This is a genomic window from Pseudomonas lundensis (genome assembly GCF_015377145.2).
Taxonomy (GTDB): Bacteria; Pseudomonadota; Gammaproteobacteria; order Pseudomonadales; family Pseudomonadaceae; genus Aquipseudomonas; species Aquipseudomonas lundensis.
In genome coordinates this window covers 1834162-1949504 of record NZ_CP062158.2, presented here as the reverse complement: position 1 = coordinate 1949504, position 115343 = coordinate 1834162, and the positions used below count along the sequence as shown (strand labels likewise).

At 58.3% G+C, this 115343-nt stretch carries 96 protein-coding genes, 1 other RNA gene and 1 pseudogene (2 of these 98 only partly in view); 40 read left to right on the top strand and 58 right to left on the bottom strand.

The features are described from left to right. Positions 1-1383, bottom strand: the 5' portion of a protein-coding gene (gene thrS / locus IF654_RS09215; protein ID WP_047275146.1) for a threonine--tRNA ligase. 540 nt of this gene lie to the left of the window's left edge; the window shows 1383 of its 1923 coding nt (coding positions 1-1383); its start codon is at positions 1381-1383; the stop codon falls past the left edge of the window. Positions 1384-1738: 355 nt separating this feature from the next. On the opposite strand from thrS, the gene IF654_RS09210 reads away from it, so the two are divergent. Together IF654_RS09210 and IF654_RS09205 are read left to right on the top strand one after the other, a co-directional pair. After that, positions 1739-2065 carry a hypothetical protein gene (locus tag IF654_RS09210; RefSeq protein WP_047275148.1) on the top strand — a complete coding sequence of 109 codons (327 nt, stop codon included), beginning with the start codon at positions 1739-1741 and terminating at the stop codon, positions 2063-2065. A gap of 295 nt (positions 2066-2360) precedes the next feature. Then, on the top strand, positions 2361-2573 hold the full coding sequence (locus IF654_RS09205; RefSeq protein WP_003179963.1) for a cold-shock protein: 213 nt from the start codon (positions 2361-2363) through the stop codon (positions 2571-2573). 69 nt (positions 2574-2642) lie between these two features. Here IF654_RS09205 and IF654_RS09200 read toward each other — a convergent pair whose 3' ends face one another. Continuing rightward, positions 2643-2954 carry an I78 family peptidase inhibitor gene (locus IF654_RS09200; protein ID WP_047275153.1) on the bottom strand — a complete coding sequence of 104 codons (312 nt, stop codon included), beginning with the start codon at positions 2952-2954 and terminating at the stop codon, positions 2643-2645. A gap of 159 nt (positions 2955-3113) precedes the next feature. After that, positions 3114-3419, bottom strand: coding sequence for a hypothetical protein (locus tag IF654_RS09195; RefSeq protein WP_047275155.1), 306 nt, complete (start codon positions 3417-3419; stop codon positions 3114-3116). A gap of 133 nt (positions 3420-3552) precedes the next feature. Between IF654_RS09195 and IF654_RS09190 the strand changes: the two genes are divergently transcribed. Then, complete coding sequence (locus IF654_RS09190) at positions 3553-3747, top strand: hypothetical protein (protein ID WP_047275157.1); 195 nt, start codon at positions 3553-3555, stop codon at positions 3745-3747. A 129-nt stretch (positions 3748-3876) separates the two neighbouring features. Here IF654_RS09190 and rbsD read toward each other — a convergent pair whose 3' ends face one another. The 6 genes from rbsD to IF654_RS09160 are packed head-to-tail and all read right to left on the bottom strand — an operon-like array spanning position 3877 to position 9777. Next, positions 3877-4281, bottom strand: coding sequence for a D-ribose pyranase (gene rbsD, locus IF654_RS09185; RefSeq protein ID WP_047275158.1), 405 nt, complete (start codon positions 4279-4281; stop codon positions 3877-3879). Further along, positions 4278-5198, bottom strand: a complete 921-nt coding sequence (rbsK, locus tag IF654_RS09180) for a ribokinase (protein WP_047275160.1) — start codon at positions 5196-5198, stop codon at positions 4278-4280. The genes rbsD and rbsK overlap by 4 nt, the downstream gene beginning before the upstream one ends. A gap of 9 nt (positions 5199-5207) precedes the next feature. Beyond that, positions 5208-6242 carry a LacI family DNA-binding transcriptional regulator gene (locus IF654_RS09175; protein ID WP_047275162.1) on the bottom strand — a complete coding sequence of 345 codons (1035 nt, stop codon included), beginning with the start codon at positions 6240-6242 and terminating at the stop codon, positions 5208-5210. Positions 6243-6245: 3 nt separating this feature from the next. Further along, positions 6246-7223, bottom strand: a complete 978-nt coding sequence (locus tag IF654_RS09170; RefSeq protein WP_047275164.1) for an ABC transporter permease — start codon at positions 7221-7223, stop codon at positions 6246-6248. Further along, complete coding sequence (locus IF654_RS09165; protein ID WP_194862564.1) at positions 7220-8773, bottom strand: sugar ABC transporter ATP-binding protein; 1554 nt, start codon at positions 8771-8773, stop codon at positions 7220-7222. Before IF654_RS09165 ends, IF654_RS09170 begins: the two co-directional genes overlap by 4 nt. A gap of 53 nt (positions 8774-8826) precedes the next feature. Beyond that, complete coding sequence (locus IF654_RS09160; RefSeq protein ID WP_047275168.1) at positions 8827-9777, bottom strand: sugar ABC transporter substrate-binding protein; 951 nt, start codon at positions 9775-9777, stop codon at positions 8827-8829. A gap of 440 nt (positions 9778-10217) precedes the next feature. Between IF654_RS09160 and IF654_RS09155 the strand changes: the two genes are divergently transcribed. After that, on the top strand, positions 10218-11297 hold the full coding sequence (locus IF654_RS09155) for an asparaginase (protein ID WP_047275170.1): 1080 nt from the start codon (positions 10218-10220) through the stop codon (positions 11295-11297). Between the two features lie 83 nt (positions 11298-11380). Here IF654_RS09155 and IF654_RS09150 read toward each other — a convergent pair whose 3' ends face one another. The 5 genes from IF654_RS09150 to IF654_RS09130 all read right to left on the bottom strand — a co-directional run bounded on the left by IF654_RS09150 (position 11381) and on the right by IF654_RS09130 (position 16901). Next, complete coding sequence (locus IF654_RS09150) at positions 11381-11602, bottom strand: MbtH family protein (protein ID WP_047275172.1); 222 nt, start codon at positions 11600-11602, stop codon at positions 11381-11383. A gap of 82 nt (positions 11603-11684) precedes the next feature. Next, complete coding sequence (locus IF654_RS09145) at positions 11685-13091, bottom strand: aspartate aminotransferase family protein (RefSeq protein WP_047275174.1); 1407 nt, start codon at positions 13089-13091, stop codon at positions 11685-11687. A 224-nt stretch (positions 13092-13315) separates the two neighbouring features. Beyond that, positions 13316-14728, bottom strand: coding sequence for a D-serine/D-alanine/glycine transporter (gene cycA / locus IF654_RS09140; protein WP_047277630.1), 1413 nt, complete (start codon positions 14726-14728; stop codon positions 13316-13318). A 161-nt stretch (positions 14729-14889) separates the two neighbouring features. Further along, a complete protein-coding gene (locus tag IF654_RS09135; protein ID WP_047282548.1) occupies positions 14890-16224 on the bottom strand; it encodes an ATP-binding protein in 1335 nt (444 codons plus the stop codon). Continuing rightward, a complete protein-coding gene (locus IF654_RS09130; RefSeq protein ID WP_047275179.1) occupies positions 16221-16901 on the bottom strand; it encodes a response regulator in 681 nt (226 codons plus the stop codon). Before IF654_RS09130 ends, IF654_RS09135 begins: the two co-directional genes overlap by 4 nt. 126 nt (positions 16902-17027) lie before the next feature. On the opposite strand from IF654_RS09130, the gene dsbD reads away from it, so the two are divergent. Genes dsbD through dsbG form a run of 3 tightly spaced genes read left to right on the top strand, consistent with a single transcriptional unit; the run spans position 17028 to position 20392 of the window. Then, on the top strand, positions 17028-18770 hold the full coding sequence (gene dsbD, locus IF654_RS09125) for a protein-disulfide reductase DsbD (protein WP_194862565.1): 1743 nt from the start codon (positions 17028-17030) through the stop codon (positions 18768-18770). After that, positions 18771-19640 (top strand): TlpA disulfide reductase family protein, encoded by an 870-nt coding sequence (locus IF654_RS09120; protein WP_047275375.1) that lies wholly within the window; start codon positions 18771-18773, stop codon positions 19638-19640. Beyond that, the gene (gene dsbG, locus IF654_RS09115) at positions 19619-20392 is read left to right on the top strand and encodes a thiol:disulfide interchange protein DsbG (RefSeq protein WP_070413288.1); all 774 of its coding nucleotides are present in this window, start codon (positions 19619-19621) and stop codon (positions 20390-20392) included. The genes IF654_RS09120 and dsbG overlap by 22 nt, the downstream gene beginning before the upstream one ends. Positions 20393-20441: 49 nt before the next feature. On the opposite strand, the gene IF654_RS09110 is transcribed toward dsbG, so the two are convergent. Together IF654_RS09110 and IF654_RS09105 are read right to left on the bottom strand one after the other, a co-directional pair. Next, positions 20442-33440 carry a non-ribosomal peptide synthetase gene (locus IF654_RS09110; RefSeq protein WP_194862566.1) on the bottom strand — a complete coding sequence of 4333 codons (12999 nt, stop codon included), beginning with the start codon at positions 33438-33440 and terminating at the stop codon, positions 20442-20444. A gap of 114 nt (positions 33441-33554) precedes the next feature. Next, positions 33555-34313 carry a thioesterase II family protein gene (locus IF654_RS09105; RefSeq protein ID WP_194862567.1) on the bottom strand — a complete coding sequence of 253 codons (759 nt, stop codon included), beginning with the start codon at positions 34311-34313 and terminating at the stop codon, positions 33555-33557. A gap of 367 nt (positions 34314-34680) precedes the next feature. On the opposite strand from IF654_RS09105, the gene IF654_RS09100 reads away from it, so the two are divergent. Continuing rightward, entirely contained in the window at positions 34681-35229 is a 549-nt protein-coding gene (locus IF654_RS09100; protein WP_047275189.1) for an RNA polymerase factor sigma-70, read from the top strand. 53 nt (positions 35230-35282) lie between these two features. Here the strand turns inward: IF654_RS09100 and IF654_RS09095 are convergent, their stop codons facing one another. After that, positions 35283-36284: a GNAT family N-acetyltransferase gene (locus IF654_RS09095; RefSeq protein WP_194862568.1), complete on the bottom strand. Its 1002-nt coding sequence runs from the start codon at positions 36282-36284 to the stop codon at positions 35283-35285. Between the two features lie 61 nt (positions 36285-36345). Continuing rightward, positions 36346-37125 carry a substrate-binding periplasmic protein gene (locus IF654_RS09090; RefSeq protein ID WP_230683771.1) on the bottom strand — a complete coding sequence of 260 codons (780 nt, stop codon included), beginning with the start codon at positions 37123-37125 and terminating at the stop codon, positions 36346-36348. Between the two features lie 232 nt (positions 37126-37357). Between IF654_RS09090 and IF654_RS09085 the strand changes: the two genes are divergently transcribed. Both IF654_RS09085 and ppnP read left to right on the top strand, forming a co-directional pair. Continuing rightward, positions 37358-37900 (top strand): 3'-5' exonuclease, encoded by a 543-nt coding sequence (locus IF654_RS09085; protein ID WP_047275195.1) that lies wholly within the window; start codon positions 37358-37360, stop codon positions 37898-37900. A 79-nt stretch (positions 37901-37979) separates the two neighbouring features. Further along, positions 37980-38261: a pyrimidine/purine nucleoside phosphorylase gene (ppnP, locus tag IF654_RS09080; RefSeq protein ID WP_047275197.1), complete on the top strand. Its 282-nt coding sequence runs from the start codon at positions 37980-37982 to the stop codon at positions 38259-38261. Between the two features lie 118 nt (positions 38262-38379). On the opposite strand, the gene IF654_RS09075 is transcribed toward ppnP, so the two are convergent. After that, positions 38380-40137: an ABC transporter transmembrane domain-containing protein gene (locus IF654_RS09075; protein ID WP_418889551.1), complete on the bottom strand. Its 1758-nt coding sequence runs from the start codon at positions 40135-40137 to the stop codon at positions 38380-38382. A gap of 255 nt (positions 40138-40392) precedes the next feature. Here IF654_RS09075 and IF654_RS09070 point away from each other — a divergent pair, with 255 nt between their 5' ends. After that, positions 40393-40569 carry a PA1571 family protein gene (locus IF654_RS09070; RefSeq protein ID WP_047275201.1) on the top strand — a complete coding sequence of 59 codons (177 nt, stop codon included), beginning with the start codon at positions 40393-40395 and terminating at the stop codon, positions 40567-40569. A gap of 53 nt (positions 40570-40622) precedes the next feature. Here IF654_RS09070 and pdxB read toward each other — a convergent pair whose 3' ends face one another. Then, positions 40623-41765: a 4-phosphoerythronate dehydrogenase PdxB gene (gene pdxB / locus IF654_RS09065; protein ID WP_047275203.1), complete on the bottom strand. Its 1143-nt coding sequence runs from the start codon at positions 41763-41765 to the stop codon at positions 40623-40625. A gap of 176 nt (positions 41766-41941) precedes the next feature. Here pdxB and IF654_RS09060 point away from each other — a divergent pair, with 176 nt between their 5' ends. Continuing rightward, a complete protein-coding gene (locus IF654_RS09060) occupies positions 41942-43345 on the top strand; it encodes an MATE family efflux transporter (protein ID WP_047275204.1) in 1404 nt (467 codons plus the stop codon). A gap of 90 nt (positions 43346-43435) precedes the next feature. On the opposite strand, the gene tusA is transcribed toward IF654_RS09060, so the two are convergent. Both tusA and rlmM read right to left on the bottom strand, forming a co-directional pair. Beyond that, positions 43436-43684 (bottom strand): sulfurtransferase TusA, encoded by a 249-nt coding sequence (gene tusA / locus IF654_RS09055; RefSeq protein WP_047280404.1) that lies wholly within the window; start codon positions 43682-43684, stop codon positions 43436-43438. Between the two features lie 14 nt (positions 43685-43698). Then, positions 43699-44775 carry a 23S rRNA (cytidine(2498)-2'-O)-methyltransferase RlmM gene (rlmM, locus tag IF654_RS09050; protein ID WP_047275210.1) on the bottom strand — a complete coding sequence of 359 codons (1077 nt, stop codon included), beginning with the start codon at positions 44773-44775 and terminating at the stop codon, positions 43699-43701. Between the two features lie 307 nt (positions 44776-45082). Here rlmM and acnA point away from each other — a divergent pair, with 307 nt between their 5' ends. From acnA to IF654_RS09035, 3 genes are all read left to right on the top strand, one after another. After that, positions 45083-47824 (top strand): aconitate hydratase AcnA, encoded by a 2742-nt coding sequence (acnA, locus tag IF654_RS09045; RefSeq protein WP_047275212.1) that lies wholly within the window; start codon positions 45083-45085, stop codon positions 47822-47824. A 115-nt stretch (positions 47825-47939) separates the two neighbouring features. Then, positions 47940-48731, top strand: a complete 792-nt coding sequence (locus IF654_RS09040; RefSeq protein ID WP_047277655.1) for a CPBP family intramembrane glutamic endopeptidase — start codon at positions 47940-47942, stop codon at positions 48729-48731. A 114-nt stretch (positions 48732-48845) separates the two neighbouring features. After that, the gene (locus IF654_RS09035) at positions 48846-50411 is read left to right on the top strand and encodes a methyl-accepting chemotaxis protein (RefSeq protein ID WP_047275216.1); all 1566 of its coding nucleotides are present in this window, start codon (positions 48846-48848) and stop codon (positions 50409-50411) included. A 50-nt stretch (positions 50412-50461) separates the two neighbouring features. On the opposite strand, the gene IF654_RS09030 is transcribed toward IF654_RS09035, so the two are convergent. Beyond that, the gene (locus tag IF654_RS09030; RefSeq protein ID WP_194862570.1) at positions 50462-51145 is read right to left on the bottom strand and encodes an alpha/beta family hydrolase; all 684 of its coding nucleotides are present in this window, start codon (positions 51143-51145) and stop codon (positions 50462-50464) included. Positions 51146-51218: 73 nt separating this feature from the next. Between IF654_RS09030 and ccoN (IF654_RS09025) the strand changes: the two genes are divergently transcribed. From ccoN (IF654_RS09025) to hemN, 14 genes are all read left to right on the top strand, one after another. Beyond that, positions 51219-52643: a cytochrome-c oxidase, cbb3-type subunit I gene (gene ccoN, locus IF654_RS09025; protein ID WP_047275220.1), complete on the top strand. Its 1425-nt coding sequence runs from the start codon at positions 51219-51221 to the stop codon at positions 52641-52643. 10 nt (positions 52644-52653) lie between these two features. Next, entirely contained in the window at positions 52654-53262 is a 609-nt protein-coding gene (gene ccoO / locus IF654_RS09020; RefSeq protein WP_047275222.1) for a cytochrome-c oxidase, cbb3-type subunit II, read from the top strand. A 15-nt stretch (positions 53263-53277) separates the two neighbouring features. Next, positions 53278-53469: a cbb3-type cytochrome oxidase subunit 3 gene (locus IF654_RS09015; protein ID WP_080960194.1), complete on the top strand. Its 192-nt coding sequence runs from the start codon at positions 53278-53280 to the stop codon at positions 53467-53469. After that, positions 53466-54404: a cytochrome-c oxidase, cbb3-type subunit III gene (ccoP, locus tag IF654_RS09010; protein WP_047275226.1), complete on the top strand. Its 939-nt coding sequence runs from the start codon at positions 53466-53468 to the stop codon at positions 54402-54404. Before IF654_RS09015 ends, ccoP (IF654_RS09010) begins: the two co-directional genes overlap by 4 nt. A gap of 480 nt (positions 54405-54884) precedes the next feature. Next, positions 54885-56327: a cytochrome-c oxidase, cbb3-type subunit I gene (ccoN, locus tag IF654_RS09005; RefSeq protein ID WP_047275228.1), complete on the top strand. Its 1443-nt coding sequence runs from the start codon at positions 54885-54887 to the stop codon at positions 56325-56327. Further along, positions 56327-56935 carry a cytochrome-c oxidase, cbb3-type subunit II gene (ccoO, locus tag IF654_RS09000; protein ID WP_047275230.1) on the top strand — a complete coding sequence of 203 codons (609 nt, stop codon included), beginning with the start codon at positions 56327-56329 and terminating at the stop codon, positions 56933-56935. Before ccoN (IF654_RS09005) ends, ccoO (IF654_RS09000) begins: the two co-directional genes overlap by 1 nt. Positions 56936-56940: 5 nt before the next feature. Next, positions 56941-57132, top strand: coding sequence for a cbb3-type cytochrome oxidase subunit 3 (locus tag IF654_RS08995; RefSeq protein ID WP_080960189.1), 192 nt, complete (start codon positions 56941-56943; stop codon positions 57130-57132). Then, the gene (ccoP, locus tag IF654_RS08990) at positions 57129-58106 is read left to right on the top strand and encodes a cytochrome-c oxidase, cbb3-type subunit III (RefSeq protein WP_047275233.1); all 978 of its coding nucleotides are present in this window, start codon (positions 57129-57131) and stop codon (positions 58104-58106) included. Before IF654_RS08995 ends, ccoP (IF654_RS08990) begins: the two co-directional genes overlap by 4 nt. 329 nt (positions 58107-58435) lie before the next feature. After that, positions 58436-59851 (top strand): cytochrome c oxidase accessory protein CcoG, encoded by a 1416-nt coding sequence (ccoG, locus tag IF654_RS08985; RefSeq protein WP_047275235.1) that lies wholly within the window; start codon positions 58436-58438, stop codon positions 59849-59851. Positions 59852-59863: 12 nt separating this feature from the next. Then, complete coding sequence (locus IF654_RS08980; protein ID WP_047280410.1) at positions 59864-60409, top strand: FixH family protein; 546 nt, start codon at positions 59864-59866, stop codon at positions 60407-60409. A 104-nt stretch (positions 60410-60513) separates the two neighbouring features. Beyond that, positions 60514-62964 carry a heavy metal translocating P-type ATPase gene (locus IF654_RS08975; RefSeq protein WP_094988103.1) on the top strand — a complete coding sequence of 817 codons (2451 nt, stop codon included), beginning with the start codon at positions 60514-60516 and terminating at the stop codon, positions 62962-62964. A 20-nt stretch (positions 62965-62984) separates the two neighbouring features. Continuing rightward, positions 62985-63215, top strand: coding sequence for a cbb3-type cytochrome oxidase assembly protein CcoS (gene ccoS, locus IF654_RS08970; protein WP_047275241.1), 231 nt, complete (start codon positions 62985-62987; stop codon positions 63213-63215). After that, the gene (locus IF654_RS08965) at positions 63208-63891 is read left to right on the top strand and encodes a sulfite exporter TauE/SafE family protein (protein WP_047275243.1); all 684 of its coding nucleotides are present in this window, start codon (positions 63208-63210) and stop codon (positions 63889-63891) included. The genes ccoS and IF654_RS08965 overlap by 8 nt, the downstream gene beginning before the upstream one ends. A gap of 137 nt (positions 63892-64028) precedes the next feature. Further along, on the top strand, positions 64029-65411 hold the full coding sequence (gene hemN, locus IF654_RS08960) for an oxygen-independent coproporphyrinogen III oxidase (RefSeq protein WP_047280412.1): 1383 nt from the start codon (positions 64029-64031) through the stop codon (positions 65409-65411). Here hemN and IF654_RS08955 read toward each other — a convergent pair. Then, a complete protein-coding gene (locus tag IF654_RS08955; protein WP_047275380.1) occupies positions 65404-65844 on the bottom strand; it encodes a hypothetical protein in 441 nt (146 codons plus the stop codon). The two genes, hemN and IF654_RS08955, sit on opposite strands and share 8 nt — an antisense overlap. A 187-nt stretch (positions 65845-66031) precedes the next feature. Here IF654_RS08955 and fnr point away from each other — a divergent pair, with 187 nt between their 5' ends. Together fnr and IF654_RS08945 are read left to right on the top strand one after the other, a co-directional pair. Further along, positions 66032-66766 carry a fumarate/nitrate reduction transcriptional regulator Fnr gene (fnr, locus tag IF654_RS08950; protein WP_047282561.1) on the top strand — a complete coding sequence of 245 codons (735 nt, stop codon included), beginning with the start codon at positions 66032-66034 and terminating at the stop codon, positions 66764-66766. Between the two features lie 47 nt (positions 66767-66813). Beyond that, positions 66814-67359, top strand: a complete 546-nt coding sequence (locus IF654_RS08945; protein WP_094988104.1) for an adenine phosphoribosyltransferase — start codon at positions 66814-66816, stop codon at positions 67357-67359. A gap of 44 nt (positions 67360-67403) precedes the next feature. Here IF654_RS08945 and recR read toward each other — a convergent pair whose 3' ends face one another. From recR to dnaX, 3 genes are all read right to left on the bottom strand, one after another. Beyond that, positions 67404-68006 (bottom strand): recombination mediator RecR, encoded by a 603-nt coding sequence (gene recR, locus IF654_RS08940; RefSeq protein ID WP_047275252.1) that lies wholly within the window; start codon positions 68004-68006, stop codon positions 67404-67406. A gap of 151 nt (positions 68007-68157) precedes the next feature. Beyond that, on the bottom strand, positions 68158-68496 hold the full coding sequence (locus IF654_RS08935; protein ID WP_017527493.1) for a YbaB/EbfC family nucleoid-associated protein: 339 nt from the start codon (positions 68494-68496) through the stop codon (positions 68158-68160). A gap of 74 nt (positions 68497-68570) precedes the next feature. Next, positions 68571-70637: a DNA polymerase III subunit gamma/tau gene (dnaX, locus tag IF654_RS08930; RefSeq protein ID WP_169835798.1), complete on the bottom strand. Its 2067-nt coding sequence runs from the start codon at positions 70635-70637 to the stop codon at positions 68571-68573. 143 nt (positions 70638-70780) lie between these two features. On the opposite strand from dnaX, the gene IF654_RS08925 reads away from it, so the two are divergent. After that, positions 70781-71524 (top strand): substrate-binding periplasmic protein, encoded by a 744-nt coding sequence (locus IF654_RS08925; protein WP_094987887.1) that lies wholly within the window; start codon positions 70781-70783, stop codon positions 71522-71524. 4 nt (positions 71525-71528) lie between these two features. On the opposite strand, the gene IF654_RS08920 is transcribed toward IF654_RS08925, so the two are convergent. From IF654_RS08920 to IF654_RS08890, 8 genes and pseudogenes are all read right to left on the bottom strand, one after another. Next, positions 71529-73226 carry a putative bifunctional diguanylate cyclase/phosphodiesterase gene (locus tag IF654_RS08920; protein WP_094987888.1) on the bottom strand — a complete coding sequence of 566 codons (1698 nt, stop codon included), beginning with the start codon at positions 73224-73226 and terminating at the stop codon, positions 71529-71531. Positions 73227-73248: 22 nt separating this feature from the next. Next, a complete protein-coding gene (locus IF654_RS08915; RefSeq protein ID WP_405627802.1) occupies positions 73249-74310 on the bottom strand; it encodes a methyl-accepting chemotaxis protein in 1062 nt (353 codons plus the stop codon). 222 nt (positions 74311-74532) lie between these two features. Next, positions 74533-74943, bottom strand: a pseudogene (locus IF654_RS23255) (PAS domain-containing protein); the annotation flags it as partial. Between the two features lie 710 nt (positions 74944-75653). Continuing rightward, positions 75654-75750: signal recognition particle sRNA small type (gene ffs, locus IF654_RS08910), an RNA gene on the bottom strand. 259 nt (positions 75751-76009) lie between these two features. Next, entirely contained in the window at positions 76010-78367 is a 2358-nt protein-coding gene (gene ligA, locus IF654_RS08905) for an NAD-dependent DNA ligase LigA (RefSeq protein ID WP_094987890.1), read from the bottom strand. A 97-nt stretch (positions 78368-78464) separates the two neighbouring features. Continuing rightward, a complete protein-coding gene (zipA, locus tag IF654_RS08900) occupies positions 78465-79355 on the bottom strand; it encodes a cell division protein ZipA (protein WP_095022771.1) in 891 nt (296 codons plus the stop codon). Between the two features lie 257 nt (positions 79356-79612). Next, positions 79613-83101 carry a chromosome segregation protein SMC gene (gene smc, locus IF654_RS08895; protein WP_094987892.1) on the bottom strand — a complete coding sequence of 1163 codons (3489 nt, stop codon included), beginning with the start codon at positions 83099-83101 and terminating at the stop codon, positions 79613-79615. Between the two features lie 2 nt (positions 83102-83103). After that, entirely contained in the window at positions 83104-83763 is a 660-nt protein-coding gene (locus IF654_RS08890) for a GntR family transcriptional regulator (protein ID WP_047275271.1), read from the bottom strand. Between the two features lie 233 nt (positions 83764-83996). Between IF654_RS08890 and xdhA the strand changes: the two genes are divergently transcribed. From xdhA to guaD, 4 genes are read left to right on the top strand one after another with little or no spacing between them, the layout of a single operon-like run. Continuing rightward, on the top strand, positions 83997-85451 hold the full coding sequence (gene xdhA, locus IF654_RS08885; RefSeq protein ID WP_194862572.1) for a xanthine dehydrogenase small subunit: 1455 nt from the start codon (positions 83997-83999) through the stop codon (positions 85449-85451). After that, complete coding sequence (gene xdhB, locus IF654_RS08880) at positions 85444-87813, top strand: xanthine dehydrogenase molybdopterin binding subunit (RefSeq protein WP_194862573.1); 2370 nt, start codon at positions 85444-85446, stop codon at positions 87811-87813. Before xdhA ends, xdhB begins: the two co-directional genes overlap by 8 nt. After that, positions 87806-88648, top strand: a complete 843-nt coding sequence (gene xdhC, locus IF654_RS08875; RefSeq protein WP_194862574.1) for a xanthine dehydrogenase accessory protein XdhC — start codon at positions 87806-87808, stop codon at positions 88646-88648. Before xdhB ends, xdhC begins: the two co-directional genes overlap by 8 nt. 8 nt (positions 88649-88656) lie before the next feature. Next, positions 88657-89955 (top strand): guanine deaminase, encoded by a 1299-nt coding sequence (guaD, locus tag IF654_RS08870; RefSeq protein ID WP_047280421.1) that lies wholly within the window; start codon positions 88657-88659, stop codon positions 89953-89955. Between the two features lie 116 nt (positions 89956-90071). Here the strand turns inward: guaD and IF654_RS08865 are convergent, their stop codons facing one another. Then, positions 90072-90839 (bottom strand): GntR family transcriptional regulator, encoded by a 768-nt coding sequence (locus tag IF654_RS08865; protein WP_047275278.1) that lies wholly within the window; start codon positions 90837-90839, stop codon positions 90072-90074. 228 nt (positions 90840-91067) lie between these two features. On the opposite strand from IF654_RS08865, the gene IF654_RS08860 reads away from it, so the two are divergent. Beyond that, positions 91068-92258 (top strand): benzoate/H(+) symporter BenE family transporter, encoded by a 1191-nt coding sequence (locus IF654_RS08860; RefSeq protein WP_194862575.1) that lies wholly within the window; start codon positions 91068-91070, stop codon positions 92256-92258. A gap of 53 nt (positions 92259-92311) precedes the next feature. Here IF654_RS08860 and IF654_RS08855 read toward each other — a convergent pair whose 3' ends face one another. Further along, positions 92312-93073 carry an SDR family oxidoreductase gene (locus IF654_RS08855; RefSeq protein ID WP_194862576.1) on the bottom strand — a complete coding sequence of 254 codons (762 nt, stop codon included), beginning with the start codon at positions 93071-93073 and terminating at the stop codon, positions 92312-92314. A 171-nt stretch (positions 93074-93244) separates the two neighbouring features. Here IF654_RS08855 and IF654_RS08850 point away from each other — a divergent pair, with 171 nt between their 5' ends. After that, positions 93245-94249 carry an NADP-dependent oxidoreductase gene (locus IF654_RS08850; protein WP_070413257.1) on the top strand — a complete coding sequence of 335 codons (1005 nt, stop codon included), beginning with the start codon at positions 93245-93247 and terminating at the stop codon, positions 94247-94249. An 84-nt stretch (positions 94250-94333) separates the two neighbouring features. Here IF654_RS08850 and pyrF read toward each other — a convergent pair whose 3' ends face one another. Continuing rightward, entirely contained in the window at positions 94334-95032 is a 699-nt protein-coding gene (gene pyrF, locus IF654_RS08845) for an orotidine-5'-phosphate decarboxylase (RefSeq protein WP_194862577.1), read from the bottom strand. A 230-nt stretch (positions 95033-95262) separates the two neighbouring features. Between pyrF and IF654_RS08840 the strand changes: the two genes are divergently transcribed. Beyond that, the gene (locus tag IF654_RS08840) at positions 95263-95430 is read left to right on the top strand and encodes a DUF2897 family protein (protein ID WP_070413256.1); all 168 of its coding nucleotides are present in this window, start codon (positions 95263-95265) and stop codon (positions 95428-95430) included. Between the two features lie 133 nt (positions 95431-95563). Further along, entirely contained in the window at positions 95564-96127 is a 564-nt protein-coding gene (locus IF654_RS08835) for a TetR/AcrR family transcriptional regulator (RefSeq protein WP_047275287.1), read from the top strand. A gap of 57 nt (positions 96128-96184) precedes the next feature. On the opposite strand, the gene IF654_RS08830 is transcribed toward IF654_RS08835, so the two are convergent. The 20 genes from IF654_RS08830 to IF654_RS08735 form a co-directional block, all read right to left on the bottom strand. Continuing rightward, on the bottom strand, positions 96185-96517 hold the full coding sequence (locus IF654_RS08830) for a ComEA family DNA-binding protein (protein ID WP_047275289.1): 333 nt from the start codon (positions 96515-96517) through the stop codon (positions 96185-96187). A 109-nt stretch (positions 96518-96626) separates the two neighbouring features. Then, a complete protein-coding gene (locus IF654_RS08825; RefSeq protein WP_047280424.1) occupies positions 96627-98624 on the bottom strand; it encodes a polysaccharide biosynthesis protein in 1998 nt (665 codons plus the stop codon). A gap of 73 nt (positions 98625-98697) precedes the next feature. After that, entirely contained in the window at positions 98698-99717 is a 1020-nt protein-coding gene (locus IF654_RS08820; protein ID WP_047280425.1) for an MraY family glycosyltransferase, read from the bottom strand. A 39-nt stretch (positions 99718-99756) separates the two neighbouring features. Next, positions 99757-100725 (bottom strand): NAD-dependent epimerase/dehydratase family protein, encoded by a 969-nt coding sequence (locus IF654_RS08815; RefSeq protein WP_094987918.1) that lies wholly within the window; start codon positions 100723-100725, stop codon positions 99757-99759. A 5-nt stretch (positions 100726-100730) separates the two neighbouring features. Next, on the bottom strand, positions 100731-101480 hold the full coding sequence (locus IF654_RS08810; RefSeq protein WP_047282571.1) for a glycosyltransferase family 2 protein: 750 nt from the start codon (positions 101478-101480) through the stop codon (positions 100731-100733). Positions 101481-101484: 4 nt separating this feature from the next. After that, complete coding sequence (locus IF654_RS08805) at positions 101485-102900, bottom strand: mannose-1-phosphate guanylyltransferase/mannose-6-phosphate isomerase (protein ID WP_047275296.1); 1416 nt, start codon at positions 102898-102900, stop codon at positions 101485-101487. Between the two features lie 19 nt (positions 102901-102919). Beyond that, entirely contained in the window at positions 102920-103435 is a 516-nt protein-coding gene (locus IF654_RS08800) for a GDP-mannose mannosyl hydrolase (RefSeq protein ID WP_269468887.1), read from the bottom strand. Continuing rightward, a complete protein-coding gene (fcl, locus tag IF654_RS08795; RefSeq protein WP_047280428.1) occupies positions 103395-104369 on the bottom strand; it encodes a GDP-L-fucose synthase in 975 nt (324 codons plus the stop codon). Before fcl ends, IF654_RS08800 begins: the two co-directional genes overlap by 41 nt. A gap of 3 nt (positions 104370-104372) precedes the next feature. Then, a complete protein-coding gene (gmd, locus tag IF654_RS08790) occupies positions 104373-105497 on the bottom strand; it encodes a GDP-mannose 4,6-dehydratase (protein ID WP_047280429.1) in 1125 nt (374 codons plus the stop codon). Beyond that, positions 105490-106551: a glycosyltransferase family 4 protein gene (locus IF654_RS08785; RefSeq protein WP_194862578.1), complete on the bottom strand. Its 1062-nt coding sequence runs from the start codon at positions 106549-106551 to the stop codon at positions 105490-105492. Before IF654_RS08785 ends, gmd begins: the two co-directional genes overlap by 8 nt. Continuing rightward, entirely contained in the window at positions 106548-107888 is a 1341-nt protein-coding gene (locus IF654_RS08780; protein WP_047282573.1) for an oligosaccharide repeat unit polymerase, read from the bottom strand. Before IF654_RS08780 ends, IF654_RS08785 begins: the two co-directional genes overlap by 4 nt. Continuing rightward, the gene (locus IF654_RS08775) at positions 107885-108739 is read right to left on the bottom strand and encodes a glycosyltransferase family 2 protein (RefSeq protein WP_083331106.1); all 855 of its coding nucleotides are present in this window, start codon (positions 108737-108739) and stop codon (positions 107885-107887) included. Before IF654_RS08775 ends, IF654_RS08780 begins: the two co-directional genes overlap by 4 nt. Before the next feature lie 13 nt (positions 108740-108752). Beyond that, positions 108753-109658: a glycosyltransferase family 2 protein gene (locus tag IF654_RS08770; RefSeq protein ID WP_047282574.1), complete on the bottom strand. Its 906-nt coding sequence runs from the start codon at positions 109656-109658 to the stop codon at positions 108753-108755. Between the two features lie 34 nt (positions 109659-109692). Then, entirely contained in the window at positions 109693-110949 is a 1257-nt protein-coding gene (locus IF654_RS08765) for an O-antigen translocase (RefSeq protein WP_047282575.1), read from the bottom strand. A gap of 2 nt (positions 110950-110951) precedes the next feature. Next, complete coding sequence (locus IF654_RS08760) at positions 110952-112058, bottom strand: DegT/DnrJ/EryC1/StrS family aminotransferase (protein WP_194862579.1); 1107 nt, start codon at positions 112056-112058, stop codon at positions 110952-110954. Between the two features lie 12 nt (positions 112059-112070). Then, on the bottom strand, positions 112071-113252 hold the full coding sequence (locus IF654_RS08755; RefSeq protein ID WP_194862580.1) for a formyltransferase family protein: 1182 nt from the start codon (positions 113250-113252) through the stop codon (positions 112071-112073). Beyond that, a complete protein-coding gene (locus IF654_RS08750; RefSeq protein WP_047282578.1) occupies positions 113249-113656 on the bottom strand; it encodes a sugar 3,4-ketoisomerase in 408 nt (135 codons plus the stop codon). Before IF654_RS08750 ends, IF654_RS08755 begins: the two co-directional genes overlap by 4 nt. 4 nt (positions 113657-113660) lie before the next feature. After that, on the bottom strand, positions 113661-114527 hold the full coding sequence (gene rfbA, locus IF654_RS08745) for a glucose-1-phosphate thymidylyltransferase RfbA (protein ID WP_047282579.1): 867 nt from the start codon (positions 114525-114527) through the stop codon (positions 113661-113663). A gap of 158 nt (positions 114528-114685) precedes the next feature. Beyond that, complete coding sequence (gene rfaH / locus IF654_RS08740) at positions 114686-115213, bottom strand: transcription/translation regulatory transformer protein RfaH (protein ID WP_047280435.1); 528 nt, start codon at positions 115211-115213, stop codon at positions 114686-114688. 112 nt (positions 115214-115325) lie between these two features. After that, positions 115326-115343, bottom strand: partial view of an MBL fold metallo-hydrolase RNA specificity domain-containing protein gene (locus tag IF654_RS08735; protein ID WP_047275321.1) — the final stretch only. Its footprint extends 1440 nt past the window's final position; only the last 18 of its 1458 coding nucleotides appear in the window; its start codon lies off the right edge, out of view — the gene reads right to left on this strand; its stop codon occupies positions 115326-115328.

The window sequence follows — 115343 nt, the reverse complement described above, 5'->3', positions numbered from 1 at the left end:
GTAAAAGGCGCCTTCACCCGGCTGCAGATCGTACGCCAGGCCAGCACTGTCAAGCGCCGAGGCCAATGCGCTTTCGGCGCGATCCCACAACTCATCCGAACCCACGCGCTTTTCAGGGCGAGTAGACAGTTTCAGTTCGATATCCTTGAAACCGAAGTCAGCATAGACATCAAGGGTGAGCTTGATGAATGCCGCCGATTCGGCCTGCATCTGCTCTTCAGTGCAAAAGATATGCGCATCGTCTTGAGTGAATGCACGAACCCGCATGATGCCGTGCAGAGCACCCGACGGCTCGTTACGGTGGCAAGCACCGAATTCGGCCAGACGCATTGGCAACTCACGGTAGCTTTTCAAACCCTGATTAAAGACCTGCACGTGGCATGGGCAGTTCATTGGTTTGATCGCGTAATCGCGGTTTTCCGACTCAGTCGTGAACATGTTTTCAGCGTAGTTGGCCCAGTGACCGGACTTTTCCCACAAGCTGCGGTCCACGACCTGAGGTGTCTTGATCTCAAGATACCCGTTCTCACGCTGCACCTTGCGCATGTACTGCTCAAGAACCTGGTAAAGGGTCCAGCCGTTTGGATGCCAGAACACCATCCCGGGCGCTTCTTCCTGAGTATGGAAAAGCCCCAGACGCTTACCGATTTTGCGGTGATCGCGCTTCTCGGCTTCTTCGATGCGCTGAATGTAGGCAGCCAATTGCTTCTTGTCAGCCCACGCAGTGCCGTAAATACGCTGCAACTGCTCATTCTTAGCATCGCCACGCCAGTAGGCGCCCGACAATTTTGTCAGCTTGAACGATTTCAAGAAACGCGTGTTAGGCACGTGAGGACCACGGCACATGTCGACGTATTCTTCATGGAAGTACAGACCCATGGCCTGCTCGTCAGGCATATCTTCAATCAGGCGCAACTTGTAATCTTCGCCGCGCTCGGAAAACAGCTGGATCACTTCGGCACGCGGCGTGACTTTCTTGATGACGTCGTAATCTTTCTCGATCAACTGCTGCATGCGCTGCTCAATAGCAGCCATGTCCTCAGGAGTAAAAGGACGATCGTAGAAAATGTCGTAGTAGAAGCCTTCCTGAATGACAGGACCAATGACCATTTTGGCCGTTGGATACAACTGCTTCACTGCATGGCCAACGAGGTGGGCGCAAGAGTGACGAATGATCTCCAGCCCCTCTTCATCCTTGGGCGTGATGATTTGCAGCGTGGCGTCATTTTCAATCAGGTCACAGGCATCAACCAGCTTGCCGTTGACTTTACCGGCCACAGTGGCTTTCGCCAGACCTGCGCCAATCGAAGCGGCAACTTCGGCGACTGAAACTGCATGATCGAAAGAACGTTGACTGCCGTCGGGAAGAGTAATAGTTGGCATGGCGCCTCCTCTCCTAGTGGTGACCCCTACCAAAGGTCACGTGGGTTGGGATGAGCCAGTACGCGATTCGGTGGTGAGCCTGCCTCACAGTGGCAGGAGCCTTGCGGCCAACCGTTAACCGAACCAGAGTGACTGGAGTTCAAATCAAAAGTGTATGGCTCTGTTTCGCGGGATGCAGAACATCACCACGACAAACCAAGGGCGGCATGCTAACACACATGACGGCATGATGGAGGGCTCAGCTTGAGGCAGCCAAAATACTGCCCGCGTTGCAAAATGGTGAACTTGAGCTGCACTTGGCCCCTCAAATACTGCGTGAATCACATTTAGCCTCACATTCTGTAAGGAACATCATATGTCCATGAAACGTTTTTTGGCTCTCGCAACCCCATTGGCACTGCTTCTGCCACTGAGCGCTCACGCGGGCAATTGGCCTGCAGCCCTTAAAAAAGACTACATGAAGGACTGCGTCGCTGCTGCCAGCCAAAACATCGACAAAAAAAAGGCTGAAGAATATTGCGCATGCGGCGCTGATAAATTGTCTGCCAATTTTTCAACAGCACAGATCAAGCAGTTGATGAGCAAAAAAGTACAACCTAGTGCTGAACTGCGCACACAGGCTCTGGATGCGATCCAGTCATGCCGCGCCACAGCGGCCGCCCCCGCTAAACCCATGAAATAAACATGCTGGAGTTGCGGTTGCCTATGCCTTGACCGAGCACAAAAGGCATGAAAATTGGCCATCCGTATAAAAAAAGCGTAAGAAATAATGCTTTTTTTAAGCGCCACTTTAATGGTCAAAGCCCCATAAGACGGGGCTTTCAGGCTTTCATCGCAGCTCGAACACGCTGACAAAGCATCAAACTGTGACGCAGGGGGGCTCCCAAATCCCACATTTCGACTATGATAGCCAAGTGTGCCCAGTTGGCCTGAGCAGCACAGTACTACTGAAAATATAAGTTTCTTGGAGATACACCATGTCTAATCGCCAAACCGGCACCGTAAAATGGTTCAACGATGAAAAAGGCTTCGGCTTCATCACTCCTCAAGGTGGCGGTGACGACCTGTTCGTACACTTCAAAGCTATCGAAAGCGACGGTTTCAAAAGCCTGAAAGAAGGCCAAACCGTTTCCTTCGTGGCTGAGAAAGGCCAAAAGGGTATGCAAGCTGCACAGGTTCGTCCGGAGTAAATCTCCTTCGAACAAAAAAACCCCGTCCAGGTGACGGGGTTTTTTGTGCCTGCTACAAACGCGAACGGCTTACCCGCAGTTCACGCGTGTAATGACGGCATTGCCATCGGCATTGAGGTTCAGGCGATCGGAGCGGTACTCAAGCGTCATGACATCGTTAGGCCCGAGGATACGGGCGGTCTGCGCACCCGCTTTGACGCGGGCTTGCTCCAGGAGCTGCGCCGACGCTTTTTGGCCGACCGCAAAGGCTGCGGCTTGAGCGTCACAACGCGTGTGTGCGGTGGCGGTGGTCGCAGGTTCCTGGTCAGAACTTGGCGTACTGCACCCAGACAGCGCCAGCACGGCCAGCAATGAACCCAATGACACTAGCTTCCAGGACATGGAGCCTCCTTAACATTAAATAGTCGAGACCTTTGCGACAGCTTTTGCGCAAAGAGGTTGCACAGCGCCAGGCAAGAATTACGCGTGACCGCAGGCGCGTGATTTTGGACGAGAAGCAGTGTATCGCCTTTACTTAATCGTCACGGAATGTGTGCTGCATCAATACACATCGATGTAATCGAACGGGGGATTGGGCCAATTCTCCTTCAAGGCATTGAAGATTTGCATGACCCAAACCTCATCGCTGGCTGCAACGTTACCCACATACCCGGAACCCGCTGCCCAGGTTTCCAGCCTGAACAGCAGCCCGTCAATGTCTGTACCGCCCACCACGCCAGAAGACAGGTACGCGCGCCCGTCTTTGGATACGCGCAACTGCGTGTGCACATCATCACTGGCCGAAGCTAATAGCTGCCTGACAGCCTCCGGCGTCAACCCCTCTGGGTTATTCAAATCGATATGCATCGTAATGCTCACTCCCTCAAATGGTCAGTGTGACACGCCAACGGGCTGTCTGGCGCGCATGGGGGCTGCCACACTGATGGCATCTCAGTGGCATTTTGCTAAGATCCAGCGTTTTAACGCAACGAGTCCAACCATGAGCAACGTCAGTATTGACGCCGACATCAAGGCGAAATGGCAACAGGGACAGTGTTCTTACAGCCCAGGCAGCCCCGAAGAGTTGGCCATTATCGGCATAGACCTGCTGGTAAAAGAACTCGGCACGGAAGCGGCCAAGGCATTTACCGATCAGGTCTTCGAGAAATATGGCCTGCCTGTAAAGGCGACCTGAGGGCACAGCGACTCCCCACTCTCCTTTTGCATCAGTCTCCATGCCGCGCGCTCACTCACTTAACCGCTGAACCCGAGCGACCAAGCTCGTCACGCTGCCGAAGACACTCGATGCGCGAACCGCAACGCGTTAAAACGTAACGCCAGCGATGAGCGCAATATTGCAGTACGGATGGCACTCCCCCGTGCGCACAATCGCCTTTGCGCTCAGGCACAACGTTTTGAATGCATCGTGGGCTAGCAGCCGCCTGCTCCCCAGTAGCCCAAACTCGGTGTGAGCCTCAATGGCAGTGAGCGCAGCGCACGGGTGCAGGAATAACTCATTGGCCAGAATATGGCTTTCGACCTGCATTTCACTCAAGACAATGCGCAAGGTGGTGGCCAGGTCCGGCACCCCCTGGGTCAAGGCCAAATCAATCAGCTCCACCCCTTTGGGCACCGGCAAACCTGCGTCGGCAATCACGACAACGTCGCCATGCCCCAACGAAGCAATCAACCGTGAGAGCTGGATATTGAGCAGTGGCGTCTTTTTCATGACTGTGCAAAGGCTGAAACATCAGCCAGGCCCGGAATTGACGGTTGAGCACCCGGACGCGTAACAGACAAGGCTGCCGCAATTTGTGCAAAACGGATTGCTTGATCTTCGTTTTTACCCTGCGCAAGCGCTGCAGAAAACGCACCGACAAAGGTGTCACCCGCGGCTGTAGCATCGACCGCTTCAACGCTCGGTGCAGCAAAGTGCACGGCCTTCTGCCCGCTGACGAACAGCGCGCCTTTGGCCCCTAGCGTCACAATCACGTTGCGCGCGCCCGCCTCAATCAGCTTGAAAGCAGCGCGCTGTGCAGACGCCAACGAATCAACCACCACGCCACTGAGGGCCTGCGCCTCACTTTCATTGGGGATCAAGTAATCAATCGCCTCAAGCCACTGCGAGGGCAACGGCCCGTTGACCGGCGCCGGGTTGAGGATAACGGTCTTATTGAGCGCCCGACCCCGCTTCAGCGTATGGGCGACAGTGTCATAGGGCACTTCGAGTTGGCAGACGATCACCTCAGCCCCCTGCAACATCGCGTCACAGGACTCGATATCGCCAGGGGTCAGGGCGGCATTGGCGCCCGGGACTACCACGATGGTGTTTTGACTGTGGGCATCCACAACAATCAAGGCAACGCCACTGACACCGCCCGGCACACTGCACACCCCCGAGCACTCAATCTGCTCGTCCAGCAGGCCCGCTCGCAGTTGCGCGCCATAGGCGTCACTGCCAACGCGCCCCAGCATCGCAACGCGCGCGCCCAGCCGTGCAGCGGCCACCGCCTGATTAGCGCCTTTACCGCCATGCACCGTTTGCAGCGCATCCCCAAACAGCGTCTCACCTGGCTGCGGTAACCGCTGCGTGCGCGTCACCAAATCCATATTCAAACTGCCCACCACGACCACATTTGCTTGCATGCTCGACACTCAACCGACGGATTGCTGGAGACGTTGCAGGGCGATAGCCCCGTGCGGCCCGGTGGATTCTCGCAGCACGAGACTGGGAGCGACGATCAACTGCTCGACAGATCGCCCGGGTGTTGCGATGCGCCGTAACAAAACCTGAGCGGCAGTTTCACCCAATTGCAGGATTGACTGCCCGACTGTCGTCAACGCTGGGTACACATACCGACTCATCTGCACATCATCAAAGCCGATCACCGACAGTTGCTCGGGCACTCGAATCTGGCGTTCGGCGGCCGCGCGCAAGACACCGATGCCCATCATGTCGTTGCACGCGAACACGGCCGAAGGCGGATCGGCAGCCAACAACCGGTTAGCGGCCTCATAGCCCCCTGTACAACTGAAATCACTTTCAACCATCCAGTGCGCTTGCGGCGCTATCCCGGCCTCACTCAGGGCACGCAGATAACCCGCCAGCCGCAGCTGCGCCACGCTGGTAATGGCCGGCCCCCCGATGCAAGCAACCGCACGATGGCCCAGATCAAGCAAATGCCGGGTCGCCAGATAGGCCCCCTGCTCATGATCGATTCGTACCAGATCGGCGTCGATGCCCTCCAGGCTTCGGTCAACAATCACCATCGGGGTGCGCACCCCCGTCAAACCGCTGGCCAGCCCCAAATCACCGCCCGCCGAAGCCACCACCAGGCCGTCCACCCGTTTTTCCAGCAGCACCCGCACGTAGTTGCGCTGCTTGTCCGGATCGTCGTCGCAATTGCAGAGGATCACGCAGTAGTTGTTACGCTCACAGTAATCCTCGATGCCCCGTGCCAACTCAGCGAAATAAGGGTTGAGGCTATTAGCCACCAGCAAACCGATGGTCGCCGTGCTCTTGGCTTTGAGAGAGCGCGCCACCGCGCTCGGTACGTAATCCAGGCGCGCAATGGCCTCTTCCACTTTCAACCGCACCGGCTCGCTCACCGGGCGGGTTTTGTTCACGACATGGGACACCGTTGTGTAGGAAATCCCCGCCATTGCCGCAACATCTTTGATCGTTGCCATTGCTTAGTTCCGTCGCCGTGCCCGTTGACTGCGATAAGTATCCAAAATCACTGCCATCACAATGACAGCACCGGTGATGATACGCTTGGTCGGATCTGTCGCGCCGATCTGCGCTAACCCGGCGGCCAATACCGAAATAATCAGCACCCCGAAAAACGTGCTGATCACTGAACCGCGGCCCCCCATCAGACTCGTCCCGCCAATCACCACGGCGGCGATCACTTGCAGCTCCAGACCCGCCCCGGCATTAGGGTCTGCGGCCTCCAGACGCGATATCTGGAACAAGGCCGCCACCCCGGCGAGCAGGCCCATCAGGCTGAATACCAGCACCTTGTAAGGTTTGGGGTTGATGCCCGCCAGACGGACTGCCTCTTCATTGGTGCCGATCCCGATCAGATAGCGTCCGAAAACCGTACGGGTCAATATCACCTGCGCAACCAGAATCACCAGCAACGCAATAATGAAAGACGGTGCGATACCAAAGGCAATCGGATCGGACAACCACGCGAACTCATCGCCAATGTAAGCGGTACGCGACCCGGTCATTTGGTACGCTGCGCCGCGGGCCATTTCAAGCACCCCTAGCGACACGATGAATGAAGGAATGCGCCAGGCAACGGTGATCGAACCCGTAAAGGTACCCACCGCCGCCGCACAGCCCATGCCCAGCAATGCGGCGGGCAATACGCTCCAGCCCCATCCCAGGATCGCGACGCTCACCACCGAAGCCGCCAGCGCCAGCACGGAGCCAACTGACAAATCAATGCCGCCGATGATCAAGACAAACGTCATGCCCACCGCGAGCACCATCAGGTCTGGAATCTGATTGGCCAAGGTGCTCAACGTGTCATAGGAAAAAAAGTGATCACTCAAACTTGAAAAGAGCACGATCATGGCAAGCAACGCGCCAGCCAATCCCACATAGGTGCCCATGCCGTAGAAATTGTGCGCAGCGTTGCGCGGCGAGGAACTGGCGTTCATGCAATGTCCTTGGGCGCCACTGACGCCAGTGGTGCATCGTGTGTGTGATAACCGGCAAACGCAGCCGCCAGCAGTTGTTCCTGACGCCAGCTGTCGCGCTTGAAGGTATCGGTCAGGCGCCCTGCCGACATCACCCCAATGCGGTCACAAATCAGCATCAATTCGCGCAAGTCGCTGGACACCACGACCAATGCCTTGCCCTCTCGGGTCAAGTCGGCAAGCAGGCGATAGATATCGAATTTGGCCCCGATATCAATGCCGCGAGTAGGCTCATCAAACAGCAATACGCCGCAGTCGCGCTCAAGCCAGCGGCCGATCACGACTTTCTGCTGATTGCCACCCGACAGTTGCGAGACGACCTGCTCGGGCCCGCAACAGCGAATGCCCATTGCGTCAATCTGGCGCCGGGCCAGCGCCCGCTCTTGCTCACCCTTGATGAAACCTGCCCGCGACAACTGTTCCATATTGCCCAGGCCGATATTGCTGCTGATGGATTGGCTCATCAGCAAACCTTCGCCCTTGCGGTCCTCGGTAATCAAGGCGATACCGTGCCTGACAGCGTCCATCGGGCTGCGAATCGACACGGTCTTCAGAGGGTTGCCCACGGCGACCGTGCCACTGTCAGCGTGGTCTGCACCATAAATCAGACGCAACAATTCTGTGCGCCCTGCCCCGATCAGGCCGGATATACCGAAAATTTCACCCCGGCGGACCTCAAACGAAACATCCATCACTTTAGTGCCACGGCCTAGCCCTGAAACCCTCAGCACAGGCTCGCCCAGAGGACGCTCGCCCATCGGCAAGTGATCGCCCAGCTCGCGCCCGACCATCAGGTTGACCCATTGCTGGCTGTCATGATTGGCAATGGGTTCGACACACACCAGATGCCCGTCCCGCAGGACCGCAATGCGCCGGGCTACCCGCGCCAGCTCTTCGAGTCGGTGAGAGATGTAAACAATCGCGACGCCCCGCGCCTGTAACCGGGTGATCTGGATAAACAGCAACTCGACCTCGCGGGCCGTGAGCATGGCCGTCGGCTCGTCGAGAATCAGCACCTGGCAGTCGCCAATCAGGTTGCGGGCGATTTCCACCATCTGCTGGTGGCCTACCCCCAACTCGCCTACCAGCGTGTCGGGGTCAATGGCGTCAAGGCCGACTTGCGCCATGGCGTCGATCGCTGCCTGACGCAAGCGCTTGCGATTGATCCACCCGACGCGGGCGGGCAGATGGTCGAGAAACAGATTTTCCGCCACGGTCAGCGTCGGTAACAGATTGAGTTCTTGCATCACCATGCGCACCCCCAACCGCTCGGCCACTGCGCGGCTACCGGGCGCATAAGGCAGACCGTTGTAGTGCATCTGACCGGTGGAAGCGGCTTCCAGCCCGCCGATGATTTTCGACAAAGTGCTTTTGCCGGCCCCGTTTTCACCCGTCAGCGCCAACACCTCGCCGCGATAAAGGGTCAGGTCAATCGCGCTCAAGACGGGTTGCGCATAGGTTTTACCTACGCCGCACACTGAAAGCACCACGTCAGCCTCTGAAGTTGGCATCAAATGTCTCCAGGCACCCGGTCAAACACGCAGGTGCCAAGGGTATGGACGGATCAGGGGGTGGTGATCAGCTCAACCGGCGTCGCGATAACCCCGTCTTTCAGTGCGTCGACCGGCTCGTTCTTGATCAGCTTGAGCGCGGTCTGAATACCGAAAACAGCCTGCTGGGCGGCGGCCTGGTCTGCGGTAGCCAGCACACGGCCGTTCTTCAGCATCGGCTTGATGGCATCGATGTTGTCGTAGCCGACCACCTGCACCTTACCGGCCTTACCGGCGGCACGAATGGCCGATACAGCGCCAATCGCCATGCTGTCGTTGCCCGCCAACAGAGCCTTCACATTGGGGTACTCGCTCAGAATCGCAGCGGCCTGCTTGTTGCCACCTTCAATTTCCCAATTACCGGACTGCACGGACACCACCTTGATGTGCGCCGCTTTCATGGCGTCTTTGAAGCCCGCCGTGCGTTGCTGTGCGTTGGTGGTGGTCGACACGCCTTCAATGATGGCCACCTCGTCGCCGGCGTTCAGCTTGCGCGCCAGGTACTCACCCACTTTGCGCGCGCCAGCCCGGTTATCAGGCCCTACAAACGGGACATCCAGCTGCTTTTTTTTCAGCACTTTCGGGTCGAGCTGGTTATCGATGTTCACCACGACAATCCCGGCATCCCGAGCCTTTTCAATGGCGCGGATCAATGCCTTGGAGTCAGCCGGGGCGATCACCAGACCATCGACTTTGGCAATGATCATCTGGTTGATGATGTCTATCTGCCCCTGAGTATCGGTTTCGTTCTTGATGCCGTTGGAAATCAACTCGAAATCAGCCGGGTGCTGTTTTTGATAGTCCTCGGCCCCCTGGGTCATGGTGACAAAAAACTCATTGGCCAATGACTTCATCACCAGACCGACTTTGGGTGTGGAGGCGTCGGCATGGGCAAGAGGAAGGGAAAACGAGGCCGCTGTGAACAAGGCGACGGCGAGCAAGCGTCCAGCAAAGGGCAGCTTCATGGGAGTACTCCGATCTTATGATTATTGTGAGCGACATCCTGTTTGCGCGGGCTGGCAGCCATTGCAAAAGCGCCCGGTCTGAAGCGCCGAAAGGCACTCATAAAGAACGGGACACCACCGCGCAAACGTTTGCTTGAACCTCACTATGGAAACCCGACTTGTATTTGTCAACGACAAAAAATGGCGCCATTAAACCGACGAACGGACGCCTTTCCGTACGAAAAGTTACAGCCAAATTCGGATAACCGTCTCTTTTTGATTTGATTAAACACTCTAAATTTATTTTTTATCCTTAAAAATCATATAGTTAGGTAAATAATAAACATCCTGAAAAGAATGGCACAAAACATGCCTTTATATGGCCAGCACGCGGCCAGTGGATGGCACGTGCCGTGCTAGGTGTATGTGCATCAGCACTCTCATCATTAAGAGAGAACATAATGAAAAAAGCTGTCTTGAAATCGATTGTTCCGGGCGCATTGGCCCTTCTGCTGGTCATGCCAAGCGTTCAGGCACAAGAAGCCCCTGCCAAACCGAACGTCATTATTCTGGCAACCGGCGGCACCATCGCCGGTGCCGGTGCGAGCGCTGCCAACAGCGCTACCTACACCGCCGCCAAAGTGGGTATCGATCAACTGATCGCCGGTGTACCCGAGTTGAGCCAATTGGCCAACGTGCGTGGCGAACAAGTGATGCAGATCGCCTCTGAAAGCATCACCAACGACAACCTGCTGCAATTGGGCCGCCGCGTTGCCGAGTTGGCCGACAGCAAAGACGTCGACGGTATCGTGATCACCCACGGCACCGACACGCTGGAAGAGACCGCGTACTTCCTGGATCTGGTTGAAAAAACCGACAAGCCAATCGTGGTGGTCGGCTCGATGCGTCCGGGCACAGCCATGTCGGCTGACGGCATGCTGAACCTGTACAACGCCGTCGCCGTTGCAGGCAGCAAGGAGGCACGCGGTAAAGGCGTTCTGGTCACCATGAACGACGAAATCCAGTCGGGCCGCGATGTCAGCAAAATGATGAACATCAAGACCGAAGCGTTCAAAAGCCCTTGGGGCCCACTGGGCATGGTCGTTGAAGGCAAGTCCTACTGGTTCCGTTTGCCTGCCAAGCGTCACACCATGGACTCTGAGTTCGACATCAAAAACATCAAGAGCCTGCCAAACGTAGGCATCGCCTACTCGTACGGCAACGTTGATGACACCGCCTACAAGGCACTGGCTCAATCTGGCGCCAAAGCCATCATCCACGTCGGCACCGGCAACGGCTCGGTTTCATCCCGCGTGGTGCCGACCCTGCAAGCCCTGCGTAAAGACGGCGTACAGATCATCCGTTCTTCCCACGTGAATGCCGGTGGTTTCGTACTGCGTAACGCAGAACAACCTGACGACAAAAACGACTGGGTCGTTGCACACGACCTGAACCCACAAAAAGCCCGCATTCTGGCCATGGTCGCCCTGACCAAAACCCAGGACAGCAAAGAGCTGCAGCGGATTTTCTGGGAATACTGAGTCAAGCGGACGCCCTGGCGTCTGAGCATTAAAAAAGCCAACTGACACGTTCATGTCAGTTGGCTTTTTTGTGAGTGCGCGATTCAGTGCGTTGCCACGGCATCCATCTTCTGGCGCAGGCTCAGCGGGCGCATGTCCGTCCACACCTCCTCGATGTAGGCCAGGCATTCGGGCTTCAAGCCGCTTTTGCCCACCGCACGCCAGCCGTTCGGAATGGCTTTGTAATCAGGCCAGATCGAGTACTGGTCTTCGTGGTTCACCACCACCTGAAAAAGAATATCGTCGCGGTCAAATACTGAACTCATGTGCGGGTCTCCATCGCATTAAGCCGCTGCGCCAACACGCGCAGCCGGGGTCATAGAACAAACGAGCGATCAACGCCGGGAATTAGAGCCGGGCGATGGCCGCCGCCAGGGCATTGCCGAACATGGCCGCCACGTGATCGATCTCGGCGCCGGTGATGATCAGCGGTGGCAGGAACCGCACCACACTGCCGTGCCGCCCCCCCAGTTCCAGAATCAATCCGCGCTTGAGGCATTCGCGCTGTACCAACGGCGCCAGTCGGCCAAAGGCTGGTGGGTGGCCCAGCGCGTCAGGCAGGCCAGACGGGTCAACCAATTCCACGCCCAGCATCAGCCCGCGCCCCCGGATATCACCCAATTGCGGGAAGTCGCGCTGCAGGATGTGCAAGTGCTCACTCAAGCGCTCACCCATGGCTGCCGCGTGCGCCGCAACATTGTGCTCCTTGAGGTAGCGCATCACGGCACTGCCCGCGGCCATAGCCATCTGATTACCGCGGAAAGTACCGGCATGGGCACCGGGCAGCCACGTGTCGAGCCACTCGCGATAGACCACCACCGCCAACGGCAAACTGCCACCAATGGCTTTGGACAGCACCACCACATCAGGCACGATGCCCGCGTGTTCAAAGGCGAACATCTTGCCGGTGCGGGCGAAACCGCTCTGGATTTCATCAACGATCAACGCCACCCCGGCCTGCTCCGTGAGGCGCCGCAGCCCTCGCAGCCAGTCCAGGTCCGCCGGGATCACACCGCCTTCGCCCTGCACCACCTCAACGATCACGGCGGCAGGTAATTGCACGCCGGCTTCCGGATCACTGAACAGCGTGTGCAGGTAATGCAAGTTGGCCTTCACCCCTTGCTCCCCGCCGAGGCCAAACGGGCAACGGTAATCGTACGGGTACGGCATAAATTGCACCCCATTGCCCAGCAAGGCGGCCATGGGTTTTTTCGGGCCAAGACTTCCCATCAGGCTCAACGCCCCTTGGCTCATGCCGTGATAACCGCCCTGGAACGAAATCACTGTGTTGCGCCCAGTGGCCGTGCGCACCAGCTTCAACGCCGCTTCTACCGCGTCGGTGCCGGTGGGGCCACAAAACTGGATTTTCGCTTCTTGGGCCAAGGCGTCTGGCAACAGGCCAAACAGGTCCTGCACAAACTGATCCTTGACCGGCGTGGTCAGGTCCAGCGTATGCAAAGGCAAACCGTCGTCCAGCACCTTGCGGATCGCCTCAATCACCACCGGATGGTTATGCCCGAGCGCCAAGGTGCCCGCGCCTGCCAGGCAGTCGATAAAGCGCCGGCCTTCCACGTCTTCGACGTACAGCCCCTTGGCGCGTTTCAACGCCAGCGGAATGCGCCGCGGGTAACTGCGCGCGTTGGATTCTTGGCGGCTCTGACGGGCCAACAAGGGAGATTCTTCAAATTCATACAGCGTTTCGGTCGTACAGACCCGACCCGGCTGATCGTCGACAAGACTGGTAGCGACTGACATTTCTGGGACCCTCAATGCGCTGATGAGATTGACCAAAACCGCAGACCTGCGAGGACTTTCGATGCACGAAAGAGCGCTGCAGGTTTTCCTGCTTTGGAAACGCATTGGCGGGGCCCGGATTTAGAGGCGAATCACACAATCCACGCGCCACGGATCGCCAGAACGACAAAGGGGATGGCACCTTGCAGGCCATCCCCTTGTAATACATCACGTCAATACACGCTTTATTGCAGTCCTTTGGCCGCCTGCAGCTTGTTGCGCACAATGGACCGGTAGGCCAGTCCCAACAGCAGGAACCAGCCCGGCACCACGTACAACGCCTGCCGCGTGTCGTCCTCCAGCGCCAGCAACACCAGAATGAAGGCAAAGAACGCCAGACACACCCAGACCATCACTTTGCCGCCCGGCATCTTGTAACGCGATGCCTGATGCAAGTGCGCGCGCTGCTTGCGGTAGGCCAGGTAGGACAACAGAATCATCGACCAGACAAACATGAACAGGGTCGCAGACACCGTGGTAATCAGGGTGAAGGCGTGCATCAGGTTGGGGATCAGGTAAATCACCAGCGCCCCGGCCAGCAGGCAAATGCACGAGAAGATCAGCCCGTTGGAAGGCACGGCGCGCTGCGACAGGTGCTTGAATGTCTGCGGCGCATCCCCTTCCAGCGCCAGGCCGTAGAGCATGCGACTGGTAGAGAAAACGCCGCTGTTGGCCGATGAAGCGGCCGAGGTCAGCACCACGAAGTTGATGATGCCTGCCGCCGCCGGAAGCCCCGCCAGCATGAACAACTCAACAAAAGGGCTTTTGTCCGCGACCACGTCGCGCCATGGCGTGACGGCCAGAATCGCCATCAGCGCGAACACGTAGAACATGATGATGCGCAGCGGAATCGAGTTGATCGCGCGGGGCAAATTACGCTCCGGGTCTTTGGTCTCGGCGGCGGTGGTGCCAGCCAGCTCGATCCCGACAAAGGCAAATACAGCGATCTGGAACCCGGCAAAAAAGCCCATCAGCCCATGGGGGAACATCCCGCCGTCATTCCACAGGTTGCTCAGCGTTGCAGCGTGCCCCGCGGGGGACTGATAGGCCGTGACCACCATGTACAACCCGGTGCAAACCAACGCACAAATGGCGACGATCTTGATCATGGCAAACCAGAACTCCAGCTCACCGAACATCTTCACGGTGATCAGGTTCAGCGACAGCAACAGCGCCACGCACCCGACCGCCGGCATCCATAAGGGGACGTCCGGAAACCAGAACTGCGTGTACCCGGAAATCGCGATCACATCCGCAATCCCGGTGACGATCCAGCAAAACCAGTAGGTCCAGCCCATGAAGTAACCGGCCATCGGCCCCAGCAAGTCGGCCGAGAAATCAATGAACGACTTGTACTTGAGGTTGGATAACAGCAACTCACCCATGGCGCGCATGACAAAAAACAGCATGAAGCCAATGATCATGTACACAAAAATGATCGAGGGGCCCGCCAGGCTGATGGTCTTGCCCGAGCCCATGAACAGGCCGGTGCCGATGGCGCCGCCAATGGCAATCAGTTGAATGTGACGGTTGGACAAACTGCGCTGGAGTTCGTGAGGTTCACCGACAGGCGGCTGATCAAACGCTGAATCCTTCAATGTTCTTTTACCTTGCAAGTGGATTTTTCTTATCGGTGGAGTTGACTTAACCCCCTTATAAATCGAGGGGTACTTTAAAGGCGACGCGCACGCAAAACACTGAGCTGCATCAGTGCTTGCCGGACTGTCCTACAGACAGGAAGGATCATGAAAAAGCGGCCTTATTGGCCGCTCTCAGCTTGCAAGGGCATGCGCAGCTCAACCCGCAACCCGTCGGGCTGACTGTCAAAGCTCAACCCACCGGCGCAGCGCTCGACAATGGCCTGCACAATGGCCAGCCCCAACCCGCAGCCGTTGCTGTTGTCGTTGCGCCAAAAACGCTGGGTCATGTGCTGCAAGGTGTCAGGCGCGATGCCGGGGCCGTGATCGCGGACGACAAAATACACATCTGCGGCCACGACGCGAAGTGTCAATTCGACGCGGGTATCGGCCGATGTATGGCGCAAGGCGTTTTCCAGCAAGTTGCGCAAGGCCGCAATGGCCAGTACGGACGGGACTTTCAGCGGGGTGTCGGGCAGATTCGCCGGCACATTCAGCACAATGCGATCCGCCGCCCCGCTGGCGGCATCATGAATGGCCAGGCGCGCCACCTGCTCGGGCGAGCACTGCACACCATCGTCAAACGACAAACTGCCTTCGACTCGGGCCAGCAGCAACAATTGCTCAAGCGTGCGGTGCAAGCGGTCGGCACCGGCTTCAGCGTGAGCCAGCGATTGCTCGCGGGCCGCGCCCTCCGTCATGCGCGCCACTTGCAGGTGAGTCTTGATGGCCGTCAGCGGGCTGCGCAGCTCGTGGGCAGCATCGCCGGTCAAGCGCCGCTCGCGCTCAATGGCCTTGGCGATACGGGCCAGTAACTGGTTCTGTGAATCGAGCAACGGTTGCAATTCGCTGGGCAGCGGGCTGATCTGCAAAGGCTGCAACGAATCGGCATCGCGGCGCATCAGGGCGTCGCGCATGCGTTTGAGCGGCGCCAAACCCTGCCCGATGCCCAGCCAGAGCAACAATAAACAACCCACCAGCGCCATGCCCACCGGCACCGAAGCCGCCAGCAGCACCGACAGGTTCAACGCTTCCCGCTCCACCTGACGGTCGGCCGTGGTGATGCGCAGGTCGCCACGGTCCAGGGTGAAGGTGCGCCAGGCGGCACCGTCAATGATCTGATCGCGAAAGCCGGTGGATTCAGACTGCATGGGCTGATCCGGGTTGTTATGGCTGCGTGCCAGAATTTCGCCCCGCAGCGAACTGACCTGGCAGGCCATCCCACCGGGGATGGTCAGTTGTTCCGCGCTGAAATGGGTGCCCTCGCCTTTTACCGGCAATTGCGGCAATTGCTCCAACAGCCCGGCGACCATCCGCGCAGAGGCCACCAGCCGCTGGTCGAGGGAAAACATCATCTGCTGGCGCAGGTCACTGAGCATCCAGGCCGCCGCCAGCATCCAGATCACAATGAACGCCGAACCGATGGTCAGGCTCAACCGCAGACGCAGGCTCATCATGCCTCGGGCTCGTTGCCATCCGCCGGGCCCAGGCGATAGCCCAGGCCGCGCACGGTTTCAACGATGCCATTGCCCAGTTTGCGGCGCAGGTGGTGGATATGAACGTTCAAGGCGTTGCTCTCCAGTTCGTCACTGAAACCGTAAATGCTGTCCTTGAGCTGCTCGGTCGACAGCACCCGGCCCCGGTTATGCAGCAGGGCCTGCAACAAGGCCTGCTCGCGGCGGGACAGGTCCACGGGCTTGCCCCCCAACAATGTGGCGCGGCTGCTGGGGTCGTAAGTCAGGCGCCCGTGCTCGATAAGGTTGACGCTGCGGCCCGCCACTCGGCGCAACAGCGTGTGCAGGCGCGCTGCCAGCTCGCGCAGGTCAAACGGCTTGAGCAGGTAGTCATCGGCGCCCGCTTGCAGGCCGTCCACGCGGTCGGTCACTGCATCCCGCGCAGTCAAAACCAGTACCGGCAGATCAAAGCCCTGCTGGCGCAGTTGCTGCAACAGCTTGAGCCCGTCTTCATCCGGTAACCCGAGGTCCAGCACCATGGCATCGAACGTGGCGGCCTTGAGCATCGCGCGCGCTTTACCAGCGGTGTTGACGTGCTCCACCGTCATGCCCTGGGCCGTCAGCCCGGCCACAATTCCGCTGGCAATCAGTTCATCGTCTTCGCAAACCAATACGTGCATGCAGATACCCGCGTAAAGAGGCCGATTTAAGGGCGCTGGGATTAAGGGCCGATTATGCCGTTTTTAACACTCGGTTAATCAAGTGCCGCCAAGGTAGCGTCAATTCGAATATCCAGGGTCTGGCGCATGTCTCGTTTGATGGTGTTTTTTTTCCTGCTGCTGACGGGCTTGAGTCAGGCGTACGCCAGTGACAACCCGTTTGAACAAAAAGCCGATTTCCTGCCGGCCAACAAAGCCTTCGTGTTCACTTCCGAGCTGTTGCCTTCAGGCGAAACCCGGCTGCACTGGCAAATCACCGATCAGTACTACTTGTACAAAAAACGCTTCAAATTCGACGGGCTGGATGCCGCGCAGACGCCCGTGCTTCCTCAAGGGCAAGAACACAGCGACGAGTTTTTCGGCGCCACCCAGGTGTACCGCAACAGCCTAGAACTGCTAATCCCGGCAGGGGCCAGCGGTCAGGTCAAAGTCAGTTGGCAAGGCTGCGCCGATGCCGGGCTGTGCTACCCGCCACAAAGCCAGACCGTGGACCTGGGCGGCACACAGCCCGCTGCCGAGCAGGGGCAAGCTCAAGACCAATCACTGGCGTCCAGCTTGCAGCAGGGTTCTTTGGGCTGGAGCTTATTGCTGTTTTTCGGGCTCGGCCTGCTGCTGGCGTTCACCCCGTGTTCCTTGCCCATGCTGCCGATTCTCGCCGGTCTGGTGGTCGGCAGCGGCGCCAGCCCCGGCCGCGGCTTTGCGGTTGCCGGCAGTTATGTGCTCAGCATGGCGCTGGTGTATGCCAGCCTCGGCGTGCTGGCCGCGCTCTTGGGGGCCAATTTGCAGGCGCTGTTGCAACAACCCTGGCTGCTGGGCAGTTTTGCCGCGCTGTTTGTCCTGCTCGCTTTACCGATGTTCGGCTTTTTCGAACTGCAATTGCCTGGCGCCTTGCGTGACCGGCTGGAAAGCGCCGGACGCGGACGCAAAGGCGGCAGCCTGATCGGGGCCGGGGTCCTGGGTGCCCTTTCCGGCTTGCTGGTCGGGCCGTGCATGACCGCTCCGCTGGCGGGCGCGCTGCTCTACATCGCGCAAAGCGGCAATGCCGTGCAAGGTGGCCTGGTGCTGTTCACCCTGGGCGTCGGTATTGGCATGCCGCTGTTGCTGCTGGTCACGGTCGGCAGTCGTTTCCTGCCCAAGCCGGGGGCCTGGATGAACCTGATGAAGGGGCTGTTTGGCTTCCTGTTCCTGGGGACCGCGCTGCTGCTGGTGCGGCCGGTGCTGGACGAATCGCTGTGGCTGGCCTTGTGGGGCGTGCTGTTGCTGATTGTGGCTGGCAGCCTGTGGCAACAGGCGCAACAGTTTCTGCGCGTCAAAGCGCTGTTTGCCCCCCTGGGCCTGCTGGCCGGTCTGTGGGGCAGCCTGATGCTGATCGGCGCCGCGGGCGGCAGCACCGACCCATGGCAACCCTTGCAGGTGTACACCGCGAAAACCGTGGCCGGCAGCCCTTCGCAAACGGCCCACGACGCGTTCATAACGGTTAACACCCCGGCCGATCTTGAGCGCGAACTGGCAGCCGCCAAGGCGCAAGGCCAATGGGTGATGCTCGACTACTACGCTGACTGGTGCGTGTCCTGCAAAGTGATGGAGAAAAAAGTCTTCGGCCAGCCGCACGTCATGCAAGCCCTCAACGGTGTACGTTTGTTGCGCCTGGACGTGACCGACGATACTGTCGCCAGCCGCGACCTGCTCAGCCGCTATCAAGTACCCGGTCCACCCACGTTTATCTGGATCGGGCCGAACGGGATTGAGCGTCGCGCACAGCGCATCACTGGCGAAGTGAATGCCGAAACCTTTTTGAATAACTGGCAAGCCACCCGGGAACTCCTCTAAATGCTGACCCTGACCATCGGTTCGTTTGCGCTGGCAATCAACCACCTGCTGCTGATCCTGGCCCTCGCTCTGGCGACGCTGGTGGGGTGGCGGGTGGCCAAACGCGGTGGCGAAAACCCGGAGTCAGTCCTGTTCAGCCTGTTCCTGTTGGGTTTACTGGCGGCGCGTATCGGTTTTGTCATCGCTTACTGGCGTTACTTCCATCAAGACCCGTTGCAAATGCTCGACCTGCGCGACGGCGGCTTTGTAGTGTGGGCGGGGCTTTTGGCTGTGGTGGTGGGCGCCGTGATCTGGGGCTGGCGCCGCGCCGGACTGCGACGCCCGCTTGGCTGGGGGCTGTGCAGCGGCCTGGCGTTCTGGCTGCTGGCGAGCTTGTCTTCCAACCTGTACGAAAAAGGCACGCAGTTGCCCGACATGGTGCTGCGCAATGCCAACGGCGAATCGGTGCAACTGGGCAGCTACAAAGGCGGCCCGCTGGTGATCAATCTGTGGGCCACCTGGTGCCCGCCTTGCCGACGCGAAATGCCCGTTTTGCAGAACGCCCAGCATCAGCACGAGAACGTGACCTTTCTGTTCGTCAATCAGGGCGAGAGCATGCAGAGTGTCAGCACCTTCCTTGAAACCCAAGGCTTGAACCTCAGCAACGTGCTGTTCGACAGCGGCGGCCAGTTGGGGCAGAAAGTCGGCTCCATGGCCCTGCCCACCACCCTGTTCTACAACGCGGACGGCCGTCTGCTGGCCAGCCATCTGGGTGAGTTGTCCGAAGCCAGCCTGGCACGAGCCCTCGAACGTTTTGACCCGAACATTTCACCGTCAGCCCGCCAGGGCGACCCTGCAAGGAATACCCAATGCGTAACCGCACACTGTTAAACCTGAGCATGAGCACCCTGCTGGGCGCAGCCCTGCTGCAATCCCCGTTGTTGCACGCCGAAGAACTGCCACCGGCGATCAAGAAAATCGAAGCCAAGGGCGCGAAAATCATCGGCAGCTTTGATGCCCCGAGCGGCCTGCGCGGGTATGCCGCGCAGTATGAAAACCGTGGCATGGCGCTGTACCTGACGAAGGACGGCAACGTGTTGGTGGGCAATTTGTATGACGCCAACGGCAATGACCTGAGCCTGGCGCCGCTGCAAAAGATGGTCTACGAGCCGATGGCCAAGCAAGTCTGGGCCAACATGGAAAAGACCCACTGGATTGCCGACGGCAAAAAAGATGCCCCGCGCATTGTGTACTTGTTCAGTGACCCCAACTGCCCGTACTGCAACATGTTCTGGGAACAGGCCCGCCCCTGGGTGGACGCAGGCAAGGTGCAGTTACGCCACATCATGGTTGGCATCATCCGTGAAGACAGCCCCGGCAAGTCCGCCGCACTGCTGGCGGCGAAAAACCCGCAGCAAGCCCTGCACGACCACGAAAAGGCCGGCAAGGCCAGCACCCTCAAGGCACTGGGCAGCATCCCGGCTGACGTGCAGGCCAAGCTCGACGCCAACATGCAGTTGATGTCCGAACTGGACGTCGCCGCCACCCCGGCGATTTTCTACCTCGACGAACACGGCAACCTGCAACAACAGCAAGGTGCGCCGTCGCCGGAAAAACTGGTGAAAATCCTCGGCCCGAAATAACGCCTGCGTCAGGCCCGTGCCGGTATCACGCACGGGCCTGAACGGGGGATTACAGCCCCTCCAGTTCCGCCATCAAGTCACTGAGACGGTCGACCTTCTCTTCGTTGATCTCGCTGTTGTCCAGCCCCTGAATGTATTGCGCCAGCGCTTGTACGCAACTGCACTCAAACATTGCCCGCAGCGGTACGTTACGTTGCAACACCTTCTGCACCCGCGAGGCGATTTGCGTGGCCAGTAACGAATGCCCGCCCAACGCGAAGAAATTGTCAGTGACCCCCACCCGGTCCACCTGCAACACCTCGGCCCAAATATCGGCCAGGGTCTGCTCCAGCTCCGTACGCGGCGCCAGGTAATCTTCGCGCGGCTGCTGGCCGATCTCGAGTGCCGGCAACGCCTTGCGGTCCAGCTTGCCGTTGGCATTGAGCGGCAGCCGCTCCAGCCACGTCCAGTGCAGCGGCACCATGTACTCCGGCAGTTCGGCCCGCAGACGCTGCTGGATGCGCTGCAGCGCCTCGCCCTGGTTCAGCGCCGACGGTGCGGCCACCAAATACCCCACCAGGTACTTGCCATTGGCGCCCTCCTGCACGCCAACCGCCGCATCGCGCAACTGCGGCTGTTCATGCAGACGCGCTTCGATTTCCCCCAGCTCGATGCGGTAACCGCGAATTTTCACCTGATGGTCGATGCGCCCCACGTATTCCAGCACCCCGTCCAGACGACGTCGGGCCAGGTCGCCGGTGCGGTATAAACGCTCACCCGGCGCGCCGTACGGGTTCGGCACAAAGGCGATGGCGGTGCGCAGCGGATCACTCACGTAGCCGCGCCCCACCCCGGTGCCCGCCACACACAACTCGCCAACGGCACCCAGCGGCACCAGTTGCAGGGCGCTGTCCAGCACGAACAACCGGTTGTTGTCGGTCGGGGTGCCGATCGGCAGATAGCTGCCTTGGGTCGACGCCTGATCGACACGGAAAAACGCCACGTCGTCCGAACATTCCGCCGGCCCATAGGCGTTGACCAGCCCGATCCCCGGGTACCGCGCCAGCCATTGCTGGGCCAGTTCCGGCGGCATCGCCTCACCTGTCGGCAACATCCAGCGCAAGCCGTCGAGGGGCACAGGCGCCTGCGCCAGCATCCCTTGAATCAGCGACGGCACGCTTTCCAGCACGCTGATGCGCTGCGCAGTGACCTGCGCCAACAACGCCTGCGGGTCATGGGCAAGGGTGTTCGGCACGATCGCCACCCGCGCCCCGAACAACGGGGCCGCCAGGAACTGCCAGACCGAGATGTCAAAGCTTTGCGAGGCCGTCTGGGCAATCACGTCCCGCTCGGTCAGTTGCAGGTACGGCACTTTGCTCAACTGGTTGTTGAGCATGCCGCGCTGTTCCACCATCACGCCTTTGGGCAAACCGGTTGAGCCCGAGGTGTAGATCACGTACGCGAGCTGGTCGGGCTGGCTGTAGACCTGCGGGTTATGCCCGGCGAGCGCTGCGGCCTGTACCTCTTCCCAGACCAGCAGGCGCGGACGGATCGGGCACCCGGCGTCGTCGAGCAACCCTTGGGCCTGTTCCCGGCACGCTTCGGTGCACACCAGTAACAGCGCGCGGCTGAGGTCGAGAAGTCGGCTCAGGCGCGCGCCCGGCAGCCCCGGGTCCAGCGGCAAATAACCGGCCCCGGCCTTGAAGCTGCCAATCATCATGCCCAGCAACGGCAAACCGCGCTCCGCCAGCAACGCCACAGGTTGGTCCGGGCGCACACCGGCGTTGATCAGGGCATGCCCCAGGCGGTTGCTGACCGTATTGAGCTCGCGGTAGCACCATTGCTGATCGAGGCAGTTGGCCACAATCCGTTCCGGGTGCGCCGCCACCTGCGCTTCGAACAACTGGACATAACTGTGCTCCAGCGGGTAGTCGCGCTGGCTCTGGTTGCAGCCGTCGATCAAGAAGTCACGCTCACGGTCGCCCAGCAAAGGCAACTGCGCCATGTCACCCTCCAGCCCGTCCATCAACGCCAGCAGCAGGCGCTTGAATTCCGACAACAGCCGTTCGACGCTGCTGCGCTCGAAGTAACGCTGGTCATAAGACAGGTGCAGGCCCAGGTCATCACCGGGGTAGCACACAGCCGTCAGCGGGAAGTTGGTATGGGTACGGCCCGAGTCCGAGGTGGCTTTCAGGTGCTGGGCCCGGTCCATGACTGACATGTCCACGGGCGCGTTCTCGAACACGAACAAGCTGTCGAACAGCGGTTGGCCTTTTGGCAACTCACTGCGCTCCTGAATCGTCACCAGCGGCAGGTATTCGTACTCGCGCAGCTCCATGTTGTGCGCCAGCAGTTGACTCAACCATTGACGCACGCCCAGCGCCTGACCGTCCTCCGGCATCTGTACCCGCAGGGCCACGCTGTTGATGAACAACCCGACCGTGTGTTGCATCTGCGGCAGCTCCACCGGACGACCGGCCACGGTCACGCCGAACAACACGTCACGCTCGCCGCTGAATCGGCGCAGCACCAACGCCCACGCTGCCTGAGCAAAGGTGTTGATGGTCAACTGATGCTGTTGCGCCAGTTCCCGCAGCCGCACACCATCCTGCACCTCAAGGCGGGTGTAGCAATCGCCCACCAGCATGCCGCCGCTGTCGCCCGCATGCTCGCGCAGGAACGGACGGTCGCTCGGGATGTAGGTGGTGTGTTCAAAGCCTTGCAGGTTGCGTTGCCACCACTGGTTGGCCTGGTGCAGGTTTTGCTGTTGCAACCAGCCGATGTAGTCACGGTAGCGCGGCGCCAGCGCCAACTGCGGCGCACGGCCCTCACCCAGCGCGCTGTAGATTTCAAAGAAATCACTCATCAGCAGTGAGCGGCACCACGCATCGATCAGGATGTGGTGGTTGCTCATCATGAACCAGTAGCGCGCCTCCCCGACCCGGATCAGCCGCAGGTGGAACGGCGCCTGGTTGAGCAAGTCGAAACCGGCTTCACGTTCCTGCTTGAGCAACGCTTGCAGCCGCGCTTCGTGGCCTTCCTGCGGCGCATCGCTCCAGTCCTGATAGTCCACGGCGGTGGCGCCGGGGCGATGAATGATTTGCAGCATGTGCTCACCGGCGTTCCAGCAGAACGAGGCACGCAACGCTTCATGCCGTGCGACCACGGCTTGCCAGGCCTGAGCAAATCGTTGCGGGTCCAGCGCGCTGTTGATGCGGTAGCGGTCCTGCATGTAATACAACCCGGTGCCCGGCTCCAGCAAGGTGTGCAGCAGCATGCCTTCCTGCATGGGGGTCAGCGGGTACACGTCTTCGATGCACTCGGCGGGCACCGGTAGCGCGTCCAGCTGCGCCTGAGTGAGCGCGGCCAGCGGGAAGTCCGACGGCGTCAGGCCCCCGGCACCGTCGCTCACGCAATGCGCAATCAGCGCCTCAAGCTCGCTCAGGTAGTCCTGCGCCAGCGACTGCACGGTGGTCGTTTCATAGCGGTCAGCGCTGAAGGTCCAGCGCAGCAGCAACTCGCCGCCGTAGACCTGACTGTCGATGCTCAACTCGTTGGGCAACGGCGCCTGCGGGTCATGGGCCGCCCCGACCGGTTCATCCAGCGGCCGGAATAACGCATCGCTGGCAAAACTCTGGTCGAACTGACCCAGGTAATTGAACGTGACCGCCGCTTCGGGCAATGCGGCCAGTGCCTGGCGGGTTGCGTTGTCGGTGAGGTAACGCAGCACGCCATAGCCCAGGCCCTTGTGCGGGATGCTGCGCAGGTGTTCCTTGATGGCCTTGATCGAAGCGCCCTGATCGTCGCTCAGCGGCGGGGTCAGGCGCACCGGATAGGCACTGGTGAACCACCCCACGCTGCGGCTCAGGTCGATGCCGTCGAACAGCGTTTCCCGGCCGTGGCCTTCCAGTTGCACCAACGCCGAGGGTTGCCCCGTCCAGCGGCACATGACCCGTGCCAACGCAGTCAGCAACAGGTCATTGACCTGTGTGCGGTACGCACTCGGCGCCTGTTGCAGTAATTGACGGGTACGCTCGGCATCCAGACGCACGCTGACCGTCTGCGCGTGCAGGTTTTGCCGGCTGCCCTGCGGCCGGTCGCAAGGCAACACGACCGGTGGCCCGTTGAGTTGCGCTTGCCACTGGCTCAGCTCTTCGCGCAAGGCGTCGCTGCCGGCATAGGCCTGCAAACGTTCGGCCCAGTCACGCAGGGCGCTGGTTTTGGCGGGCAGGTTCAGCGGCGCCTGCGCCGCCCGTTGGCGATAAGCGGTTTGCAGATCGTCCAGCAGCACCCGCCAGGACACACCGTCAACGACCAGATGGTGAATCACCAACAGCAGGCGTTGCTCATCCTGCGGCCCGTCGACCAACAGCGCCCGCAGCAACGGCCCGCGGTCCAGGTTGAGGCTGCGCGGGGCCTCGTCAAACAGAGCCTCGCAGGCGTGCCAGTCATTCACCTGGGCCTGCCACAGCAGCGCCTGATCGGCATCGCTCCGGTATTGGGCACGCCATTGCCCGGCGTGGCACTCAAAACCAAGGCGCAAGGCATCGTGATGCGCCCGCAATGCCACCAGCGTCTGTTCCAGCAGCTCGGGTTCAAGGCGCCGGGTCGGCTGCAACAGCACCGACTGGTTCCAATGCTCGCGGTGCGGCATGTCGGTGTCGAAGAACCAGTGCTGGATCGGGGTCAACGCCGATTCGCCCGTAAGTGGCCCTTGTTCGGCCGTGGTCTGCTCGGTGCGCGTGGCCACGCTCGCCAACGCTTGCACGGTTTGATGCCGGAACAAATCCCGCGGGCTGAAATGGATGCCCAGTTGCCGGGCGCGGCTGACCACCTGAATCGACAGGATCGAGTCGCCGCCCAACTCAAAGAAGTTGTCGTTGAGCCCAACCTGCGTCAGGTTCAGCACGTCACACCAGACCTGCGCCAGGTGCTGTTCCAGCAGGTTGCTGGGGGCCACGTATTGCTGACGGTTCAGCTCGGGGTCCGGGCTGGGCAAAGCACGCCGATCCAGCTTGCCGTTGGCCGTCAGCGGCATGCTGGCCAACAGCATCAGGTGGGTCGGCACCATGTAATCGGGCAACTGCACCTTGAGCCGGGCCTTCAGCGCTTCACGCAAGGCCGCTTGCCGGGTCTCGTCCTGCTGCGCCGGGTCGCACACCAGGTACGCCGCCAGTTGTTTACCGCCGGGCAGGTCCAGCGCCAGCACTACGGCTTCGCGCACAGCCGGGTGTTCCAGCAGGCGACTTTCGATTTCCCCCAGCTCGATGCGAAAGCCTCGGATTTTGACCTGATGGTCGACCCGGCCCACGTATTCGACCTGCCCGTCAGCGCGTTGGCGCACCCGATCGCCGGTTCGGTAGAGCCGTCCGCCCACGTCAGAAAACGGGTCAGCCACAAAGCGTTCGGCGGTCATGCCCGGGCGTTGGTGATAGCCCTGCGCCAGACCGGCGCCGCCCACGTACAGTTCGCCCGTGGTGCCCTGCGGCACCTGTGCCAGCCCGGCATCGAGAATGTACGCCACGCGGGCACCGATCACGCGGCCGATGGCCACGCTGCCCGCGCCCTCCTCCAGTTGCTCGGGCGCCAAGCTAGCCAGCGGCATGACCACGGTCTCTGTCGGGCCATAGGCGTTGAAAAACTGTTGCGGCCGGAACGCGGCCCGAATCCGTTGCACATGCTCACCGGTCAGGGCTTCGCCGCCCGTGATGCACAGGCGCACCGGCAGGGTCTGCTGTTGCGTGGCCAGCCACTGCGCCAGTTGGCTGCCGTAGCTTGGGGTGAACCCCAGAATGTTGACCTGCTGTTCGCTAATCAGCTGGCAGATCTCTTGCGCGTCCCATTGCCCCTGAGCGCGCAACACCACCCGTGCGCCGCACAGCAACGGCACCAGCAACCGCTCGGTCGCCGCATCGAAGTTGATGGAGTAAAAATGCAGTTCACAGTCGTCCGGGCGCATGCCGAAGCTATCGATCACCGCACGGCAATGCATGGCGATTTCGCCGTGGGCCACCACCACCCCTTTGGGCTGTCCGGTGGAACCCGAGGTGTAAATGAGGTAGGCCTGATGCTGCGCCAGGCTGATAAACGGCAACTCCGCAGTCGGGTAGGCGGCCAGTTGCGCGCCGTCTTGCTCGGCACACCAGCGCGCCACGCCTTGCGGCAATGGCCCCAGGGCCTCAAACAAAGCGCGGTGGCTGAGCAGCAAGCCGATGCCGCTGTCTTCAATCATGTAATGCAAGCGTTCGAGCGGGTATTCCGGGTCCAGCGGCACGTAAGCGCCCCCGGCCTTGAGAATGGCCAGCAGGCCGACCACCATCTCCAGCGAGCGCTCCAGCGCCAGCCCCACCCGCACCTGCGGGCCCACGCCGCGTTCACGCAGCATCCACGCCAGACGGTTGGCGCGGCTGTCCAGCTCGCCGTAACTCAGGTGTTGCCCGGCAAAGGTCAAGGCAATGGCCTCGGGCCGCGCCAGCGCCTGTTCGGCAAACAGCGTGTGAATACACAGGTCCGGGGCGTAATCGCCTGCCGGGGCGGCCATGGCCTCAACCTGTTGCTGTCGTTCGTCGGCGTGCATCAGCGGCAAGTCGCTCAGGCGTTGTTGCGGATCACCCAGCAACCCCTCCAACAGCGTGCGCCAATGCGCGGCCATGCGAGCGATGCGCGGTTCATCAAACAGGTCCGTGCTGTACGTCAGGCAGCACCCCAGCCGATGGTCGAGGTCGGTGACTTCCAGATTCAGGTCAAACTTGGTGGCCCGCGCGTCGTTGGCCAGGTACTCGACGGTCATGCCCGCCAGCTCCCAGCGCTGCTGGAATTCCCAGCGCTGGACGTTGCACATCACTTGAAACAGCGGGTTGTAGGCCGCACTGCGAGGCGGTTGCAGCGCTTCGACCACGTGATCGAACGGCAAGTCCTGATGGGACTGCCCTTCAATCACCGTATGGCGCACCTGTTCGAGCAACGCGCCGACACTCATGTGCGCGTCGAGCTGGCAGCGCAGCACCTGGGTGTTGAGGAAGGCGCCGATCAGCCCTTCACTTTCGGGCCGAATGCGGTTGGCCACCGGGGCGCCGATGCGCACGTCGGTCTGGCCGCTGTAGCGATAGAGCAACACGGCCAGGGTGGCGGTCATGGTCATGAACAGCGTCAGGCCGTGCTCGGCATTGAAACGGCGCACGCGGGCCGCCAGCTCATCACTCAGGTCAAAGCGAAACAACTCACCCTGATGGCTCTGCACCGGGGGCCGCGGGCGATCACTCGGCAACTCCAGCAGCGGGTGCTCATGCCCTAATTGGGCGGTCCAGTAATCGAGCTGGCGCTGACGCTCGCCCGATTCCAGCCACTGGCGCTGCCACACGCTGTAATCCAGGTACTGCACGGCCAACGGCGCCAGCGGCGATAACCGGTCATCGAGAAAGGCTTCATAGAGCTGACCCAGCTCGCGGGCGAAAATATCCATCGCCCAGCCTTCGGTGACGATGTGGTGCAAGGTCAGCACGAAGTAGTGCTCGCGCTCCCCGGCCTTGACCATGCACGCCCGCAATAACGGGCCGGTTTCAAGATCGAACGGGCGATGCGCTTCGGTGTCGGCCAGCGCCTGCAAACGCTGCTCGCGGGTGGCTGGGTCCAGGGCGCTGAGGTCGAGCCAGGCCATGTGCAGGCCGGTTTCACGGTGAACCTTCTGACAAGCCACCCCGTCCACGCTCGGGAACGTGGTGCGCAGGGTTTCATGACGCATGATCAGCGCCTGCAAGGCCGCCTCGAAACGGTCCACATCCAGCACACCGTTGAGCCGCGCCATCCCGCCGACGTTGTAAGCCGGGCTGTCGGGCTCCATCTGCCAGAGGAACCACATGCGCTGCTGGGAGTACGACAAGGGTACGGGCTGGCTGCGATCGACCGTTTCAATCGGCAAGTGCGTGTTGTGCGTGCCGGTGGCCTGAATCAGCGCCACGGCGTCCACGAACGCCCCCAGTTCACTGGCTTCAAACAGTGTGCGCAACGCCAATTCGACGTCACAGGCCTGCCGGACCCGCGACACGATCTGCGTGGCCAGCAGCGAGTGCCCGCCCAGGGCAAAGAAATCATCGCGCAGCCCGATGCGCGCCTGCCCCAGCACTTCGCGCCAGATGGCGGCAATTTGCTGTTGCAGCGCGGTGACGGGCTCGACGTGTTCACGCACGCACCAGTGCGGTGACGGCAAGGCGCGCGGGTCCAGCTTGCCGCTGGGGCTCAAGGGCATGGCCGCCAGTTGCATGAGCTGCGCGGGCACCATGTACTCCGGCAGTTCCCGTGCCAATGCGGCACTCAGTGACTGGCTGTCGAGCGCGTGGTTTTCAACGATGGTGTAGTAACCGATCAACTGCGGCCCGGCGGCCGTGTCGCGAATCACCACGGCGGCGTGTGCCACGCCCGGCTGCGCCAGCAAGCGTGCTTCGATCTCCTGCGGTTCTACCCGGAACCCGCGCAACTTGACCTGCTGATCGAGCCGACCGAGGTATTCCAGCGCCCCCTCAGCGCCCCAGCGCACCCGATCGCCGGTGCGGTACAGGCGTGAGCCGGGCTCGCCCAGCGGGTCGGCGATGAACCGTTCGGCGGTCAGCCCCGGACGCTGCTGGTAACCCCGCGCCAGACCGATGCCGCCGATGCACAGCTCACCCGGCACCCCGGCGGGCAGCGGGTTGAGTTCGCTGTCGAGCACGCGGCACAGCACGTTGCCCAGCGGCCGACCGATGGGCGAGCGTTCGCCGTCGGCCGGGCTGCACGCCCAATGGGTGACGTTGATCGCGGTTTCAGTCGGCCCGTAACGGTTGTGCAATTGCACGTTCGGCAACTGCGCCTGCACCCGGTCACGCAATGCAGCGGGCAACGCTTCGCCGCCGGAAAACAGGCGACGCAGGCTGTGGCAGTGCACGGCTTGCGGCTCGTCGACAAACACACGCAGCAGTGGCGGCACAAAGTGCAGCGTGGTCACGCCAAATTGCTGCACCAATTGCGCAATGCGCTGCGGGTCGCGGTGTTCGCCAGGCCCGGCCAGTACCAGCGGGCAACCGGTCATCAGCGGCCAAAAACATTCCCACACCGACACGTCAAAACTGATCGGCGCTTTTTGCAGCAGCACGTCATCGGCCTGCAGTCCGTAGGTGGCCTGCATCCAGTGCAGACGCTCACTCAGCGCGGCATGGGTATTGCCCACGCCTTTGGGCAAGCCGGTGGAGCCGGAGGTGTAAATCACATACGCCAGGTTATCGCCGTGCAGGTGCAGGCCCGGCGCATGGCTGGGCCAGGTGTCGAGCTTGAGCAGGTCCATCGCAATCACGCTCACGCCTTGCACCGCCGGCAAGGCTTGCAGTAGCGGGCTCTGGGTCAGCAGCAACGCCGCGCCGCAGTCCTCCAGCATGTAGGCCAGACGCTCTGCAGGGTAATCCGGGTCCAGCGGCACATAGGCGCCGCCCGCCTTGATGATTGCCAACAGGCCGATTAACAGTTGCGGGGATCGCTCGGCCGCAATCGCCACCGGCACGTCCGGCCCCACCCCTTTGTCACGCAGGTAATGGGCCAAGCGGTTGGCCTGGGCATGCAGCCCGGCAAAGTCGAGGCTGCCGCCGTCCCACTGTAATGCCACGGCGTCGGGCGTGTGCTGGGCTTGTTGCTCCAGCAGTTGCGGCAACCACTCAGACGCCGGAGGGCAAGGCGCGGCGCCCCAGGCCTGTTGTTCGGCGGATTGCCCGGGCGTCACGAGGTGCAGGTCGCCCACTGCCTGTTCCGGGGCGTTGCTGACTTGGCGCAGCAGGCTGACGTAATGCTCGGCCAGGCGCGCAATGGTGCTGGCTTCGAACAGTTCGTCGGCGTAATCAAACGACAGTGTCAGCCGGCCCTGGCGATCTTCTTCACTGTGCAATTGCAGATCGAACTTGGCTTCGCGGCTGTGCCAGTCCAGCTCTTCGGCCAGCAACCCCGGCAGCCGGCGCAAGGCCGCCGGATCGCGTTGCTGGTGGTTAAACATGACCTGAAACAACCCCTGTTCGCGGGCCTGCGGCAGTGCCTCGATCAGTTGTTCAAACGGCACGTCCTGATGCGCCTGTGCCTCCAGGGTGACCTGCCGGGTTTGCGCCAACAGTTCAGTGAACGGCAAACGCCCGTCCAGTCCGGCCCGCAGCACCAGGGTGTTGATGAAGAAACCGATCAGGCCGTGGGTTTCCTGGCGCGCACGGTTGGCGCTGGGCACACCAATGCGAATGTCGCGCTGGCCGCTGTAGCGGTAGAGCTGCGTTTGAAACGTCGCCAGCAGCCACATGAAAGACGTGGCGTTGTGCGCATGTGCCGCGGTGCGCACCGCGTCGCTCAAGGCGGCATCCAGCTTGAGGGTGTGACGGGCCGCGCTGGACCGTTTAAGGGCCGAACGCGGGTGATCGGTGGCCAGACGCAACACCGGGTGTTCATCGCCCAATTGCCGGGTCCAGTAATCGAGCTGGCGCCCCGCCTCGCCTTGCGCCAGCCATTGACGCTGCCAACTGCCGTAGTCGGCATAGTGCAGGGCCAAAGGGGCAAGTTGCAGCGACTGCCCCAGGCAAGCCGCCGCGTACAGCCGGGAGAACTCGTCGACCAACAGGTTCAGCGACCAACCGTCGGCAATGATGTGGTGCAGGGTCAGCAGCAGGTGGTGCTCGTGTTCATCGAGCTTGACCAGCATCACCCGATACAACGGCCCCTGCTCCAGGTCGAATAGGGTGCAGGCTTCCTGCTCGCGGATCTGCCGCGCACGGGCCTCCCGCTGATCGGCTGGCAGATCGCTGATGTCGATGAGGTTCAGGTCGAAGCCGGCCGCTTCGTCGACGCGCTGCATCGCCTGCCCGTCCCGTTCGTAAAAGCGCGTGCGCAATGCCTCGTGGCGCTCGATCAACTGCGCAAAACTGCTGCACAGCGCGGCCTGATCCAGCTCACCGCGCAACCGCAACGCGCCGGGGATGGTGTACGCGCGGCTGGTCGGGTCCAGTTGCCACAAGAACCACAGGCGGTGTTGCGCCAAGGATTGCGGCAAGCCCTCTGCACGCGCCAACACACGTATGGCGCCCTGCGCCGGGCCGCCTGCCTGTTGCAACGCGGCAACCTGCGCCGCGAACGCGCCCAGCGTCGGTGCTTCGAACAGCAAGCGCAGGCTCAGCGCCAGATTGAGTTCTGCTTGCAGGTGAGCGATCACCTGCGTGGCCAGAATCGAGTTGCCGCCCAACAGGAAAAAGTGGTCGTCGGCGGCCACTTGCTCGACCTGCAAATGTTCGCACCACACCCACGCGATTAACGCTTCCAGCTCGCTGCCGCGCCCGGCGTCCGCTTCGCCCGCCTGCGCAGGGCCGTGGGAGGGGAACTGCGCATAACCGTCGAGGCTGCCATCGGCCAGACGCTTGCGGCAGGCAGAACGTTGCAATTTGCCGCTGGAGGTTTTGGGCAAGGCGCCGGGGTTGAGCAACACCACCACACTCGGCGCCTGCTGGCAGGCCTCGGCCACGGCCTGGCGAATGGCGTTGATCAGCGCATCGGGCGGCAGGATTTTTTGCACGCTGCGGCTGATCTCGGCCGCAATGCCAATCCCCTCTTCGCCTTTGACATTCACCGCGAATGCCGCCACGCGACCTTTGCGCACCACCTCCACTTCGCGCTCGATGGTTTTTTCGAGGTCTTGCGGGTAGAGGTTTTGCCCGCGCACGATCAGCAAGTCTTTCAGGCGTCCGGTGATAAACAGTTCACCGTCATGCAGAAAGCCCAGATCGCCGGTGCGCAGCCAGGTCTGACCTTCGAATTGAACAAAGGTGGTGGCGCTGGCTTCAGGGTTGCGCCAATAGCCGTGCGCAATGCTCGGGCCGCTGGCCCAGACTTCGCCCACGCAATCGTCTGCCAGTACGCACAGACGGTTGGGCTCCACGATCATGACTGCGTGTTCCGGCTGATGGGTGCCGCAGCTCATGACCGCGCTGCCGTCACCGGCCACGATGCGGTTGTCAGCCAGCGCCAGTTCGTCCAGACGCAACGCAGGAATGCCTTGCCCGCGCTGCCCGCCTGCCACAAACAGCGTGGCCTCGGCCAGGCCATACGAGGCGAAATAGCTGCTGGCACTGAACCCACAGGGCGCGAATTTTTCAGCGAAGCGCTCCAGGGTGTCCTGACGGATCGGCTCGGAACCCGAGTACGCGACGCGCCAACGGCTCAAGTCGAGACCGGCCAGCGCACTGTCGCTGACTCGCTCGCTGCACAGTCGATAGGCGAAATCAGGGCCGCCGCTGATGGTGCCGCCGTACTCGCTGATGGCTTCCAGCCAGCGCAGCGGACGGGTCAAAAAATACGCCGGCGACATGAGCACGCACGGCACGCCGCTGAAGATTGGCTGCAACAGGCCGCCGATCAGGCCCATGTCGTGGTACAGCGGCAACCAGCTGACGATCACATCGTCGGGGTTGAGGTCGATGCCGAAGCCGCGACGGATCAGCACTTCGTTGGCCACCAGGTTGCCGTGGGTCACTTGCACACCTTTGGGCAAGGCCGTGGAGCCTGAGGTGTATTGCAAAAAGGCAATGTCATTGGCCTGCACCGCCACGGGCTGCCACTGTCGGGCCAGGCCGGGCTCAAGCGCATCCACACACAGCAACGGCGGCGCGTCGGCAGCGGTCAGTGCGTCCAGCTGCATCAGCGGCGGGCGCAGGTGGCTGTGGGTCAGCAGGACGCGGGGTTGGGCGTCGGCCAGAATCGACAGCAAACGCTCCTGATGATGACGGCGCGCCGATTCAGGCGGATACGCCGGAACCGCAATCACGCCCGCATACAGGCAACCAAAAAACGCCGCCACGTAGTCCGGCCCGCTGGGGAACAACAATACGGCGCGGTCGCCCGGCCCGGCCGTGGCCTGCAAGGCTGCGGCGATGGTCCGCGCGCGCTGGTCCAGGTCGCCATAGCTCAACACCTGCCCACCCTGCGGATCGTCTGCAAGAAAGCGTAAAGCCAGGCGGTCCGGGGTGCGGGCTGCGCGGTGTTGCAGGGCTTGAGCCAATGTACCGGGGAGTTCGAACGCGTCCATCTTGGGGTTTCCTGTAGAGGGCCGACGGGGTTTCGCGGTGACGGCGAAACGCCAACAGGCTCCAGGCTTGAAAAAAATCGGTCTGCTTGAAGTACGAGAAGCCGGGGCTGCGCTTTACACGTGGGGGCTGGCTATTGGCCAGGCCTGATGGTTGCGCCAGCGCGCCAGATGTTCTTCGGCGTAGCGGCGCAGGCAACGCAGCAAGGGTTGCTCCTGCTCTACCAGAAAGAAGTGATGCCCCTCAAACATGTCGAGGGAAAACCTGCAGCAAGTGTCGGCCTGCCAGTCGAGCAGTTGATCGGCGCGAACGCTGTCCTGCTTGCCGCCAAAGACGTGAATCGGCAGCGCCAGCGGCGTGCGCTGGCCATAGGTGAAACTGCCGCACAGCAAAAAGTCGGCGCGCAGGATGGGCAGCATCAATTGCATGAGTTCGGTATTGGCCAGCACGGCGTCGTCGGTGCCTTTCAACTCGCGCAGTCGGGCAAGCAGTTGCGCATCGGACTTGGCCACGGCGTATTCGCTGACATCGCGCCGGGCCGGGCCCGCCGTGGCCGACGCAAACAATGCCAGTGGCGCTGGCAGGCCGCGCTCACGCAAGGCATGCACCAGCTCGAAGGCCAGCAAGCCGCCGAGGCTGTGGCCGAAAATGGTGAAAGGTCGATCCAGCTCGGGGCTGATTTCGTCCGCCAGTTGATGGGCCAGGCGTTTGATGTCGCATTGCAGCGGTTCGTCCATGCGCATCCCGCGCCCCGGCAGCTCCAGCGCACGCACGTGCAGCCACTCAGGCAATGAACGCCGCCAGCGGTTGTAGGCCATGGCACTGGCGCCCGAGTGGGGCAGGCAAAACAGGCGCATGTTGATCACCTCACTCATCGCCCGACGCCACTGCCTGAGGCCTGATGGAGGTGCGCAAGGTGCACGTGTGGCCCCTCTAAACTCGCTGCGTGTTTACGGTCCTTTCCCATCTCGCCCTCCTGTCCGAGCCACTATTTGGCCAGCCCTGATCCCGGCCCATGTCCATTGAGAACGGTTGGCCGACGCAAATAATTAGTCCCGCGAGAGGGGGTGATTTTGAACGGACGGTGCGTGATGTGAGGCGTTTCTCAAAGTGAGGTAATCGGCTTCATTAATTCTCTTTCTCAATTGACAATCATTATCATTCAACCTAATTTGTTGCGAGCTGTGTAGGACGCGGCTTGTCCAGACGCCCACACTTTTTCAATTGCAACAGGTGATTTCCATGACGGAACAAGTGTCCACAAGCAGGTGCGATTCACCCTTACTTCAGGCCTTTGTTGAAAACCGGCTCATCCTGGTCAAGATTGCAGCACGCATCACCGGGTGTCGGTCCAGGGCTGAAGATGTGGTGCAAGACGCCTTCTTCCGTTTGCACGCTGCGCCGCAGATCACCTCATCGTTCAAGGCGCAATTGAGCTACCTGTTTCAGATCGTGCGTAACCTGGCGATCGATCATTACCGCAAGCAGGCGCTGGAGCAGAAATACTCCGGCCCGGAAGAGGAAGGCTTGAATGTGGTCATCCACGGCGCATCGCCCGAAACCTCGCACATCAACTTTTCAACCCTGGAAAACATTGCCGACGCACTGACCGAACTGCCCAGCCGTACGCGCTATGCCTTCGAGATGTATCGCCTGCACGGGGTTCAGCAAAAGGACATTGCCAAGGAATTGGGGGTGTCACCGACGCTGGTGAATTTCATGATCCGCGACGCCCTGATCCACTGCCGCAAGGTCTCGGGCACCCCACGCGATACCTTCGCGCGCCGCTGAGCGTCAACGCCACTTGCAGGAGCGTGCCCGCCCCTGCAAGCCCCGGCCAGCCGCTAGACCAACTCGCACCCTTCGAAGAAACGCTCGCGGCTTTGCATCATCAGCGCTGCACGCTTGTGCGGGAAGTTGAACTCTTTCTCGCAGTGAAACCCGTGAGACTGCATATAGCCGATCATCTTCGCGTTATCGGCACGCGGCTCAGCCACCACGCGCTGAGTTCGCGGGTCGTCCAGAAACACGTAGTGCGTCAGCGCCGACAGCCAACTGGCGACTTTATGCGGCCCGCGATGCGCCTGCTCCCCCACCAGCATGTGAATGCCCCGGTCGTAATCGTCCACGTCATAAAACGGCGCGATACGGTCTTCTTTCGCCCAGTACACTTCGAAATACGCAAACGGCTGGTCATCGATGCAGCCAATCAAGGTCACGGTGTGCGGGTCAGCGGCCAAGGTCTCGAGGAATTGGCGGTGGCGCTCAAGGGTGCCGCCCTCCTCCCAGAAATCCATGACCCGGGGCGTGTTCTGCCAGCGGTTGAAGCGTTCAAGGTCGGCTTCGATATCCAGGGTGCGCAGGGATATCCAGCTGCCCAGCCGGGCATCAAAACGCCGATACACCTCGCCCACCGGTTTGGGCGCGCGCAGCGGATGACGCTTACCCCCACTGATGACCATGTGCTGCGGGTACGCCGCCACGGGCGCATCGCCGGTCCATGGACGGGGCTGTTGCCAAAACAGGCTGCGCAGGCACTGGTAGTGCCCGGCAACCTCGGTGGCACGCAACAGCCCGCTGCGCAATGCCGCGGGCGGGGGCGGATCGAGATGCCAGGTCAATTGCTGACACGCAGGATCACTGGCAAACAACCAGTAACAAGACGCCCACACGCCTTGCAGCGAAGCGCCGGGTTGGCCGTCTTGCAGGTGCAGTTCAAGGGTGTCGCCACGCTCAAGGCGCAGGTCGATCAGCGGGTGTTGCCCCTCAGTCAGGCTCAGGCGGGTGTCGGTCAGGTCGGCACTCAGATCGCGCCAGCGGGGTTGAAACGGGAAAACAGCAGTCATGGCTTGGGCTCACGATTATCGTCAACAGTCAGGCTGTTTGACGTTAGCCGACCCGCAGAATTTAGGGCAGCACCTCAGCCAGTGGCCGACGCATGGGCACCACGGCCACTTGAAACGGCTCGAAGATCGCCTTGATCTGGCCGTTGTCACGCAGCTGTTGCAGCAGGGCCGCCAACTGCGGGGCGGCAATTGGCGCCTGTGGCCGCAGCAAGGCGTAGTGGTGGTAGATCTGGTCAATGCGCTGGGACACCAGCACCTGGGACTTGATCTTCGGGTTGCGGGCGAGCAGCTCGGTGAGGTTGGAACGGGTAATCAACGCCACATCGACCCGGCCACGCAGCACCATCAGCAGGTTACTTTCGTGGGAGTACGTGAGCGTGGCATTGAAGTGCTGCGCCAGGTAACGGGGTGAAGGGTTAAACCCGGCAAACGCGTAGTGATAGCCGCTAAACAGCGCCAGCCGTTTATTGCTCAAATCGTCGAAGTAATCCTGTTGGCGGTCCGGCTGTTGCCTGGCAACGAACACCTCGGCATCTTCAAGGCCCATGTCCACCGCGCTGTAGGCAATGTCCTGCCAGCCCCAGGCCGGGTTCTCGAACATCACCATATCGACTCGTCCCTGATCGAAATCACGGAAGCGACGGGGAATGGAACTGGGCACCGGAACAAAACGGAAGTCGTTTTGCAGTTGGTTGAGGGCATCGAGCAATTGCGGCAACAAGCCAGTGTCGACGCCGCTTTCGGGGCGCACTGTGTAGGGGGGAAAGTGAGCAGCGCCGACCCTGACTTCCTGCACGGCCCACACGGGCGTCAGCAACGTCATGCCAAAGACCAGCAACATGCTGTGAGCCATCCGTACTGGCAAACACTTCAAACCGTATACCTCTGGTTACGCCTTTGGCTGGAACTTATTGTTCTGTGCACGACCTTACATCGGGCGCGATGGCCATTCAAACCCGCGTAGCCTACCAAGGAAGCCCTTGACTGGCCCACACAAAAAAGAGCCTAGGCGGATCTCACTGCTTTGGCTACGCTCCACTGCTCAACACCGATGCTGTTTAAGGAAGCCGCACATGCCGCACTGGCTGGTAATTGATCTGGAAGCCACCACCGACGACGGCGGCTGGCCTCTGGAGGAAATGGAGGTGATTGAAATCGGTGCCAGCATCGTCACCCGTTCGGGCCGTGAGGTTGACCATTTTCAACGGTTTATACGGCCCGTGCGCCGCCCTTTACTGACGCCCTTCTGCCGCCAGCTGACGCGCATTACCCAGGCCAATATCGACTCCGCCATGCCGATGACGCAGGTCTGGGAGCAGTTTGAACGCTGGCTGGGCCAGCACTTGCCCCACCTTGAAGCCTGGGCCAGCTGGGGCGACTACGACCGCAAGCAACTGCAGCAGGAATGGCAGCAAAAACAGCTCAACAGTGCATTGGCGCACCTGGCGCATCACAACCTTAAACAACAATTCGCACAGGCACGTCACTTGAAGCAGGCCTTGGGGCTCAACAGCGCGCTGCAACTGGCGGGCTTGCAGTTTCACGGCCAGCAGCACCGGGCACTGGAAGACGCGCGAAATACCGCACGTTTACTGCCGCTGATTCTGGCCGATTAGCACCCTTAAAAGGGCGTGACGGGATAAAACGGCTTCTGCATACTGGCCAGCCTTTTTAAGCCCCTACCGAGGAATCGCCATGTTTAAAGTCAACGAATACTTCGACGGCACCGTCAAGTCGATTGCCTTCACGCAAGCCGAAGGCAAGGCCACTATCGGCGTCATGGCCCCGGGCGAATACGAATTCGGCACTGCCGAGCGTGAAATCATGCACGTGGTGTCGGGCGAGCTGAACGTCAAATTGCCGGGCAGCGAGGCCTTCGAAACGTTCAAGACCGGTAGCCAGTTCAACGTACCGGCCAATAGCAAGTTCCAGCTCAAGGTCGTGGTTGAAACCGCCTACCTGTGCGAATACCGCTAACCGGCGGTTGAAGCGCCCCCCTCGCCAGCGATGACCCGGCATCCCGCCGCGGTGATCGCTGGCGAGGGCGGCGAAGGATGTCAACCCACTCCGCTCTCCCGACCTGATCGCTATCCGTTTACCCCTGCACATTGAACTGCAACGCTGCCAACCGCGCATACAGCGGGTTCGTGGCAATGAGCTGCGCGTGGGTGCCGATTGCTATCAACTTGCCCTGATCCATCACCGCAATGCGGTCCGCATTCTGCACGGTGGCCAGGCGATGGGCGATGACCAGCGTGGTCCGGCCTGACATCAGGCTGGGCAAGGCTTGCTGAATCAAGTGTTCGCTCTGGGCATCCAGCGCACTGGTGGCCTCATCGAGCAACAGGATCGGCGCGTCCACCAACAGCGCGCGGGCAATCGCCAGGCGCTGACGCTGGCCGCCGGACAATCCCAGCCCGCCCTCCCCCAAATGGGTGCTGTAACCCTCGGGCATTTGCAAAATGAAGTCATGGGCATGGGCAATGCGCGCCGCCGCTTGCACCTGTTCCAGCGTGGCGTCGGGATTGCCGTAGCGGATGTTGTCCTCCACCGAACCAAAGAACAGCGCCGGGCTTTGCGACACCAACGCGAAGCAGCGGCGCACGTCCTGCGGGTCCAGTTGCGTGATGGGCAGCCCGTCCAGCAGGATCTGACCGTGCTGCGGGTCGTAAAAGCGCAACAGCAAATCGAACAACGTCGACTTGCCCGCCCCCGACGGCCCGACCAGCGCCAGCGTCTCGCCTGCATGGACGGTCAGGGTGAGGTCTTCCAGGGCAAAGCGTTCCGGGCGCGAGGGGTAGGCAAACGACACACCTTGCAGCTGCAGAGTGCCCGCCACCTGTTCGGGCAGTGCCAGCAACCCGCTGGCCGGCGCCGAGATCAGGCTTTTGGATTGCAACAACTCGGCGATCCGCTCGGCGGCCCCGGCCGCTCGCTGCAATTCACCAATGACCTCACTCAAGGTGCCAAAGGCGCTGCCGACAATCAGGCTGTAAAACACAAAGGCTGCCAGTTCGCCGCCGGTAATGCGCCCGGCAATCACGTCCATGCCGCCCACCCACAGCATCACACCGACCGCGCCCAGCACCAGCAGGATCACCAAGGTAATCAGCCAGGCACGCTGTACGATACGCTTGCGCGCGGTGGCGAAAGCCTGTTCAACGGTGTGGGCAAACCGCTGCCGGTCCTGCTGTTGGTAGTTGTAGGCCTGGACGGTTTTGATTTGCCCCAGGGCTTCGGACACATAGCTCCCGACATCGGCAATCCGGTCCTGACTTTGACGCGACAGGCTGCGCACCCGGCGGCCAAAAATCAGGATCGGCGCCAGCACCAGCGGCAAAGCCACCACCACGATGCTGGTGAGCTTGGGGTTGGTGATGAACAACAGCACGATGCCCCCGATCACCATCAGGCTGTTGCGCAAGAACAATGACAGCGAAGAACCGATCACCGATTGCAGCAACGTGGTATCCGCCGTCAGCCGCGACTGGATTTCCGAGCTGCGGTTGTTTTCATAAAAACCGGGGTGCAAGTCAATCAGGTGGTTAAACACCTGACGCCGGATGTCGGCCACCACCCGCTCACCGATCCACGACACCAGATAAAAGCGCACGAACGTCCCTACGGACAGCGCCAGCACCAGGAGCAGGAACACGCCGATGGACTGATTGAGCAGGTGCGGGGACTGAGTCATAAAGCCCTTATCCACCAGCAGACGAATGCCCTGGCCCATCGACAGCGTGATGCCGGCCGTCACAATCAGTGCCAGCAAGGCGCCTGCGGTGTGCCAGCGATAAGGCGCTACAAAATGAGTCGCCAGACGAAGCGCCCGGCGATGACGAGAAGAAAGCATCCAGAACACCCGAATAAACAAGAAATGCCCCACATGGGCAGTGGACAGCCTACAACGAAAAAACGGCCTTCGATGTAAACCTTTCTCACTCGGTTTGAATATGACCGGCTCATGCCAACCCTAGGTCGGATTGGTCTAACGTGAGACTGGAAGTTTCAGGATATTTCTGTTTGAGTAAATGGCCGCCAAGGGTTGTCACAGCTTGGTCACTAAATGGAACTACATTAGCGCTACACCCTGATGAGGAGACAGGCCATGGATTTGCAACACAATGTTCAATCAGTACCGGTGATTCGTACCCAGCCCAACCAGTCTGTGGGGTGCGCAATCATTGATGCGCAGGGCAAAGAAGTCGAGATCACCGAAGCGATGATTCAACAGGCGTGCGAAGAGCTGGATAAACGCCTGGTCACACCCAAGCACAAGAACTGACAGACCCCCGTCTTTTGAAAACCGGCCCAAGTGGCCGGTTTTTTTATACGCGGTTAAACCACCACGCAGCCGAGGGCGGCGGCCATTTTCGTCAACGCGGGGTTGTGCCCTTCGATGTGCACGGTCAGCCCTTCAATTTCACGCCGCACCGGGTAGTGCTTGCGCAAACCATCGAACGCCTGCTTTTGCTGATCGACCGGGCCAGTCAGGGTACGTCGAAAATCAGCGTCATCCCGACGCGGGTCATAGACGCCACGGCACACCATGGCCAAGGCCCACGCTTGATCGCTGTTGGCGCTCAATTCAACCTTGGCCAGCCAGGGCGCCGGCAGTAAATCCGCCAGTTGCACCTGCGGCGTCTGACCGAGGAACGCGCACAGCGCCTGATAGATCTGCGCGGTGCCGCGCTGCTTGCCGTCCAGGCTGTAACCGGCGATGTGCGGTGTGGCCAAGACGCACAAGTCGGCCAGTTCCACGTCAACCTGCGGCTCGCCTTCCCACACATCCAAGACGGCTTGCAGGTCTTCACGGGCGTTCAGCACGTTGCGCAGCGCAGCGTTGTCCACCACCGGGCCACGGCTGGCGTTGATCAGCCAGGTGCCGGGTTTGAGCCGGTTCAACCGGGTCTCATCCAATAAATGCCATGTCGCGAAATCGCCGCTTTTACTCAACGGGGTGTGCAAGCTGATGACGTCACACTGCTCAATGATCTGCTCCAGGCTGACGTAATCTGCGCCTTCAGCCGCCTGACGCAGGGGGTCACACACCTGGACCTTCCAGCCCAGATCACGCAACACCCGGACCAGCCGACCGCCCACCTCACCCGCGCCAATCACGCCATAGGTGCGCTGTGCAAGGTCGGCACCTTCGATGTCAGCCAGTGTCAGCAGGCTGCCAAGCACGTAATCCACCACGCCGCGGGCGTTGCAACCGGGGGCGCTGGCCCACTGAATGCCGGCGTGTTCGAAGTCGTCCAACGCCAGGTGATCGGTACCGATGGTGCACGTGCCGACAAACTTCACGGCGCTGCCTTCCAGCAGTTCGCGGTCGACCCGGGTGACCGAGCGAACCAGCAGCACATCGGCGTCATGCACGTCGGCGCGGGTGATCTGACGCCCTGGCAAACGGCGTATTTCACCGAATGAAGCAAAGAATTCTTCGATCAGCGGAATATTTTCATCAGCAACAATCAACATGGCAGGCTCCTTTGGCGGAGCAGCAGTGTAGGCGTTGTTGTACACAATGAGCCAGCAAGGTGTCGCACCGCTTCAGCCCCGGTGCTTACAAACACACTACAACTGCACAGTTGCCCGGCGGTGCCGGGCGCGTACAATCCCCGCTTTTGCGCCTACTACACGCTGGATGCACACTTGTGAACGCTGTTTCTCCTGATTTTGCTACCCCCCCTGTCAGCCGCCCTGCGCGGGTGCGCACAGAAGTGCGCGCCCTGCTTGCCCTGGCGCTTCCCATCATCATTTCCCAAGTGGCCACGACGGCCATGGGGTTTGTCGACGCCGTGATGGCCGGGCGCGTCGGGCCGCGCGATCTGGCAGCGGTGGCGCTGGGCAACTCGGTGTGGGTGCCGGTGTTTCTGTTGATGTCTGGGATTCTGCTGGCCACCACCCCGAAAGTCGCCCAGCGTTATGGCGCCAACACCCATGGCGAAATCGGCCCGATTGTGCGCCAGGCCCTGTGGCTGGCGTTCATCACCGGGCTGTGCGCGGCCGGGATCCTGATGGTTGCCGAACCGTTGCTGCACTGGATGAAGGTCGCCCCCGACTTGATCGAGCCGTGCATGGGCTATTTGTACGGGATTGCCAGCGGCATGCCCGCGGTGGCGATTTACTGCGTCTTGCGCGGGTTCAGTGACGGGCTGGGCAAAACCCGGCCGAGCATGGTGCTGGGCCTGATCGCGCTGGCACTGAACATTCCGCTCAACTACATCTTCATCTACGGCCATTTTGGCGTGCCGGCCATGGGCGGCGTGGGTTGCGGCTGGGCCACGGCGATCGTGATGTGGTTCATGGCCCTGGGCATGGTGGTCTGGACGATGCGCGGTGCGATCTATCAGTCGAGTCAGGTGTACAGCCATTTTGAATGGCCGAAGTGGCCGATTCTCAAGCGACTGCTCAGTGTCGGCCTGCCCATCGGTATCGCCGTGTTCGCTGAATCCAGCATCTTCGCGGTGATCGCCCTGTTGATCGGCAGCCTCGGCGCTACCGTGGTGTCGGGCCATCAGATTGCGCTTAACTTCAGTTCGCTGGTGTTCATGATCCCGTATTCGCTGGGCATGGCCATTACCGTGCGCGTCGGTCAGGCACTGGGCCGCCAGCAACCGCGCGAAGCCCGGTTTGTGGCTGGCGTGGGCATGGGCACGGCGCTGATTTGGGCGTTCATCTCGGCCAGTTTGATTCTGTTGCTGCGCGGGCCAATTGCCAGTATTTACACCGCCGACCCCCAGGTGTTGGAAGTCGCCACGTTGTTGCTGGTGTTCGCGGCGCTGTATCAGTTTTCGGACGTGATTCAGGTCACGGCGGCAGGCGCCTTGCGCGGCTATCAAGACACGCGGGTGACGATGATCATGACCTTGTTTGCGTACTGGGGCGTGGGGTTGCCCGTGGGGTACGCGCTGGGCCTGACCGACTGGCTGGGCGAGCCGAGCGGCCCGAGCGGGTTGTGGCAAGGCTTGATTGCGGGCCTGACCTGCGCGGCGCTGATGCTCAGCGTGCGCCTGGTGAGCAGCGCGAAAAAACGCATTCGCGCCGCCGGCAAATAACCGGCTGGCGCTTCGACCAAACGCGTGCTTGGACGGGGTGCAGTGCAACCCTTCGCAACCCTTGATAGCGGCTGCGGGTCACCTTGGGGTTCAGCCCTGCTTCTTACGGATCCAGTACAGGTAAGTCCCCGCTTCCTCTGTCTGACCGATCAGTTCATGGTCGAGAAACGCACAGAATTTTGGGATGTCCCGGCGCGTGGACGGATCGGTGGCGATCACCTTCAACAGGCCGCCCGGCACCAAGTCCCGGATGTGTTGGTGCAACATCATGACAGGCTCCGGACAGTTGAGCCCGGTGGCGTCCAGCGTGCCGTCAACCGGCAGGTCAGCAACATTCATCAGTGACTCCTGAATCAGCGAGATTTGGTTTTTTTGACGTCTATTCGACGCAAATGGCAGGTGACTTCTTCACGGTCGTGGTACAGCTGCTTGCAGCCGATCTCCACCGTGATGCCACGCGCCTTGAAGCCCTCAGCGATACGGTCGAGCAAACGCCGGACTTCGGCATAGCGCTGTTTCATCGGCAATTTGAGGTTGACCACCGCCTCACGGCAATGACCTTCGCCGATCCACTCTTCCAGCATCGCCGCATTGCGCGCGGGCTTTTCAACGATATCGCAGACCATCCAGTCCACCGGTTGACGCGGCTTGAAGGTAAAACCGTCGGCCATCAAGTGCTGGACCAGGCCGGTGTCCATCAGGCTCTCGGCCATCGGGCCGTTGTCGATAGCCGTGACCAGCATGCCGCGATTGACCAACTGCCACGTCCAGCCGCCGGGCGCGGCGCCGAGGTCAACCCCGGTCATGTCGCTGTGCAGGCGCTCGTCCCACTGGTCGCGAGGGATGAAATGGTGCCAGGCCTCTTCCAGCTTCAAGGTCGAGCGGCTCGGCGCTTCACGGGGGAACTTCAGGCGCGGTATGCCCATGGGCCACATGGCGCTGTTGTCGGACTCAGCCAGACCGAGAAACAACTCACGGCCACTTTTGACCGTCAGCAACAGGCGCGGCTTGCTGTCATCGTCTTCCACCAATTTGCCGGCTTTAATCAGCGCCTTGCGTAAATGGGCGTCAAACTTTTTACAGAAATTGGACAGCTCTTTGCCGTCATTGGTGTCGACCATTTCCAGCCACAGACTGCCGCATACCGGAAAACCGTCCATGCGGTCGAGGATCACGCTGATACGGTCGGTTTCGGGCAGGTCGACGAACGTGCCCCGCGCCCACTGGCGGGGGAAAATCAACTCGGCAAAACGCAAACCGCGCATCAGCCGCTCAGCGCCGCCTTCTTCGGTGCACACAAATTCGGCGCAGGCACTGGCCGGTTTGGCTTTGGCGTAGCCGGACACATTGAGGCGCGCGGCGTGCTCGGCGATTTCCGAGCAGACTTCACCCTCAAAACCGGGGCGGCAGTGCATAAAAACGGTGTTCATTGAATCACTCCTGGGCAGCTGACAAGGATTGGTCCGCTGCACAACCCTGCTTTGGAGCAAGGACTGTCACAAAAAGGCCGGCATGATAACTGAGATTGGAACCTTGAACTTGCCTAGGCAGTCCAGTTATTAGCCAGTTTGATGAATCAGGGCTAGGGTCTGTTCACGTTGCATAGCCGCCGCCCTATACCCCGTGGGCTTTCGTCCCGTCGGAGCGCGGCGTGCAATGACACGCGACCAGCCCCTAGGTTAGAAGCTCAGTTTGTTCCACACGATCCGTTACCGTGCGGATCTAAGGAGTCATTTCATGTCCTCCCTCGATAGCCTGAAGACCCTCTCTACCTTAAAAGTCGACGATAAGACTTATCACTATTTCAGCCTGCCATTGGCCGCCAATACGCTTGGCGATTTGAGCACGCTCCCCATGTCGCTCAAGGTGCTGCTGGAAAACCTGCTGCGCTGGCAAGACGATAAAACCGTCACCGAGTCTGACCTCAAGGCGCTCGCCGCCTGGCTCAAAGAGCGCCGTTCGGACCGCGAAATCCAGTACCGCCCGGCGCGGGTGTTGATGCAGGACTTCACCGGCGTGCCCGCCGTGGTCGATCTGGCAGCCATGCGCGCCGCGATGGCCAAGGCCGGTGGCGACCCGCAGCGGATCAACCCGCTGTCGCCGGTGGACCTGGTGATCGACCACTCAGTGATGGTCGATAAATTCGCCAGCCCCAGTGCCTTTGAACAGAACGTTGATATCGAGATGCAGCGCAACGGCGAACGTTATGCGTTTCTGCGCTGGGGCCAAAGTGCCTTTGACAACTTCAGCGTCGTACCGCCGGGCACCGGCATCTGCCATCAGGTCAATCTGGAGTATCTGGGCCGCACGGTCTGGACCAAGGAAGAAGACGGCCGCACGTACGCCTTCCCCGACACGCTGGTGGGGACCGACTCTCACACCACCATGATTAACGGCCTTGGCGTACTGGGCTGGGGCGTGGGCGGTATCGAAGCGGAAGCGGCGATGCTCGGCCAGCCGGTGTCGATGCTGATCCCGGAAGTGGTGGGTTTCAAACTCAGCGGTAAGCTCAAAGAAGGCATTACCGCCACCGACCTGGTGCTGACCGTCACGCAAATGCTGCGCAGCAAAGGCGTGGTCGGCAAATTTGTCGAGTTTTATGGCGACGGCCTGGCCGATTTGCCACTGGCCGACCGCGCCACACTGGCCAACATGGCGCCCGAATATGGCGCAACCTGCGGCTTTTTCCCGGTGGATGACATCACGCTGGACTACCTGCGCCTGTCAGGTCGCCCCGAGGCCACGGTAAAACTGGTCGAAGCCTATTGCAAAGCGCAGGGCCTGTGGCGCGAGCCGGGTCAGGAGCCGGTGTTCACCGACACCTTGTCCCTCGACATGGGCACCGTGCAAGCCAGCCTGGCCGGGCCAAAGCGCCCGCAAGACCGCGTGTCGCTGCCGAACGTGGGTCAGGCCTTCGATGACTTCCTGAGCCTGCAATTCAAACCCACCAATAAAGAAGAAGGCCGCCTTGAGAGTGAGGGCGGTGGTGGCGTGGCGGTGGGCAATGCCGATTTGGTGGGCGAGGCCGAATACAGTTGGGAAGGCAAAACCTATCGCCTGAAAAATGGCGCCGTGGTGATTGCCGCAATCACCTCTTGCACCAACACCTCCAACCCGAGCGTGATGATGGCGGCCGGTCTGGTGGCCAAGAAAGCCGTGGAAAAAGGCCTGATGACCCAGCCCTGGGTCAAAACCTCCCTTGCGCCCGGCTCCAAAGTGGTCACCGATTACTACAAAGCTGCCGGGCTGACGCCTTATCTGGATCAACTGGGCTTCTCACTGGTGGGCTACGGCTGCACAACTTGTATCGGCAACTCCGGGCCGCTGCCTGAACCCATTGAAAAAGCCATCACCCAGAACGACCTGACCGTGGCTTCCGTGCTGTCGGGCAACCGCAACTTCGAAGGCCGTGTTCACCCGTTGGTGAAAACCAACTGGCTCGCCTCGCCCCCTCTGGTGGTGGCTTATGCGCTGGCTGGCAGTGTGCGCACGGACATCAGCAGCGAGCCGCTGGGCATGGGCAAGGATGGCCAACCGGTCTACCTGCGCGACATCTGGCCCAGCCAAAAAGAGATCGCCGACGCCGTGGCGCAGGTCAGCACCGCGATGTTCCACAAGGAATACGCCGAGGTGTTTGCCGGGGACGAGCAGTGGCAAGCCATTGAAGTGCCGCAAGCGGCCACTTACGTGTGGCAAGAGGACTCGACCTACATTCAACACCCGCCGTTCTTCGACGACATCAGCGGCCCCTTGCCGGTCATTACCGACGTCAAGGCCGCCCGGGTGCTGGCCTTGCTCGGGGATTCGGTCACCACTGACCACATCTCCCCTGCCGGTAATATCAAGGCGGACAGCCCGGCAGGGCGCTACCTGCGCGAAAAAGGCGTCGAACCTCGGGATTTCAACTCCTATGGCTCACGCCGCGGCAACCATGAAGTCATGATGCGTGGCACGTTCGCCAACATCCGCATTCGCAACGAAATGCTCGGCGGTGAAGAAGGCGGCAACACGCTTTACATCCCCACTGGCGAGAAGCTGTCGATCTACGACGCAGCGATGCGCTATCAGGCGTCCGGCACGCCGCTGGTGGTGATTGCCGGTCAGGAATACGGCACTGGCTCCAGCCGTGACTGGGCCGCTAAAGGCACCAACCTGCTGGGGGTCAAGGCGGTGATTGCCGAAAGCTTCGAGCGTATCCACCGCTCCAACCTGGTGGGCATGGGTGTGTTGCCGTTGCAGTTCAAGCTGGACCAGAACCGCAAAAGCCTGAACCTGACCGGCAAGGAAACCCTCGACATTCTCGGCCTGACCGGCGCCCAGTTGCAGCCGCGCATGAACCTGACCTTGGTCATCACCCGTGAAGACGGGAGCCAGGAACAGGTCGAGGTGCTGTGCCGCATCGACACCCTGAACGAGGTCGAGTACTTCAAAGCCGGAGGCATTCTGCACTACGTGCTGCGTCAACTGATTGCCTCCTGACATCCGGGCGGCACTTACGACGTTTATTGATAAATCCGTAAAAGCCTGATCGTTATACTGACGCGCCCCGAACGCCCTTCGGGGCGTTTTTTTAACGATCACTCAAGGGATTTTCATGCGTGCACTGCCTTGGCCTTATCTGGCCCTCTTAACCTTAGGCTACGGCCTGGCCCTGAGCTACGGCCAATTAAGCCTGCAAGTCATCACCGCCTTGTCATTGCTCATCATCAGCGGGCTCGCGGTGTTACAAACCCGTACTCCATACCTGCGCTATGCCGGGCACGGCCTGTTTGTGCTGCTGGCCCTGGCGCTGGCCCTGCATTGGCTGCCGGGTTTTCACAACGGCCGCGCCATCGCCCCCGAACGGCTGACCGCCGATGCGGTGCCCTTCTCGATGTACCTGAACCTGGACAAACCGCTGATCGGGTTCTGGTTGCTGCTGGTGTGCCCGTGGATTGCCACGCGCTTCAACTGGCGTGCCTCGCTGGGCGCGACCTTGATGGGGCTGGCGCTGGCCGCAATGGGTGCGCTGGGCGGCGCCTTACTGCTGGGCATGATCGCCTGGGCACCGAAATGGCCAGCGCAGGGTTGGCTGTGGCTATTGAACAACCTGCTGCTGGTGACCCTGGTCGAAGAAGCGCTGTTTCGCGGCTATGTGCAAGGCGGACTGAGCCGCTGGTTCAAACAGCTGCCCTATGGCCAGACCCTCGCACTGGTGATCGCCTCGCTGTTGTTTGGCCTGGCGCATTTTGCCGCAGGCTGGCAATGGATGCTGTTGGCGGGAATCGCAGGGCTCGGCTATGGTCTGGCCTACCGTTTTGGCGGCCTGGGGGCAGCGATTGCCACCCATTTGGGACTCAACGTGCTGCACTTTGTTTTTTTTACCTACCCGATGCTGATGCCCTGAGCATCGAATCGCGGCCTGCGCGGCGCCTTCAATGGCGCCCGTTGACTGAAATATAAATTAAACAAATCCCACCCGGCGCCGACACCCTTTCAAAGCCTTGCGGATTGAAACGACATGCGTAATAACCAGCCCATCACACAACGCGAACGCACATTCCCCGCTCAGCAACGGTTGATTTCCACGACCGATGCCAAAGGTGTGATCACGTATTGCAACGACGCCTTTGTCGAGATCAGCGGCTTCTCGCGTGATGAGCTGATGCGCGCGCCGCACAACCTCGTGCGCCATCCCGATGTGCCGCCAGCGGTCTTTGACCACATGTGGACCACCCTGAAAAAGGGCCTGCCGTGGATGGGCATCGTTAAAAACCGCTGCAAGACCGGCGACCATTATTGGGTCAATGCCTATGTCACGCCGGTGTTTGAAAACGAGCGTGTGGTGGGGTACGAGTCGGTGCGGGTCAAACCGACCGCCGAACAAATTCGTCGCGCCGAAGCCCTGTATTCGCGGATCAACCGCGGCAAGCCTGCAATTCCGCAGCGCGACAAGTGGCTGCCGGTGGTGCAGGACTGGCTGCCGTTCATTCTGGTCAGCCAGTTGAGCTTCATGATAGGCGCCCTGCTCACCTCCAGCTGGGGGTTTGCACTGGCGGCATTGTTGTCCATTCCGCTAGGCCTGCTGGGCCTGACCTGGCAGCAACGCGGGATCAAACGCTTACTGCGCCTGGCGGAACAGACCACGTCTGACCCGCTGATTGCACAGATGTACACCGACAGCCGTGGCCCGCAGGCGCGACTGGAGATGTCCATTCTCAGCCAGGAAGCCCGCCTGAAAACCTGCCTGACGCGCTTGCAGGACACCGCCGAGCACTTGAGCGACCAGGCCCGTCAGTCCGACGCCCTGGCGCATCAAAGCTCCAGCGGGCTTGAGCGCCAGCGCCTGGAAACCGAGCAAGTGGCCACCGCCGTAAACCAGATGGCGGCCACCACGCAAGAAGTGGCCAGCCACGTGCAACGCACCGCGGACGCCACCCAGGAAGCCAATCGCCTGACCAGTCGCGGCCGCGACATCGCCGGGGAAACCCGCGAAGCCATCGAGCGCCTGTCGGTGGTGGTCGGTGAAACCGGCGCGACCGTTACCCAGCTAGCCAAGGACAGCGATGAAATCGGCGGCGTGGTCGACGTGATCAAAGGCATTGCCGACCAGACCAACCTGCTGGCCCTCAATGCCGCTATTGAAGCGGCCCGCGCCGGGGAAATGGGCCGTGGCTTTGCCGTGGTGGCGGATGAAGTGCGCCAACTGGCGCAACGCACCAGCACCTCGACCGGCCAGATCCACAGCCTGATTGCCAAGCTGCAACAGACGGCAGCCAGCGCCGTGCAAACCATGGACGCCGGGCATCGTCAGGCCGAAGAAGGCGTGGCACGGGTCCTGGAAGCCGATCAGGCGCTGGTGGGGATCAGTGAAGCGGTGGCCAACATCACCGACATGACCACGCAAATTGCCGCCGCCACCGAAGAGCAAAGCTCGGTCGCAGAAGAAATCAGCCGCAACATCAGCACCATCGCTGACCTGGCTGACCAGACCTCCGATCAGGCCCAGCGCTCGGCGCAATTGAGCGAAGAACTGACCCAGACCGTGAACGTGCAGTACTCGCTGGTGGAGCGGTTTAACCGCTAAAGCCGATACCGTGTCGCCGCCGAACGCAGCCTCGTGCTGCCCGGCCGCGACTAGGCGGGCTTCAACCCGCTCACAATCCTGTCTGCCGCAGCCTCCAGATGCTGTGCATGGCTATAGCCCGATGCTTTAAGCGGCTTCAAGTCATGGTCACCGGCCACTAACCAGTGCACCTCAATCGCCGGTGACAACGTATACGCCTCTACCGCTTCACGGTTGCCCAACGCATCGCGTTCGCCCTGCACGATCAGGGTCGGCGTCTTGACGTGCGCCAGGTGCGCCACCCGTGGTTTTTCCGGTTTGCCAGCCGCATAAAACGGGTAGCCCAGGCACACGAGCGCATCCGCGCCCAACTCATCTGCCAGCAGGCTGGCCATGCGCCCGCCCATGGACTTGCCACCGATGGCAATTGGCCCAGCGACATGCCGTCGCACCTCACTAAATACCTCACGCCAACATTCGAGTAACACCGGCTGCGGATTGGGAGGCCTTTTGCCACCATCGCGCCTGCGTTGCGCCATGTACGGGAACTCGAAGCGAAGTACGTTAACCCCGCGAACGGCAAGGCGTTCAGCCATTTCAGCCATCCACTGACTGTCCATCGGCGCGCCTGCGCCGTGGGCCAGGATCAGGGTCCAACCGGCGCCTTGTGCAGCGCCATTCCAGAGCCAGCCGCGTTGCTGCACGCACTGCGCCCATTGATCCCCGTCAATACCGACATCACCCGCTACCCCCATGCTTGCCTCGCTTTTAGTCTGCCTATAACTCCAGGCGCGCGTTTGCACGCACCTGATCCGTGGATGGGGAACCATGAACACTTCTACAAGTACCGCCTACAACTACAAGGTGGTCCGCCAATTTGCCATTATGACGGTGGTTTGGGGCATCGTCGGTATGGGGCTCGGCGTTTTTCTCGCCGCGCAGTTGGTCTGGCCAGAACTTAACTTCAATTTGCCTTGGACAAGTTTCGGGCGCCTGCGCCCACTGCACACCAATGCTGTGATCTTCGCCTTCGGCGGATGCGCACTGTTCGCATCGTCGTTCTATTCGGTGCAACGCACCTGCCAGGCGACCTTGTTCGCGCCTAAAATCGCCGCGTTTACCTTCTGGGGTTGGCAGTTGGTGATTTTGCTGGCGGCAATCAGCCTGCCGCTGGGCTTTACCAGCTCCAAGGAATACGCCGAGCTGGAATGGCCGATCGACATCCTGATCACCATTGTCTGGGTCGCGTACGCCATCGTGTTCTTCGGCACGATCATGAAGCGCAAGACCAAGCACATCTACGTGGGCAACTGGTTCTTCGGCGCGTTTATCGTGACCGTGGCGATTTTGCACATCGTGAACAACCTGGAAATCCCGGTCAGCTTCACCAAGTCCTACTCCCTCTACGGTGGTGCCACTGACGCCATGGTGCAGTGGTGGTACGGGCATAACGCTGTAGGCTTTTTCCTGACAGCGGGCTTCCTGGGGATGATGTACTACTTCGTGCCGAAACAGGCCGAACGTCCGATCTATTCCTATCGTTTGTCCATCGTGCACTTCTGGGCGCTGATCACCCTGTACATCTGGGCCGGTCCGCACCACTTGCACTACACCGCGCTGCCGGACTGGGCACAGTCGCTGGGCATGGTGATGTCGCTGATTCTGCTGGCGCCAAGCTGGGGCGGCATGATCAACGGCATGATGACCCTGTCGGGGGCGTGGCATAAGTTGCGCAGCGACCCAATCCTGCGCTTTTTGGTCGTGTCGCTGGCGTTCTACGGCATGTCGACCTTCGAAGGCCCGATGATGGCAATCAAGACCGTCAACGCCCTCTCCCACTACACCGACTGGACCATCGGCCACGTACACGCCGGCGCTCTGGGCTGGGTGGCCATGATCTCGATTGGCGCGCTCTACCACATGATCCCGAAAATCTTCGGTCGCCCACAGATGTACAGCCTGGGCCTGATCAACGCCCACTTCTGGCTGGCAACCATCGGCACCGTGTTGTACATCGCCTCGATGTGGGTCAACGGCATCGCGCAAGGCCTGATGTGGCGCGCCGTCAACGAAGACGGCACGCTGACCTACTCCTTCGTCGAAACACTGGTGGCCAGCCACCCTGGGTTTGTCGTCCGCCTGATCGGTGGTGCGATCTTCCTCAGTGGCATGTTGCTGATGGCTTACAACACTTGGCGCACCGTGCGTAACGCCGAGCCCGCTGAAGTCGTAGCCGCCGCGCAGATGGCCTGAGGAGTTCGTGATGAAACATGAAGTCGTAGAGAAGAACATTGGCCTGATGCTGTTGCTGATGATTCTGTGTGTGAGTGTCGGCGGCCTGACGCAGATCGTGCCGCTGTTTTTTGAAGACGTGACCAACACCCCGGTGGAAGGCATGAAGCCTTACACCGCGTTGCAACTGGAAGGCCGGGACATCTACATCCGCGAAGGCTGCGTTCAGTGCCACTCGCAGATGATTCGTCCGTTCCGTGCCGAGACAGAACGTTACGGTCACTACTCGGTCGCCGGTGAAAGCGTCTGGGATCACCCGTTCCTGTGGGGTTCCAAGCGTACCGGCCCGGACCTGGCCCGCGTCGGCGCCCGGTACTCTGATGACTGGCACCGTGCGCACTTGTACAACCCGCGCAACGTCGTGCCCGAGTCGAAGATGCCTGCCTACCCATGGCTGGTGGCCACGCCGGTCGATGACAGCCATACCCAAAAGAAACTGGAAGTGATGCGCATGATGGGCGTGCCGTACACCGACGAAGACATCGCCGGTGCCAAGGATGCGGTCAAGGGCAAGACGGAAATGGACGCCTTGGTGGCTTACCTGCAGGGCCTCGGCACTGCGATCAAGAGCAAGAGGTGAGCCATGGTCTTCGAGATGAGTAGTGGAATGATTCGCGGCCTGGGCACTGTCGTGGTGGCAGTGGCCTTTATCGGCCTGGCGTTGTGGGTGTTCAGCCCGCGTCGCAAGTCGGAATTCGAAGACGCGACCTTGCTGCCATTCAAGGACGATCCGCAAGCCATCAAACACGTCGAGCAAGAACAAGCGTCTAGGAGTAACAAAGCATGACCACCTTCTGGAGTATCTATATCAGCGTGCTGACGATCGGCACGTTGATTGGCCTGACCTGGCTGTTGGTCGGTACGCGCAAGGGTGAAACCAAGGGCGAAACCGTCGAGACCATGGGCCATGCCTTTGACGGCATCGAGGAATACGACAACCCGCTACCGCAATGGTGGTTCATGTTGTTTGTCGGCACGCTGGTATTTGGCGTCGGCTACCTGATCCTCTACCCCGGCCTGGGCAACTGGAAAGGCCTGCTGCCGGGTTATGAAAACGGCTGGACCGGCGTCAACGAATGGCAAAAGGAAATGGACAAGGCCGATGCCAAGTTCGGCCCGATTTTCGCCAAGTACGCCGCCATGCCTGTGGAGCAAGTCGCTCAAGACCCGCAAGCCCTGAAAATGGGCGGTCGCCTGTTCGCCTCCAACTGCTCGGTATGCCACGGTTCGGATGCCAAGGGCGCGTTCGGCTTCCCTAACCTGGCCGACAACTCATGGCGTTGGGGCGGCGATGCCGACACCATCAAGACCACCATCATGGGTGGCCGTATGGCTGCCATGCCGGCCTGGGGCGAAGTGTTGGGCGAAGACGGGGTCAAAAACGTAGCGGCTTATGTGCGTCATGACCTGGCAGGCCTGCCGTTGCCGCAAGGCACTACGGTGGATCTGGCTGCAGGCAAGCAAGCGTTCGACACCACGTGTGTGGCGTGCCACGGGGCAACCGGCAAAGGGACACCGATCATGGGTGCGCCTGACCTGACCCAACCGGCTGCCTTCATCTATGGCACCAGCCTGGCGCAGTTGCAGCAAACCATCCGTCACGGCCGTCAAGGTCACATGCCGGCGCAGAACGAATTGTTGGGCAACGACAAGGTGCAACTGCTGGCGGCCTACGTGTTCAGCTTGTCCCACGGTAAGCAAGAGGAAAAATCAGCGGAATAATTTCCGGACATTTCCTGCCGCATCATTTTGGTGCGGCAGTTCCCGCCTCAAAGCGCGACCAAGTGTCGCACCTCTCAGCCGTCCTTCATTGCTCTCTCGCCATTCAGGACTAAGCTCTTAATTCTGTGATTCGGCGTGCGCCGGGTTCAGGTCAAGCGAAAAAAATCGGTCAGTTGAAGGGCAGTGTTTCCGGCCACACGGTTGGGTTTATACCGGCTATCGTCGATTGCGGTCTTCGCCATGATGTCGCCGTGCCTTATTCCCGCCCGGTTTTGTCCGTCCCACCCCCCTTCGCCTGCGTGCTCCATGCGGTTGATTTTCGTGGCGGATTTTATCCCTACGATACGTGTGGAAAGGGCGCAGAATCAGCGTTGGAAAGCATTGACCGAGGTCATGCTGCGTTGCAATAACCCTACGCTTTATACATACTTGCGCCCGATTTTTACTCCTAATAAAACACCTAAACCGTGGAACCTTAGAATGAGCACAGCAATCAGTCCGACTGCTTATAACTATAAGGTAGTCCGCCAGTTCGCCATCATGACGGTGGTCTGGGGGATCCTTGGCATGGGGCTCGGGGTTTTCATCGCTTCACAACTTGTGTGGCCTGAATTAAACCTTGGCCTTGAGTGGACGACCTTCGGCCGTCTGCGTCCCTTGCACACCAACCTGGTGATTTTCGCCTTCGGTGGTTGTGCATTGTTCGCCACCTCTTATTACGTCGTGCAGCGCACCTGCCAGACGCGCCTGATCTCCGATACCCTCGCCTCCTTCACCTTCTGGGGTTGGCAAGCGGTGATCGTCGGCGCCCTGATCACGTTGCCGCTGGGTTACACCACGACCAAAGAATACGCAGAGCTGGAATGGCCTTTGGCTATCCTGCTGGCCATCGTTTGGGTGGTCTACGGCATTGTGTTCTTCGGGACCATTACCAAGCGCAAAACCAAGCATATCTACGTGGGTAACTGGTTCTACGGTGCATTCATCATCGTGACGGCCATGCTGCACATCGTGAACCACGCTTCTCTGCCCGTGACGTTCTTCAAGTCCTACTCGGCCTATGCCGGTGCGACCGACGCCATGATCCAGTGGTGGTATGGCCACAACGCCGTGGGTTTCTTCCTGACCACAGGCTTCCTGGGGATGATGTATTACTTCGTTCCCAAGCAGGCCGAGCGTCCGATCTACTCGTACCGCCTGTCGATCGTGCACTTCTGGGCACTGATCACCCTGTACATCTGGGCCGGTCCGCACCACTTGCACTACACCGCACTGCCGGACTGGGCTCAGTCGCTGGGCATGGCCATGTCGATCATCCTGCTGGCACCCAGCTGGGGCGGCATGATCAACGGCATGATGACCCTGTCGGGCGCCTGGCATAAGCTGCGCACCGACCCGATCCTGCGCTTTTTGGTGGTTTCGCTGGCGTTCTACGGCATGTCGACCTTCGAAGGTCCGATGATGGCCATCAAGACCGTCAACTCGCTGTCGCACTACACTGACTGGACCATCGGCCACGTTCATGCCGGCGCTCTGGGCTGGGTGGCCATGATCTCGATCGGCGCCCTGTACCACATGATCCCGCGCCTCTACGGGCAAAAGGCCATGTTCAGCACCAGCCTGATCAACACCCACTTCTGGCTGGCCACTATCGGTACGGTGTTGTACATCGCCTCGATGTGGGTCAACGGCATCACCCAGGGCCTGATGTGGCGCGCCATCAACGACGACGGCACCCTCACGTACTCGTTCGTCGAAGCGCTGCAAGCCAGCCACCCGGGCTTTATCGTTCGCGCCATCGGCGGTGCTTTCTTCGCCAGCGGCATGCTGTTCATGGCGTACAACGTGTTCCGCACGGTACGCGCCTCGAACCCGGTAGAAGCTGAAGCAGCCACCAAGATCGCTGTCGTTGGAGCCCACTGATGAAGCACGAAACAGTCGAGAAGAACATCGGCCTGATGGCCTTCTTCATGGTCATCGCCGTGAGCATTGGTGGTTTGACCCAAATCGTTCCGCTGTTCTTCCAGGACGTGACCAACACGCCCGTCGAAGGCATGAAGCCGCGCTCGGCACTTGAACTCGAAGGCCGCGACATCTACATCGCCAACGGTTGTGTTCAGTGCCACTCGCAAATGATCCGCCCGTTCCGTGCTGAAACCGAACGTTACGGCCACTACTCGGTCGCCGGTGAAAGCGTCTGGGATCACCCGTTCCTGTGGGGTTCCAAGCGTACCGGTCCGGACCTGGCCCGCGTCGGCGGCCGTTACTCCGATGACTGGCAGCGTGCGCACTTGTACAACCCGCGCAACGTGGTGCCTGAATCGGTCATGCCCGCGTATCCGTTCCTCGTGGAACGCAAGCTGGACGGCAAGGACACCGCGAAAAAAATGGAAGTCTTGCGCACGCTCGGCGTCCCTTACACCGACGAAGACATCGCCGGTGCCAAGGATGCAGTGAAGGGCAAAACCGAAATGGACGCACTGGTGGCTTACCTCCAGGGCTTGGGCACTATCATCAAAAGCAAACGGTGATCTAGATGGATATCGGGATGATTCGTGGCCTGGGCACTGTCGTCGTGATGGTGGCTTTTATCGGTTTGGCGCTGTGGGTATTCAGCCCGCGGCGCAAGTCGGAGTTTGAAGACGCAACCCTGTTGCCGTTCAAGGATGATCCCGAAGCCATCAAGCACGTCGAGCAAGAGCAAGCTTCTAGGAGTAACAAAGAATGACTACGTTCTGGAGTCTGTACGTTACAGTCCTCACTCTGGGTACCATCTTCGCCTTGACCTGGTTGTTGCTGGCCACCCGCAAGGGGCAACGCAGCGAACAGACTGACGAGACAGTTGGGCACTCTTACGACGGGATTGAAGAGTACGACAACCCGATGCCGAAATGGTGGTTCATGCTGTTTGTGGGCACCGTGATTTTTGCCTTGGGCTACCTGGTGTTATACCCGGGCCTGGGTAACTGGAAAGGCCTGCTGCCGGGCTACCAGTACCTCGACCTGCAAAAGGAAACGCCGTTTGCCAATGGCCAGACGGGCTGGACCGGGGTTCACGAATGGGAAAAGGAAATGGCCAAGTCGGACGCCAAGTTTGGTCCGATCTTCGCCAAATTCGCTGCCATGCCCATTGAAGAAGTCGCTAAGGATCCGCAAGCACTGAAAATGGGCGGCCGTTTGTTTGCGTCCAACTGCTCGGTGTGCCACGGCTCCGACGCCAAGGGCGCGTACGGCTTCCCTAACCTGACCGACGCCGACTGGCGCTGGGGTGGTAGCCCGCAAGAGATCAAGGCCACCATCATGGACGGCCGCCACGCGATGATGCCGGCTTGGGCAGACGTCATCGGCGAGCAGGGCGTAAGCGACGTAGCCGCTTACGTGCTGACCCAACTGGACGGCCGCAAGCTGCCAGAAGGCGCCAAGGCTGATCCGGCCAAAGGCAAAGAGCTGTACGCCACCAACTGCGCCGTGTGTCACGGCCCGGAAGGCAAAGGCAACCCGCTGATGGGCGCCCCCAACCTGACTCACCCGGGCGCGTTCATTTACGGTTCGAGCTTCGCTCAACTGCAGCAGACCATCCGTTACGGCCGTCAGGGTCAGATGCCTGCTCAAGCGGATCTGCAAGGGAACGACAAGGTTCACTTGCTGGCCGCTTACGTGTACAGCCTGTCCCACGGTGAAGACGCCAAGGCCGCTGAATAACTCAGTGGTTTGACCGCGTTGACAAAGAGCCCCGCCACCCTGTGTTGGCGGGGCTTTTTTACGCCCTCAGAAACGGCACGTCACCCAACGAAACCGCTCTGGCCAAGCACGCTGCGGGGTTTTCCGGCCTGGAGGCAGGCACTGAAGTCAATTGATCTGTGTCATGACTTGTTACAACTGCTATACCAAGTTCTGTTTTTTCGGAACGCGACCAAAGGTCGCACCCTTGAGCTAGAGTCACAGGCGTATCATTGCGCCACTGCAACACCTTCTGACTGCGGCCGGCACGCACTGGTCGCGGCATTTTTCCACTGCCGTGGGACGCACTAATGAGCAATCAGATTCCAGTACACGATGTAACGCCACCTGCCAAGAAGGCACCTGAAAGCGTCAACCTCTATGCTGCCCGGGAAAAAATCTACACCCGCGCATTCACCGGTTTGTTCCGCAATTTACGAATGGTCGGGGGGGCTGTGCTGTTTTTGCTGTACTTCGGCACTGTCTGGCTTAACTGGGGCGGCCACCAGGCTGTCTGGTGGAACCTTCCGGAACGTAAATTCTTCATTTTTGGCGCCACCTTCTGGCCACAGGATTTCATCCTGCTGTCGGGCTTGCTGATCGTCGCCGCCTTCGGCCTGTTCTTCATTACTGTGTACGCCGGGCGTGTGTGGTGTGGCTATACCTGCCCGCAGAGCGTGTGGACCTGGGTCTTCATGTGGTGCGAAAAAGTCACTGAAGGTGACCGCAACCAGCGCATCAAACTCGACAAAGCGCCGATGAGCGCCAACAAGTTCGTGCGCAAGCTCAGCAAGCACAGCCTGTGGCTGCTGATCGGCTTTGTCACTGGCATGACCTTTGTCGGCTACTTCTCCCCCATTCGCGAACTGGTGATCGATTTCTTCACCGGTCAGGCCGATGGCTGGGCGTATTTCTGGGTCGGTTTCTTCACCCTCGCCACCTACGGCAACGCCGGGTGGCTGCGCGAACAAGTGTGCATTTACATGTGCCCGTATGCGCGCTTCCAGAGCGTGATGTTCGACAAAGACACGCTGATTGTTTCCTACGACCCGCGTCGCGGTGAAGTCCGTGGCCCGCGTAAAAAGGACGCAGACTACAAGGCTCAAGGCCTGGGCGACTGCATTGACTGCACCATGTGCGTGCAGGTGTGCCCGACCGGGATCGACATCCGTGACGGCCTGCAGATCGAATGCATCGGCTGTGCGGCCTGCATCGACGCCTGCGACAGCATCATGGACAAGATGAACTACCCGCGCGGCCTCATCAGCTACACCACCGAGCACAACTTGTCCGGGCAAAAAACCCATAAGTTGCGCCCTCGCCTGATCGGTTATGCGCTGGTGCTACTGACGATGATGGGCCTGCTGGCTGCTGCCTTCTTTACCCGCAGCCTGGTCGGGTTCGATGTCAGCAAAGACCGCGTGCTGTACCGCGAAAACGCTGAAGGCCGGATCGAAAACGTCTACAGCCTGAAGATCATGAACAAGGACCAGCACGACCACACGTACGTGCTCGATGCCACGGGTCTGCCGGACCTGAAACTGCAAGGCAGGCGCGAGATCAAGGTCGCGGCGGGCGATATCGTCAGCATGCCGGTCGAGTTGTCGATTGCCCCAGAAGCACTGCCGTCCAGTACCAACGAGGTGTATTTCATTCTCAAGGACGCGGACAACAGCGACATCAACGTAAAAGCCAAGAGCCGCTTCATCGGCCCCCAAATCAGATAAGAGAGCCTTGCCATGCCAGCACCAAAACCCTACAGCCCCTGGTACAAACACCTGTGGCCGTGGATCATCATTGCCATCCTGGCCTGCTCGGTGACGCTCACGCTGTCGATGGTCACCATCGCCGTGAACAACCCCGATCATCTGGTCAATGACAACTACTACGAGGCTGGCAAAGGCATCAACCGCTCGCTCGACCGCGAACTGCTGGGTCAGCAGCTCAACCTCAAGGCGACGTTGCACCTGGATGGCATGACCGGTGAAGTGGTGCTGCTGCTCGACGGCAACAGCCACCCGAAAACGATTGAACTGAACCTGATTTCCCCGACCCAGCCTGAAAAGGACCGCAAGGTGCCGCTGACACAGAGTGAATCGGAGCCGCGCCGTTACATCGGCCAGCTGGATGACAAGGTTGAAGGGCGCCGTTTCGTCGAGCTGCTGGGCGTTGAAGATGGCAAGACCTGGCGCCTGTTTGAGGAAGAAGAAGAAGTCGGTCACGACAAAGACCTGTTGCTGGGTGACGAGCCCCTGCAAGGCGCTGAAGTCCACTCCAAACAGTAACAACGTTGCCCGCAAGGCCGCCGTGACAGGGAAACGCGAACCCTGCCACGCTGGCCTCGCGGGCAATGATGTATGTTCAGCGCACAGCCTCGCGACAGACTGCCATGACCACTCCCGTACCCTGCTATCACTGCGCCCTGCCCGTTCCGCCCGGCAGTCGCTTCACTGCGGTCGTTCTCGGGGAAACCCGCGAGTTCTGCTGCCCCGGCTGTCAGGCCGTGGCCGAAGCCATCGTCGCCGGCGGGCTGGAAAGCTATTACCAGCACCGCAGCGAAGCCTCCGCCAACCCTGAAGCGCTGCCGGTGCAGTTGGTCGAAGAACTGGCCCTGTATGACCGCCCCGACGTGCAACAACCGTTTGTGCGGCATGAAGGCGAGCAGGCTGAAACCACCCTGCTGATTGAGGGCATCAGTTGCGCGGCCTGTGGCTGGCTGATTGAAAAACACCTGCGCCGCTTACCGGCCGTGAGTGAGGCACGGCTGAACCTGTCCAATCACCGCCTGCATGTGCGCTGGGCCGACAGCCAGTTGCCGCTGAGCGAAGTGCTCAGCGAACTGCGCCACATCGGCTATGCCGCCCACCCCTATCAGGCCGACCGCGCCACCGAACAACTGGCCAGCGAAAACCGCCTGGCCTTGCGCCAATTAGGCGTCGCCGGGCTGCTGTGGTTTCAGGCAATGATGGCAACCATGGCCACCTGGCCCGAATTCAACATCGACCTCAGCCCCGAGATGCACACCATCCTGCGCTGGGTCGCGCTGTTTCTGACCACCCCGATCGTGTTTTACAGCTGCGCGCCCTTTTTCAAAGGCGCCATGCGCGACGTGCGCACCCGACACCTGACCATGGACGTGTCGGTGTCGCTGGCCATCGGCGGTGCTTACATCGCCGGTATCTGGACTGCCATTACCGGCATTGGCGAACTGTATTTCGACGCCGTGGGCATGTTTGCGCTGTTCCTGCTGGCGGGGCGCTACCTCGAACGACGTGCCCGGGAGCGCACCGCCGCCGCCACCGCGCAGCTGGTCAATCTGCTGCCCGCCTCTTGCCTGCGCCTGAGCCCTGACGGGCAAAGCGAGCGCATCCTGCTGACCGAACTCAAGGTCGGTGACCAAGTACTGGTGCATCCCGGCTCGATCCTGCCCGCCGATGGCAAGATTCTCGACGGGCAGTCCAGCATCGACGAATCACTGCTGACCGGCGAATACCTGCCACAGCCCCGCAGCCCCGGCGACGCGGTCACGGCGGGCACGCTGAACGTCGAAGGCGCCCTGACCATTGAAGTGCTGGCCCTGGGCCAGGACACACGCCTGTCGGCCATCGTGCGCCTGCTCGACCGCGCCCAAAGCGAAAAACCGCGCCTGGCGGAAATAGCCGACAAGGCCGCGCAATGGTTTTTGCTGTTCTCGTTGCTTGCGGCGGCCGCCATCGGCGTGGTGTGGTGGCAACTGGACCCGTCCCGCGCGTTCTGGATTGTGCTGGCGATGCTGGTAGCAACCTGCCCGTGCGCCCTCTCGCTGGCGACCCCCACCGCGCTCACGGCGGCCACCGGCACGTTGCATAAGCTGGGCCTGCTGCTGACACGCGGGCACGTGATCGAAGGCTTGAACCAGATCGACACCGTGATTTTCGACAAAACCGGCACCTTGACCGAAGGCCGTCTGGCGCTGCGGGCCATTCGCCCCCTGCGCGATCTGGACAGCGACCACTGCCTGGGGCTGGCCGCTGCGCTGGAAAATCGCTCCGAGCACCCGATTGCCCGCGCTTTTGGTCGCGCGCCCCACGCCGCAGAAGAAGTGCACAGCACGCCCGGCCTGGGTCTCGAAGGGCGCGTGGGTGCGCAGCGCTTGCGCATCGGCCAGCCGGGGTTTGTCTGTGAACTGAGCGGGACGGCCGTGCCGGACATGCCGCAGGAGCCTGGCCAATGGCTGCTGCTGGGCGACGCTCAGGGGCCGCTGGCCTGGTTTGTCCTCGATGACCGCTTGCGCGCCGACGCCCCGGCGCTGCTGGCGGCCTGCAAGGCCCGGGGCTGGCGCACGCTGCTGCTGTCGGGCGACACCTCCCCGATGGTCGACAGTGTGGCGGCCGAGCTGGGGATTGATGAAGCGCGCGGCGGCCTGCGCCCCGACGACAAACTGCACGTGTTGCAGCAGTTGCATGCCCAGGGCCGCACGGTGTTGATGCTCGGTGACGGGGTCAACGACGTGCCGGTGCTGGCCGCTGCCGACATCAGCGTGGCCATGGGATCGGCCACTGACCTGGCGAAAACCAGCGCCGATGCCGTGCTGCTGTCCAATCGGCTTGAGGCATTGGTGCAAGCCTTTGGCCTTGCCCGGCGCACACGTCGGGTTATCATCGAAAACCTGTTGTGGGCAGGCCTGTACAACGGCCTGATGCTGCCCTTTGCGGCGCTGGGCTGGATTACCCCCGTATGGGCCGCCGTGGGCATGTCCATCAGTTCACTGATCGTGGTGTTGAACGCCATGCGCCTGACGCGCATGCCGAAGCCCGCCAGCCTTCAACCTACCCTCGATCCTCAGCCGATGCCGGCCTGAAACGGCCGTCCGGAGTTCTTATGCCAGCGCTTTACGTCATGATTCCCGCGGCCTTGCTGATTGTCGGGGTCGCCATTTACATCTTCTTTTGGGCGGTGGACAGCGGCCAGTACGACGACCTGGACAGCCCGGCCCACAGCATTCTGTTTGACGACCAAGACCCGCAGCACACCGCCGCCGTCGACGAGGCCAAAGGCCTGCACCCGGACGCGCCTAAAGACGACGATCAAACAGCGCCGCCCCATGCTTGAATTGGCGCCGCTGCTGGTTTCAGCCGTCATCCTCGGCCTGTTGGGCGGTGGCCATTGCCTGGGCATGTGCGGGGGGTTGATGGGCGCCCTGACCCTGGCGATTCCGAAAGAACAACGCAGCCGACGCTTCAGGTTGCTGCTGGCCTACAACCTCGGTCGAATCCTCAGCTATGCCGCAGCCGGTTTATTGCTTGGGCTCGCAGGCTGGGCCGTGGCCAATAGCCCGGCGGCGCTGTTCATGCGCATCCTCGCGGGCGTGCTACTGATTTGCATGGGCTTGTACCTGGCGGGCTGGTGGAGCGGTCTGACGCGCATTGAAAGCCTGGGGCGCGGCCTGTGGCGTCATATCCAGCCGATTGCGACGCGACTGCTGCCGGTATCGAGCCTGCCGCGCGCTTTGCTGCTGGGCGCACTCTGGGGCTGGCTGCCGTGCGGGCTGGTGTACAGCACCCTGATCTGGTCAGCCAGCCAGGGCAGCGCGACCGACAGCGCACTGTTGATGCTGGCGTTTGGCCTTGGCACGTGGCCCGTGTTGCTGGCCACGGGGCTGGCGGCCGAGCGTGTCACGGCCCTGCTGCGCAAGCGCAGCGTGCGCATGACAGGCGGCGTGCTGGTGATCCTGTTCGGCATCTGGACCCTGCCCGGCCCGCACCAGCATTGGTTAATGGGGCATTGAGCCGGGCAGCGTGACGCCCCGTGCGGTGTCAGGCTGCTACAAAGCTGCAACCACAGCTCTTGATGCAAATCAAGATGCAACAGTGACCCACCCCCTAGACTGCCGAGCATTGCCAGCCATCCCGGGGGAATGCCCGCATGCTCGACGCCATTCGTTGGGACTCAGATTTAATTCGCCGTTACGACATGGCCGGACCGCGCTATACCTCGTATCCCACAGCCATGCAGTTCAACAGCCAGGTCAGCCCGTTTGACCTGTTGCATGCGTTGCGAGAAAGCCGCAAGGCGTTGCGTCCTCTGTCGTTGTATGTGCACGTGCCGTTCTGCGCCAACATTTGCTATTACTGCGCCTGCAACAAAGTCGTGACCAAGGACCGGGGCCGCGCACAGCCCTATTTGCAACGCCTGGAGCAGGAAATCCAGCAGATCGCCTGCCACCTCGACCCCCATCAAAAGGTCGAGCAGTTGCACTTTGGCGGTGGCACGCCGACGTTCCTCAGCCATGACGAACTTCGCCAGTTAATGGCCAAGCTGCGCCAGCATTTCAACCTGCTGGACGATGACTCCGGCGACTACGGCATCGAGATCGACCCGCGCGAAGCCGACTGGTCGACCATGGGGCTGTTGCGCGAGCTGGGGTTCAATCGGGTCAGCATCGGCCTGCAAGACCTCGACCCGCAGGTACAACGGGCCGTGAACCGCTTGCAAAGCCTGGAAGAAACCCGCGCGGTGATTGACGCGGCGCGCACCCTGCAATTTCGCTCGATCAATATCGACCTGATCTACGGGCTACCGAAACAGACGCCCGAGGCATTTGCGCGCACGGTCGACGAAGTGATTAATCTGCAGCCGGATCGTTTGTCGGTGTTCAATTACGCGCACTTGCCTGAGCGCTTCATGCCACAGCGCCGGATCAATGCCAGTGATTTGCCGTCCCCTGCCGACAAGCTGCAGATGCTGCAAAACACCATCGAGCAACTGACCAAAGCCGGTTACCGCTACATCGGCATGGACCACTTCGCCCTGCCGGATGACGAACTGGCCATTGCCCAGGAAGAAGCCACGCTGCAACGCAATTTCCAGGGCTACACCACCCACGGTCATTGCGACCTGATCGGGCTCGGGGTATCGGCCATCAGCCAGATCGGCGATTTGTACTGCCAGAACAACAGCGATCTGGCGCAGTACCAGACCACGCTGGCCAGTGCCCAACTGGCCACCAGCCGCGGGCTGATCTGCAACCAGGATGACCGGATCCGCCGCGAAGTGATTCAGCAAATCATCTGCAACCTGCACTTGCCGTTTGCGCGCATCGAGCAAGCGTTCAACATCGACTTCAGGGGGTATTTCGCGGCCCAGTGGCCCGAACTGGAAGCAATGGCGCAAGACGGCCTGATCGCACTGGACAGTGACCAGTTGACCGTTCTGCCGGCGGGGCGGTTATTGGTGCGCTCGGTGTGCATGGTATTTGATGCCTACCTGGAGCAACAAAACCGCCAACGCTATTCGCGGGTTATTTAGCGGCTAACGAAGCGGCCTTGAGCGCGTCGTCGCTGCTCATGTCTTTCATGGCCTTGGCCAGGCTCGCGTTCAGCGTGATCAGACTGGCCGTCAGGCTGGAAATCTCACCCTGCAATGCCGACGCTTGAGCCTTGGCCTGTTCCGGGCTCAGGCTGCTGTTGGTCAACACTTGTTGCAGTTGCTGCTGCTTCTCGGCGATCTGCTTTTTGACGTCGCGAATCATCTTCAGCAGTTTCTGAATGTTGTCGGGCAAACCGCTGTCTTCAATGTCGCTGTTGTCAGCTTTCTGCGCCCCGGCCGCTTTCAGGGCGGCGCCCGAAATGGTGACCGACACGCCTTCAGCGGGAGTCGTGGCGTCCACGTCAAGTTTCGCGTCTTTGTCGGCTGTTTTCTGACCCTGCGTGTTCTGCACAGGCGCCGGGATGTGCAACATCCCACTTTGCCCCAGGGTTACCCCTCCCATCGACGACATCTTCCCTGCTCCGTTTATCTGCGATACCCGTTTATCGGCCAAATCCTACATTTCTTGAGCGTTCCGCCCAGAGAAGGCGCACTGGTCTGGATTCCCTTGCTGAGTTACCCTTGTAACTTATGTGTGTTTTCCCACAAGGATTAAAGAAATGTCCGAGCCAGTAAAACTGCGCGCTCATAACCAGGCACACTGCAAGGACTGCAGTCTGGCGCCTCTGTGTTTACCACTTTCATTGAATCTGGAAGATATGGACGCGCTGGATGAGATCGTCAAGCGAGGCCGCCCCCTGAAAAAAGGGGAGTTCCTGTTTCGCCAGGGCGATACGTTTGGTTCGGTGTACGCAGTCCGTTCTGGCGCGCTCAAGACCTTCAGCCTGAGTGACAGCGGCGAAGAGCAAATTACCGGCTTCCATTTGCCCAGCGAACTGGTCGGCCTCTCCGGCATGGACACAGAATCCTACCCGGTGTCAGCACAGGCGCTGGAAACCACGTCGGTGTGCGAAATCCCGTTTGAACGCCTGGACGAGCTGGCCCTGCAATTGCCGCAACTGCGTCGCCAGTTGATGCGCGTGATGAGCCGCGAAATCCGCGACGACCAACAAATGATGCTGCTGCTGTCGAAAAAGACCGCTGACGAGCGTATTGCCACGTTCCTGGTCAACCTGTCTGCCCGCTTCCGGGCCCGCGGTTTCTCGGCCAACCAGTTCCGCCTCAGCATGTCGCGCAATGAAATCGGCAACTACCTGGGCCTGGCCGTTGAAACGGTCTCGCGGGTCTTCACGCGCTTGCAGAACGACCATTTTCTGATCGCGGAAGGCAAGGAAGTCAACATCCTTGACCCGATCAAGCTGTGCGAACTGGCAGGCGGGTCTTTGGAAGGCTAAAGCCGCTATACTGGCGCGCTTTACGCACGCCAGGACACACCCACACCATGGTCTTGAACGACTTCTGCCTAAAATCGCTGATCCGCCCGGTCATTGACTTCCCCAAGCCGGGCGTGATTTTTCGCGACATTACCCCGCTGTACCAGTCCCCTCGCGCCATGCGCGTGATTGCCGATTCGTTTATCGAACGCTACGTCGAAGCCCACTTCACCCACATCGGCGCCATGGATGCACGCGGGTTTTTGATCGGATCAGTACTGGCTCACCAGCTCAACAAGCCCCTGATCCTGTTTCGAAAGCAAGGCAAACTGCCGGCGGACGTGATCGCTGAAGGCTATCAGACCGAATACGGCGAAGCGTTTTTGGAGGCGCACGCTGACAGCCTGTGCGAAGGGGATTCGTTGCTGATCGTGGATGACCTGATTGCCACAGGCGGCACGCTGATTGCGGCGGCCAATCTGGCACGGCGCATGGGGGCAACGGTCTTTGAAGCGGCGGCCATCATCGACCTGCCTGAACTGGGCGGCTCAAAGCGCCTGAATGACATCGGCATTTCGACCTTTAGCCTGACTGAGTTTTCGCTGACCGAATAAAGCGTCGCCCTTGCTGTCACGTTCGCCAGCAAGGGCGATGGGTCTCACAATGCGATGGGTTTGCGTCCGGCGAACGAATGCGCCAGCGTTCCGCCATCCACCAATTCAAGCTCGCCACCCAACGGCACGCCGTGGGCGATGCGTGACGCGATCAAACCTTTGCTGTGCAGCAGCTGCGCAATGTAATGCGCGGTGGCCTCGCCTTCGACGGTCGGGTTGGTGGCCAGGATGACCTCGGTAAAGGTGCCTTGCGATTCAATGCGCGCCATCAGTTGCGGAATGCCAATCGCCTCTGGCCCCAGGCCATCCAGCGGCGATAAATGCCCCTTGAGCACGAAATAGCGCCCGCGATACCCCGTTTGCTCCACGGCATAGACGTCCATCGGGCCTTCCACCACACACAGCAGGGTGTCATCGCGACGCAGGTCCGCGCACTGCGGGCACAGATCGTCTTCGGTCAGGGTGCGGCACAACCGGCAATGCCCTACCCCTTCCATCGCCTGACTCAACGCCAGCGCCAGACGCGAGCCACCACTGCGGTCACGCTCAAGCAACTGCAGGGCCATGCGCTGCGCGGTCTTTTGACCCACGCCCGGCAAAGTGCGCAAGGCATCAATCAGTTGGCGAATCAGGGGGCTAAAGCTCATAGGGAAAAGTCCGACAAAACAACGAGAGGCGGTTTATACCCGCCCGGTCAGGCAGCGTCAAATGCTCTCGTCACCCCCACAGCCCGCGACAGCGACGACAAAAAACGCGCAAAAAAAAGCCGGGCGCGAAGCCCGGCTTTCTCACAGCACCTTAGAACGGCAGCTTCATGCCCGGTGGCAATTGCATGCCGGCGGTCACGCCGCTCATTTTGTCCTGGCTGTTGGCTTCGATCTTGCGCACGGCGTCGTTAACGGCCGCGGCGAACAAGTCTTCCAGCACTTCACGGTCATCATCGCTCACGCCTTCCAGCAGGCTGGGGTCGATGCTCACGCGCTTGATGTCGTGACGACCGGTCATCACCACGCTCACCATATCGCCACCTGCCTTGCCGGTGACTTCTGCGTTGGCCAGTTCTTCCTGCATCTTGGCCATTTTTTCCTGCATCTGCTGCGCCTGCTTCATCAGGCCGGCCATGCCACCTTTCATCATGGGAATCACCTCAAACGGTATATGCACAATATGCCCATGGCCTTCGACCACGGGCTGTAATTTTTTATCCGCCGCTACGACGCCTGGGGCTCGACCACGTCGACAGGCTGGATCGTATCGTCACGCACGGCAGCGTCGAACTGTTCAATCATGTGTTGGACCAACGGGTCGGCATAGATCGATTCCTCCGCCAGTCGCTGACGCTCAGCGCGCAGACGGGCTGCCGCTTGCGCCGGGGTTTCCTGTTCGGGCTTGATCAGCTCGATGGTGACTTTAAGCGTGCGCTGCAAGTGCTGGTTCAGGGCATCGTTCAAACGCCGCTGCTGGGTCGCGTTAAACAACGCACTGTGCGCCGGGTCCAGGTGCAGCAGCCACTCATCCCCTTCGGCCGAGATCAGCGTGCAGTTGGCACCAATGCTTGCTGTCATCCCCGACACCGGTAATTTGGGGAACATGTTGAGCCATTCAAGGGCCAGACCGGTCGCCGGCATCGCGGCGGGCTGCGGTTCAGGCTCCGGCGCTGGCTCATGCTCGGCCGCATGCTCACTGGCCAGCTCGTCCAGATAACTGTAGGCCGCCGAGTCCATGTCCGGCTCAATGTAGTCTTCGTCCAGCGGCGGCTCGTCATCGCGGTCCATGCCTGACAGGGCCGCATCGACTTGCTCGGCGGTCGGCTCGGGGATCGGTGCGGCCGTCCACTGCGGCGCGTCGGGCACCACGCTGTCCGGGGTAGGCAATGGCATCGGCGGCAACGCGGGCGGCTCGCTGACGGTCTCCAGCACCGGCTCGGGGGCAGGCGCTTGCTCGACGACCGGCACAGCGGGCTCGTTCCACGGCAGATCGACTTCTGCGACCACAGGCGCCCGTGGCTCAACCACTGGGGCGGGGGCAGGCGTCGGGGACGGGGCAACCTGGGGTTCAGGCGCCGCGACGGGTTCCGGCACCGGTGTCGCGACCGGCGTAAGCGCAGCAGCCGTCGCCACGGCTTGAGCGGAATCAACTGTGGCCTGGCTGATCCCCACCGGCTTTAGCGGCTGACTCGGTGCGTCCCCGGTGTCGGCAGGACGAAAGGCCAACATGCGCAGCAGCACCATTTCGAAGCCGCCCCGCGGGTCGGGCGCGAGGGGTAAATCGCGGCGACCGATCAGGCCCATCTGGTAATAAAACTGCACATCTTCGGCCGGCATCGCCTGCGCCAGCGCCAACACCCGATCCCGGTCGCCGTGGCCATTGTCGACGCCTTCAGGCAATGCCTGGGCAATCGCCACGCGGTGGAACACGTTGAGGATTTCCGACAGCACGCCATTCCAGTCCGGCCCCTGCTCGGCCAAATGGCGCACGGCCTCAAGCAAGGCTTTTGCATCGCCCTGGATCAAGGCGTGAAGCAGGTCAAACACCTGGCCGTGGTCCAGCGTACCGAGCATGGCCCGCACATCCGCAGCCAGCACTTTGCCTTCACCGAACGCAATCGCCTGATCGGTCAGGCTCATGGCATCGCGCATCGACCCGTCTGCGGCACGCCCGAGCAGCCACAGGGCATCGTCTTCAAAAGGAACGTTTTCGACACTCAGCACATGGCTCAGGTGTTCAACCACGCGCTCCGGGGTCATGTTCTTGAGCGAGAACTGCAGGCAGCGCGACAAAATGGTCGCCGGCAGCTTTTGCGGGTCGGTCGTCGCCAGGATGAACTTGACGTAGGGCGGCGGCTCTTCGAGGGTTTTAAGCAGCGCATTGAACGAATGGCTGGAGAGCATGTGCACTTCGTCGATCAGGTAGACCTTGAAGCGCCCTCGGCTCGGCGCATACTGCACGTTATCGAGCAGCTCGCGGGTGTCTTCGACCTTGGTGCGGCTGGCGGCGTCGATTTCGATCAGGTCGACAAAACGGCCTTCGTCGATTTCGCGGCACACCGAACACTCGCCACACGGGGTCGAGGTGATACCTGTTTCACAGTTCAGGCATTTGGCGATGATCCGCGCAATGGTGGTCTTGCCCACGCCACGGGTACCGGTGAAAAGGTAGGCGTGGTGCAAGCGCTGACTGTCCAGGGCGTTGATCAGAGCCTTGAGCACATGGGTCTGGCCGACCATTTCGCGGAACGAGCGCGGACGCCATTTACGTGCAAGAACCTGATAACTCATTGATAACCGTCGCGTCTGAAAAGCGGAAGGCGCTAATGCTAGCGGAGCAAGGGCAAAATTGCATCCGATGTGGCCGCCTAATCTGGCTATGCTGCTGCCTGACGGGCTATTTATATCGTTTTGGCCCCCCTGCCGGAGATCTTATGCGCTGGACCCCCTTGATATTGATACTGGCCACCGTGCCCTGCCTGGCGGAACTGCCGCCCTTGCGCTTCGCCATTGCAGACAGTTGGGCGATGCCGATGGTGCGGCACGAGAACGGCCAGCCCACCGAAGGCATCCTGTTTGACGTCATGCAAAGCCTGGCTCTCCAGATTGGCTACCCGGCGCAATTTCAGGTACTGGCCCGGGCACGGGTTCAGAGCGCCATGGACCATGGCGAAGTGGATGTGCGCTGTTTTGTCACCCCCGCCTGGGTCGGCCCGAACGCCGACCAGTACCTGTGGAGCGAACCGCTGCTCGCACAACGCGATGTGCTGGTCGGCACACGCCAGCGCCCGGCGCCGGTGAATCTGCAAACCCTGGAGCGACAGTCGGTCGGTACAGTGCTCAGCTACACCTATCCTTCCCTGCAACCGTTGTTCGATGCAGGCAGGCTGCAGCGCGATGACGCCCGCAGCCAGGAACAAGTCCTGCAAATGCTGATCATCGGACGCTTCAACTATGCGGTCAGTAATCAATGGGCGGTGGACTGGATCAATAAAGACCTTAAACCGGCAGACCAACTGCACGACGTGGCGCTGGTGCAAGAGCAAATGCTCAGTTGCATGGTGCGTAACGACCCGCAGCTGCCCACGAAAAAAATCCTCAGCACCCTGTCTGCCATGCGCCAGTCCGGTGAAATAGAGCGCATCATTTCGCGTTACACCGCACCCTCGACGCTGTGACCGCTCAGGCGCAAGCGGCCTGCAACCATGCCCCGGGCGGTTCGAAACCGGCCACCCAATTGGCCACTTCGCGAATCGGCATGGGCCGCGCAATGAAATAGCCCTGCGCCACTTCGCAGCCCAGCTCCATCAGCAGGCAACCCTGCGCTTCGCTCTCCAGCCCTTCGGCAATCACGTTGCGCCCAAACGCGCGCGCCAGCCCGACCACTGCCGTGGTCAGGGCCAGGTCATCCTGATCGTGGAGGATGTCACGCACAAAGGATTTGTCGATCTTGATGGTTTCGGTCGGCAAGCGCTTGAGGTAGCTCAGCGAGGAATAGCCCGTACCGAAATCGTCCAGCGAAAAACGCACGCCTAAAGCCTGACAGGCTTTAAGGCATTGACTGACATGCTGCATGTTCTCAATGGCCGCCGACTCAATGATTTCGAGGTCCAGTTTTTCGGGCGCCACCTCCGCATACCGCCCCAGCAACACCTTAAGCCGCGCCACAAAATCCGCGCGCTGAAAGTGCCGTGCCGCAATGTTGACACTGATCGACCAGTGCGCCCCAGCCCTTTGCCATTCGTGCATTTGCCGGATTGCCTGATCGATCACCCATTCCCCGATGTCGATAATCAAGTCGGTCTGCTCGACCACCGGTAAAAAATCGCAAGGCTCAATCAGCCCTTTCTTCGGATGATGCCAACGCAACAGGCCTTCAAAACCCAGCACCTCGCCGGTACGCATGTTGACCTTGGGCTGGTAGTGCAAACACAACTCACCCGCTGCCAAGGCCTGGCGTACACGCTCGACCTGTTCGTGGGTGGCCTTGATCTCGCGCCCCTTGAGCACATCGAACACGTAATAGCGGTTGCGTCCGCTTTGCTTGGCCACGTACATGGCCTGATCGGCATGGCGCAACAGCGTGTCGGCGTCTTCGTTGTCGAGCGGGTAAAGCGTGACACCAATGCTGGCACACACACTCAGGCTGTTTTCACCCACCGTGTAGGGCCGGGAAATGGCGGTCAACACCCGCTGCATGGCCCCGTGCAGCTCATCCGCATCGCGCACATGGCGCAGGATCAGGACAAATTCGTCACCGGCCAGACGCGCCACGACATCTTCACCGCGCATGATGCTTTTTAAACGCTTGGCCACCTCGATCAGCAGCAAGTCGCCGCTGGCATGCCCATAACCGTCATTGACTGCCTTGAAGCCGTCCAGATCGAGCATGCACACTGCCAGCGGAATGCCATCGGCGCGCGAAGATTCGAGGGCCTGATTCAACAGGTCGGAGAGGTAGGCGCGGTTTGGCAAGCCAGTCAGCACATCGTGCCCCACGCGCCATTGCAGGGTGTGCAACAACTGACGCTTTTCGCTGACATCAAAACGGATCGACAAATACTTGCGCACTTGCCCGGTCGATTCATCCACCAGCGGCACCATGGTGCTGTCCACCCAGTAGACCGTGCCGTCTTTACCCCGGTTGCAGATTTCGCCTTTCCAGACCTGCCCCCGGGAAATGGTGCGCCACATGCCGACAAAGAACTCGGGCGGATGAAAACCCGAGTTCAGGATGCGATGGTTGGCCCCCAACAATTCCTCACGCGGGTAACCCGACACGTCACAGAACTGCTCGTTGACGTAGGTGATGCGCCCACTTAAATCGGTTTCAGAAAAGATCGCCGCAGCATCTACAGCTTTGCGGTACATATCGTCCATGATTCACTTCACGCCTTGCCAATTACCGATTGAAACGATCCACCAGGGCGCGAAGCCCTGTAGAGATTCGTTTGAGTTCGCCACCACGCACGACTGCCGCATTGGCGTTTTGCGCGGTATTTTGCACGGTTTGAGCAACATTGTTGATTTGGCGTGAAACATCTTCGGCCACCGAGGACTGTTCTTGCGACGCAGCGGCCATCTGCTGGCTCATGTCAGTGATGCGCTCTACGGCCTGACGAATGCCCTGCAGCGCTTCCTGCGCTTGCAGCACCTGACGCACGCCCTGCTCGGCCTCCTGAATGCCCAGACTGGCAATATTGACCGCCTCCTCGGCGCCTGTTTGCAGGTTTTCGATGATGCCCTGGATTTGCTCGGTCGACTCCCGGGTCTTGCCCGCCAGCGCCCGCACTTCATCCGCCACCACGGCAAACCCGCGCCCTTGCTCGCCTGCGCGTGCGGCCTCGATGGCGGCATTGAGTGCCAACAGGTTAGTTTGATCGGCAATCGCGCGAATCATGCTGGCAGCCAGCATGATTTCCTGGGTTTGGCCGGCCAGATTGCCCACCGCGCCATTGATTTGATTCACCGTATTGGCCAGCAATTGAATGGCGTCACGGGTGGTGCCGGCCACCAGACTGCCCTCTTGGGCCAACTGGTTCGCGGTTTTGGCCTCTACCGCCGTGTGCTGAACATGCATCGCCACCTCGGAGATCGACGCGGCCATTTCGGTCATGGCGGCCGCGGTCATGTCTGTCTCGGCACGCTGCTGCAACAAGGCGCTTTCCGTGTCGCTGGACAACTGACTGGAGTCCGTCGCCGCTTCGGCCATCTGGTTGGCCAAATCCAGCAAGCGGGTCAGTGCGGTCTTCAGACGCGCTTCTTCGCTGATCAAAATCATGTGCAACCGGGCGACAGCACCGTCGGCGTCGCTGTACACCTTGGCGCTGATCGGGTCCGAAAATGAATCCGCAGAAGCGTTGAGGATGTGCTGCAATTGCTGGCCCACACGCCGGTGCCCCCACACACCCACCCCGACAAACAGCGCGGCCGTGAGGCTTTGCGCGGCCAACGTCGGAAGCACATAAGCACTGGCAACCGACACGATGGCCGCGGTGACCGGCAGTAACAGGGCGCCCGCGGCATGGGTGAGGCGGTGCCACGCCGGCACCGCAGGCTTGCCGTCACGCAAACTCGCATAGAGCGCATCAGCCCGAGCCACCTGCTCCCGGGTGGGCTTGACCCGCACCGACTCGTACCCGACCACACGACCGCCTTCCAGAATCGGCGTGACATACGCGCTGACCCAGTAATAGTTGCCGTTTTTGCAGCGGTTCTTGACCACCCCCATCCAGCTTTTCCCGGCTTTGAGGTAGCGCCACATCAATTCGAAAACCGAGGCTGGCATGTCGGGGTGGCGAACCAGATTGTGCGTACTGCCGATCAACTCATCCTGAGTAAAACCGCTCATGGCGGCGAATTCGGCATTGCAGTAAGTGATATGGCTGTGGACATCCGTGGCTGAGATCAACCGCTGATGCTCGGGAAATGTTTGTTCGACACCGGTCACGGGAAGGTTAATGCGCACGGTAAAACTCCACCTGTGGATAGCACGCACAGGCGCGCCATGTAAGAACAGAACAACCCCAAGGCTCACCGCACATACACTTAATACGCACCGGGCAATATTAAGCAGACGTGCAACAACACCCCACATCTTTGAACAGGTGCGGGCTTGAAGAAGATCAAAAGTGGCGCAATTCTACAAAGTAATCTCAGCTTTGCAAGTAAGACGACCAGACAACAACCCGGCCCTGACCCTATGCTTTATAACAACGCATTAATTCAACAGCCCGTCACAACAGACAAATACAGAGTCCAGCGCGACAAAGAACGATGCCCGAGTTGCACGAATACCTCTCAACAACATTCGCGAAAAGCCCCGATAAAGGCCGAGCTAGAGCCATCTGCAGAGCTTTGACAACTCTAATTATTGGATCCAATAATTTTTAAGAATTGTCTTAAAGACATATTCACTTCAGCGCCCATAACATCAAGCCATTTAAATGGAAGTACAAACAATAGACGCTGAATGCCAACAACTAACACCTGTAAACGCGTCTTTAAAAGCGTATGCCCGTCATCTAAAGTCCCTGCAAGCGATTCAGGCGGCCTCATTAACTTTCTCATGGCCGCTGAAATGACTTATACAAAATCTAGACGACGCCATAAAAGACGAAAGACAAATTCGAAATATGAAAACTGAAATCTGAGCAAGTGCACTCATTAACTGTTCTTCATATCGCGTGACTCAACACCTGACTGGGCGCAAAAAAGACGGCAAAACGAACACGCACAGAAAAAAATCGCAAGGTCGTAACCGGCGTTGAGAGGAGATATAAAAAGAGGGATTCAAAATGGAGGCAACCCCACCAGCCACACCCCGGCACACAATGTTCCCGCTGTGGCTGCTTCCTTCCGGATCTGACCAGGTTCACGGGTAATCGTTGCGGAGGGACCGATAGGGTCACCATAACAACATTCGCCTAGCAGCGAACGGCGCCATTGTACCTGTCTGAAGAAAAGTTACAACCGCCTATTCAAGAATAAAAAAATGAATGGGCTCAAGTACTTGGATTACCGGGGCAGCGTCCGCGAATCTCAGGCCAGGGTCGGGCGTCCTGCGGGGGAAATCAGCAGCACGCGAATCCCTTCGAGCGACAAACACGGCTTTTTTGACCCGGCTACGCTGCCGGACGCCGCCCGGCAGCGCCTGCATAGATTTAGAGGCTGATGCCCTGCTGCGCCAGGAAGGCGACAAATGCCTGCTCATCCAGCACCTTCAGTCCCAACTCGTTAGCCTTGACCAGCTTGGACCCCGCACCCGGCCCCGCCACCACGCAATGGGTCTTGCCCGAGACCGAACCCGAGACCTTGGCGCCCAGGCTTTCGAGCTTGTCCTTGGCCACATCGCGGCTCATCAGTTCCAGCGACCCGGTCAGCACCCAGGTCTGCCCCGCCAGAGGCAAACCGGCCACGACTTTTTTCTCGCTGTGCCAGTGCATGCCGAAATCTCGCAACTGCGCCTCGATCGCCAGCGCAAGGTTTGCATTGTCGGGGTTGTCAAAAAACGCTCGCACCGCCTTGGCCTGCTTCTCCGGCAAGGCCTGGCGCATGTCGAGCCAGTCCGCATCGATCACGCCTTGCAACGAACCAAACTTGTCGGCGAGCTTTTGCGCGCCGCCCGGCCCCACAAACGGGATATGCAGTTTGTCGATCAAGCCGCCCAACGTCGCGCTCGCGGCAAATTCAGCCCCCAGATCGCCCTGATCCTGCAACTCAAGGCCGCGCTCCAGCAACTGCTGGATCACCTGCCGGTTATGTTCATCACTGAAGAAGCTGTGAATCTCATGGGCGACTTCCAGACCGACATCCGGCAAGTACGTGAGCACCTGCGGCAACGCCTGCTGGACACGCTCCAGCGAAGCCAACGAGCGCGCCAGCACTTTGGCGGTTTCCTCTCCCACGTCCGGAATGCCCAAGGCATAGATAAAGCGGGCCAGTGTCGGCCGCTTGCTGTCAGCGATGGCGGCCAGCAGGTTGTTGGTCGACAACTCGGCAAAACCCTCCAGCTCGACAATCTGATCGAAGTTCAACATGTACAGATCTGCCGGCGAACGCACCAAACCTTCGTCCACCAACTGCTCAACGCTTTTCTCGCCCAGCCCTTCAATATCCATCGCCCGGCGCGAGACAAAATGAATGATCGCCTGCTTAAGCTGAGCACCGCAGGCCAGACGACCGACGCAACGGTACACCGCGCCTTCAGTGACCGTTTCGCGGCCTTTGCTGCGCTTGATCAGCTGCGTGCGCTCGACATGCGAACCGCACACCGGGCAGTTGTGCGGAATGTGCACCGGCCGGGCATGTTTCGTACGGCGATCCAGCACCACTTGCACCACCTGCGGGATCACATCGCCAGCACGGCGAATGATCACGGTATCGCCGATCATCAACCCCAGTCGCGCCACTTCGTCCATGTTGTGCAACGTGGCGTTGGAGACCGTCACGCCCGCCACCTTCACCGGTTTCAAACGCGCCACCGGGGTCACCGCGCCGGTTCGGCCCACCTGAAACTCCACATCGAGCAGTTCGGTCAGCTCTTCCATCGCCGGGAATTTATGGGCGATGGCCCAACGCGGTTCGCGGGCACGGAACCCCAGCTCACGCTGCGAGGCCAGGCTGTTGACCTTGAACACCACGCCATCGATTTCATACGGTAGCGAAGCGCGCCGCTCACCGATGTCTCGGTAGTAATCCAGGCACTGGGCAATGCCCTTGGCCAGTTTCAGCTCATGGCTGATGGGCATGCCCCATTTTTGCAGCTGCTTGAGATTGCCGATGTGCGTATCAGCAAATTCTTCCGACACCTGGCCCAAGCCGTAACAGCAAAATTCCAGCGGACGGCTGGCGGTGATCTTCGAGTCGAGTTGCCGCAGGCTGCCCGCCGCCGCGTTACGCGGGTTCGCGAAGGTTTTGCCGCCAGCCGCCATTTGGGTTTCGTTCAGGCGCTCAAACCCGGCCTTGGACATAAACACTTCACCCCGCACCTCCAGCACGGCGGGCCAGCCACTGCCGTGCAGCTTGAGCGGGATGTTGCGCACGGTCCGCACGTTGACGCTGATGTCTTCACCCGTGGTGCCATCACCTCGCGTGGCACCGCGCACCAAATGCCCGTCCCGGTACAACAGACTGACCGCCAGGCCATCCAGCTTGGGCTCGCAGCTGTATTCGACCTCGGCACCGCCACCAAACAGGTCGCCGGAGGGCAAATCCAGCCCTTCATTGACCCGGCGGTCGAACTCGCGCATGTCCGCCTCATCGAAGGCGTTGCCCAAACTCAGCATCGGTACTTCATGGCGGACCTGCGTGAAGGCCGACAACGCAGCGCTGCCCACCCGCTGGGTCGGGGAGTCCGGCGTGACCCACTCGGGATGCTCGGCTTCCAGCGCTTTGAGCTCATGGAACAGACGATCGTATTCGGCGTCCGGGATGCTCGGCTCGTCGAGCACGTGGTAGCGATAGTTGTGCTGATCCAGTTCAGCGCGCAGCGCTAGGATTCGGTCATGGGCGGCGGTCATGGGGTGTTCTCTCACAATGCAAAAGAGCAGCCGAGGCTGCTCTTGAGTTAATTCGTTCGCGCTGGAGTGGGAGCAAACAGGCTGACTCCCACAGGGCTTAGCGTTTTTGAGTCAATGCGCGACGTTCAAATTCAACGATGCGCTGGCGGTAATGCTCGATGGTTTGCGCCGTCAACACGCTGCGCTGGTCATCTTTGAGCTCGCCGTTCAATTCCTGCGACAGCTTGCGCGCCGCGGCCACCATCACATCAAACGCCTGCTTGGGATGACGCGGCCCCGGCAGCCCCAGGAAGAAGCTCACGGCAGGCGTACTGAACAGGTCGATATCGTCCAGATCGAATACACCCGGCTTCACAGCGTTGGCCATCGAAAACAGCACTTCGCCATTGCCGGCCATGCTTTCGTGGCGGTGGAAAATATCCATCTCGCCAAAGCGCAGGCCGCTTTCCAGAATGTTCTGCAACAGGGCTGGCCCCTTGAAGCCCGCCGGGTCGCGGCTGATGACACTAATGACCAGCACTTCTTCTGCCGCTTGCGGCGCTTCTTTCTCTTCAGCCACTGCCGATACCGACGGGCTGGCCGTGGCACGACCGCGGGCCGGTTTGGATTCTGCCGGGAAGTCATCACGGGCGGCGCTGAGGCTCGGGCCGTCGTCTTCCAGGTCCAGATTGAGGTTCAAGTCGCCCTGGCTTGGCTCGCTGCCACGCTTGCCGCGCTTGGCGCCTTTCTCACGAGGCGGCATGCTCACCGATGGCAGGTCGTGCTCATCAAGTTGCGGCTCTTTGTGATGCGGGGTGTCCAGCACTCGCGGGGGCCCGAGCAACTCGGCGCTGGCCTCCTCTTCGTCGGGCAGGTTTGAGAAGCTTCGATCAAGACGAAACTTGAGCTTGCCTTTGCCACCGCGCATGCGGCGCCAGCCATCAAAAAGAATACCGGCGATGACCACTATGCCGATGACGATCAGCCACTCGCGCAGACCGATTTCCATGTAATCCCGTGCCCCTAAAAAATGATTCTATGAAGAAGAGCCTAAAGCCCTTTAAAACGTGGCGCCAACTCTATGTTCTGAATGGCGTTTTACCCACGTATAAAAAAATTAGACGCTAAATTAGCACGACCAAAGATAACTTTACACCGTCTGTCGCATTGAGCTATGCCGAAGCCCTACAAGCATGCAAACCAAATCGGTCAACTCTTTGGGAAATATCTTACACAAAGATTTTTTTGTCCCTCTTTGCTTATAGCTCAAGCATCCACCATTGCCATGGCCTCCTCGACATCAACCGCCACCAGACGCGAACAACCGGGCTCGTGCATCGTCACCCCCATCAACTGATCGGCCATTTCCATGGCGATTTTGTTGTGGGTGATGTAGATGAACTGCACCGTCTGTGACATCTCTTTAACCAGACGGGCATAACGCCCTACGTTCGCATCATCAAGCGGCGCATCCACTTCATCGAGCATGCAAAACGGTGCCGGATTCAACTTGAAGATGGCAAAAACCAGCGCCAGCGCAGTCAATGCCTTCTCACCACCGGACAACAAATGGATGGTGCTGTTCTTCTTGCCTGGCGGCCGCGCCATGATCGTTACCCCTGTATCGAGTAAATCTTCGCCCGTCAGTTCCAAGTAAGCGCTGCCGCCACCGAAAACTTTTGGGAAAAGTGCCTGTAATCCACCATTTATCTGATCAAAGGTGTCTTTGAAACGGCTGCGGGTTTCTTTGTCGATCTTGCGAATGACGTTTTCCAGCGTCTCAAGTGCTTCAACCAAATCCGCATCTTGAGCATCCAGATAGCGTTTGCGTTCGGACTGCTGCTGGTACTCATCGATGGCCGCCAGGTTGATCGCCCCCAAGCGCTGAATTCGTGCGCCAATGCGCTCCAGCTCTTCTTCGGCCTGCTGCTCGTTCAACTCGCTGCTCAAGGTGGCCAGCACGCCGTGCAGGTCATAGCCATCGGCCAGCAATTGGTCTTGCAACGCGGTGCGCCGCACGGTCAGCGCTTGCCATTCCATGCGCTGCTGTTCGAGCTGGCCGCGAATCAGTTGCGATTGTTGCTCGGCCTGATTTCGGCGTTTTTCGGCCTCGCGCAATTCGCGGTCGGCGTCTTCAAGGGCGGTTTGCGCGACCTTGAGCTCTTCATCCACGCTCAGGCGTTTATCGAGCAATTCTTCGAGCTTCAGACGCAGCTCTTCCAGAGGCGCCTCGCCCTCTTCCAGGTTCAGCGAAAGTTGCTCGCGTTTTTCGGCCAGTCGCTCCGACTGCAACTCCAGACGTTCAAGGGCCTGACGCGTGGAATCGTGCTGCGCCTTGAGCGACCCCAGCCGAACGGCCAACTGATGAGCATGATCCTTGTGCTGACGAGCGTCCTGACGCACCCGGTCCAGACGCTCACGCAAGCTGTCGCGCCGGGCCAGTAACAACTCGCGTTGCTCGGTATCGGTGGCCATGGCGTCCAGCGCTTCCTGCAATTGCAGGCGCGCTTCACCCACCTGCTCATGCTCCAGGGCGCGCTGCTCAGCCAATTCAGCCAACTCTTCATCCAGACGACGACGGCGCAGGGTCAATTGCTCGACCTTGGCTTTACTGGCCGAAAGCCTGGCTTTGATCTCACCCTGTTGACGCGCTTCATCCTGCAAACGCCGACGCACCTGCTCACGGGCTTCTTCCTGGGTCAGTTGCTGCTCGCGCAAGCGCTGTAACTGCTCCTCAAGGGTTGCCAACGTGGCTTCGCGCTCATCGCGCTCATGCTCCAGACGCTGTATTTCCTGGCCGCGAGCCAGCACCCCGCTTTCCGCTTCACTGGCACGGCGCACGCGCAAAAACGTGCGCCCCACCCAAAAACCATCGCGACTGATCAGGCTCTGCCCTTCAGCCAGCTGCGGGCGCAAGGCCAGCGCCTGTTCAAGGGTGTCGACCGGCTTGACCCGCCCCAGCCAGGGTGCAAGGTCGAAATCCGATTCAACCTTGTCAAGCAAACTGCCTGCTTCAGCCTGGCCGGGCGTGCCGGCACTGAACAGGCGCAAATCGCCCTGAGTAAAGCCGGCCAGATCGAGCGGGGCAAAATCGTCAACCAGCACCGCTTGCAGGTCGGCGCCCAGCACGGTTTCAACCGCCAGTTCCCAGCCCGGCTCAACGCGCAAGCCCTCAGCCAGACGCGGTTGCTGGTTGAGTTGATGCGCACGCAGCCATTCACCCGTGCCGGTGCCCGGATCGAGGGCCGCCTGTTGCAAGGCTTCCAGTGATGCCAAACGGCCATTAAGCCGCTGCAATTCGCCCTGAGCCTGTTGCTGACGGTGGGTCGCCTGCTGCAAGTCGTGGCGCACCTGCTCCAGACGCTCGACGAGCTGCTCTTCAGTGCCCTGCAGCTCTTCGTGGGTCAGCTCGCTGGTGGCCAGTAATTCGCTCAACGCCAGAATGGCCGCATCTTCAGGGTCGGCCGCGAGCAAGGCACGCTCTTCAGCCAGTCGACGCTGGCGCTCGGCCACGCGCTCCATGCTGGTTTCCAGTTGCTGAATCCGCGCCTGCAAGACTTCAGATTGACGCTGCGGCTCGGCGCTGCGCAGGTTGAAGGCATCCCACTGCTCTTGCCAGGCCTGCATGGTGACTTCGGATTCTTCGAGCGCCGCACCCGCCTCTTCGGCGGCGGCACTGGTGAGCGCCTGCTCGGGTTCGAGCATCGCCAGTTCTTCACCCAGCGTGGCCAGCAGCGTGCGGTCGTGCCCCAAGTGCGATTCGGTTTCAAGGCGCGAACGCTCAGCTTCACGCAAATCGTCCTGCAACTGGCGCAAGCGTTGCTGACCGTGCTGAATGCTCTGCTCGACGCGGGCAATGTCGCCCCCCACGGAGTAGAAACGGCCCTGCACCAGATTGAAGCGCTCTGACAGATCATGGTGCCCGTCGCGCAGACGCTCGATGCTCGCATCGGCATTACGCTGCTCGGCCACCAGGGCTTCGAAGCTGACTTCCTGATTACCGATGACCGCTTCGCGCTGGCCAACCTGTTCGTTCAGGGCCTGCCAGCGCAGCGCCGACAGTTGCGCCTTGAGCTGACGCTCCTCGGCTTTGTATTCCTGATACTTCTCCGCCGCCTGGGCCTGACGGTGCAAGCGCTCCAACTGACGCCCCAACTCTTCACGCAGGTCAGTGAGGCGGGCGAGGTTTTCGTGGGTGCGGCGGATGCGGTTTTCGGTCTCGCGGCGGCGCTCCTTGTACTTGGAGATTCCCGCTGCTTCTTCGATAAAGTTACGCAGGTCTTCGGGCTTGGACTCGATCAGTTTCGAGATCATGCCCTGCTCGATGATCGAGTAGCTGCGCGGTCCCAAGCCGGTGCCGAGGAAGATGTCGGTGATGTCACGGCGTCGGCACTTGGTGCCATTGAGGTAATACGTGGTCTGGCTGTCGCGGGTCACTTTGCGCCGGATCGAAATCTCGGCGTAGGCCGCGTACTCGCCCAGCAGCGTACCGTCGGAGTTATCAAACACCAGCTCGATGCTCGCCTGACTCACGGGCTTGCGGCTGGTGGAGCCATTGAAGATGACATCGGTCATCGACTCGCCGCGCAAGTTCTTGGCCGAGCTTTCGCCCATCACCCAGCGCACGGCGTCGATGATGTTCGATTTGCCGCAGCCATTGGGGCCGACCACCGCCGCCATGTTGCTCGGAAAGTTAACCGTTGTCGGGTCGACGAACGACTTGAAACCGGCCAGCTTGATGCACTTGAGCCGCACGCTCAGGCAACCGTCAAGGCAGTCAGCACCAAATCGCAACTGCGCTGGGCGTAGCTGCCGAGCACCAGGCGGATCTTGGGCAGATCACGCGCCAGTACTGCGTCGAGCAACTGCGCAAACAGGGCCAGGAATTCGCTCATTGCCGCCTTGCGTTGCTCCAGTGCCAGGTAATAGGCACGGCTCATGGCGGGATGCAGGTTCTCGACGGTTTCTTGCAGGTACGGGTTGTTGGCAAACGGATAGGCCGCGCGCATGACATTGAAGCTGTCTTCGACAAATGCGCTGATGTCCTGGCGCTCAAGGCTGGCGGTCAGGCGCTGCTGGATTTGCAGGAACGGCCCGAGGTCGGCCTGGACCGCCCAACGTTGCGCCACGGCATTGCCCAGCAGGATGTACAGCTCGCTCATCAGCGTGCACAGGCTTTGCACCTTGTGCGCACTGAGTTCGGTGACGTGCGCGCCGCGTCGCGGCAGGATGGCGATCAGGTGCCGACGTTCGAGGATCAGCAACGCTTCGCGCACAGAGCCGCGACTGACATTGAGCGCCAGCGTCACCTTCTGTTCCTGAATGCGTTCCCCTGGCTGTAACTCGCCCCGAATGATGCGTTCGGCGAGGTGATGAGCGATTTGCTCGGCGAGGCTATCCGGCGCCTTGAACGTCATGTTTTACCTTCAAAATCTTTGATCAGTGCAGGCGGCGAAGTGTAACGCACTTGCCGGGCTCTAGCGGAGTGCCCACAACAGTGAATTTGGCACGAAACCCGCAAATAAATGGCTAATCGCCGTCGCAGAACACCATTTTGCAGGCCTTTGTTCATTTTCTTGACCCGCGAGTCAGTTATGACTAAATTCAGCCCATCCCGCTCGATAACAATAATGATTTTGCGAGGCCTTCCGTGATCCAGTTCCTACTCAACCAGACGCTGCGTACCGAGCACGCGCTGGACCCGAACCTGACCGTGCTCAATTACCTGCGCGAGCACCTGCATAAACCCGGAACCAAGGAAGGCTGCGCCAGTGGCGACTGCGGCGCCTGCACGGTGGTCGTGGGCGAAATCCAGACCGACCCGCAGGGCCAGCAACGCCTGCGCTATCGCAGCCTCAATGCCTGCCTGACCTTTGTGTCGGCCCTGCACGGCAAGCAATTGATCAGCGTGGAAGACCTCAAGCATCAAGGCCAATTGCACAGCGTGCAGCGCGCCATGGTCGAGTGCCACGGCTCGCAGTGCGGGTTCTGCACGCCCGGGTTTGTGATGTCGCTGTTTGCGCTGCAAAAGAACAGCACCGCACCCGACGCCCATCAGACCCATGAAGCGCTGGCGGGCAATCTGTGCCGCTGCACCGGGTATCGGCCGATTCTGGCAGCCGCCGAACGCGCCTGTTCGGTGCAGGGGGGTGACCAATTTGATGCACGCGAGCAGGCCACCCTGGCCGCACTCAATGCCATCGCCCCTCAACAGACCGGGGAACTCAACAGCGGCGACAAACGCTGCCTGCTGCCCCTGACCCTCAGCGACCTGGCCGACCTGTATGAGGCGTGCCCGCAAGCGCGGCTGCTGGCCGGCGGCACCGACCTGGCGCTGGAGGTCACGCAATTGCATCGCCCGCTGCCGGTGATGATCTACGTGGGCCACGTGGCCGAAATGAAGCGCATTGAATTCATTGAAGACCGCATCGAGATCGGTGCGGCCGTCACCCTCACCGACGCCTACTGCGTCCTCAATGCCCAATACCCGGACTTCGGCGAGTTACTGCAACGCTTCGCCTCGTTGCAAATCCGCAATCAGGGCACGCTGGGCGGCAACATTGGCAACGCCTCCCCGATTGGCGACACGCCACCCTTGCTGATCGCCCTGGGGGCCAGCCTCGTGCTGCGCAAGGGCAACACCTGCCGCAGCCTGCCACTTGAGGATTACTTCATTGATTACCGGGTGACCGCCCGACAGGAAGGCGAATTCATCGAGAAAATCGTCCTGCCACGCGCCACCGCAGCCCGCGCCTTCCGCGCCTATAAAGTCTCAAAACGGCTGGACGACGACATCAGCGCCGTGTGCGCCGCCTTCAACCTGACCCTCGATAACGGCATCGTCACCGCCGCGCGGATTGCATTCGGCGGCATGGCCGCTACCCCAAAGCGCGCCTCGGCCTGCGAAACCGTGCTGATTGGCAACCCTTTTGATAGCGCCAGCGTCGAACGCGCCTGCCGGGCACTGGCCGAAGACTTCACACCGCTGTCGGATTTTCGCGCCAGCAAGGAATACCGCTTGCTGACCGCGCAAAACCTGCTGCGCAAGTACGCCCTCGAACTGCAAACCCCAACTTTCGACACGCGGGTGACAGCGTATGTCTAACCATCACAAAGCCGAGCTGTCCCAGGCCGAACTCACCGCCCTGTTCGCGCAAGACCTGACAACCGGCGTAGGCCGCAGCGTCAAACACGACAGCGCCGAAAAGCATGTGTCCGGCGAAGCCCAATACATTGACGACCGGCTGGAATACCCCAACCAGTTGCATCTCTACGCGCGCCTGTCGGATCGGGCTCACGCCAAAATCCTCAGCATCGACACCACGCCCTGCTACGCCTTTGACGGCGTGCAACTGGTCATCACCCATGAAGACATCCCCGGCCTGAAAGACATCGGCCCGCTGCTGCCCGGCGACCCGCTGCTGGCCATCGACACCGTGGAGTTTGTCGGCCAGCCCGTGTTGGCCGTGGCCGCCCGCGACCTGGAGACCGCGCGCAACGCCGCGATGGCCGCCATCATCGAATACGAGGACCTGGAACCGGTGCTCGACGTGGTGCAGGCCTTGCGCAATCAACACTTTGTCCTCGACAGCCACACCCATCAGCGCGGCGACTCGGCCACGGCGCTGGCCCACGCCGACCATCGGCTTAAAGGCACGCTGCATATCGGGGGGCAGGAACACTTCTACCTGGAAACCCAAATCTCTTCGGTCATGCCCACCGAAGACGGCGGCATGATCGTGTACTGCTCAACCCAAAACCCCACCGAAATCCAGAAACTGGTGGCGCTGGTGCTCGACGTACCGATGAACAACATCGTGGTCGACATGCGCCGCATGGGCGGCGGCTTCGGTGGCAAGGAAACGCAGGCCGCCAGCCCAGCGTGCCTGTGCGCCGTGGTCGCGCGCCTCACCGGGCAACCGGCTAAGATGCGCCTGCCGCGGGTCGAAGACATGCACATGACCGGCAAGCGCCACCCGTTTTACGTCGAATACGATGTGGGCTTCGACGCCAACGGGCGCTTGCAAGGCATTGAACTGGACCTGGCAGGCAACTGCGGCTATTCCCCTGACTTGTCCGCCTCGATTGTCGACCGCGCCATGTTCCACGCCGACAACGCTTACTACCTGGGCGATGCCACCATCCATGGTCATCGCTGCAAAACCAACACGGCTTCCAATACCGCGTACCGGGGGTTCGGCGGCCCGCAAGGCATGGTGGCCATCGAACAGGTCATGGACCACATCGCCCGCCATCTGGGGCTCGACCCGCTGGCCGTGCGCAAGGCCAACTACTACGGCAAGACCGATCGCAACGTGACCCACTACTACCAGACCGTGGAGCACAACCTGCTGGAAGAAATGACCGCCGACCTCGAAGCCAGCAGTCAATACGCCGAGCGGCGCGAGGCGATCCGGGCGTTCAACGCCAACAGCCCGATCCTGAAAAAAGGCCTGGCGCTGACACCGGTCAAATTCGGTATTTCCTTTACCGCGAGTTTTCTCAATCAGGCGGGCGCGCTGATCCACATTTACACCGACGGCAGCATCCACCTCAACCATGGCGGCACCGAGATGGGCCAGGGGTTGAATATCAAGGTCGCGCAAGTGGTGGCCGAAGTCTTCCAGGTGGACATCAGCCGCGTGCAGATCACCGCCACCAACACCGACAAAGTGCCCAACACCTCGCCCACAGCGGCCTCCAGCGGGGCAGACCTGAACGGCAAGGCCGCGCAGAACGCTGCCGAAATCATCAAGCAACGGCTGATTGCCTTTGCCGCCGAAAAATATGCGGTCAGTGAACAGGCCGTGCAGTTTCACAACGGCCAGGTGCGAGCAGGCGACCTTTTACTGAGTTTCGAGACCCTGATCCAGCAGGCGTATTTCGGGCAGGTGTCCCTGTCGAGCACGGGTTACTACAAGACCCCGAAAATCTACTACGACCGCATTCAGGCCCGGGGCCGTCCGTTTTACTATTTCGCGTTTGGCGCGGCCTGCGCCGAAGTGATCGTCGATACGCTGACCGGCGAGTACAAAATGTTGCGCACCGACATCCTGCATGACGTCGGCGCTTCCCTGAACCCGGCCATCGACATCGGCCAGGTCGAAGGCGGCTACCTTCAAGGCGCGGGCTGGCTGACCATGGAAGAACTGGTGTGGAACGCCAAAGGCAAGTTGCTGACCAGCGGCCCCGCCAGCTACAAAATCCCCGCAGTCGCCGACATGCCGCTGGACCTGCGGGTAAAACTGGTGGAAAACCGCAAAAACCCGGAAGACACCGTGTTCCATTCCAAGGCCGTGGGCGAACCGCCCTTTATGCTCGGCATTGCCGCGTGGTGCGCGATCAAAGATGCCGTGGCGAGCCTGGCGGACTACCGCGTGCAGCCCGCAATCGACGCACCTGCCACCCCCGAGCGCGTGCTGTGGGGCTGCGAACAAATGCGCCAGCACGGTGAACGCCATGCATAACTGGATCACCGCCCTCGCCGACCTGCAGCGTCAGGGAGAACCCTGCGTGCTGGTCACCCTCATCGAAGAACAGGGCTCCACGCCGCGTAACGCCGGGTCGAAGATGGTCATCAGCGCGACACAGACCTTTGACACCATCGGCGGCGGCCATCTGGAATACAAGGCCATGCAGATCGCCCGCGACATGCTGGCCAACGGCAAGCAGGCGCCCGACCTGCAACGCTTCAGCCTCGGCGCCAGCCTCGGGCAATGTTGCGGCGGCGTCGCCGTGCTGTTGTTTGAGCCGATGGGCCAGGTGCAAGCGCAAATCGCCGTGTTTGGCGCGGGGCATGTGGCCCGGGCGCTGGTGCCACTGCTGGCCGGCCTGCCGTGCCGCATCCGCTGGATCGATGAACGCGAACAGGAATTTCCGGCACTGATCCCGGCAGGCGTGCAAAAAATCGTTACCGATGAGCCCGTGGATGAAATCAAAGGGCTGCCCGCGGGTTGCTACTGCATCGTCATGACGCATAATCACGCCCTGGACCTGGAACTCAGTGCCGCTTTGCTCACGCGCAACGACTTTGGCTACTTCGGCTTGATTGGTTCTCGCACCAAACGCATGAAGTTCGAGCATCGCCTGCGCGCGCGAGGCATCAGCGCCCCCCATTTGCAGCGCATGCGCTGCCCCATGGGGTTGAGCGAAGTCAAAGGCAAACTGCCGATTGAAATCGCCATCTCCATCGCCGGCGAAATTATCGCCACCTACAACGCCCACTTCGGCCAACCGAGTGCCAGCGTTGAACCCATTAAACAACTACTGCCGTCCTCACGACGCAGCCAGGCCACGAACTGAGAAACATGATGACTTGTAAAGCCTACCGCGCCGCCCTCCTGCACAGCATCGCCGACCCGGCGCAGGTCGGGATCGATGCCTCTTATGAATACTTCGAAGACGGCTTGCTGATCGTTGAAAACGGTCAGATCAAAGCCGTGGGCAACGCCTGCGACTTACTGGCGTCCTTACCGTCAGACGTCGAAGTGACCACGTACAGCGACGCGCTGATCACACCGGGTTTCATCGACACGCACATCCATTTTCCGCAGACCGGCATGATCGGCTCCTACGGCGAACAGCTCCTTGACTGGCTCAACACATACACCTTCCCGTGCGAAAGCCAGTTCGCCGACAAAGGCCACGCGCAAGAAGTCGCAGACGTCTTCCTCAAGGAACTGCTGCGCAACGGCACGACGACAGCGCTGGTCTTTGGCAGCGTGCATCCGCAGTCCGTGGATGCCCTGTTTGAAGCGGCACAGCGCCTGGACCTGCGCCTGATCGCGGGCAAAGTGATGATGGATCGCAATGCACCGGACTATCTGACAGACACCGCAGAAACCGGCTACAGCGAGAGCAAAGCACTGATCGAGCGCTGGCATGGCAAAGGGCGCCTGCATTACGCCGTCACCCCGCGCTTCGCCCCCACCAGCACCCCGGAGCAACTGACGTTGGCCGGTAAGTTGTTGGGCGAATACCCGGACCTGTACTTGCACACCCATATCAGCGAGAACCTTCAGGAGATTGAGTGGGTGAAATCCCTGTTCCCTGAACGCAAAGGCTATCTGGACGTGTATGACCATTACCAATTGTTGGGTGAACGCTCGGTATTTGCCCATGGCGTGCACCTGTGTGATGACGAGTGCGCACGTCTGGCCGAAACCGGCTCGGCCGTGGCCTTCTGCCCAACCTCAAACCTGTTCCTCGGCAGCGGTCTGTTCAACCTGCCCATGGCTGAGAAGCACAACCTTAACGTAGGCCTGGGCACGGACGTGGGCGCCGGCACCAGCTTCTCGCTGCTCAACACCCTGAACGAAGCCTACAAAGTCATGCAACTGCAAGGGCTGCGCCTGAACCCGTTCAAATCGTTGTACCTGGCGACCTTGGGCGGCGCGCGGGCACTGCGCCTGGAAGATCGCATCGGCACCCTGCAACCGGGCACCGACGCGGACTTTGTGGTGCTGGACTACAACGCGACCCCGTTGCTCAGCTATCGCCTCAAGCAATCCAAGAGCATCGCGGAAACCCTGTTTGTGCTGATGACATTGGGCGACGACCGCACCGTTCAGCAGACCTTCGCGGCGGGCAACAAGGTGCACCAGCGCTGACAGACTCGCCCTGCGACGTCGCTGACGCGCAGGGCGAAGTAGTCCGTCATGTGTTTGGGATATCGGGGCCAAGGTTTACGGACGCTGGCGCCCGACCACCGCCGGCACGCACCCCGTTACAGCTTGGCCGAGGGACGTGCCGGCTTGCCTTTGGTTTGCAGCAAATGCGAAAACACAGCGTGCAAATCGTCCGAGGCGCTTTCTTCGTCGAGGTTGAGTTTGCTGTCGATGTGATCCATGTGGTGCATCATCAGGCTCACGGCCAGCTCGCCGTTACGCGCTTCAATCGCGTCGATCAGTTGCATGTGCTCGTCATAAGAACAGTGGGAACGGTTGCCGCTCTCATACTGCGCAATGATCAGCGAGGTCTGGGACACCAGGCTGCGTTGAAAGCTGATCAGCGGGGCATTTTTTGCCGCTTCGGCCAGCTTGAGGTGAAACTCGCCCGACAGCCGAATCCCTGCGCCTCGGTCCCCGCGCGAGAAACTGTCGCGCTCGTCCTGGACCATCTTGCGCAAGTCGGCAAGGTCTTCGGCAGTGGCGTGCTCGACGGCCAGTTCGGTGATGGCTTTCTCAACCAGACGCCGGGCAAAAAACACCTGCCGCGCTTCGTCAATGCTGGGGCTGGCCACCACGGCACCGCGGTTGGGGCGCAACAACACCACACCTTCATGGGCCAGACGCGACAATGCACGGCGAATGATGGTGCGGCTCACCCCAAAAATTTCACCCAGCGCTTCTTCACTCAGCTTGGTGCCCGGCGCCAATCGCTGTTCGAGGATGGCCTCAAAAATGTGCGCGTAGACAATATCGTCCTGAGTGCCGCTGCGACCGGCCTTGCCAGTGCGGGTGGGTTTCTTGAGGGGCTGCAACTGTTCGTTCATGAGGTCTCGTGTGGGATAGCGGCGGCGTAAGAGGGTTTACGTTAGTCGGTAAACGGGCACCGCTGGTAATGAATTAATACTAAAAAACAGCGCGCATTGTACACAACCCAGATTGCCAGTACGACTGTACGGCTGTTTGCAGTCACGGCTGTATTGCAATGAAGTGTAACTTTTGCGTTTAGGCTGGCGCCCTGCTCCATCCTTTTAAAGAATAAGGAATACCGTTTGATGACTGACGCCACCCCTCTGCGTTTACGCCCTTTGGCAGACAGTTCGCCTAGCGCCGTGGTGGCCGGTTTCATCGCGATGATGACCGGCTACACCAGCACGCTGGTGCTGATGTTTCAGGCGGGTCAGGCGGCCGGCCTGACCAGTGGGCAAATTTCCTCATGGATCTGGGCGCTGTCGATCGGCATGGCGATTTGCAGTATCGGCCTGTCGCTGCGCTACCGCACTCCGATCACCATTGCCTGGTCTACCCCCGGCGCTGCCTTGCTGATTACCAGCCTGGGCGGTGTCAGTTACCCCGAGGCGATCGGCGGGTACATCACGTGCGCGGTGCTGGTCATCATGTGCGGCGTGACTGGCAGTTTTGAGCGTCTGGTCAAACGCATTCCGGCCTCACTGGCCTCCGCCCTGCTGGCCGGGATTCTGTTCAAGATTTGCAGTGAAATCTTCGTCGCCGCCCAGCACCAAACCTGGCTGGTGTTGGGCATGTTTTTCACCTACCTGATCGTCAAGCGTGTGGCCCCGCGGTACGCGGTGCTTGGCGCGTTGTTGATCGGGACGCTGATTTCAGGGTTGATGGGGCTGCTGGACTTCAACGGTTTCGCCCTTGAGGTGGCGGTACCGGAATGGACCACGCCGTCCTTCTCGCTCGCCGCCACGATCAGCATCGGCATCCCCCTGTTTGTCGTGGCCATGACCTCGCAAAATATGCCGGGGGTGGCGGTGTTGCGCGCAGACGGCTACACCGTGCCCGCCTCCCCGCTAATCACCACCACCGGGGTGGCATCACTGCTGCTGGCACCGTTTGGCTCCCACGGCATCAACCTGGCTGCCATTAGCGCTGCCATTTGCACCGGGCCGCACGCCCACGAAGACCCGAACAAGCGTTACACCGCGGCCGTGTGGTGCGGCATTTTTTACGGGATTGCGGGGATTTTCGGGGCAACACTGGCCGGCCTGTTCGCGGCCTTTCCCAAAGAACTGGTGCTGTCGATTGCGGCGTTGGCGCTGTTCGGCTCAATCATGAACGGCCTGACCATCGCCATGAACGAATCCAAAGAACGCGAGGCCGCGCTGGTAACGTTCATGGTCACGGCGTCGGGCATGACGCTGTTCTCGGTGGGCTCGGCCTTCTGGGGGATTGTGGCGGGCGTGCTGACTTTAATGATTCTGAGCTGGAAGGGTAAATAACCGGCCTCTGCAACCGTGTAGCCGCACGTTGGCGGCTGCACGCTCGGGGGCGATCAGATCGCCATTGTCCCGCCATCCACTGCCAGCGCATGCCCGGTGATGAACGCAGCGCCCTCAGAGCACAGGTACAACACGGCACTGGCGACCTCCTCCACAGTGCCAATCCGCCCGACCGGGTGCACCGCCGCGGCATAGTCGGCCTTGCGCGGGTCGGCCTCATAGGCACGGCGAAACATATCGGTGTCGATCACCGCCGGGCACACCGCGTTCACGCGGACTTTTTTCTTCGCATACTCAATCGCTGCGGATTTGGTCAGCCCGATGACCGCGTGCTTGGACGCCGCATAAATACTCATCTTCGGCGCCGCCCCCAACCCGGCGACAGAAGCGGCGTTAACGATGACACCACCTCCCTGCGCCACCATCAGCGGTAACTGATATTTCATGCACTGCCACACGCCTTTAACGTTGACCGCCATGATCGCGTCGAACATGTCCAGCGTGCCGTCTGCCAGGCGTCCGTGCTCAATTTCGATCCCGGCATTGTTAAAGGCATAGTCCAGACGCCCGAACGCACTGATCGTCTGCTCCATCAGGTGCTGGACATCGGCTTCCTGCGTGACGTCGCACCGCACAAAAACTGCTGTCCCCCCGGACGCCTCAATTTGCCGGACCGTCGCTTCGCCGCCCGCGACATCCACGTCGGAGACCACCACCGTCAGGCCCTGTGCGGCAAACGCCAACGCAGTGGCGCGCCCTATGCCTGCCCCGGCACCGGTCACGACCGCCACACGCCCTGCAAACGTCATGCTCATTGTTTTTATCCTCCTCAGCCCAGACAGTCATTCGTTTATTTATCCCAGTGATAAAACCCTGCCCACTACCATCATCACCACTGATGAAAAACCATTCGTGAACACGCATTCACTTGATGTCCGACCGCATAACGTCTATCAACACCTTTTGCCTTTTAAAGAGTCTGTGCCATGACCGATTTGACCAACCGCCAGTTCCTGCTCGCAAAACGCCCAGTCGGTGCAGCCACGCGTGACACCTTTACCTATCAGCAAGTGCCGGTGGGCCAACCCGCCGAAGGGCAGGTGCTGGTTAAAAATGAATACCTGTCCCTCGATCCGGCCATGCGGGGCTGGATGAATGAAGGCAAGTCCTACATTCCACCGGTGGCCTTGGGCGAGGTCATGCGGGCGCTGGGCGTGGGTAAGGTCATCGCCTCCCGGCATCCCGACTTCAAGGTGGGCGACTACGTGAATGGCGCACTGGGCGTGCAGGATTATTTCCTCGGCGCACCTCGCGGCTTCTACACCGTTGATCCGACACTGGTGCCGCTGCCGGTGTATTTGTCCGCGCTGGGCATGACTGGCATGACCGCCTACTTTGCCTTGCTCGAAGTCGGCGCGCCCAAAACCGGAGACACCGTGGTGATCTCCGGTGCGGCCGGTGCAGTCGGCAGCATTGCCGGGCAAATCGCCAAACTCAAAGGTTGCCGCGTGGTCGGCATTGCAGGCGGTCAAGAGAAGTGCGCCTACCTGACCGACGAGCTGGGCTTTGACGGCGCCATTGACTACAAAAACGAAGACGTGATTGCCGGCCTTAAACGCGAATGCCCTAATGGCGTCGACGTGTTTTTCGACAACGTGGGCGGCGACATTCTCGATGCCGTGTTGAGTCGTCTGAACGTCAAGGCGCGGGTGGTGATTTGCGGTGCCATCAGCCAGTACAACAACAAAGAGGCCGTGAAAGGCCCGGCCAATTACTTGTCGTTGCTGGTTAATCGCGCACGCATGGAAGGCTTTGTGGTGATGGACTACGCCGATCGCTATGCTGCGGCCGGACAAGAAATGGCGGGATGGCTGGCCAAGGGCCAAGTGAAAAGCAAGGAGGACATTGTCGACGGGCTGGAAACCTTCCCGGAGACCCTGATGAAACTGTTCAACAGCGCAAACTTCGGCAAGCTGGTGTTGAAAGTCTAAACGCGCTCGCCAACAGTCTTAAGCCGCACAGGTGTCGATACGTTCATTGCGAAGGCATCGACACCTGCAAGGCAGCGTCAGCGCTTACGCCAACTCTGCGACCACCGCAGCCAACGCCTTGGCAGGATCTGCGGCCTGGCTGATGGGGCGCCCGATAACCAGGTAATCCGAACCGGCCTCCAGGGCCTGACGCGGCGTCAGGATGCGACGCTGATCATCCAGCGCACTGCCCGCAGGACGAATCCCCGGCGTCACCAGTTGCAACGAAGGGTGCGCGGCTTTCAAAGCCTGGGCTTCCAGGGCAGAACACACCAGACCGTCCATCCCGGCTTTTTGTGCCAGGGCTGCCAGGCGCAGCACTTGCTCTTGCGGTTCGATGTCCAGACCGATACCTGCAAGGTCTTCGCGCTCCATGCTGGTCAACACGGTGACACCAATCAACAAGGGTTGCGGCCCGGAGCGCTGGTCCAGCACCTCACGGCACGCCGTCATCATGCGCATGCCGCCCGAGCAATGAACGTTGACCATCCACACGCCCATCTCGGCAGCCGCTTTGACAGCCATCGCCGTGGTGTTTGGAATGTCATGAAATTTAAGGTCCAGAAAAACGTCGAAACCTTTGTCACGCAGTGTCCCGACGATTTCCGAGGCACAACTGGTGAACAACTCTTTGCCCACTTTCACGCGGCACAGCGCGGGGTCCAACTGATCGGCCAGTTTCAATGCGGCGTCACGCGTAGGGAAATCCAGGGCGACGATAATAGGAGTCTGGCAATCGGACATTAGCGGGTTCTCAGGCTGGTCGAAATCGGCGCGCATTGTAGCGGAACCAACCGCTCACCGGCACCCGATGATCGTAAATTCACCATATTAGTCGGTGCCGAACATTAAACATGCGTCGCGGTATAAGCGGCCTACAATTGAACCACTGACGCCTGCGGGCACTCACAGCTACATAACGCCACTCGCCGGGCCCCTGAAGCCCGGATGAACGAACATTCAAGGAGAGTCTTATGCCGTGGTATGCCTGGTTAATTCTGATTGTTGCAATTGGCGCCATCGTGGGCGGCCTCATGACCCTGCGTGACACCGCCAACAAAGTCGAACTCACAGACGAACAGCGTAAACGCGTGGCGCAACGCAACGCCGAAATGGACGCCAAGGAGTCGAAAGACAACTAACGTCCCGGCCGGCGCAAGGGATGAGTCGTGCGCTCTCATAGCCAATTGCCTACACGCGTTTGGATGAATAGACCACTGCGCTGCTCACGCACTGACGCATATGATGGCTGTTTGAAATCAAGAGACAGTCGTCATGAGGTACTCCCAACACCATAAGGCCCAAACCCATCAGCGCATCATTGAGGAAGCGTCCACACGCTTTCGACGTGACGGCATAGGCGCCACGGGGTTGCAACCTCTTATGAAGGCATTGGGACTGACCCATGGCGGCTTCTACGCCCACTTCGCCTCCAAGGATGAGCTGGTCGATAAAGCCCTTCAGCACGCGGCGGAGGAAGTGGATGGACGCTGCGCTGAACTCTTCAACGGTCCGAGCCCGCTGCCTACCTTCATCGATACGTATTTGTCCGACTGGCACCTCACCTCCCCCCATGAAGGCTGCCCACTGCCGACCATGTCGGTCGAGATGGCGCAGAACGGCAACCGCAGTGCCATCACCGACAACGTCATCAACGCTCGCCTCAAACAAATCCAGGCCGAACTTCAAGGGCCAGATGCCGAAGATCAAAGCATTGTGTTGTTTGCCGCGTTGGTGGGAGCACTCGTACTCGCGCGCGGTGCGCAGAGCGAAGCGCTTCGCGGGAAAATCCTCGAGGTCACCCGCACATCGTTGAAAGCCTCAGGCAAGTCGGCCTGACCCCCAACATGCAAAAAGGCCAGTCAATGACTGGCCTTTTTCATTCAACGGGATCGCTTAGTTAATCGCGACTTTGTCCCGGTTTTTCTCGAATATCGCCTTACCAATGCCCTTGACCTCCATCAACTCATCCGTCGACGCGAAATCACCGTTGGCTTCGCGGTAAGCCACGATCGCCTTGGCTTTGGCAGCCCCGACGCCCAACAATTCACGCTGCAGGGTTGCTTCATCAGCGGTGTTCAAATTGATCGTCACGACTTGGGCTTCAGGGCTGATCACGGCTTCAGACACCACGGGGGCTGGCGACGCCGGGGCAGTGTTGGCCACAACAGCCCCCGAAAAACCCAACAAGACAGCCATGACAAACGAAGGAACAAGGGTGATACGCATAATTGACACTCCAATACATCGTTAAATGGAAACAGCTTTCCTGAGCTGTCCTCAAAACCTAGACGATGGCTTGCGAGTGTCAAAAATGTGTCAATTGCAGGGTATGTCCTCAGGAAGGCTCAGAACGACGCTGCTGGTAGATCCAGTCCACGATCTCACCCTCTGGGGCATAACCGCTGACGGTATCGCGCAACAACTGACGAACGCGGGTGTAGTCATCGTTATCGACAGCTTCCAGCAAACTGGACAATCGGTTCTTCAGCTCTTCCCACGACAACATGTCTTCGTTGGCACTCATGATCATCGGATGCTGAGTCGCAACCACGTTGTCGCCTATCAGCAATTCCTCGTATAGCTTTTCACCAGGGCGCAGGCCGGTGAATTCAATCTCGATGTCGCCATGCAGGTTCTTGTCAGAACGGATGCTCAGGCCGGACAAATGGATCATCTTCTCCGCCAGTTCCACGATGCGTACCGGCTCGCCCATGTCGAGCACAAACACATCACCGCCCTGCCCCATGGAACCCGCCTGAATCACCAACTGCGCGGCCTCGGGGATGGTCATGAAATAGCGGGTTATTTTCGGGTGAGTGACGGTCAAAGGCCCACCGGCTTTGATCTGCTTGTGAAACAACGGAATCACAGACCCCGAAGAGCCCAGTACATTGCCAAAGCGCACCATCGTAAAGCGGGTTTTGTTGACGTGCGACACATTGGCTTTGTCGCCGAACAACACTGGAGCCACCTCCCGGCTCAAAGCCTGCAATGTCATTTCCGCCAGACGCTTGGTGCTACCCATCACATTGGTCGGCCGCACGGCTTTATCGGTCGAGATCAGTACAAAGTTAGCCACGCCAGCCTGCAACGCCGCCTGAGCCGTGTTTAACGTACCGATGACATTGTTCAGCACACCTTCGGCGATATTGTGCTCGACCATCGGCACATGTTTGTACGCCGCCGCGTGATAAACCGTGTCCACATTCCAGGTGCGCATCACATCCAGCAATTTCGACTGGTTGCGTACAGACCCGAGAATCGGCAACACCCTGACCGAAAGCGATTCGCGATTAACCCGCTGCTCAAGCTCCGACAAGATGCTGTAAAGGTTGAACTCACTGTGTTCAAACAACAGCAACGTGGTCGGTCGCAAAGCCAGAATCTGACGGCACAGCTCGGAACCGATGGAACCGCCTGCGCCCGTAACCAGGACGCTCTGGCCTTTGATGCAATGCTCAAGCAGCTCGCCCTGGGCCGGCACCGCGTCTCTTCCGAGCAAGTCAGCGATATCCACTTCCTGAATATCGTCAACCTTCACCCGGCCACTGGCCAAATCCATGAAGCCGGGAACACTGCGAACGTGGAGCGGGAACCCTTCAAGCAGGCCGAGAATCTCGCGGCGTCGCCCACGGGAAGAAGAAGGAATCGCCAGCAGCAGCTCTTGTGCGCCGGTGCGATCAATCATCTGCTGAATATGATCAGGCTTGAACACCTGCAACCCTGAAATCACCCGATCGGCAATGCTCTCGTCATCATCGATGAACGCCACAGGCCGCATGACCCGGCCCATACGCAACGCCGCGACCAACTGATTACCGGCAGCGCCTGCGCCATAAATGGCAACCCGCGGCAGACCGTCATCACGGCTGGTAAAGGGCACATGCTGAGCAGCGGCGAACCAGTCACCGAGAAAATACTGACGCATCCCCAGACGCAAGCCCCCGAGCATGATCAGACTCAGCCACCAGTAGTTGAAAATGATCGAACGCGGGACGACATTGTCGTGATTACTGTACCAATACACGACGACGGCCAATATTAAAGAAGAAAGACTGACCGCTTTGATAATGGCGATGAGCGCATCGTTACCGAAATAACGCATCACGGCACGGTACATGCCGAAGCGGATGAACAGGGGGATGGCTACGAGCGGCGCGGCGACAAAAAGCCAAAAGTGCATCTTGACCGGATTGATCATATCGTCGACGCCCAGGCGCACGAGAAATGCCAGCAAGAGTGCAAGCCAGACCAGTACTACATCTGTGCCTATCTGTAAAACACGTTTATAACGCCGCGGTAAAGCTAGCAAGTAAGACCGAAGTTTATCCATAAGTTCCTCTACCACCGTTAACCGCGTAAAACGGATTACAAAAAGCTTTAACCTGAACAGGTCCGCACACACGTTAATGCTTGGCCACTTCCAGCTGGCCCGCCTGAAACTTGACAGCCAACAAAATCAAAGGCAAATACGCCAACAGCACACCCAGCAGACCATCTAGCCCCAACAAGGTGACACAAAGAGCGATGGGCAGTAGCCAACACACATTGATCACTGCCACCGCCAAGGTCACCGGCAGATGTTTACCGTAGCGACGCGAGGCAAATTGGTAACCATGGCTGCGATGCGCTTCATACACTTTGTCACCGCGAACAAGGCGTCGCATCAAGGTAAACGTGGCATCAACAATAAAAACGCCCAGTAAGATAATCCACGCCCAAAACAGGTTAAAGGATGCCCATGAGGCCTGCAGCGACAGAATACCGAGGGTTATGCCGAGGAAGCCGCTACCGGCATCGCCCATGAAGATCTTGGCCGGCGGAAAATTCCAGCACAAGAAACCGGCCACAGTGACTGCCAATAAAGCAGGCGCCCAGATCAAATCAGCAAAACCACACAGGCTGTAAATGAGCACGATACTCAAACACGCAGTGATGGCTTCGACACTGGCAAGCCCGTCTATACCGTCCATGAAGTTATAGAGATTAAGCATCCACACCAGGTACAAAACGGCACCGATATGCCCTAACCAGACAAGGTCAATGCTTGCCCCGAAGACTGTGACCGCAGGTAAGCCCCCGAGCCAGAACAGAGCCCACACAGAACCTAGCACATGCCCCAATAACCGCCAGCGCGCAGCAATATGGCCGTGGTCATCCAGAAAACCCAGCACTGCGATGCCAATGCCAGCCCCCAGCAGCGCCAACGTCATGGCCCCATCAATCACGCCCATGAACGCGAACACAGGGAGCATTACACAAAAACTGATGACAATGGCTACGCCCCCACCGCGAGGCGTAGGGACAGTATGCGAACTACGAGCATTGGGAGTGTCAATCAAGCTGTTGGCCAAGGCGTAGCGCCTTAGCGCACCCGTCAAAAGCAATGCAGCCAAACCTGCAACCAATAAAAGTACCCACATCATTTACAACACTCCATAAAGCACTGCCCCTGTCCTTTCATTTCACGATTGAATTGATCTGGCGTTAATGTACTCACGACCTGCCTGGACCAGTGCATGCTCAGTGGTAACGGGAGGAATCCACCCCAAAAGTTGACGAGCCTTGGTGGAATTAACCGTCAATGAGCGACACAACTGTGTGTACAGATTCTGCTTGCCGATGCATGAAGCCATGAGCCGCATCATCGGGTCCGGAATCGTCAACATCACAATCCGGCGCCCCATACCGCGGCCGATGCACCGGACCAAGTCAGGCGTTGAGATATCTATGCCATCACTGACGAGAAAAAGTTCATTTGCAGCCCGTGGATGGACCATACAAAGCGAAATGAAATCAACCAGATTCTCCAATGCGACCATGCTTCGGCTATTACGCACGCCTCCAAATGGAAGAGGCACACCCGTAGAAGCCAGCTTTAGCAAGCGCTGAAAATTCCCTGGTGCATGGGCTGCATACACCAATGGAGGCCGAATAATGACTAGCTCCATGGCATGCGAATCACACAGCGCCTTCAGGCTTTCTTCAGCCTCAAATTTAGAAATCGCGTAATCGGCATGGGGATTCGCCGGACAGGTTTCATCAAACGCCGTTGACGGTGTATAGGCGCCATTAACCCCTATTGAGCTGATGAAAACGAATCGCTGAACACCCTTTTCAATCGCGTGGCGAGCCAGTTCGAGGGTTGCATCCGTATTCGCTCTACGAAAGAGTGAGAGTGCATCTTTTTCGCGTGCCATCACATGCGCACGCCCCGCCATATGAACGACACAGTCGACACCTGCGAGTGCTTCACCCCAGTCTGGGCTGGATGAAAAATCGCCTACGTTGAATGTTTTGAACGTTTGTGCCAAATCTGCAGCAGGCTCAGACCGGGTAGCAACGCGCACCTCATACTGAGTATGTGCACAGAGATGCGTCAATAAAGCAGAGCCTACAAAACCAGTTGCTCCGGTTAACAAAAGGGTTTTCATCGGCTTCACTTGAAGATATAACTGGCGAGCTTGAAAGGAATCTTCATTGCAACCATGAAAATATTGGTATAGATCCCGTTTTCTTTACAGGCACGTACAATCTCCATGTTTTGATGAACTTTCCACCAAAACCCCGTTGTGCTGATACCCCCTTCCCGCATTTTTACCATCACTGCATCATGGCGTTGCAAGTTGATACGGCGGGTAATAAAGCGCGCCATCAATTCAAAATCGGCTGACACTCGGTAGCCCAACTTGTAAACACCATACTGCTCAAACAGCTTTTTGCGGGCATAGAACGTCGGATGAGGCACCATGAAGCCAAAGCGCACCTTCCAGGGCGAGAAACCCTTTGACGAGTATCTACGGGTTACCGAATCCGTATTATCGCGTTCAACAAATACCAAATCCGCATAAGATGCGTCACAACCGGGGTTGGCAAGCAAAAACTCAACAAGCTTTTCGATCGTCGTTGCACTCGCGAAAATGTCATCCGAATTCAAAATTCCGACAAAATCGCCCGTTGCCAGGTTGACGCCTTTATTCATGGCATCGTAAATACCTTTGTCAGGTTCACTGACAATTGTCGATATCCGGCCTGCGTACTCATTCACAATGTCGAGCGTGGAATCCTTAGAAGCCCCATCAACAACAATATATTCAATATTGTTGTAAGTCTGTGACAGTACGGACTCCAGCGTATCGCGGATCGTGGCAGCGCTGTTATAGCAAACGGTAACAATGGAAATTTTCAACGCATCAACCCTTCACACGACCATAGATATCTTCGAAGCGGACAATATCGTCCTCACCCAAGTACGAACCCGACTGAACCTCAATCAATTCAAGCGGGATCATGCCAGGATTCTCCAACGCGTGAATTTGCCCTATCGGAATGTAGGTAGACTGATTTTCGGTCACAAGATACGTTTTATCACCATTGGTGACGCTCGCCGTGCCACTCACGACAATCCAGTGTTCTGCGCGATGGTGGTGCATTTGAACAGAAAGCTTTTCGCCGGGTTTGACCGTTATCCGCTTGACCTGATACCGCTCACCGTTATCGATTGAATCGTAAACACCCCAAGGGCGGTACACCTCGCGGTGATTGACCTGTTCGTGGCGCTTGGAACTCTTCAATTGATCGACAATTTTCTTGACGTCTTGTACATGATCTTTATGAGCAACCAACACTGCATCTTTGGTTTCAACAACAATCATGTTCTCTATACCCACCGTTGTGACTAATCGATGAGTAGCGTGAACGTAACTCCCAGTTGTGTTTTCTGAGAGCACATCACCTTTGATGACATTGCCGTCAGCTGATTTCTCGCCAGCATCCCAGAGTGCAGACCATGAACCGATATCACTCCAACCCGCGTCAAGTGGCACCATGACAGCATGCGCCGTCTTCTCCATCACCGCATAATCAATCGAATCATCCGGGCAAGCCCCAAAGATGTCGCTGTTCACGCGGGTGAAAAACATGTCCGTTTGGCCTTGCTCAAGAGACGCGCGGCAAGCAGCCAAAATATCAGGCTGGAACACCTCAAGCTCTTGAAGGTAGCGGCTTGCGCGGAACATAAACATGCCGCTGTTCCAGTAATACCCACCGTCTGCCAAGTACGCCTGGGCTGTGCTCAGATCCGGTTTTTCGACGAACTGGCTGACTTCGAAACCGCCCTCACCTACGCTTTGCCCCATTTGCAAATAACCGTAACCGGTTTCCGGGTGTGTAGGCGTGATCCCAAAGGTCACTAACTTACCCGTCTGTGCAAGATTCAAGGCGATGAGGACACTTGCCTGAAACGCTGCTACATCTTTAATCAGATGGTCTGCAGCCAGCACCAACATAATCGGGTCAGCGCCGTCACGCGTCGCCTGCATCGCAGCCAGGGCGATCGCAGGCGCCGTATTACGGCCTACTGGCTCAAGAATGATGGTGGCCTGTTCCATGCCGACTTGCCGAAGCTGTTCTGCCGCAAGAAAACGATGGTGCTCATTGCAAATCAGCACAGGCATCGATTGATCCAATCCCTCAAGACGCTTGAGCGTAGCCTGAAGCATGGTGGAATCAGCATCAACAAGCGGCAGGAACTGCTTGGGGTTCAACTGCCTGGACAGTGGCCACAAACGAGTGCCCGAACCACCCGCCATAATTACTGGAACAAACATCGAAATCATCCTTTGATTCTTACTGGGTCAACGCGGCCAAATAGGCACGAGTGTAATGGTGAACAAGTGGGCTGTCTTTTATTTCGTCAAGCGTCCACCACACATAGGCCGCATGCTGATCAGAAGGCAGGTTTAACTCCACCGACTCCGCCAGGTTCACATGATGCGCCATGACCACGTAGTGAGTACTTACTTGCACCGGCTGAGCTTCAAACACACTGTTGTCATAAAAATGCTCGTAAACACCTAAAAAAACGCTGTTAGTGCGCTCAAAAGAGGTACCAAGCTCAAGTGCCGTCAAACGTGAGAATGCCGCATCCAGTGACTCGTTTTTAAAGACTCGGCCGCCCGGTACAAACCAATAACCCTGCGCCGGTCGATTGACTCGACGGCCGAGCAGAACTCGACCGTCGCTACGCGTGATGACCAGGTCGATAGAAACCAGGCATGTGGAGTCGACAACCGTTTTGAAGGTGTCATGCTCCAAATACATATCAGCCTCGCACCGCTTGCCGGTGAGTAACAAACCACTCATAGGCATTTGCCAGACCCGTCTCCAGATCAATACTTGCCTCCCAATCCATAGAGCGCAAGCGTGATACATCCATCAACTTGCGGGGTGCGCCATCAGGCTTGCTGGCATCAAAAGTCAGTGTCCCCGCAAACCCGGTAACCTTGGCGATCGTTTCTGCCAGCTCACGAATGGTGCAATCAATGCCAGTACCCACATTAATGTGCGACAGCATTGGCTGGGTATTGGCCTGGTAAATATCAGCATCCAGCTCCATGACATGAACACTGGCAGCAGCCATGTCATCAACATGGAGAAACTCACGCATCGGTTGCCCACTGCCCCAGATCACGACTTCCTCTGTACCTTGCTGAACAGCATCATGAAAGCGGCGCAACAAAGCAGGGATGACGTGACTGTTATCCGGGTGATAATTGTCATGCGGGCCATACAGATTGGTAGGCATCACACTTCGGTAATCACGACCGTGTTGACGGTTGTAACTCTCACACAGTTTGATACCGGCGATCTTGGCAATGGCATACGGTTCGTTTGTTGGTTCCAGAGTGCCTGTGAGCAACGCCTGCTCGGTCATTGGTTGCTCAGCGTGCTTGGGGTAAATGCACGAAGATCCGAGGAACAGTAACTTCTGCACGCCTACGCGATGAGCGGCCTCAATGACATTGGCCTGAATCATCAGATTGTCGTAAATAAAATCTGCGGGATACGTGTTATTCGCATGAATACCACCCACTTTTGCAGCAGCCAAATACACCTGATCAATCTGATGAGCGTTGAAGTAAGCCTTGACCGCTTGCTGATCCAGTAAATCCAAATCTTCACGGCCAACAGTCAAAACATTCTGATAACCCAGATCCCGCAAACGCCGCACAATGGCCGAACCGACCATTCCGCGATACCCGACTACCAGTACTGCTTCATTAAGATCCCGGGACACAGATCAGTTCTCCGTGGCGACAGGGACATCATGCCCGTGCTGCTTCAGCAAGGCGTGGCGCTGAGCGACTTTAAGGTCTTCACGCACCATTTCGGCGCACATTTCTTGTACTGTGATTTCCGGTGTCCAGCCCAACTTGGTCTTTGCCTTGGTCGGATCGCCCAGCAACGTCTCAACTTCAGCGGGACGGAAGTAACGCGGATCGACACGCACCACGACATCACCCACGTTGAGGGCAGGAGCCAATGCGCCATCGATGGATTCGACCACGCCGATTTCTTCAACACCGGTACCTTCAAAACGCAAGGTAATGCCCAACTCAGCGGCCGACCAGCGGACGAATTCACGCACCGAATATTGCACACCGGTCGCGATCACAAAATCTTCAGGCTGTTCCTGTTGCAGCATCATCCACTGCATGCGCACGTAGTCTTTTGCATGACCCCAGTCACGCAACGCGTCCATGTTGCCCAAGAAGACACAGGACTCCAAGCCTTGTGAAATATTGGCCAAGGCACGGGTAATCTTACGGGTCACAAACGTTTCACCACGACGTGGGGATTCATGGTTAAACAAAATGCCGTTACAGGCGTACATGCCATAAGCCTCACGGTAGTTAACCGTGATCCAGTAGGCGTACATTTTAGCGACTGCGTAAGGCGAGCGAGGATAGAAAGGCGTCGTTTCCTTTTGGGGAATCTCCTGCACCAACCCATAAAGCTCAGATGTCGAAGCCTGATAAAACCTAGTTTTCTTTTCAAGACCTAACAGGCGAATAGCTTCGAGAATCCGTAGGGTCCCCATCGCATCGACGTCAGCTGTGTACTCAGGTGACTCGAAACTGACCGCAACGTGGGATTGAGCACCCAGGTTGTAGACTTCATCAGGTTGAACTTCCTGAATGATACGGGTGAGATTTGAAGAGTCCGTCAAATCGCCATAATGAAGAACAAAATTCTGATTATCGACATGCGGATCTTGATAGATGTGGTCCACACGTTGCGTGTTAAAGGACGAAGCCCGGCGTTTGATACCGTGAACTTCATAACCTTTTTCCAGCAGAAACTCCGCCAGATAAGAACCGTCCTGGCCTGTGACACCTGTGATCAACGCTATTTTTTTACTCACGTGCTTCTCCACACAACTCTTTGTAAATACCAATGATTTCCTGGGCGTTTTTTTCCCATGAAAATCTGGATGAATTTTTTAAACCCTTATGAACATAGGCCTCTTTGAGGATTTTGTTTTCAAGGGATTTTATAGCATCTGCAACAGTGCTTGGTGAAACCTTATCTAATAATATAGCTGCGTCGCCGCATATTTCGGGCAGCGAGGAAGAATTAGCGGCTATAACAGGGCAACCGGCCCGCATCGCCTCTAATGCTGGAATACCAAAACCTTCATACAAGGATGGATAAACAAGACAGAAAGCTTGGTTATAAAGCATATTCAGGCCTTCATTAGACAAGTAACTATCATGCCTGTAGCGCCCTGGGATTAAGGAATCAAGCAAAGCTAACTCCTGCGACGTAAACGCCCCACCCCCCACACAGGCCAAATCATAATCAGGCAAGTCTTTGAGTGCCGAGACAAGACAGGCAAAGTTTTTATAGCCCGAACGTGCACCCACAAAAATAACAACGGGCCGAATAGGCTGCTCTGCGTTATCGAGGGGTCTATAATCGTTCGACACCCCGTTATATATAACTCGAATATCTTTCTCCGCCGCTTCAGGAATAAATCTCAGCAAGTCTTTTTTAGTATTTTCAGAAATACAAATCACGACATTACTATTTAAGATCGCGCGCCGCTTTTGATAAGCATGCACAAATTTTTTTAAACCCGACTCGAAGTGCTCGTAAGTGAAATCATGAACCGTTGTAACGACATTAATACCCTTATCCTTGGGCAGTCTATAATACGACGAATGAAACACTGACGCAGGAACACTCACCTCTACATCCATGTAACGCTCGACAGACAAAGGCAAACATTTCTTCTTTGGAGCTACTAAATTTGACTCAGAAACAATAGACACATCGAATAATTTATTACCACCATAGCTCAGAAAGAAACACCCTATTTGCCGTTGAGAAATAGCGCTACTAAGCTCCGCAAAACAAATAGAAATACCGCCTGCTTTTTGCAGCGCAAAAATAATCCCATCAATGAAAACCATCATCTAAAACGGCACCTTGATAACAGCATGAAAAAATAGAAACACACACACAACATGATCACCTCAAAGAGAAACGATGAGAATTCACCACGTTGAAAATTCAAAGCTTGTGCGCCAAGAATAATGGGGATAAACACATAACGTCTGGCTATAAATTCAGACAAATACGATATGAGCAGAACCGTTAGTGGAAGCACGCCGATGGCCCATTTACCAAAGTTAACATAAGCCTCAGTCACCGGCGTAAAAGCATAACCCATAATAAATTGGGCACCAGGCGGTGCAACCAGTTCAGCAAATTGAACAGCAAGAGAAAGAGGTTTGTCTGGGTATATATTTTTAGGAACAAAATTCAAGAATACCTGAATATAGGATTCACCAACCCCAACCCCTTTCACCCCATTTTCTACGAAGTAATACAGCGTACTTATAGGAAACAGGAACTCTCCAAATGCATTGATATACAACTGAATCTGATCATCTCCCTGCGCCCTCACTACCCCTAGAGAAACCAACGCCAAAACAGCACAGGCGAAAATAATCACAAACCGAACTTGTATAACACCCTGACACTTCACATAGTAATAAAATCCGAAAAACGCGATAATGAATAACAATTCTCGCCGACTACCGACAAGGATCAAACTGATTGCATATAACACTAAAGGAATGAGTAAATAGGCCTTCAATAATAGTTTTCGCGGACCAAATTCCATTGCGTATACACACAAGACCCACGCATAGGCAATAATCAAATACTTCAAGTACCAACCCTGCTCCCCAACCTGACTTATCAGCTCTAATCTTGAACTCGTGAGCAACTGCGCAAAACTCAAGCTTGCAACACTACTAAAGAAGAATAATGAAACTGCCATGGCTATAGGGAAAGCAAATACAAAACTCATATTGCTGCGGTGCGCTAGACTTTGAAAGCGAGCGAAAGCGGTAAAGTACCTCTGCACTGAAACGCCTTTGGGTCGAAGAAGAAGAATAAAAACACTGACAAACCATGCAGAGGTACAAATAAAAAGAACTTCATTTGCAGTAGCGAGAGAAGTACTGAAGGGTGAGAAACCTAAATAAACACTAAATACATACGAAAACAAATAATAACAAGGAAAAAGCAACACAAACAAAGCATCGAACAAATATAAATATCTTTTAGCAAAAACGAGATATGCAACTGACGCATAGGCTATTGCTATACATGAAATGATTTCTACTGAGAACTCATCAAGATTGGTGACATCAGCATCTATGAAAAAAATCTGTACAACTAAAAATAATAAAACAATAGTAAAATATGCCAAATAATTCAGTATTTTATTCATAGCTTTCATACAAGACGATGCTTGACAAGACCAGAAACGAATCCTTTAAGCCGTCCCCAGCAAACCTTACGCCTTGATGGAAACAGCAATCCAATCGACGAGCGACCTAACACATTCACTATTTCCGCACCTAAAGCCCCATTTGATGCCATCAGGTACTTCTTAATTACAACCGCATAACCGGTCGCATACCGTTGATATTTAAGAGAAAGATCATTTTGTTTTGGGGATGGCATATCATTATCATGAAATACAAAAGCAGCTGGATCAAAGACAGTACTAAACCCTTCACTTTTCAGCCGGAAAAATAATTCGGTTTCTTCTGACCCACCCAATGGAGTTCCGACCCCCAATCGTTCATCAAATTTCTCTGAAAAAGGTTTTCCTGATTTTTTAAAAATAAATGTTCCGACACTTAAAGAATATCTGATGACTTGAGAGTAACTCATCACACTTTTATGAGGCGGAAACTTTCTGCCTGCATAATTATTTCCGCTTGCCTGATCAACCACGGGAACCGAAACAATTGCCCCGTCCAGGGTTAGATTGCAAATATACTCGAGACTTGAGGCAGAATAAAAAGCATCATCATCACAAAATCCGATAATATTCCCTTTAGCATTATCCAAAGCCAAATTTCTAGCGATAGACAGAGAACACGGATCAGTTTTAATAAGATTAAAATTAACCTGGCCAATGAATTTATCAAAAACCGAGCTTATTGCATCGCCTCTAGTTTGATCTACAAATACTAGCTCTACAGAATCACGAACACTGACCAGACTTTCTAACAAGCGAAATATTTCTTTCTCGCGCCCACCCTGACTTGTTCCAATTAACGACAACCGCACATTACTCATCTCACACGCATCCTTATTTTTTCAAAAAAATCTTGGCAACTTTAACAATAGATTTAGGAAGTAACGATTTGACAAGGTACAGGCAGCGTAAGCGATAACTTTCACCCTTAGCTGACCTGATCATTGCGAGGGTAAATGGGACATCGGGAACACTACTGGCCTCCGCTGCAGACGTTAAATACGCCCGATTGACGGCACGAGAATAAAGATGACTCTGTGTAAAAAAGCTGAGTATTTTCAATCGTTGCTCATGCATCAACTTGTATTTTTTTGCGGTGTTATTTTCATGTAACCGGTATTTGACAACGGGTTCTTTGATCGATCGCAAACGCTGCCCGGTGTTGGTTAACGTCAACCACATGTACCAATCTTCGACACTCAAGGATTCAGGGTACCCACCTACACGTTTTAATGCAGGCGTTCTCATCAGCCCGGCAGGCGCTCCGGGGACTGTTTCCCCCATGATGATCTCATCAAATGTGTGAACTTTATTAGCCCCGTACACACTGGCAACAGGACGGTTAAGATCATCAATCAATTCAAGACCGCCAAAGGCTGCCACGATGGAATCGTCTGTCTTTAAAACGTCAACTAATACGCTGGTTTTATTCTCCAGCAAAATATCATCACTGGCGATTAATGAAAAAAATTCACCTTGAGACCACTCCAAGGCTTCATTGAGGGTGGCGCATAAACCTTTATTGGGTCGCGAGCGAAACTCGAATCGCTTGAAGCGTTCACGGCAAGTGTCAAGCATGGATTCAATTCTAGACACTGAACCATCCGTTGAGCCGTCATCAATAATAATCAACTCAACGTTATTATAGGTTTGAGACACCACCCCTTTTATACTATCCACGACATAGCGTTCATGGTTATAGGATGGAATCACAATGGTTACTAACGGTTCAGAACTCATAAATTGCCTACTCAGTTAATGTCGGACTGCTTATTCAGGATTCAAGACGATCGATTCTTTTCCAGACGATAGACCCCATCACAAGCCAATATAAAAAGTATGTGAAGGCATATCCAACAGCTGCGCCCTGAAAACCCAATACCAAAGTGAAAAACTTAACACTCGCGACAAAAACTAACGCACAGATTATTTCGGAAACAATGTATAACCGAATCATTGCCTTGCTGATCATTAGATAAGCAATGATCCAGCTGCCAATTTTTAGCGTATCACCTGTTAACTGCCATGCAAAAAGTTCGCGCATGGGATAAAAATCAGGCGTAAACAACACACTGATGATGAAATCCTTCAAAACATAAACACTGCCCCCGATAATAACAGCGACCGGTAGTATATATTTATAACCATTGATGATTTCAGCACGTATGTCCGTTGATGCTTTCAATTCAGATAATTTTGGAAGGTAATACACCCCTAATGTCGTCGTGACCAACATGAGATACGCGGTGCTCAAGCGCCACATTGCTTCCCAATAACCAGCACTGTCCCAGCCAAAATGTTCGCCAAGGGTGTTACGAATTAAAATTGACGTGAGGGGTAAACATGCTGCGGACGTGAGTGCCATCGCTGTGAATTTTGAGAGATTAAGGGCAATCGTTCCATCAATACGCCCGATCATATCCTTCACACGGAACCAGGGTTTTCGGCCACAGATCGCTAATGTGACAAAAAACGAAATCGACTGGTAAATAGCCAACGCGACTAAAGCACCGTAGAGCTTGTAGTACATCGTCATTAACACGGTTACGGCTAAAGAAAATATACTCCCTGCAATGTTGGCCAATACATAACTATGGATTTCTTTTTTTCCATTAAGAATAGCGAGTAGCAAGGCATTGAATGTAAATAATACCAAGGTCGCTGCAAACCAGAGAAACACACCAGACAGCGTCACATCATTGAGAAAATAGCGTGCAAGCGGAACACAAAAAATGGCAACCAAGAGTGCGACTGCAGTAGAGGCACAGATCACAATCATGCCTGCCGTTTTCCATAACCGGCTTGTCAACTCAATATCGCCTTGGTATTCGGCAGTATATTTTGTAACGCCAGTATTGATTGCCCCACTGGAAAAAGCGGTAATCATCTGTACAGCGTTTTGAAACTGCCCTATCGCTGCATATCCAGAAGGACCAACGTACACGGCAAGCACCTTATTGATCCCCAACAAGGTGAGCATTTTTATGATGACTGCAATCGCATTGAGCAGGCTGGTTTTAATTAGGGTCATACTTAATGTTTGACGCTAAAGCTATTGCAGACTGACACAATATGACGTGCTTCTTCGGAACTTAACTCAGGACCAATAGGCAAACTTAGCACTTCAGCGTGCAGTTGTTCACTCACGGGCAGTTGGAGGTGCGCAAACTCCTTATAAGCATCTTGCTTGTGAGGCGCTATCGGGTAATGAATTAAAGTTTGCACGCCATGTTCTTGCAAATGGTGTTGCAACGCTGCCCGGTGTTTAGTCCTGATGACGAATAGATGCCAGACCTGGTTCGACACGTCCACGCCAGGCAAACTGATTTCCGGATTTTTAATTTCATTCAGATACAGAGAGGCGATGAGTTGTCTATGTGCAGTCTGCGCATCGAGGTACTTCAACTTAACACTTAGCATCGCAGCCTGAATTTCGTCCAGACGGCTATTCACACCCTTGTATAAGTTTTTATATTTTTCTTGAGATCCGTAGTTTCTAAGCGCTCTTAGTGTGTCAGCTAACGAATCATCATTGGTAGTGATAGCGCCCGCATCCCCCAAAGCGCCCAAATTCTTTCCTGGGTAGAAACTGAAGCCTGAGGCATGTCCCCAACTACCTGCCTTTTTTCCATGCAAACTTGCCCCATGGGCTTGAGCAGAATCTTCAAGAACAAGCAAATTGTGTTCTTCGGCGATCTGCATGAAAGCAGGCATATCAGCTAAATGCCCGTATAAATGCACGGGCAAAATGGCTTTGGTCCTAGGTGTTATAGCTTGCCTGGTGTTTTCAGGGCATAGATTATACGTATTAACATCCGGCTCGGTTAACACAGGCACCAAACCGTTCTCACTGACAGCAAGAATACTTGCGATGTACGTATTTGATGGAACTATAACCTCATCTCCGTCTGAAAGCTTACCAAGTTCCTTCCAGGCTCGTATAGTCAAACTCAATGCATCAAGACCATTTGCAACGCCGATGCAATGCTGTGCTCCGCAATAATGAGCAAACTCAGCTTCGAAGGAAGAAAGTTCACTACCACCAATATACCAACCAGAATCTATTACTCTGGCACAAGCCGCTAACAGCTCAGAAGACATAGTTGAGTTTATTTTTTTTAAATCAAGAAATGGAATCATGCTTCACCGTCCTTATCCAAGTGATTTCTGCAAATCGCAAATCTGAGCGGAAGTCAGATAGTCATACAACTGCTTCCCTGAGTAATCTACCTGAACTAGGTCAGCGCCAGCACTCATTAATAAACCGAAAGTTTTAAAGCATCTCCCGGAAAAAAACGCATCCTTCGCATACATCAAAGGCGTGGTGCCCTTTATATTAGACCTCTGGGGATCAGCACCTTCACTCAATAGGTATCTCACCACTTCAAATGAACCAAAAAAACTAGCGACAATCAATGGTGTCCAGCCGTTGACAATAGCATCATTGATTCCAGAAATATTAAATCGCAAACGCTTAACGGCAACAAGATCATTGACTTTACAGGCCGCCAAAAACTCATCAAGGCAATCGAAATACAAGCGAAGATCATAATCTATCGACGCCATATCGACATAATTTTTAGTTGCATTAAAAAGCTCTCCACATTTAGCTGTGGACTTAGCAGGCAAGATTTCCGCCCAAACTACTTTATTACCCCCCACACTTACGAACTGATATTCCCTGAATGAAAATGCTCTTATATAATTCCTATACTCCCAAGCGGTAGCTTTTTTGGGCAGTAATAGATTCGAGAAATCGATGGATTTATTTGAGTAATATGTGGAACCCATACACTCTTGAGGCTTACCCTTGCATAAGCCACTGACAATCGATTCAAAATTTTCTTCTAATAAAGAACAAGAGTATTTGATATAGGCGAAATAAACGTCACGCGAAACCCAATTACTTTCTATTGAAAACTCAACTTGGGATATAACATCTCCGGTGTCAATACCTTTATCAAGGTAGTGGAGTGTCACGCCAGACTTTTTGTCAGCGTTGTATATAGGCCACACCGAGGTGAACATGCCTTTGTATTTTGGAAGCAAAGAAAAATGTATATTAAATATATTTACTATTTTGAAACGTTCAGGTACAACTAAAGAATCGAATTCTAAGGATAAGAAACAAATAGACGTACGCGCATATGCTTCTTCAAGGGTTATTTCTTGAACCTGATTATCTAAAGCAAATTTACGTAATGATCTCTGCCAACCATCCACACCCGTTTCGTTCTTATTACATACAACTGCTATCTGATTACGATCATATTTACGCAGTGCAAGCTCCAACCCATAGACTGCTATATTATTTTTTCCCGCAATTACTATCATGATTTAGCTCGCACGATTTCCAGAAAATCATCATATATTCTTATATAGTCTGCTTCATCATAGATATCACTAGCCAAAACTAATAGCACACAGTCTTCGCTAAAATTATGCATTTCATGCCACACCATTGGCTCAATGAGAATACCGCGCTCAGAAGAGTTCATTAGCACAGTTTCCCTTACATACCCATCATCCATCACCATCTCGCACTCGCCCGAAATGCATACGGCCATTTGTCTCAATGCAATATGTGCATGAAAACCGCGAGATACTTTTGGTTTAGTCCGTGTGAGGTAGTAAACGCGCTTAATTTCGAAAGGGAGGTCATTTCCACCTTCCAATACAGTCAGCCCACCTCTGTCATCGCCAAGCGTTCGCAAAGGAATCAAATCAGTCAAAAACATAGCGTTAATTTCCTGCAAGAGAAAGAATATATTTCCCATAACTATTCTTGCTTAATGCCTGACCGATACGATACATCGAATCAACTGACAACCAACCATTGTTAAATGCAATTTCTTCCAGGCAGGCTATTTTAAAACCTTGCCTCTTTTCAATGGTTTCAACAAACTGACTTGCTTCCAGCAAACTTTCATGAGTACCGGTGTCTAACCAGGCAAAACCACGACCGAGCAATTCAACGTTCAGTTTATTACGATCCAGGTAGGCTTGGTTTATACTGGTTATTTCAAGCTCACCCCGCGCCGAAGGCTTGACTGACTTAGCAATTTCAAGCACTTCATTGTCGTAAAAATAAAGCCCAGTCACGGCATAGTCAGATTTCGGTTTAAGTGGCTTCTCTTCAATCGAAATAGCGCGCTTTTCTTTGTCAAATTCAACCACACCGAAACGCTCAGGGTCTTTAACCTGATAACCAAAAACTGTAGCGCCATCGGTTATTTTTGCTGCATTACGCAACATGGTACCAAAGCCATGACCATAGAAAATATTGTCGCCTAGCACTAAACACACTGAATCCTGACCGACGAATGATTCCCCGATAATAAAGGCTTGCGCCAGCCCGTCAGGTGATGCTTGCTCCGCGTAACTCAAGTTAATCCCGAAGTCTGAACCATCTCCTAAAAGGCGCTTGAAGCTATCAATATCTTGCGGGGTACTGATGAGCAGCACATCTTTAATGCCCGCCAACATCAATACCGAAAGCGGGTAGTAAATCATCGGCTTGTCGTAGACAGGTAAAAGTTGCTTAGAGACGCCTTTAGTAATCGGGTACAACCTTGTACCCGATCCGCCGGCTAAAATAATGCCTTTCATGACTTAGTCGTCCGTAATAATTTTCAGCGCTTGGTGAGCACTCAACCAACCGAAGTGTCAGCTTAAAGTTTAAACACGCTACCGCCCCAGGATTGATCGTCAATTTCCTGAGAACGGTTTAATCCATAGCTGCCCAGGATGCGATCCTGAGTATTGCTTTAGCGACTGGCGATACTCGCCAGAGGCAAACTGATCTGTTGCTGCCGATTTAGCAGATTGATAAGCAAAATGACCCTTTCATCTCCCTCCATTGCCATGAAGATGGACTCAATGCCTTCAAATCCGTGATCCTTGATGACAACGTGCTCACCTGGCGTGAACTGGGAGATCAGCTGCGTTTTGACACGCGACTGGAGTGTTTCGATGAGATCGTCAGCGACTGCCAAGGGGCGTCCACCAAACGCAACAATACGTGCCACACCTCGCGTCGAGCGCAGAGGCGCCCAGTTTGAACCGACTGGCATGTGGATGAAGAGATAGCCTGGAAACAACGATTCTTCGATGATTTGACGCTTGCCTCTTAGCATGCGCTCACGGCGGCAGACTGGACGTGAACATCCAAAGCCCTGACGCATAAGGTTTTCTTCTGCGCGCTCATCTTGTTGAGGTTTGCACTGCACCAAGTACCAGTTGCCCTGCTTTGGCGCAACGGATGTCTGGGCATTGTGGTTGCTTCTCAGGTCCATGGGTCAATCATCAAGCGGTCTTCCGTGGTTTGCCATCGTGCCTGTCATGATTGCGCGGGCAAACCGTCAGGGTCTTTTAGTAGTGGCGATATGTCATCGCACGTGTTCAGGTTTAATATTCAGGAATCAG

Coding starts and splice junctions, on each gene's coding strand:
- IF654_RS09135 (WP_047282548.1), bottom strand. CDS start 16,224: ATGATGAGCCTGCGTCTGCGGTTGAGCCTGACCATCGGTTCGGCGTTC.
- IF654_RS08835 (WP_047275287.1), top strand. CDS start 95,564: ATGAGGTACTCCCAACACCATAAGGCCCAAACCCATCAGCGCATCATT.
- IF654_RS08760 (WP_194862579.1), bottom strand. CDS start 112,058: ATGATTCCATTTCTTGATTTAAAAAAAATAAACTCAACTATGTCTTCT.
- guaD (WP_047280421.1), top strand. CDS start 88,657: ATGACTTGTAAAGCCTACCGCGCCGCCCTCCTGCACAGCATCGCCGAC.
- dsbG (WP_070413288.1), top strand. CDS start 19,619: ATGCGTAACCGCACACTGTTAAACCTGAGCATGAGCACCCTGCTGGGC.
- IF654_RS09190 (WP_047275157.1), top strand. CDS start 3,553: ATGAGCAACGTCAGTATTGACGCCGACATCAAGGCGAAATGGCAACAG.
- IF654_RS09040 (WP_047277655.1), top strand. CDS start 47,940: ATGCGTGCACTGCCTTGGCCTTATCTGGCCCTCTTAACCTTAGGCTAC.
- IF654_RS08785 (WP_194862578.1), bottom strand. CDS start 106,551: ATGATGGTTTTCATTGATGGGATTATTTTTGCGCTGCAAAAAGCAGGC.
- IF654_RS09145 (WP_047275174.1), bottom strand. CDS start 13,091: ATGTCAGTCGCTACCAGTCTTGTCGACGATCAGCCGGGTCGGGTCTGT.
- IF654_RS09100 (WP_047275189.1), top strand. CDS start 34,681: ATGACGGAACAAGTGTCCACAAGCAGGTGCGATTCACCCTTACTTCAG.
- IF654_RS08935 (WP_017527493.1), bottom strand. CDS start 68,496: ATGATGAAAGGTGGCATGGCCGGCCTGATGAAGCAGGCGCAGCAGATG.
- IF654_RS09085 (WP_047275195.1), top strand. CDS start 37,358: ATGCCGCACTGGCTGGTAATTGATCTGGAAGCCACCACCGACGACGGC.
- IF654_RS09075 (WP_418889551.1), bottom strand. CDS start 40,137: ATGCTTTCTTCTCGTCATCGCCGGGCGCTTCGTCTGGCGACTCATTTT.
- dnaX (WP_169835798.1), bottom strand. CDS start 70,637: ATGAGTTATCAGGTTCTTGCACGTAAATGGCGTCCGCGCTCGTTCCGC.
- IF654_RS08975 (WP_094988103.1), top strand. CDS start 60,514: ATGACCACTCCCGTACCCTGCTATCACTGCGCCCTGCCCGTTCCGCCC.
- IF654_RS09155 (WP_047275170.1), top strand. CDS start 10,218: ATGAAAAAAGCTGTCTTGAAATCGATTGTTCCGGGCGCATTGGCCCTT.
- ccoO (WP_047275222.1), top strand. CDS start 52,654: ATGAAACATGAAGTCGTAGAGAAGAACATTGGCCTGATGCTGTTGCTG.
- IF654_RS09165 (WP_194862564.1), bottom strand. CDS start 8,773: ATGCCAACTTCAGAGGCTGACGTGGTGCTTTCAGTGTGCGGCGTAGGT.
- ccoS (WP_047275241.1), top strand. CDS start 62,985: ATGCCAGCGCTTTACGTCATGATTCCCGCGGCCTTGCTGATTGTCGGG.
- IF654_RS09095 (WP_194862568.1), bottom strand. CDS start 36,284: ATGACTGCTGTTTTCCCGTTTCAACCCCGCTGGCGCGATCTGAGTGCC.
- IF654_RS09030 (WP_194862570.1), bottom strand. CDS start 51,145: ATGGGGGTAGCGGGTGATGTCGGTATTGACGGGGATCAATGGGCGCAG.
- IF654_RS09175 (WP_047275162.1), bottom strand. CDS start 6,242: ATGGCAACGATCAAAGATGTTGCGGCAATGGCGGGGATTTCCTACACA.
- IF654_RS08750 (WP_047282578.1), bottom strand. CDS start 113,656: ATGTTTTTGACTGATTTGATTCCTTTGCGAACGCTTGGCGATGACAGA.
- IF654_RS08860 (WP_194862575.1), top strand. CDS start 91,068: ATGACTGACGCCACCCCTCTGCGTTTACGCCCTTTGGCAGACAGTTCG.
- IF654_RS09150 (WP_047275172.1), bottom strand. CDS start 11,602: ATGAGTTCAGTATTTGACCGCGACGATATTCTTTTTCAGGTGGTGGTG.
- pyrF (WP_194862577.1), bottom strand. CDS start 95,032: ATGTCCGATTGCCAGACTCCTATTATCGTCGCCCTGGATTTCCCTACG.
- IF654_RS08840 (WP_070413256.1), top strand. CDS start 95,263: ATGCCGTGGTATGCCTGGTTAATTCTGATTGTTGCAATTGGCGCCATC.
- IF654_RS09195 (WP_047275155.1), bottom strand. CDS start 3,419: ATGCATATCGATTTGAATAACCCAGAGGGGTTGACGCCGGAGGCTGTC.
- IF654_RS08925 (WP_094987887.1), top strand. CDS start 70,781: ATGCGCTGGACCCCCTTGATATTGATACTGGCCACCGTGCCCTGCCTG.
- IF654_RS08775 (WP_083331106.1), bottom strand. CDS start 108,739: ATGAGTAATGTGCGGTTGTCGTTAATTGGAACAAGTCAGGGTGGGCGC.
- IF654_RS08765 (WP_047282575.1), bottom strand. CDS start 110,949: ATGACCCTAATTAAAACCAGCCTGCTCAATGCGATTGCAGTCATCATA.
- IF654_RS09070 (WP_047275201.1), top strand. CDS start 40,393: ATGGATTTGCAACACAATGTTCAATCAGTACCGGTGATTCGTACCCAG.
- IF654_RS09210 (WP_047275148.1), top strand. CDS start 1,739: ATGTCCATGAAACGTTTTTTGGCTCTCGCAACCCCATTGGCACTGCTT.
- IF654_RS08815 (WP_094987918.1), bottom strand. CDS start 100,725: ATGAAAACCCTTTTGTTAACCGGAGCAACTGGTTTTGTAGGCTCTGCT.
- IF654_RS08850 (WP_070413257.1), top strand. CDS start 93,245: ATGACCGATTTGACCAACCGCCAGTTCCTGCTCGCAAAACGCCCAGTC.
- IF654_RS09160 (WP_047275168.1), bottom strand. CDS start 9,777: ATGAAGCTGCCCTTTGCTGGACGCTTGCTCGCCGTCGCCTTGTTCACA.
- acnA (WP_047275212.1), top strand. CDS start 45,083: ATGTCCTCCCTCGATAGCCTGAAGACCCTCTCTACCTTAAAAGTCGAC.
- IF654_RS08770 (WP_047282574.1), bottom strand. CDS start 109,658: ATGAGTTCTGAACCGTTAGTAACCATTGTGATTCCATCCTATAACCAT.
- IF654_RS08830 (WP_047275289.1), bottom strand. CDS start 96,517: ATGCGTATCACCCTTGTTCCTTCGTTTGTCATGGCTGTCTTGTTGGGT.
- ccoN (WP_047275228.1), top strand. CDS start 54,885: ATGAGCACAGCAATCAGTCCGACTGCTTATAACTATAAGGTAGTCCGC.
- IF654_RS08920 (WP_094987888.1), bottom strand. CDS start 73,226: ATGGACGATATGTACCGCAAAGCTGTAGATGCTGCGGCGATCTTTTCT.
- IF654_RS09090 (WP_230683771.1), bottom strand. CDS start 37,125: ATGTTGCTGGTCTTTGGCATGACGTTGCTGACGCCCGTGTGGGCCGTG.
- IF654_RS09105 (WP_194862567.1), bottom strand. CDS start 34,313: ATGAGTGAGGTGATCAACATGCGCCTGTTTTGCCTGCCCCACTCGGGC.
- rfaH (WP_047280435.1), bottom strand. CDS start 115,213: ATGGACCTGAGAAGCAACCACAATGCCCAGACATCCGTTGCGCCAAAG.
- recR (WP_047275252.1), bottom strand. CDS start 68,006: ATGAGCTTTAGCCCCCTGATTCGCCAACTGATTGATGCCTTGCGCACT.
- ppnP (WP_047275197.1), top strand. CDS start 37,980: ATGTTTAAAGTCAACGAATACTTCGACGGCACCGTCAAGTCGATTGCC.
- zipA (WP_095022771.1), bottom strand. CDS start 79,355: ATGGAAATCGGTCTGCGCGAGTGGCTGATCGTCATCGGCATAGTGGTC.
- ccoN (WP_047275220.1), top strand. CDS start 51,219: ATGAACACTTCTACAAGTACCGCCTACAACTACAAGGTGGTCCGCCAA.
- IF654_RS09130 (WP_047275179.1), bottom strand. CDS start 16,901: ATGCACGTATTGGTTTGCGAAGACGATGAACTGATTGCCAGCGGAATT.
- IF654_RS09205 (WP_003179963.1), top strand. CDS start 2,361: ATGTCTAATCGCCAAACCGGCACCGTAAAATGGTTCAACGATGAAAAA.
- IF654_RS08855 (WP_194862576.1), bottom strand. CDS start 93,073: ATGAGCATGACGTTTGCAGGGCGTGTGGCGGTCGTGACCGGTGCCGGG.
- tusA (WP_047280404.1), bottom strand. CDS start 43,684: ATGAATGTTGCTGACCTGCCGGTTGACGGCACGCTGGACGCCACCGGG.
- rfbA (WP_047282579.1), bottom strand. CDS start 114,527: ATGAAAGGCATTATTTTAGCCGGCGGATCGGGTACAAGGTTGTACCCG.
- ccoO (WP_047275230.1), top strand. CDS start 56,327: ATGAAGCACGAAACAGTCGAGAAGAACATCGGCCTGATGGCCTTCTTC.
- IF654_RS08865 (WP_047275278.1), bottom strand. CDS start 90,839: ATGAACGAACAGTTGCAGCCCCTCAAGAAACCCACCCGCACTGGCAAG.
- IF654_RS08800 (WP_269468887.1), bottom strand. CDS start 103,435: ATGAGTGGTTTGTTACTCACCGGCAAGCGGTGCGAGGCTGATATGTAT.
- xdhC (WP_194862574.1), top strand. CDS start 87,806: ATGCATAACTGGATCACCGCCCTCGCCGACCTGCAGCGTCAGGGAGAA.
- IF654_RS08820 (WP_047280425.1), bottom strand. CDS start 99,717: ATGATGTGGGTACTTTTATTGGTTGCAGGTTTGGCTGCATTGCTTTTG.
- IF654_RS08825 (WP_047280424.1), bottom strand. CDS start 98,624: ATGGATAAACTTCGGTCTTACTTGCTAGCTTTACCGCGGCGTTATAAA.
- xdhB (WP_194862573.1), top strand. CDS start 85,444: ATGTCTAACCATCACAAAGCCGAGCTGTCCCAGGCCGAACTCACCGCC.
- IF654_RS08755 (WP_194862580.1), bottom strand. CDS start 113,252: ATGATAGTAATTGCGGGAAAAAATAATATAGCAGTCTATGGGTTGGAG.
- IF654_RS09015 (WP_080960194.1), top strand. CDS start 53,278: ATGAGTAGTGGAATGATTCGCGGCCTGGGCACTGTCGTGGTGGCAGTG.
- hemN (WP_047280412.1), top strand. CDS start 64,029: ATGCTCGACGCCATTCGTTGGGACTCAGATTTAATTCGCCGTTACGAC.
- rlmM (WP_047275210.1), bottom strand. CDS start 44,775: ATGAACACCGTTTTTATGCACTGCCGCCCCGGTTTTGAGGGTGAAGTC.
- IF654_RS08955 (WP_047275380.1), bottom strand. CDS start 65,844: ATGTTGCACATCCCGGCGCCTGTGCAGAACACGCAGGGTCAGAAAACA.
- IF654_RS09170 (WP_047275164.1), bottom strand. CDS start 7,223: ATGAACGCCAGTTCCTCGCCGCGCAACGCTGCGCACAATTTCTACGGC.
- ccoP (WP_047275233.1), top strand. CDS start 57,129: ATGACTACGTTCTGGAGTCTGTACGTTACAGTCCTCACTCTGGGTACC.
- fnr (WP_047282561.1), top strand. CDS start 66,032: ATGTCCGAGCCAGTAAAACTGCGCGCTCATAACCAGGCACACTGCAAG.
- IF654_RS08995 (WP_080960189.1), top strand. CDS start 56,941: ATGGATATCGGGATGATTCGTGGCCTGGGCACTGTCGTCGTGATGGTG.
- IF654_RS08945 (WP_094988104.1), top strand. CDS start 66,814: ATGGTCTTGAACGACTTCTGCCTAAAATCGCTGATCCGCCCGGTCATT.
- IF654_RS08890 (WP_047275271.1), bottom strand. CDS start 83,763: ATGACGTTCAAGGCGCCGGATAGCCTCGCCGAGCAAATCGCTCATCAC.
- rbsD (WP_047275158.1), bottom strand. CDS start 4,281: ATGAAAAAGACGCCACTGCTCAATATCCAGCTCTCACGGTTGATTGCT.
- ccoG (WP_047275235.1), top strand. CDS start 58,436: ATGAGCAATCAGATTCCAGTACACGATGTAACGCCACCTGCCAAGAAG.
- IF654_RS08805 (WP_047275296.1), bottom strand. CDS start 102,900: ATGTTTGTTCCAGTAATTATGGCGGGTGGTTCGGGCACTCGTTTGTGG.
- ligA (WP_094987890.1), bottom strand. CDS start 78,367: ATGACCGCCGCCCATGACCGAATCCTAGCGCTGCGCGCTGAACTGGAT.
- IF654_RS08780 (WP_047282573.1), bottom strand. CDS start 107,888: ATGAAAGCTATGAATAAAATACTGAATTATTTGGCATATTTTACTATT.
- rbsK (WP_047275160.1), bottom strand. CDS start 5,198: ATGCAAGCAAATGTGGTCGTGGTGGGCAGTTTGAATATGGATTTGGTG.
- pdxB (WP_047275203.1), bottom strand. CDS start 41,765: ATGTTGATTGTTGCTGATGAAAATATTCCGCTGATCGAAGAATTCTTT.
- IF654_RS09035 (WP_047275216.1), top strand. CDS start 48,846: ATGCGTAATAACCAGCCCATCACACAACGCGAACGCACATTCCCCGCT.
- IF654_RS08980 (WP_047280410.1), top strand. CDS start 59,864: ATGCCAGCACCAAAACCCTACAGCCCCTGGTACAAACACCTGTGGCCG.
- dsbD (WP_194862565.1), top strand. CDS start 17,028: ATGTCTCGTTTGATGGTGTTTTTTTTCCTGCTGCTGACGGGCTTGAGT.
- IF654_RS08965 (WP_047275243.1), top strand. CDS start 63,208: ATGCTTGAATTGGCGCCGCTGCTGGTTTCAGCCGTCATCCTCGGCCTG.
- ccoP (WP_047275226.1), top strand. CDS start 53,466: ATGACCACCTTCTGGAGTATCTATATCAGCGTGCTGACGATCGGCACG.
- IF654_RS09110 (WP_194862566.1), bottom strand. CDS start 33,440: ATGGACGCGTTCGAACTCCCCGGTACATTGGCTCAAGCCCTGCAACAC.
- IF654_RS09200 (WP_047275153.1), bottom strand. CDS start 2,954: ATGTCCTGGAAGCTAGTGTCATTGGGTTCATTGCTGGCCGTGCTGGCG.
- IF654_RS09120 (WP_047275375.1), top strand. CDS start 18,771: ATGCTGACCCTGACCATCGGTTCGTTTGCGCTGGCAATCAACCACCTG.